86 protein-coding genes, 2 tRNA genes and 1 pseudogene (1 of these 89 running past the window's edge) are annotated in these 115,343 nt (G+C 68.6%); 45 read left to right on the top strand and 44 right to left on the bottom strand.

The window, feature by feature from the left end:
* Positions 1–81: the 5' end (the start) of a TlpA disulfide reductase family protein gene (locus A5678_RS26120; protein WP_068049148.1), read on the bottom strand. The gene continues 567 nt to the left of window position 1, outside the view; the window shows 81 of its 648 coding nt (coding positions 1–81); it begins with the start codon at positions 79–81; its stop codon lies beyond the left edge, outside the window.
* A gap of 12 nt (positions 82–93) precedes the next feature.
* Positions 94–774, bottom strand: coding sequence for an endonuclease III (gene nth / locus A5678_RS26115; protein WP_068049145.1), 681 nt, complete (start codon positions 772–774; stop codon positions 94–96).
* Between the two features lie 173 nt (positions 775–947).
* Here nth and A5678_RS26110 point away from each other — a divergent pair, with 173 nt between their 5' ends.
* On the top strand, positions 948–1,343 hold the full coding sequence (locus A5678_RS26110) for a hypothetical protein (protein ID WP_068049142.1): 396 nt from the start codon (positions 948–950) through the stop codon (positions 1,341–1,343).
* A 97-nt stretch (positions 1,344–1,440) separates the two neighbouring features.
* The gene (gene crp / locus A5678_RS26105; protein ID WP_044508824.1) at positions 1,441–2,115 is read left to right on the top strand and encodes a cAMP-activated global transcriptional regulator CRP; all 675 of its coding nucleotides are present in this window, start codon (positions 1,441–1,443) and stop codon (positions 2,113–2,115) included.
* 173 nt (positions 2,116–2,288) lie between these two features.
* Here crp and A5678_RS26100 read toward each other — a convergent pair whose 3' ends face one another.
* From A5678_RS26100 to A5678_RS27395, 3 genes are read right to left on the bottom strand one after another with little or no spacing between them, the layout of a single operon-like run.
* Positions 2,289–3,080 carry an MBL fold metallo-hydrolase gene (locus tag A5678_RS26100; protein ID WP_068049138.1) on the bottom strand — a complete coding sequence of 264 codons (792 nt, stop codon included), beginning with the start codon at positions 3,078–3,080 and terminating at the stop codon, positions 2,289–2,291.
* Positions 3,077–3,541, bottom strand: a complete 465-nt coding sequence (locus tag A5678_RS26095) for a RidA family protein (RefSeq protein ID WP_068049135.1) — start codon at positions 3,539–3,541, stop codon at positions 3,077–3,079. Before A5678_RS26095 ends, A5678_RS26100 begins: the two co-directional genes overlap by 4 nt.
* The gene (locus A5678_RS27395; protein WP_073871548.1) at positions 3,542–3,703 is read right to left on the bottom strand and encodes a DUF4177 domain-containing protein; all 162 of its coding nucleotides are present in this window, start codon (positions 3,701–3,703) and stop codon (positions 3,542–3,544) included.
* Between the two features lie 77 nt (positions 3,704–3,780).
* On the opposite strand from A5678_RS27395, the gene A5678_RS26090 reads away from it, so the two are divergent.
* Both A5678_RS26090 and A5678_RS26085 read left to right on the top strand, forming a co-directional pair.
* Positions 3,781–4,800, top strand: a complete 1,020-nt coding sequence (locus tag A5678_RS26090; RefSeq protein ID WP_068049132.1) for an ArsA family ATPase — start codon at positions 3,781–3,783, stop codon at positions 4,798–4,800.
* The gene (locus A5678_RS26085) at positions 4,797–5,960 is read left to right on the top strand and encodes an ArsA family ATPase (protein WP_068049129.1); all 1,164 of its coding nucleotides are present in this window, start codon (positions 4,797–4,799) and stop codon (positions 5,958–5,960) included. The genes A5678_RS26090 and A5678_RS26085 overlap by 4 nt, the downstream gene beginning before the upstream one ends.
* 20 nt (positions 5,961–5,980) lie before the next feature.
* Here the strand turns inward: A5678_RS26085 and A5678_RS26080 are convergent, their stop codons facing one another.
* A complete protein-coding gene (locus tag A5678_RS26080; protein ID WP_068049126.1) occupies positions 5,981–6,331 on the bottom strand; it encodes a WhiB family transcriptional regulator in 351 nt (116 codons plus the stop codon).
* Between the two features lie 361 nt (positions 6,332–6,692).
* Between A5678_RS26080 and ponA2 the strand changes: the two genes are divergently transcribed.
* The 5 genes from ponA2 to A5678_RS26055 all read left to right on the top strand — a co-directional run bounded on the left by ponA2 (position 6,693) and on the right by A5678_RS26055 (position 12,069).
* Positions 6,693–9,125: a transglycosylase/D,D-transpeptidase PonA2 gene (gene ponA2, locus A5678_RS26075; protein WP_068049123.1), complete on the top strand. Its 2,433-nt coding sequence runs from the start codon at positions 6,693–6,695 to the stop codon at positions 9,123–9,125.
* Between the two features lie 69 nt (positions 9,126–9,194).
* Positions 9,195–10,154, top strand: coding sequence for a metallophosphoesterase (locus A5678_RS26070; RefSeq protein WP_068049120.1), 960 nt, complete (start codon positions 9,195–9,197; stop codon positions 10,152–10,154).
* Positions 10,151–11,275, top strand: a complete 1,125-nt coding sequence (locus A5678_RS26065) for a PLP-dependent cysteine synthase family protein (protein ID WP_068049117.1) — start codon at positions 10,151–10,153, stop codon at positions 11,273–11,275. The genes A5678_RS26070 and A5678_RS26065 overlap by 4 nt, the downstream gene beginning before the upstream one ends.
* A 61-nt stretch (positions 11,276–11,336) precedes the next feature.
* Positions 11,337–11,410: transfer RNA gene (locus tag A5678_RS26060), tRNA-Pro, on the top strand.
* Between the two features lie 83 nt (positions 11,411–11,493).
* The gene (locus A5678_RS26055; RefSeq protein ID WP_068049115.1) at positions 11,494–12,069 is read left to right on the top strand and encodes a hypothetical protein; all 576 of its coding nucleotides are present in this window, start codon (positions 11,494–11,496) and stop codon (positions 12,067–12,069) included.
* Positions 12,070–12,106: 37 nt separating this feature from the next.
* Here the strand turns inward: A5678_RS26055 and A5678_RS26050 are convergent, their stop codons facing one another.
* The 3 genes from A5678_RS26050 to A5678_RS26040 form a co-directional block, all read right to left on the bottom strand.
* A complete protein-coding gene (locus tag A5678_RS26050) occupies positions 12,107–12,409 on the bottom strand; it encodes a DUF4193 domain-containing protein (protein ID WP_068049112.1) in 303 nt (100 codons plus the stop codon).
* A gap of 74 nt (positions 12,410–12,483) precedes the next feature.
* On the bottom strand, positions 12,484–12,774 hold the full coding sequence (locus A5678_RS26045) for a hypothetical protein (RefSeq protein ID WP_082945753.1): 291 nt from the start codon (positions 12,772–12,774) through the stop codon (positions 12,484–12,486).
* An 84-nt stretch (positions 12,775–12,858) separates the two neighbouring features.
* Positions 12,859–13,170 carry a hypothetical protein gene (locus tag A5678_RS26040; protein ID WP_068049108.1) on the bottom strand — a complete coding sequence of 104 codons (312 nt, stop codon included), beginning with the start codon at positions 13,168–13,170 and terminating at the stop codon, positions 12,859–12,861.
* 206 nt (positions 13,171–13,376) lie between these two features.
* Between A5678_RS26040 and A5678_RS26035 the strand changes: the two genes are divergently transcribed.
* Positions 13,377–14,069 (top strand): HAD family hydrolase, encoded by a 693-nt coding sequence (locus tag A5678_RS26035; protein WP_068049105.1) that lies wholly within the window; start codon positions 13,377–13,379, stop codon positions 14,067–14,069.
* Here the strand turns inward: A5678_RS26035 and A5678_RS26030 are convergent.
* Positions 14,037–14,537, bottom strand: coding sequence for a DUF6328 family protein (locus A5678_RS26030; protein WP_068049103.1), 501 nt, complete (start codon positions 14,535–14,537; stop codon positions 14,037–14,039). The two genes, A5678_RS26035 and A5678_RS26030, sit on opposite strands and share 33 nt — an antisense overlap.
* A gap of 192 nt (positions 14,538–14,729) precedes the next feature.
* Positions 14,730–15,098, bottom strand: coding sequence for an STAS domain-containing protein (locus A5678_RS26025; protein WP_231983773.1), 369 nt, complete (start codon positions 15,096–15,098; stop codon positions 14,730–14,732).
* A gap of 161 nt (positions 15,099–15,259) precedes the next feature.
* On the opposite strand from A5678_RS26025, the gene A5678_RS26020 reads away from it, so the two are divergent.
* Genes A5678_RS26020 through A5678_RS25995 form a run of 6 tightly spaced genes read left to right on the top strand, consistent with a single transcriptional unit; the run spans position 15,260 to position 20,866 of the window.
* On the top strand, positions 15,260–16,156 hold the full coding sequence (locus A5678_RS26020) for an STAS domain-containing protein (protein WP_068049098.1): 897 nt from the start codon (positions 15,260–15,262) through the stop codon (positions 16,154–16,156).
* Between the two features lie 22 nt (positions 16,157–16,178).
* Positions 16,179–16,568 (top strand): STAS domain-containing protein, encoded by a 390-nt coding sequence (locus A5678_RS26015; RefSeq protein ID WP_068049096.1) that lies wholly within the window; start codon positions 16,179–16,181, stop codon positions 16,566–16,568.
* Positions 16,558–16,968, top strand: coding sequence for an anti-sigma regulatory factor (locus A5678_RS26010; protein WP_156747095.1), 411 nt, complete (start codon positions 16,558–16,560; stop codon positions 16,966–16,968). The genes A5678_RS26015 and A5678_RS26010 overlap by 11 nt, the downstream gene beginning before the upstream one ends.
* Positions 16,961–17,587: a SpoIIE family protein phosphatase gene (locus tag A5678_RS26005; protein WP_068049090.1), complete on the top strand. Its 627-nt coding sequence runs from the start codon at positions 16,961–16,963 to the stop codon at positions 17,585–17,587. Before A5678_RS26010 ends, A5678_RS26005 begins: the two co-directional genes overlap by 8 nt.
* The gene (locus tag A5678_RS26000) at positions 17,584–19,803 is read left to right on the top strand and encodes a SpoIIE family protein phosphatase (protein ID WP_068049087.1); all 2,220 of its coding nucleotides are present in this window, start codon (positions 17,584–17,586) and stop codon (positions 19,801–19,803) included. The genes A5678_RS26005 and A5678_RS26000 overlap by 4 nt, the downstream gene beginning before the upstream one ends.
* Before the next feature lie 43 nt (positions 19,804–19,846).
* A complete protein-coding gene (locus tag A5678_RS25995) occupies positions 19,847–20,866 on the top strand; it encodes an iron-containing redox enzyme family protein (protein ID WP_068049205.1) in 1,020 nt (339 codons plus the stop codon).
* Here the strand turns inward: A5678_RS25995 and A5678_RS26855 are convergent.
* The 10 genes from A5678_RS26855 to selD form a co-directional block, all read right to left on the bottom strand.
* Complete coding sequence (locus tag A5678_RS26855; RefSeq protein WP_082945752.1) at positions 20,814–21,062, bottom strand: CDGSH iron-sulfur domain-containing protein; 249 nt, start codon at positions 21,060–21,062, stop codon at positions 20,814–20,816. The two genes, A5678_RS25995 and A5678_RS26855, sit on opposite strands and share 53 nt — an antisense overlap.
* Positions 21,059–21,748, bottom strand: a complete 690-nt coding sequence (locus A5678_RS25990; RefSeq protein WP_068049084.1) for a HemK2/MTQ2 family protein methyltransferase — start codon at positions 21,746–21,748, stop codon at positions 21,059–21,061. Before A5678_RS25990 ends, A5678_RS26855 begins: the two co-directional genes overlap by 4 nt.
* A gap of 99 nt (positions 21,749–21,847) precedes the next feature.
* A complete protein-coding gene (locus tag A5678_RS25985; protein ID WP_068049080.1) occupies positions 21,848–22,402 on the bottom strand; it encodes a type 1 glutamine amidotransferase domain-containing protein in 555 nt (184 codons plus the stop codon).
* A 24-nt stretch (positions 22,403–22,426) separates the two neighbouring features.
* Entirely contained in the window at positions 22,427–23,599 is a 1,173-nt protein-coding gene (locus A5678_RS25980; protein WP_068049077.1) for a zinc-dependent alcohol dehydrogenase, read from the bottom strand.
* Entirely contained in the window at positions 23,596–24,525 is a 930-nt protein-coding gene (locus A5678_RS25975) for an SRPBCC family protein (RefSeq protein ID WP_068049072.1), read from the bottom strand. Before A5678_RS25975 ends, A5678_RS25980 begins: the two co-directional genes overlap by 4 nt.
* A 179-nt stretch (positions 24,526–24,704) precedes the next feature.
* Complete coding sequence (locus A5678_RS25970; protein WP_068049070.1) at positions 24,705–25,691, bottom strand: LLM class F420-dependent oxidoreductase; 987 nt, start codon at positions 25,689–25,691, stop codon at positions 24,705–24,707.
* A 139-nt stretch (positions 25,692–25,830) separates the two neighbouring features.
* Complete coding sequence (gene nrfD, locus A5678_RS25965; protein WP_068049067.1) at positions 25,831–26,916, bottom strand: NrfD/PsrC family molybdoenzyme membrane anchor subunit; 1,086 nt, start codon at positions 26,914–26,916, stop codon at positions 25,831–25,833.
* Positions 26,917–26,923: 7 nt separating this feature from the next.
* Positions 26,924–27,886 carry a 4Fe-4S dicluster domain-containing protein gene (locus A5678_RS25960; protein WP_068049202.1) on the bottom strand — a complete coding sequence of 321 codons (963 nt, stop codon included), beginning with the start codon at positions 27,884–27,886 and terminating at the stop codon, positions 26,924–26,926.
* Complete coding sequence (fdh, locus tag A5678_RS25955) at positions 27,849–31,172, bottom strand: formate dehydrogenase (RefSeq protein ID WP_231983772.1); 3,324 nt, start codon at positions 31,170–31,172, stop codon at positions 27,849–27,851. Before fdh ends, A5678_RS25960 begins: the two co-directional genes overlap by 38 nt.
* Before the next feature lie 39 nt (positions 31,173–31,211).
* On the bottom strand, positions 31,212–32,204 hold the full coding sequence (gene selD / locus A5678_RS25945) for a selenide, water dikinase SelD (protein WP_068049058.1): 993 nt from the start codon (positions 32,202–32,204) through the stop codon (positions 31,212–31,214).
* A gap of 27 nt (positions 32,205–32,231) precedes the next feature.
* Here selD and A5678_RS25940 point away from each other — a divergent pair.
* From A5678_RS25940 to A5678_RS25930, 3 genes are all read left to right on the top strand, one after another.
* A tRNA-Sec gene (locus A5678_RS25940) sits at positions 32,232–32,326 on the top strand.
* An 18-nt stretch (positions 32,327–32,344) separates the two neighbouring features.
* Positions 32,345–33,625: an L-seryl-tRNA(Sec) selenium transferase gene (gene selA, locus A5678_RS25935; RefSeq protein WP_068049199.1), complete on the top strand. Its 1,281-nt coding sequence runs from the start codon at positions 32,345–32,347 to the stop codon at positions 33,623–33,625.
* Positions 33,613–35,322, top strand: coding sequence for a selenocysteine-specific translation elongation factor (locus tag A5678_RS25930; RefSeq protein ID WP_068049055.1), 1,710 nt, complete (start codon positions 33,613–33,615; stop codon positions 35,320–35,322). The genes selA and A5678_RS25930 overlap by 13 nt, the downstream gene beginning before the upstream one ends.
* Here A5678_RS25930 and A5678_RS25925 read toward each other — a convergent pair.
* The gene (locus A5678_RS25925) at positions 35,306–35,770 is read right to left on the bottom strand and encodes a GatB/YqeY domain-containing protein (protein ID WP_068049051.1); all 465 of its coding nucleotides are present in this window, start codon (positions 35,768–35,770) and stop codon (positions 35,306–35,308) included. The two genes, A5678_RS25930 and A5678_RS25925, sit on opposite strands and share 17 nt — an antisense overlap.
* On the opposite strand from A5678_RS25925, the gene A5678_RS25920 reads away from it, so the two are divergent.
* The 5 genes from A5678_RS25920 to A5678_RS25900 are packed head-to-tail and all read left to right on the top strand — an operon-like array spanning position 35,769 to position 41,069.
* Entirely contained in the window at positions 35,769–36,965 is a 1,197-nt protein-coding gene (locus tag A5678_RS25920; protein WP_068049048.1) for a hypothetical protein, read from the top strand. The two genes, A5678_RS25925 and A5678_RS25920, sit on opposite strands and share 2 nt — an antisense overlap.
* 9 nt (positions 36,966–36,974) lie before the next feature.
* On the top strand, positions 36,975–37,628 hold the full coding sequence (locus tag A5678_RS25915; RefSeq protein WP_068049045.1) for a DUF4129 domain-containing protein: 654 nt from the start codon (positions 36,975–36,977) through the stop codon (positions 37,626–37,628).
* Positions 37,628–38,773, top strand: a complete 1,146-nt coding sequence (locus A5678_RS25910; protein ID WP_068049196.1) for a DUF4350 domain-containing protein — start codon at positions 37,628–37,630, stop codon at positions 38,771–38,773. Before A5678_RS25915 ends, A5678_RS25910 begins: the two co-directional genes overlap by 1 nt.
* Entirely contained in the window at positions 38,770–39,747 is a 978-nt protein-coding gene (locus A5678_RS25905; RefSeq protein ID WP_068049042.1) for a MoxR family ATPase, read from the top strand. Before A5678_RS25910 ends, A5678_RS25905 begins: the two co-directional genes overlap by 4 nt.
* The gene (locus tag A5678_RS25900; protein ID WP_068049040.1) at positions 39,747–41,069 is read left to right on the top strand and encodes a DUF58 domain-containing protein; all 1,323 of its coding nucleotides are present in this window, start codon (positions 39,747–39,749) and stop codon (positions 41,067–41,069) included. The genes A5678_RS25905 and A5678_RS25900 overlap by 1 nt, the downstream gene beginning before the upstream one ends.
* 5 nt (positions 41,070–41,074) lie before the next feature.
* Here the strand turns inward: A5678_RS25900 and A5678_RS25895 are convergent, their stop codons facing one another.
* Positions 41,075–42,067 (bottom strand): stage II sporulation protein M, encoded by a 993-nt coding sequence (locus A5678_RS25895; protein ID WP_068049036.1) that lies wholly within the window; start codon positions 42,065–42,067, stop codon positions 41,075–41,077.
* 36 nt (positions 42,068–42,103) lie between these two features.
* Between A5678_RS25895 and A5678_RS25890 the strand changes: the two genes are divergently transcribed.
* Positions 42,104–42,982 (top strand): RDD family protein, encoded by an 879-nt coding sequence (locus tag A5678_RS25890; RefSeq protein WP_068049033.1) that lies wholly within the window; start codon positions 42,104–42,106, stop codon positions 42,980–42,982.
* Here A5678_RS25890 and A5678_RS25885 read toward each other — a convergent pair.
* Positions 42,979–43,371: a hypothetical protein gene (locus A5678_RS25885; RefSeq protein ID WP_068049030.1), complete on the bottom strand. Its 393-nt coding sequence runs from the start codon at positions 43,369–43,371 to the stop codon at positions 42,979–42,981. The genes A5678_RS25890 and A5678_RS25885 overlap by 4 nt on opposite strands.
* Positions 43,372–43,585: 214 nt before the next feature.
* On the opposite strand from A5678_RS25885, the gene A5678_RS25880 reads away from it, so the two are divergent.
* Positions 43,586–44,293 carry a PadR family transcriptional regulator gene (locus A5678_RS25880; RefSeq protein ID WP_068049027.1) on the top strand — a complete coding sequence of 236 codons (708 nt, stop codon included), beginning with the start codon at positions 43,586–43,588 and terminating at the stop codon, positions 44,291–44,293.
* An 87-nt stretch (positions 44,294–44,380) separates the two neighbouring features.
* On the opposite strand, the gene glpK is transcribed toward A5678_RS25880, so the two are convergent.
* A complete protein-coding gene (gene glpK, locus A5678_RS25875) occupies positions 44,381–45,847 on the bottom strand; it encodes a glycerol kinase GlpK (RefSeq protein WP_068049193.1) in 1,467 nt (488 codons plus the stop codon).
* A gap of 136 nt (positions 45,848–45,983) precedes the next feature.
* On the opposite strand from glpK, the gene A5678_RS25870 reads away from it, so the two are divergent.
* Positions 45,984–47,456 carry a glutamate--cysteine ligase gene (locus A5678_RS25870; RefSeq protein WP_068049024.1) on the top strand — a complete coding sequence of 491 codons (1,473 nt, stop codon included), beginning with the start codon at positions 45,984–45,986 and terminating at the stop codon, positions 47,454–47,456.
* Between the two features lie 20 nt (positions 47,457–47,476).
* The gene (locus tag A5678_RS25865; RefSeq protein WP_068049021.1) at positions 47,477–48,157 is read left to right on the top strand and encodes a class I SAM-dependent methyltransferase; all 681 of its coding nucleotides are present in this window, start codon (positions 47,477–47,479) and stop codon (positions 48,155–48,157) included.
* Between the two features lie 3 nt (positions 48,158–48,160).
* Here the strand turns inward: A5678_RS25865 and egtE are convergent, their stop codons facing one another.
* From egtE to A5678_RS25815, 10 genes are all read right to left on the bottom strand, one after another.
* Positions 48,161–49,309: an ergothioneine biosynthesis PLP-dependent enzyme EgtE gene (egtE, locus tag A5678_RS25860; RefSeq protein ID WP_068049018.1), complete on the bottom strand. Its 1,149-nt coding sequence runs from the start codon at positions 49,307–49,309 to the stop codon at positions 48,161–48,163.
* Positions 49,306–50,271, bottom strand: coding sequence for an L-histidine N(alpha)-methyltransferase (gene egtD, locus A5678_RS25855; RefSeq protein WP_068049015.1), 966 nt, complete (start codon positions 50,269–50,271; stop codon positions 49,306–49,308). The genes egtE and egtD overlap by 4 nt, the downstream gene beginning before the upstream one ends.
* Complete coding sequence (gene egtC, locus A5678_RS25850; protein ID WP_068049012.1) at positions 50,268–50,981, bottom strand: ergothioneine biosynthesis protein EgtC; 714 nt, start codon at positions 50,979–50,981, stop codon at positions 50,268–50,270. Before egtC ends, egtD begins: the two co-directional genes overlap by 4 nt.
* Positions 50,981–52,240, bottom strand: coding sequence for an ergothioneine biosynthesis protein EgtB (egtB, locus tag A5678_RS25845; RefSeq protein ID WP_197502254.1), 1,260 nt, complete (start codon positions 52,238–52,240; stop codon positions 50,981–50,983). The genes egtC and egtB overlap by 1 nt, the downstream gene beginning before the upstream one ends.
* 104 nt (positions 52,241–52,344) lie before the next feature.
* On the bottom strand, positions 52,345–53,613 hold the full coding sequence (gene egtA, locus A5678_RS25840) for an ergothioneine biosynthesis glutamate--cysteine ligase EgtA (protein ID WP_068049009.1): 1,269 nt from the start codon (positions 53,611–53,613) through the stop codon (positions 52,345–52,347).
* Between the two features lie 166 nt (positions 53,614–53,779).
* A complete protein-coding gene (locus tag A5678_RS25835; protein WP_156747094.1) occupies positions 53,780–54,427 on the bottom strand; it encodes a sensor domain-containing protein in 648 nt (215 codons plus the stop codon).
* A gap of 38 nt (positions 54,428–54,465) precedes the next feature.
* Positions 54,466–55,914, bottom strand: coding sequence for a catalase (locus A5678_RS25830; protein WP_068049003.1), 1,449 nt, complete (start codon positions 55,912–55,914; stop codon positions 54,466–54,468).
* 118 nt (positions 55,915–56,032) lie between these two features.
* On the bottom strand, positions 56,033–56,527 hold the full coding sequence (locus A5678_RS25825) for a hypothetical protein (RefSeq protein ID WP_068049000.1): 495 nt from the start codon (positions 56,525–56,527) through the stop codon (positions 56,033–56,035).
* 156 nt (positions 56,528–56,683) lie between these two features.
* A complete protein-coding gene (locus tag A5678_RS25820) occupies positions 56,684–57,061 on the bottom strand; it encodes a hypothetical protein (protein ID WP_068048997.1) in 378 nt (125 codons plus the stop codon).
* 168 nt (positions 57,062–57,229) lie between these two features.
* Complete coding sequence (locus tag A5678_RS25815) at positions 57,230–57,934, bottom strand: hypothetical protein (protein ID WP_156747088.1); 705 nt, start codon at positions 57,932–57,934, stop codon at positions 57,230–57,232.
* Positions 57,935–58,467: 533 nt separating this feature from the next.
* Here A5678_RS25815 and A5678_RS25810 point away from each other — a divergent pair.
* The 7 genes from A5678_RS25810 (at position 58,468) to A5678_RS25780 (ending at position 66,010) form a co-directional block, all read left to right on the top strand.
* Positions 58,468–58,650: a PE domain-containing protein gene (locus A5678_RS25810; protein ID WP_156747087.1), complete on the top strand. Its 183-nt coding sequence runs from the start codon at positions 58,468–58,470 to the stop codon at positions 58,648–58,650.
* 86 nt (positions 58,651–58,736) lie between these two features.
* Positions 58,737–60,053: a PPE family protein gene (locus A5678_RS28265; RefSeq protein ID WP_304528375.1), complete on the top strand. Its 1,317-nt coding sequence runs from the start codon at positions 58,737–58,739 to the stop codon at positions 60,051–60,053.
* A gap of 46 nt (positions 60,054–60,099) precedes the next feature.
* Positions 60,100–61,332, top strand: a complete 1,233-nt coding sequence (locus A5678_RS25800) for a nucleotide sugar dehydrogenase (RefSeq protein WP_068048985.1) — start codon at positions 60,100–60,102, stop codon at positions 61,330–61,332.
* A gap of 76 nt (positions 61,333–61,408) precedes the next feature.
* Positions 61,409–61,645, top strand: a complete 237-nt coding sequence (locus A5678_RS25795; RefSeq protein WP_068048982.1) for a hypothetical protein — start codon at positions 61,409–61,411, stop codon at positions 61,643–61,645.
* On the top strand, positions 61,642–63,936 hold the full coding sequence (locus A5678_RS27685) for a GDP-mannose 4,6-dehydratase (RefSeq protein ID WP_197502251.1): 2,295 nt from the start codon (positions 61,642–61,644) through the stop codon (positions 63,934–63,936). The genes A5678_RS25795 and A5678_RS27685 overlap by 4 nt, the downstream gene beginning before the upstream one ends.
* A gap of 8 nt (positions 63,937–63,944) precedes the next feature.
* On the top strand, positions 63,945–65,354 hold the full coding sequence (locus A5678_RS25785) for a polysaccharide deacetylase family protein (protein WP_082945749.1): 1,410 nt from the start codon (positions 63,945–63,947) through the stop codon (positions 65,352–65,354).
* Between the two features lie 2 nt (positions 65,355–65,356).
* Positions 65,357–66,010: a hypothetical protein gene (locus A5678_RS25780; RefSeq protein ID WP_197502250.1), complete on the top strand. Its 654-nt coding sequence runs from the start codon at positions 65,357–65,359 to the stop codon at positions 66,008–66,010.
* Positions 66,011–66,111: 101 nt separating this feature from the next.
* Here the strand turns inward: A5678_RS25780 and A5678_RS25775 are convergent, their stop codons facing one another.
* A complete protein-coding gene (locus A5678_RS25775) occupies positions 66,112–66,453 on the bottom strand; it encodes a hypothetical protein (RefSeq protein WP_068048973.1) in 342 nt (113 codons plus the stop codon).
* 496 nt (positions 66,454–66,949) lie between these two features.
* Here A5678_RS25775 and A5678_RS25770 point away from each other — a divergent pair, with 496 nt between their 5' ends.
* Positions 66,950–68,458 carry a sensor domain-containing protein gene (locus tag A5678_RS25770; protein WP_068048970.1) on the top strand — a complete coding sequence of 503 codons (1,509 nt, stop codon included), beginning with the start codon at positions 66,950–66,952 and terminating at the stop codon, positions 68,456–68,458.
* Positions 68,459–68,472: 14 nt separating this feature from the next.
* Here A5678_RS25770 and A5678_RS25765 read toward each other — a convergent pair whose 3' ends face one another.
* The 4 genes from A5678_RS25765 to A5678_RS25750 form a co-directional block, all read right to left on the bottom strand.
* Positions 68,473–70,170, bottom strand: a complete 1,698-nt coding sequence (locus A5678_RS25765; RefSeq protein WP_082945747.1) for an NAD-binding protein — start codon at positions 70,168–70,170, stop codon at positions 68,473–68,475.
* A gap of 108 nt (positions 70,171–70,278) precedes the next feature.
* The gene (locus A5678_RS25760; protein WP_068048967.1) at positions 70,279–71,421 is read right to left on the bottom strand and encodes a DUF4185 domain-containing protein; all 1,143 of its coding nucleotides are present in this window, start codon (positions 71,419–71,421) and stop codon (positions 70,279–70,281) included.
* 7 nt (positions 71,422–71,428) lie between these two features.
* The gene (locus A5678_RS25755; RefSeq protein WP_068048964.1) at positions 71,429–72,463 is read right to left on the bottom strand and encodes an aspartate-semialdehyde dehydrogenase; all 1,035 of its coding nucleotides are present in this window, start codon (positions 72,461–72,463) and stop codon (positions 71,429–71,431) included.
* Entirely contained in the window at positions 72,464–73,729 is a 1,266-nt protein-coding gene (locus A5678_RS25750; protein WP_068048961.1) for an aspartate kinase, read from the bottom strand. It abuts the gene before it with no gap.
* A 274-nt stretch (positions 73,730–74,003) separates the two neighbouring features.
* Between A5678_RS25750 and leuA the strand changes: the two genes are divergently transcribed.
* A complete protein-coding gene (gene leuA / locus A5678_RS25745; protein WP_068048958.1) occupies positions 74,004–75,809 on the top strand; it encodes a 2-isopropylmalate synthase in 1,806 nt (601 codons plus the stop codon).
* A 6-nt stretch (positions 75,810–75,815) separates the two neighbouring features.
* Here leuA and A5678_RS25740 read toward each other — a convergent pair whose 3' ends face one another.
* Complete coding sequence (locus A5678_RS25740) at positions 75,816–76,808, bottom strand: DEDDh family exonuclease (protein WP_068048955.1); 993 nt, start codon at positions 76,806–76,808, stop codon at positions 75,816–75,818.
* 132 nt (positions 76,809–76,940) lie between these two features.
* Between A5678_RS25740 and A5678_RS25735 the strand changes: the two genes are divergently transcribed.
* The 3 genes from A5678_RS25735 to A5678_RS25725 are packed head-to-tail and all read left to right on the top strand — an operon-like array spanning position 76,941 to position 79,309.
* Complete coding sequence (locus A5678_RS25735) at positions 76,941–78,170, top strand: Mur ligase family protein (protein WP_068048952.1); 1,230 nt, start codon at positions 76,941–76,943, stop codon at positions 78,168–78,170.
* Complete coding sequence (locus tag A5678_RS25730) at positions 78,163–78,870, top strand: type 1 glutamine amidotransferase (protein WP_068048950.1); 708 nt, start codon at positions 78,163–78,165, stop codon at positions 78,868–78,870. The genes A5678_RS25735 and A5678_RS25730 overlap by 8 nt, the downstream gene beginning before the upstream one ends.
* A gap of 1 nt (position 78,871) precedes the next feature.
* A complete protein-coding gene (locus A5678_RS25725) occupies positions 78,872–79,309 on the top strand; it encodes a hypothetical protein (protein ID WP_082945746.1) in 438 nt (145 codons plus the stop codon).
* A 6-nt stretch (positions 79,310–79,315) separates the two neighbouring features.
* Here the strand turns inward: A5678_RS25725 and recR are convergent, their stop codons facing one another.
* A complete protein-coding gene (recR, locus tag A5678_RS25720; RefSeq protein WP_067943399.1) occupies positions 79,316–79,927 on the bottom strand; it encodes a recombination mediator RecR in 612 nt (203 codons plus the stop codon).
* 7 nt (positions 79,928–79,934) lie between these two features.
* A complete protein-coding gene (locus tag A5678_RS25715) occupies positions 79,935–80,282 on the bottom strand; it encodes a YbaB/EbfC family nucleoid-associated protein (RefSeq protein WP_068048945.1) in 348 nt (115 codons plus the stop codon).
* 98 nt (positions 80,283–80,380) lie between these two features.
* On the opposite strand from A5678_RS25715, the gene A5678_RS25710 reads away from it, so the two are divergent.
* Entirely contained in the window at positions 80,381–81,154 is a 774-nt protein-coding gene (locus A5678_RS25710) for an Rv3717 family N-acetylmuramoyl-L-alanine amidase (protein ID WP_068048942.1), read from the top strand.
* 498 nt (positions 81,155–81,652) lie between these two features.
* Here A5678_RS25710 and A5678_RS27390 read toward each other — a convergent pair whose 3' ends face one another.
* Positions 81,653–82,057: a hypothetical protein gene (locus A5678_RS27390; RefSeq protein ID WP_156747086.1), complete on the bottom strand. Its 405-nt coding sequence runs from the start codon at positions 82,055–82,057 to the stop codon at positions 81,653–81,655.
* Between the two features lie 4 nt (positions 82,058–82,061).
* On the opposite strand from A5678_RS27390, the gene pks2 reads away from it, so the two are divergent.
* The 4 genes and pseudogenes from pks2 to A5678_RS25690 form a co-directional block, all read left to right on the top strand.
* Positions 82,062–88,274: a type I polyketide synthase gene (pks2, locus tag A5678_RS25700; RefSeq protein WP_082945745.1), complete on the top strand. Its 6,213-nt coding sequence runs from the start codon at positions 82,062–82,064 to the stop codon at positions 88,272–88,274.
* Between the two features lie 16 nt (positions 88,275–88,290).
* Positions 88,291–104,853 carry a non-ribosomal peptide synthetase gene (locus tag A5678_RS25695; protein ID WP_068048935.1) on the top strand — a complete coding sequence of 5,521 codons (16,563 nt, stop codon included), beginning with the start codon at positions 88,291–88,293 and terminating at the stop codon, positions 104,851–104,853.
* Positions 104,854–105,038: 185 nt separating this feature from the next.
* Positions 105,039–106,580 (top strand): annotated as a pseudogene (locus A5678_RS28145) (amino acid adenylation domain-containing protein); the annotation flags it as partial.
* Positions 106,581–106,598: 18 nt separating this feature from the next.
* Positions 106,599–115,343: non-ribosomal peptide synthetase (locus tag A5678_RS25690; protein WP_231983774.1), on the top strand; the 8,745-nt coding region annotated here is incomplete at its 3' end.

The following is a 115,343-nucleotide window of genomic DNA, read 5'->3' as shown; positions in this document are numbered from 1 at the left end:
GCGCAGCTGGGCCACCAGGGCCGCCGCCAGCGCCGCCACCACCGCGAGGATCGCGATGGTCCAGCGCGTGGTCCGCGTCAAGGTGGTGGGCGTCTACAGGCCGGCCAGGGCCAGCAAGTGCTCGGTTTCCGGGCCCCGCACCAGGGGCGCGGCCAGCAGCGGCTCGGTGGGGCCGAGACCGAAGGAGGGGCAGTCCTTGGCCACCACGCAGACACCGCAGGCCGGCTTGCGCGCGTGGCATACCCGGCGGCCGTGGAAGATCACGCGGTGGCTCAATATGGTCCACTCGCTGCGTTCGATCAGTTCGCCGGCCGCGCGCTCGATCTTGACCGGATCCTTGTCGGTGGTCCAGCGCCACCGGTGCAGCAGCCGCGCGAAGTGGGTGTCGACCGTGATGCCGGGGACGCCAAAGGCGTTGCCCAGGATGACGTTGGCGGTCTTGCGGCCCACTCCCGGCAGCGTGACCAGTTCTTCCATGGTGGAAGGCACTTCGCCGTCGAACCGTTCGACCAGCGCCTGCCCGAGGCCGATGAGGGAGGTCGCCTTGTTGCGGAAAAACCCGGTCGGACGGATCAGGGTTTCCAGTTCGTCGCGGTCCGCCTGCGCGTAGTCCAGGGCCGAGGGATAGCGCTTGAACAACGCCGGCGTCGTGAGGTTCACCCGTTTGTCGGTGCTCTGCGCGGAAAGGATGGTGGCGACGGTCAGCTCCAGCGGCGTGGTGAAGTCCAGCTCGCAGTGCGCGTCCGGAAACGCCTGTGCCAGCGCACGATTCATGCGGCGGGCCCGCCGCACCAGGCCGGCCCGGGTCTCCTCAGACCAGCGCCGCGCGCCGTTGCCGCCCGCTGGGACCGACGAGGACTTCGAGCGTCCGGACGACTTTGCCGCTGTCACCTACGACAGAGTACTGATTTCGTGATCTCGCCGAGACCTCGTGTTGATTGAAGTCCATGTTTACTCTCCTTGTGTCATGGTTGCTGGTGGCCTGCGTCCCGGCGTTGCTGATGCTGGCGGCGCTCGGCTTGGGGCGGCTCGAACGGGGGCTGGCCCGCGAGGACATCGCCATCATCGCGGTCACCGAGCTTTTCGAGCACGCCGAACTTGTCGACGTGCACACCCTGGCCCGGGAGGGCATGCCCGAGGCGCTGGAATACCTGCACCGGCGCGAGGCTCGCGAACTTTCCGAGGCCGCCTTGGCCGGGCTGACTGCCGGGCCACGGCACGCGGCGCCGTCGTTTGCCGCGAGCTTCATTGACCCTGCCGAGCTGACATTGCCGACGCGAATTCAAGCGCATCCGCACATCAATCCGCAGTTTAAGGCCACTCGACACGTCAATCGTGTGTAGCGTTGCACGTTGGACAAAATGTCCTACCGCTAGACTCATCACGCGAGCACGGGATTAACCTGCCCGTACACAAATCATTGGAAGCTGAAGAGGCAACGTGGACGAGATCCTGGCAAGGGCAGGAATCTTCCAAGGGGTTGAGCCCGGCGCGGTCGCCGCGCTGACGAAGCAACTGCAACCCGTCGACTTTCCCCGTGGGCACACGGTCTTCGCCGAAGGCGAGCCGGGTGATCGGCTGTACATCATCGTCTCCGGGAAGGTCAAGATCGGCCGTCGCTCACCCGATGGCCGGGAGAACCTGCTGACGATCATGGGCCCGTCGGACATGTTCGGCGAATTGTCCATCTTCGACCCTGGCCCACGGACTTCCAGCGCGACCACCATCACCGAGGTGCGCGCGGTGTCGATGGACCGCGACGCGCTGCGGGCCTGGATCGCCGACCGTCCCGAGATCGCCGAGCAGCTGCTGCGGGTGCTGGCCCGACGGCTGCGCCGCACCAACAACAATCTGGCCGACCTCATCTTCACCGACGTGCCCGGCCGGGTGGCCAAGCAGCTGCTGCAGCTCGCCCAGCGCTTCGGCACCCAGGAGGGTGGCGCGATGCGGGTCACCCACGACCTGACCCAGGAGGAGATCGCCCAGCTGGTGGGCGCTTCCCGGGAGACGGTGAACAAAGCGCTGGCCGACTTCGCCCACCGCGGCTGGATCCGCCTGGAGGGCAAGAGTGTGCTGATTTCGGACTCCGAAAGGCTCGCGCGCCGAGCGAGGTAAGCGCGCGCGGAGCGCGGGCGCAACCGAGCGAGAATCGAACGCCGAGCGAGGTAAGCGCGCGCGGAGCGCGGGCGCAACCGAGCGAGAATCGAACGCGAGCGAGGTAATTCGAGAGCGACGTTATCGGCCCGTTCACTCGGACTTTTCGCAGTAGCGTCGATTTCGGCGCGAGTTCAGCGCTGCAAATAGTCCAGCTGCGCCTGAACGGACCATTCGGCCGCGTCCCAGAGTTTCTCGTCGACGTCCACATAGACGTGTTCGACGACTTGGCGGGCGGTGGCGTCGTCGCCGATCTCCCGCAACGCCGCGCGCACCTGCTCCAGCCGTTCCTGCCGGTGCATCAGGTAGCCCGACGCGACGGCCTCCAGGTCGGCCAGGTCCGGACCGTGACCCGGCAGCACGGTACGTCGCCCCAGACCACGCAAGCGCCGCAACGATTCCAGGTAGTCGGCCAGGCTGCCGTCTTCGGAATCAATCACGGCGGTGCCGCGGCCCAGCACGCTGTCGGCGGTGAGGACGGCGTCGTCGAGCACGAACGAGAACGAGTCGGCGGTGTGGCCGGGGGTGGCCATCACCTTGATCTTGAGGCCGGCCGCGTCGATCACCTCGCCATCGGTGAGGTGACCGCCGAGGCCGCGCAGAAAACCGCTGCCCGCCGACCGCACCGTCGCGCCGGTCCGCTCGACCAGATTGTCGATGCCGTCGGTGTGATCGCCGTGCCGGTGACTGATGAGTACGAGCGTGATGCGGCCCAGCTCGGCGACCCGGGCGAGGTGCTCGTCGTCGTCCGGCCCGGGGTCCACCACCACCAACTCGTCGCTGCCCTTGCCGCGCAGCACCCAGGTGTTGGTGCCCTCGAGCGTCAGCAATCCGGGGTTGTCGGCCAGCAGAACCGAGGCAGTTTCGGTGACGGCCCGCAGCGTGCCGTATGCGGGATGACTCGGCGACTCGGGTGCCTCGGTCATGTTCGCGGGCCGACCTCCACGATCAGCTCCACTTCGACCGGTGCATCCAGCGGCAGCTCGGACACGCCGACGGCCGACCGCGCATGTGCGCCGTCCTCGCCGAACACCTCCGCGAGCAGCTCCGAAGCGCCGTTGACGACGCTGGGCTGGCCGTTGAAACCCGGAGCGGAGGCGACGAAGCCGACGACCTTGACCACTCGCGTCACCGCGTCGATACCCACCAGCGAATCGACGGCCGCCAGGGCGTTCAGCGCGCAGAGCCGCGCCATCGCCCTGCCCTCTTCCGGGCTGACCCGGCCCCCGACCTTGCCGGTGCCGACCAGCTGCCCCGCCTGCATCGGCAGCTGACCCGCGGTGTAGACCAGGTTGCCCGTCCGCACCGCGGGCACATAGGCGGCCAGCGGCGCCACCACCTCAGGAAGCGCGACCCCGAGTTCGGCGAGCCGGGCGGAGGCGGTCATCTACTTGGGGCGCTTCAAATACGCGACGTGTTGCTCACCGGTTGGCCCGGGCAGTACCGACACCAATTCCCAGCCGTCGGCACCCCACTGGTCGAGAATCTGTTTGGTGGCGTGCGTCAGCAGCGGGACGGTGACGTATTCCCATGCGATCGGTTGGCTCATGGCGCGAGCTTATCGGTCGGACGTGAACGGTTCTGGCCTGCCCGGGGGCCGGGCGCCGGTCGGGCTAGCATGCGAAGGTGGCAAACACATCGACCGGCGGTAGCGCCGTCGGCTGGCCGGCGCGGCTCTCAAAGGCGCGCCTGCATTTCGTCACCGGCAAAGGCGGTACGGGCAAGTCGACGATAGCGGCCGCATTGGCACTGACCCTGGCAGCCGGAGGCCGCAAGGTTCTTCTCGTGGAAGTCGAAGGGCGCCAAGGCATTGCGCAACTCTTCGACGTCCCTCCGCTGCCTTACCAGGAGGTCAAGATCGCGACCGCCGAACGCGGCGGCCAGGTCAACGCGCTGGCCATCGACATCGAGGCGGCGTTCCTGGAATACCTGGACATGTTCTACAACCTCGGCATCGCCGGGCGGGCGATGCGGCGCATCGGCGCCATCGAGTTCGCGACGACGATCGCGCCCGGCCTGCGCGACGTGCTGCTCACCGGAAAGATCAAGGAATCGGTGGTGCGCGTCGATAAGACCCGGCTTCCCGTCTACGACGCGGTCGTGGTTGACGCGCCACCGACGGGGCGGATCGCCCGCTTCCTGGACGTCACCAAGGCGGTGTCGGATCTGGCCAAGGGCGGGCCGGTGCACGGGCAGGCCGAAGGCGTGGTGAAGCTGCTGCACTCCGAGCAGACCGCCATCCACCTGGTCACGCTGCTGGAGGCGCTGCCGGTGCAGGAAACGTTGGAAGCCATCGAGGAGCTCGCCGAGATGGAGCTGCCGATCGGCAGCGTGATCGTAAATCGCAACATCGCGTCCCATCTGCAGCCCGCCGACCTGGCGAAGGCCGCCGAGGGACACGTCGACGCGGACTCGGTGCGGGCCGGATTGGAAATGGCGGGGATCAAGCTGAACGACACCGACTTCGCCGGGTTACTGACCGAGACCATCGAACACGCGACGGTCATCGCCGCGCGCGCCGAGATCGCGCAACAACTGGACGCGTTGCAGGTGCCCCGGCTGGAATTGCCGGCGATCTCCGACGGCGTCGACCTCGGAAGCCTCTACGAGCTTTCGGAATCACTTGCGCAGCAAGGAGTTCGATGAGTACGACGCCGAATAGGCTTGATATGGCCTCGATCTTGGCCGACACGACCAACCGGGTGGTGGTGTGCTGCGGCGCCGGCGGGGTGGGCAAGACCACCACCGCGGCCGCGATGGCGTTGCGCGCGGCCGAATACGGCCGCAACGTCTGCGTTTTGACGATCGACCCGGCCAAGCGGCTGGCACAGGCGCTGGGGGTCAACGACCTCGGCAACACCCCGCAACGGGTGCCCCTGGCGTCCGAGGTTCCCGGCGAGTTGCACGCGATGATGCTCGACATGCGCCGCACGTTCGACGAGATGGTGGTCCAGTACTCCGGAAACGGCCGGGCGCAGGCGATTCTGGACAACCAGTTCTACCAGACGGTCGCCAGCTCGCTCGCCGGCACGCAGGAATACATGGCGATGGAGAAGCTGGGCCAGCTGCTGGCCGAGGATCGCTGGGACCTGGTGGTGGTGGACACCCCGCCGTCGCGCAACGCGCTGGACTTCCTGGACGCGCCCAAACGGTTGGGCAGCTTCATGGACAGCCGGCTGTGGCGGCTGCTGCTCGCGCCTGGCCGGGGCATAGGCCGATTGGTCACCGGTGCAATGGGTTTGGCGATGAAGGCGATGTCCACCGTGCTCGGCTCACAGATGCTGAGCGACGCGGCGGCGTTCGTGCAATCACTCGACGCCACCTTCGGCGGCTTCCGGGAGAAGGCGGATCGGACGTACTCGCTACTGAAGAGGCGCGGCACGCAGTTCGTCGTGGTGTCGGCGGCCGAACCCGACGCGCTGCGCGAGGCGTCCTTCTTCGTCGACCGGCTGTCTACCGAAGGCATGCCGCTCGCCGGGCTGGTCTTGAACCGCACCCATCCGACGTTGTGCTCGTTGCCCGCCGAGCGGGCGATCGATGGAACCGAAACACTTGCGGCCGAGCCGGATTCCGAGGCGGCTTCGCTCGCGGCGGCCGTGCTGAGGATTCATGCCGACCGCGCGCAGACCGCCAAACGGGAGATCAGGTTGCTGTCGCGGTTCACCGGGGCCAACCCGCACGTGCCGGTGGTCGGCGTTCCCTCGCTGCCGTTCGACGTCTCGGACCTGGAAGCGTTGCGCGCGCTCGCCGATCAGATCACCGGTGAAGGCGCGGCCCGCGCCGCCGCCCAGGGGTCCGTGCGCTAGGAGCCCGGTCGAACCGTTGGTCAGCCGGCGCTGCGAGTTCTCCTCTTGTCGAAGAAGTCCGACCAGGACACCACTTCTGGGTGCTGCTTGAGCAGCGCCCGGCGCTGACGCTCGGTCATGCCGCCCCAGACGCCGAACTCGACTTTGTTGTCCAGCGCGTCCGCGCCGCACTCCTGCATGACCGGGCAGTGCCGGCAGATGACGGCGGCCTTGCGTTGGGCGGCCCCTCGAACGAAGAGTTCGTCCGGGTCCGTGGTCCGGCACAGTGCTTTGGAAACCCAGGCGATCCGTTCTTCGGCATCAACGCTGCGGAGTACCCCTTGTGCGGCCGCAATGTTTGTCCTACGCGCCGCAGGCCGTGTTCCTGACACGAACTGTTCCCTTCCCTACCGGCCGCTCTCGCGACCGCCCTCCAGGGGTGCAGATCCATACCTGCGATCTACGCCACACTGTGTACATCGGTGTTACCTGAATCTCACCGTGTGTCTAAGTTAGGTGGTCAGGTGCCAATTGCGCAACAGTCCGATAACGCTTTTTTTGGGACGGGCGTCCCGTCTCGTCGCAAAAGGGTAGGCGATCGAAGTGATCTTGCGCACGCGCGCGGGTCCGCCCGCTGACGCACGCGCAAATTTTATCGCACTCGCGGCGGCAAAACGCTGGTCAATCACAGGAACAAAAAATGGGTGAACTCGCAGCGTGGCGGGGTGACTGGGGGCCGCTACTGTAGTAGCCATGTCAGACCGCCCCCCGGCCCTTCTCACGGTTTCGAAGCTTGCCGGGTATTGCTTGCTGGCCGGCGTCGTCGCCACGGCGCTGATGTTTCCGTTCGCGGGCGGATTGGGACTGGTGTCCAACCGGGCCTCCGAAGTCGTCGCCAACGGCTCGGCCCAACTCCTCGAGGGCGAGGTGCCCGCGGTGTCGACGATGGTCGACGCGAAGGGCAACACCATCGCCTGGCTGTACTCCCAGCGCCGCTTCGAAGTGCCCAGCGACAAGATCGCCAACACGATGAAGCTGGCCATCGTGTCCATCGAGGACAAGCGGTTCGCCGACCACAACGGGGTGGACTGGAAGGGCACGCTGACCGGGCTGGCGGGCTACGCGCGCGGCGACGTCGACACCCGTGGCGGTTCCACCATCGAGCAGCAATACATCAAGAACTACCAGTTGCTGGTGACGGCGAAGACCGATGCCGAGAAGCGGGCCGCCGTCGAAACCACCCCGGCCCGCAAGCTGCGCGAGATCCGGATGGCGCTCACGCTGGACAAGACATTCACCAAGCCCGAAATCCTGACCCGCTACCTGAACCTGGTGTCGTTCGGCAACGGTTCGTTCGGCGTGCAGGACGCGGCCCAGACCTACTTCGGCATCAACGCCTCGGACCTGAACTGGCAGCAGGCGGCGCTGCTGGCGGGCATGGTGCAGTCGACCAGCGCGCTGAACCCCTACACCAACCCCGAGGGCGCGCTGGCGCGGCGAAACCTGGTGCTGGACACCATGATCGAGAACATCCCCCAGGAGGCCGACGCCTTGCGCGCCGCCAAGGCCACCCCGCTCGGCGTGCTGCCGCAGCCCAACGAGCTGCCGCGGGGCTGCATCGCGGCCGGCGATCGCGCGTTCTTCTGCGACTACGTCCAGGAGTACCTGTCCCGCGCCGGCATCAGCAAAGAACAGGTGGCCCGCGGCGGCTACCTGATCCGCACCACGCTGGATCCGGACGTGCAAACCCCGGTCAAGGCGGCCATCGACCAGTTCGCCAGCCCGACCCTGCCGGGCATCTCCAGCGTGATGAGCGTGATCCAGCCCGGCAAGACGTCGCACAAGGTGATGGCGATGGCCAGCAACCGGACCTACGGCCTGAACCTCGACGCCGGTGAAACGATGCGACCGCAGCCGTTCTCCCTGGTCGGCGACGGCGCCGGGTCCGTCTTCAAGATCTTCACGACGGCCGCCGCGCTGGACATGGGCATGGGCACCAACGCCACGCTCGAGGTGCCGGGCCGATTCCAGGCCAAGGGCATGGGCAGCGGCGGGGCCAAAGGCTGTCCCAAGGACACCTGGTGCGTGATCAACGCCGGCAACTATCGCGGATCGATGAACGTGACCGAGGCGCTGGCCACCTCGCCGAACACCGCGTTCGCCAAGCTGATTCAGCAGGTCGGCGTGACCCGTACGGTCGATATGGCGATCAAGCTGGGCCTGCGCTCCTACGCCGATCCCGGCACCGCCCGCGACTACAACCCCGACAGCAACGAGAGCCTGGCCGACTTCGTCAAACGGCAGAACATCGGCTCGTTCACCCTGGGCCCCATCGAGGTGAACGCGCTGGAGCTGTCCAACGTCGCCGCGACGCTGGCCTCCGGCGGCACGTGGTGTCCGCCGAACCCCATCGACAAGCTGATCGACCGGCACGGCAACGAAGTCGCGGTGACCACCGAGACCTGCGACCAGGTGGTGCCCGAAGGCCTGGCGAACACCCTGGCCAACGCGATGAGCAAGGACGCGGTGGGCGGCGGCACGGCATCCGGCTCGGCCAGCGCCGCCGGCTGGACCCTGCCGATGTCCGGCAAGACGGGCACCACGGAGGCCCACCGCTCCTCCGGCTTCGTCGGATTCACCAACCACTACGCGGCGGCCAACTACATCTATGACGACTCCACGACACCGACGGACCTGTGCTCGTCGCCGCTGCGCCACTGCGGCGAGGGCGACCTGTACGGCGGTAACGAGCCGGCCCGCACCTGGTTCACGGCGATGAAGCCGATCGCCACCAATTTCGGTCCGGTGCAGTTGCCGCCGACCGATCCTCGTTACGTCGACGGGTCGCCCGGGTCGCGGGTGCCGAGCGTCGCCGGCCTGGATATCGACGCGGCCCGCTCGCGCCTCAAGGAGGCCGGCTTCCAGGTCGCCGACCAGAACAACTTCGTCAACAGCTCGGCGAAGCAGGGCGAGGTGGTCGGAACCACACCGAGCGGCGCGACGATCCCGGGGTCGATCATCACCATCCAGGTCAGCAACGGCATCCCGCCGGCCCCGCCGCCGCCCGCCGAGGGCGGCCCGCCGCCGGTCGGGTCGCAGGTGGTGGAGATCCCGGGTCTGCCCCCGATCACCATTCCGCTGCTGGCGCCGCCGCCCCCGGCGCCGCCCGGGCAGCCGCCTCCATAGGCCGCCGACTTTGATGGCTCTGGCGCAAGGTATACGTTGCCAAAGCGCAACCGGCAGTAGGCTGCCAGCATGGCTGATGTTTTGCCCACGCTGATACGCGCCGGCGCGGTCGCACTCGGCTCGGCCGTCGCCGGCATCGGTTACGCCGCCGTCGTCGAGCGCAACGCCTTCGTCCTGCGCGAGATAACCATGCCCGTCTTGGCGCCCGGCTCCACGCCGCTGCGGGTGCTGCACATCAGCGATCTGCACATGCTGCCCAACCAGCGCCGCAAACAGGCTTGGCTGCGCGAGCTGAGCAACTGGGAACCCGACCTGGTGGTCAACACCGGCGACAACCTGGCCCACCCCAAGGCGGTGCCCGCGGTGGTGCAGGCCCTCGGGGACCTGCTGTCACGGCCGGGTGTCTTCGTGTTCGGCAGCAACGACTACTTCGGGCCGCGCCTGAAGAACCCGCTGAACTATCTGACCAACCCGTCGCACCGGGTTCGCGGTGAGCCGCTGCCCTGGCAGGACCTGCGGGCGGCCTTCACCGAGCGCGGCTGGCTCGACCTCACCCACACGCGGCGCGAGTTCGAGGTGGCCGGCCTGCACATCGCCGCCGCAGGCGTCGACGACCCGCACATCGACCGCGACCGCTACGACACGATCGCGGGCCCGGCCAGCCCGGCGGCGAACCTGCGACTCGGGCTGACCCATTCCCCCGAGCCGCGGGTGCTGGACCGCTTCGCCGCCGATGGCTACCAACTCATGATGGCCGGGCACACCCACGGCGGCCAGGTCTGCCTGCCGCTCTACGGCGCCCTGGTGACCAACTGCGGCCTGGACCGGACCAGGGCGAAGGGACCGTCCCGGTGGGGCGCGAACATGCAGCTGCACGTCTCCGCCGGCATCGGCACCTCCCCGTTCGCGCCGGTGCGGTTCTGCTGCAGGCCCGAGGCCACCCTGCTGACGCTGATCGCCACCCCGATGGGCGGTCGCGATTCGGCCAGTGACCTAAGCCGTTCGCAGCCAACAGTTTCGGTGCGTTGACCGACCGGACCCGGATCGCGGTCCGCAGCCGCTCGCGGTGCTGGACGGACAACGCGGTCCGGCTGATCCACGCCGACGCCCGCCGCAGCGCCGACACGCACCTGTTGCGCTACCCGCTGCCGACGGCATGGAGTGCGGACGGCCCGGGCGCTCGGGTGGCGCTGTACCTCAAAGACGAGACCACGCACATCACCGGCAGCCTCAAGCACCGGCTGGCCCGCTCCTTGTTCCTGTATGCGCTGTGCAACGGGTGGATCGACGAGGGCACCACGGTGGTCGAGGCCTCGTCGGGTTCGACGGCGGTGTCGGAGGCATACTTCGCGGCCCTGCTGGGCTTGCCGTTCATCGCCGTGATGCCGGCGTCCACCAGCTCGGCCAAGGTGGCGCTGATCGAAGCCCAAGGCGGCCGTTGCCATTTCGTGCAGAACTCTGCTGAGGTGTACGCCGAGGCCGAGCGCGTCGCCCGCGACACCGGCGGGCATTACCTGGACCAGTTCACCAACGCCGAACGCGCCACCGACTGGCGGGGCAACAACAACATCGCCGAGTCGATCTTCGAGCAGATGGCCGAGGAGACCCATCCCATCCCGGAATGGATCGTGGTCGGCGCGGGCACCGGCGGCACCAGCGCGACGATCGGCCGCTACATCCGCTACCGGCGGCACGCGACCCGGTTGTGCGTCGTCGACCCGGAGAACTCCGCGTTCTTTCCCGCCTACGCCCAAGGTGGGGACGACCTGGACGACTCAGTGGTGCCCACCTCGTCTCGTATCGAGGGCATCGGCCGGCCGCGGGTCGAGCCGTCGTTTTTGCCCGGCGTGGTCGACCGCATGGTGGCGGTGCCCGACGCGGCGTCCATCGCGGCCGCCCGCCACGTCAGCGCCGTCCTGGGGCGCCGCGTGGGGCCGTCGACGGGCACCAACGTGTGGGGCGCCTTCGGCTTGCTCGCCGAGCTGGTCGCGGAAGGGCGCAGCGGTTCGGTGGTCACGCTGCTCGCCGACAGCGGCGACCGCTACCACGACACCTACTTCAGCGACGAGTGGGTCAGCGCGCAGGGACTCGATCCGCGCGGCCCCGCCGAGGCGCTGGTGGAATTCGAGCGCTCCTGCCGGTGGCAGTGAGCCGCCACACCGCGGTTTGGCCAGCCGACGGGCGGGTGCGATAGGCTGTCGGAGCTTCAGGCGGGGTGTGGCGCAGCTTGGTAGCGCGCTTCGTTCGGGACGAAGAGGCCGTGGGTTCAAATCCCGCCACCCCGACCCAGTTGTGTTAGCTGGCATGACAGCCGACCGCCCGGTTGTGACGCTGCGGCGTTGCGGCTTTGCCATTAAGCTCGGCCCGCATGGCGCTGGTAAGCCCGCCGCCCGGGCAGGGTGAGCCGCGCGGGGTCGGCCCACCGGTCACCCAATTTGCTGATTCCGCGGCGCCGGTGCAGCGCCCCGGTCACCCCACCCTGGCGGAGGTCGCCCGGCGGCAGCAGGAGATCCAGGCGTGGGAAGCGCTGAACGTCGGCGGCTACCGCTTCGCCAAACCAGGCACCATCATCGGGGCGCTGATCTCCGCCGTCCTGGTGGTGCTCGTGGTCACCCCCATCCCGCCGAACTGGCCGTGGGACATCCCGACGATGATCCTGGCCATCTTCACGGCGGTGGCCACCGTCACCTGCGGCCTGTTGTGGTTCGACAATCCGCACCCCGCCCCCCGTCCCGAGTCGTTGGCGATCGTGCCGTTCTCCCGGGCGGAAAACCTGCGGCTGATGGAAGACCAGGCCGTCGAGCCCTACCGCGCCATCTGCGCCTGCCCCGGCTGTGGCGACTCATCCGCGCACCTGATCCGCGAGCCCGTCAAGGGCGAACCGGACTGGGCTATCGTCACCCGGCGTTGCGCGGTCTGTCACCGCGAATGGGCGCAGGCCTGAATCGGTTGTGCGCCAACGATTCAGCCCGCCGGCGGTGCTAGGCGCAGTCGGCGCAGATGGACATGCCCCCATTCGAGCTGTGCAACCGGCTGCGATGCTGCACCAGAAAACAGCTCGAGCACGTGAACTCGTCGGGCCGCTGGGGAATCACCGTCACCGACAGCTCTTCGCCCGACAGGTCGGCGCCGGGAAGCTCGAAGAAGTGCGCGTCGTTCGGATCGTCGTCCACCACCGCGGTGGCGACTCCCTGCAAGGTCGGTGCTAATTCGCGTATCGGGGACTTGTCCTGAGTTTCCATGTCGGAGACCCGGCGTGCGTCATAGTCGCTTGAGGTCGGCATGGCAGTTCCTTCCTGCTGATGAGCCGGGTTGACGCACTTTCCTGTACTCACCCGTGGCGCAGGCAGTACCCCATTCAGGCGCGAGTTACACCGACCGGGCCGAAAAAATCACGTCGCCGGCCATTGAGCCGCCTCAGCTGCCTGGCAATCGCGGGGTAATGCGCGAGGGCCAGGCCCAGCCACGGCGCGACGACCGACACGATCAGCGCGACGATCGCCACCCCCTCGTGCCCGACCAACAGCTCGAACAGCCCGATCGCCAGACTGACGGCCCAGACAGCCACGGCCGCGAGGCCGAGCAGGGGGAAATCGCGCTCGTACTCGGCCGAGTAGTTTGCTGCTCGTAACGAAACGGGCGCGACCATGATCGGCTTTTACCCGGTCCCCGCCGCGATTAAACCTCTGGGCGGGCGGGTTTACCCCGGCCGATGTCCGTTAGCTCACAGCCGTCAACTGGTCGGCGGCGGGGCGGGCTCACCGGAATTCGCGGCGTGCCAAGCGAGTTCGGCGTCGCGCACCCGTCGATGCGTGCGCACCAACCACACCGCGCTCGCCGCGCCGAGCGCGGCGGCCAGGATCACGGCCGTCAAGCCCGACGCGAAGTGCCGGGTCGCCAGCGCGAACAAACCCACGATCAGTGCGACGACCGCGACGGCCGCGCCGGCCAGACCGGGCGCGTTCGCGCCGTACGTGACGGTTTCGCCGGCGTGCTGACGGGCGGTGCGCTGATGGTCTACCGGGTCGACTTTGTGGTAATCCAACGTCGCTCCTCGTGAAAAAGTCTGTGTATCACGGTGATTCGTGCGGCGTACGGTTCGCCGATCGGGCCGCCGCCCAACCCGGCCATCCGGCGGCTGAGGAGCCGCAACCGATTTGCGGGTCACGCTCCGCGGTTACCCGCCGTCCCCGAACCCAAACGAGACAGCGCGCTGGTGTCAGCCGGCCCCGGCCTGGGTATGCCGCCCAGATGAAACCCGCCGTTCTGTTCGACGTCGACGGAAGCCTGGTCGACTCCAACTATCTGCACGTACACGCGTGGCTACGCGCCTTCGACGCCGAGGGCCTGCCCGTGGCCGCCTGGCAGATTCACCGGTGCATCGGTATGGACGGCTCCACGCTGGTGCGAACGCTGTCCAATGACGCCCCGGACGAGGTCCAGGAGCGGCTGAGCGACGGGCACAGCCGCTACTACCGGGAGAGCACCCCGCTGCTCGCGCCGTTGCCCGGTGCCCGCGCCCTGCTGCGCCGCGTCGCCGAGCTCGGTCTGCAGGTGGTGCTGGCCACCTCGGCACCCGACGACGAGCTGGAGATCCTGCGCAAGGTCCTCGACTGCGACGACATCATCTCCGCAACGACTTCGTCACGCGACGTCGACACGGCGAAACCCGAACCCGGCATCGTGCAGGTCGCCCTGGACCGGGCCGGCGTCGATGCCGACCGGGCCGTGTTCGTCGGGGACGCCGTGTGGGACGCACACGCCGCTGCGGGCGCCGGATTGCCCTGCATCGGCCTGCTCAGCGGCGGCATTGCCCGCGAGGAACTGCAGGCGGCGGGCTCGTCGCCGATCTTCGCCGACCCGCAGGACCTGCTCGATCATCTGGATTCGACCCGCATCGCCGAACTCGCCCTACATGCCGCGGGTGCGCAGCAGCACCGGTAGCAGCCACCAGAAGAACGTAAACAGCGTCAGCGCACACGCTCCCGCGATCAGGGCCGGGCTGCGCCCGGCCACGGCGGCGAACACGATGATCGTCACCCCGGTCAGGGCGAGGCCGAGCAGCGCCAGCCCGGCGTACGCGCAGCGGTGCGCTGCGGACACCAGCACCTGTAGGCGATGGCGCCGGAAGAGCATCCGGTGCATGCCCACGGGAGCGATCAGCAGCACTGTTGCACCCACCGAGCACCCCACGGTCGCGAGATAGGCGTCGCGCAGGAGCGGGGCCAGAACGTCGAAACGTTGCTGAAACGGCAGCGTCAGCAGGAAACCGGTGAGCAGCTGCACACCGGTCTGCACCACGCGCAGCTCCTGCAGCAGGCTGTTCCAATTGCGGTCCAGCCGTTGGATTTCGGTTTCGCCACGCTGGTGGCTGTCCCACCGCTGGTCGTCTTGCGGATTATCGACGTCCATAGGCGTCGATCATCGCACCAGTCGCATGCGCCAGTACCGTTTCACGCCGGAGGGCCGCGGAATTCGTTATCCGCATTCGCCACGTGAATTGATTTCGGGGGCCGCCAATTTGCGACCGCTATCGCATGATACGCCGGCAATTCGCCAAAAACGTTGTCGCGCAACCACGGCTATACCGCCGCGCAACGGCGATTAGCGGTTGACGTTGTCGTCCCGCACCGCGGTCAAGGCGTCGTCCAGCGTCGGGTACAGCGGGAACGTTTTGTCCAGGCCGGTCAGGTGAATCGGCCGCCTGGTCGCCGGGCCGCGCGCGACCACCCCGAACCCCGTCGACCTGCCCAGCTTCTCGTATGTCGCCGCCAGGATCTTCAGCCCCACCGAACCGAGGAATTCCACCGCCGAGAGATCGATGACCAGTGCCGTCGGGCTCTCCGCGACAACCGCGCCGATGGCCTGTTCCAGGGCCGGCGCCGTGACCAAATCGATTTCGCCGCTGACGCTGACCACGGACACCCCATCATGGTCCTCGACCAACGTGGTAATCGAATCAGGAGCTGACAATGGCGATCCTTTGTCCTGGGCTTCGGGTGTGGTGCAAGCCTAGCCTGCGTTGCGAACTGCGAGAAGAATATGCCCTCAACACCCGCCCCGCGACAACCCAGGCTAGTCTCGCAAATCGAGCCTGCACACAGCGGCGCGCGGACCGGCACCCGGGAGGCAACATGTCAGATTCGCCGGCGGAGTTCAGCAGCGCGGGCGCCACCGCGGTCAGCATTTCCAGCGAGGGCCTGCTGCCCCAGCTCGTCCAGCACCTGCGGCAGAACCGAACCGTGCTGCGCGAGGAATGGGCGCGCAGGATCACCGAGGCCGAGCTGCTCACCGCGATGACGCCGGAGGAGCTGTTCTCCGAGGCGACCGCCGTCTACGACAACTACGTGGAGGTGCTCGAGACCGGTAGCGTCGAGGCGCTGCAGGCCTACGCGCGCGACCTGTCCGAGCGCATCATTCCGCGGGGCGTGGAAACCGACGAGGTCGTCGGCATCGTGTTGTTGCTGCGTGACGTGCTGGCGCGCTCGTTGTTCGAGAAGTACCAGACCGAATTCGAGATGCTAAACCGGGTCCTGGACGCCTACGAACCGGCGGCCAACCGCATCGCCAACACCGTGGCGGTCAGCTTCGTGCAGGAACGCGAGCGCATCATCCGCCAGCAGCAGGAGGCGATCCGCGAGCTGTCAACGCCGGTGCTGCAGGTGCGCGAACAGCTGCTGATTCTGCCCATCATCGGTGTGCTCGACTCCCAGCGCGCCCGCCAGGTCACCGAGCAGCTGCTGAGAGCCATCCGCGCGAACCGCGCGAAAGTGGTGGTCATCGACATCACCGGTGTGCCGACCATCGACTCCACGGTGGCCAACCACCTGGTGCAAACCGTCGACGCCTCTGGGCTGATGGGCGCCAGCGTCATCATCACCGGCCTGTCCTCCGAAATCGCCCTGACGCTGGTGACCATCGGGTTGGACCTGTCGAAGATGAACGCCGTCGGCGACCTGCAGGGCGGCATCGAGGAAGCCGAACGCCTGCTGGGCTACGAGGTCACTCGCACCGGCGAGCAGCCGGGATAGCCCCGAGGAACCCGAGCGCGCCATGCCCGTACCGATCCTGAAACAGGGTGCGATCCTCATCGCCTCGGTCCAGGCCGCGCTCAGCGACTCCGATGCCGAGCGGCTCCGCTATGACCTCATGGAGCGGGTCAGCCGGTTCCGCGCGCAGGGCATCATCGTCGACGTCACCGCAATCGACGTGATGGACTCGTTCGCCGCCCGGTCGCTGCGGACAATTGCGCACATGACCCGGCTCCGCGGCGCGGACACGGTGATCGTCGGCCTGCAGCCGGAGGTGGCCTTCGCAATGGTCCAGCTGGGTTTGGCGTTCGACGACATGAACACGGCGCTGGACCTCGAAGAGGGCCTCGCCCTGCTGAATCGTCAACTGGCGCAGCGGAAACCGACGATCGGGCGCGATGGTGACGACTGATATCGTCGTCGCCATCGACAATTCCGACGACATCGTCGAAGCTCGCAAAGCCGGACACCAACTCGCACTCGATCTGGGATTCTCCCTCACCGACGTCACGATGATCGCGACGGCGATCTCCGAGATCGCGCGGAACATCACCAGCTACGCCGGCCGCGGCGCCGTCCGGGTCTTCGTGGCCGACCGCGACGGCCGCAAGGCGCTGGTGGTGCGCGCCGAGGATCAGGGGCCGGGCATCGCCGACATCGAGAGGGCGATGGAGGACGGGTATTCCACCGGCCGCGGATTGGGGATGGGCCTGCCGGGCTCCCGCCGGTTGATGGACAGGTTGCTCGTGGAGTCCGCGCTCGGCCGGGGGACGGTCGTCGAGATGTGGAAATGGGTCCCGCCCGATGCGTGATAACGGCCGGTTCGGTCCGATCGAGTGGGCAAGGGCGGGTCGCCCCCTGCCCAGCGAGTACGTCTCGGGCGATCGGGGGCTCGCAATCGACCTCAACCGCGATGCCGCGCTGTTCGGCGTGGTGGACGGCCTCGGCCACGGTCCAGACGCCTCAACCGCCGCGCTGCGCGCCATCGAAGCGGTCAAACGCTCCAGCTCGGAGCGGCTCGAAGTCTTGATCCAGCTGTGCCATCGTGTGCTGGAGGGCACCAGAGGAGTGGCGATGACGTTGGCAAGGGTGGACTTCGCCGCCAACACGCTTACCTGGGCGGGCGTCGGCAACGTCACCGCCGACCTGGTGGCCAAGTCCCCGACCGGTGTCCAAGTTCGATCCAGTGCGCGGCTGACCGCGGGCATCGTCGGCTACCGCATACCGGAAATCAGGCCGGCGCAGGTTGTTTCGATGCGCCCCGGCGATCTGCTCGTGATGAGCACCGACGGAATCGCCGAACATTACCTCGACCACATCGACTTTGCGGCTCCCGCCGTCGCCATCGCGGAAGAACTCCTGGGCAAGGACGCGAAGGAAACCGATGACGCCATGGTGCTGGCCGCCCGGCACCGGGGGGCCTCGACATGAACGACGACGACTTCCACGCCCAGTACGCGACCGCCTTGCGCACCTACCTGGAGGCGCGTGACGAGGACAGCCTGGCCGTCGCGTACGAGCTCGGGCGGCGGGCCCTGCAGGACGAGGTCAGTCTGCTGGCCATCATCGAGCGCCACGTCCAGCTGATCCTCGGACTGACCAAGGACATCCGCATCGACGCGCCGGTCGCGCTGGAATTCCTGTTGCAGATGCTGGTCCCGCTCGACATCGCCACGCGCGGCTTCCTGGACGGCAACCGGCGCTACGCGCGCGAGCGGGCCCGCGCCGAGGGCTTGGCCGACCGCGACAAATTCCGCACCGCGCTGGTCAATTCGTTGCAGGAGGGCTTCTTCGTCGCCGACCACGAGGGCTCGGTGATCGAGATGAACAACGCCCTGATCGAAATCCTCGGCTATCCCGCCGAGGGCCTGCCCTACCGGTGGCCGCACCCGTGGCTGGTCGACCAACAGGGCGCCACCCAGCAGCAGGCGCTGGTCCGCAGCATCGGCAGCACCGCATACGAGACGCCGATCCGCCATCGCGACGGGCACCTGGTGTGGGTGACGGTGAGCATCAACGCGGTCCAGGGCAGTGGCAGCGACCAGGACGTGTTCGTGGGAACGATCCGGGACATCACCGCCGAACGGGCCTTCGCCGCACGGGAAAGCGCGGTGCTGCGCCTGGCGACGGCGGTGGCGGTGGCCAAGAGCGTGGACGAGCTGCTGTCCATCACCCTCACCGAGTGCACCGCGGCGATCGACGTGCAACGGGTGATCGCGATCTCCTGGCCGGCCGGCGAGGGGGAACCGACTGTCCAGGTGGCGGGCGAACAGTCCGAAACCTCGTGGCGCAGGCTGGATCCATGGTTGCGGCAGACCTTCGAGAATGCGCGCCATCAGCTGCCGTTGACCGCAAGAACGGTCGAGCGACCCGAAAATCCCGGCAAGGCACAGGGATTGGTGGCCGTGCTTTCCGGCGCGGGCGACCTGGCATTGTGGCTCGAGCTCCGCTCGCCGCGCTGGGTCAGCGCCGAAGACCGGCTGCTGATCACGGTCCTCATCGGTCACCTCAGCCTGGCCATGCAGCATGTCCGCCAATTCGAGAGCGCCCGCGAGACATCGCTGACGTTGCAGCGCGCCCTGCTGCCGACGCTGGAGCCACCCCCGGGCTTCGCCGTGCGATACGAGCCGGCGGTGCCGCCCCTGGAAATCGGCGGCGACTGGTACGACGTGCTGCCGATCGGCGATCATCGCATCGGCATCGTCGTCGGTGACTGCGTGGGCCGCGGGCTGCCGGCCGCCGCGGTCATGGGCCAGCTACGCAGCTCGGCGCGAGCGCTGTTGATCAACGGGGCCGAGCCCGCGCTGTTGCTCGAGCAACTCGACTCGGCGGCATCGCTCATCCCGAACGCGTACTGCACCACCGTCTTCCTGGCGATCCTCGACACCGAATCCGGTGTCCTGCAATACAGCAACGCCGGCCACATGCCCGCCGTGCTCGTCGGCTCCGAGCCCGGCACGACGGTGATGTTGACCGATGCCGCGTCGGTGCCGCTCGCGGTCCGCCGCACGGAACCCCGCCCGCAGACCAGCCGCGTGTTGCCGGCCGGCTCCACCCTGATGCTGTTCACCGACGGGCTGGTCGAGCGCAAACATGAGTCGATTGATGACGGAATGAACCGCGCCGCAGCGGTTCTGGCCAAGACGACGACGTTGCCGTTGGATTCTGTCGCCGACGCGGTCCTGCGTGAGCTGGCGCCCCCGGCGGGATATGACGACGATGTGGCGATGGTGATCTACCGGCACCAACAGTCCCCGCTTCGGATCGAAAGTGAGGCCAGCGCAGGACAGTTGGTCGGTATGCGGCATCGCCTGGCCGAATGGCTACGCGCCGCCGAGGTGCCGGACGAATTGGCCGCCGACATCGTGTTGGTGATCAACGAGGCGTGCACGAACTGCGTCGAGCACGCGTACTCCGGACAGCCGCTGGGGATGATGGTGCTCGACGTCGAACTCGCGGACGGCGAACTCCGCGCCCGGATCGCCGACCAGGGCTCATGGAAGACTCCAGAGGTCAACCCCGGCAACGGTGGGCGGGGACTGGTGCTGATGCGCGCGCTCAGCAGCGCGACGGAACTCGACTACACCACCACCGGCACGACCGCGAACATCACCTTCCGCCTGCCCGCTGACGGCGGCCAGGGGTGACGCCACACCGTTTGTGGCGCCTGGATTGCGGGTAGTCGTGGGCGTGACCCGCGCATCGATCACCACCGAACCCGCCCTGCCGGCGGCACACGGGCCGCTGTCCACCGCCGTCCGTCGCGCCCTGACCGGACCACCGTCGCATGACCACCTGACCCGCATCGGCGCATCGGTGCGCGATTCGGATCCCTACGGCCTGGATCTCCAGCTGGCGCTGTGCATGTGCTACGAGCTGCACTACCGGGGCTTCGCCGGCGTGGACCCCGGCTGGGAATGGAATCCGGCGCTGCTGGCCCTGCGCGGCGAGCTCGAACGCGTTTTCCTGGCCGGCGTGCGCCGCGACGTGGGGTCCATCGCACCGGATCAGACCGCCGCCGCCGAGATGGACGCCATCTCGGTCGAACCGGTCGACGGCACCGGTCCGTCGTACTACCTGCGCGACACCGGCACGTGGCAGCAGATGCGCGAATACTTCGTCCACCGGTCGGTGTATCACCTCAAAGAGGGCGATCCGCACGCATGGGCGATCCCGCGGCTGCTGGGCATCGCGAAAGCCGCTTTCGTGGCAATCGAATTCGATGAGTACGGCGCCGGGCAGGGCCCCCGGCTGCACCAGCAGCTTTTTGCAGACCTGATGGCGGCCGCGAATCTGGACACGACGTATCTGGCGTACGTGGACGCCGTTCACGCCGAAGCGCTGGCGGCGGTCAACCTGATGTCGCTGTTCGGGCTGCACCGCGAGTTGCGTGGCGCCGCGATAGGGCATTTCGCATCGACGGAGATCACCTCCCCGCCCGGGTCCCGGCGGATGGTGCAGGCCCTGCAGCGGATGGGGGCGCCTTCGCCGTGCGTCGAGTTCTACGCCGAGCACGTCGAGGCGGACGCCGTGCACGAGCACGTGGTGCGCATCGACGTGGTCGGGGACCTCGTCGAGCGGGAGCCGCACCTCGATCGCGACATCGTGTTCGGGATCCGCGCGCACGCCGCGGTCGAAAACCGGTTGGCCGACGCGGTTATGGCGTCGTGGCAGCAGGGTCGGACGTCGTTGCGGAGGGCGCTGGACTAGACGTCCGGCGGGCCAGATTCCGGCACCTGCGATGGCTGGTGTCGCACAAGGGATACTTCTCGCTGCGCCGGCAGGTGCAGATGGCCACCATGAACCGGTCGGACTCGACGACTTCCCCGTTGGGCATCTCGATGCGCACCGGGCCGGAGACGAGCACCGGCCCGCCCGCAACCACCTGGACTCGGGTGGTGGTCACCGCTTGTCCGCCCGGATCACGATCAACTCCTCTTCCCGGCGTCCGCGGGGTATCAGGCCGACGCTCTCCAGCCACTTCGCCCGCGCCGTCATCACCGGACCGAACGGAATCCATTTCGAAGCAACGACTTTCGCGTCCATGCCGGCCCACTTCAGCGAATCCAGTGATTGCTGGACACCGGCGAGCGCGGAGTGCACGAGCAGGAGAGATCCACCGTCGCACAGCAACTTCGGCGCCGCTTCGCACAACGGATCCAGCACCATCCGGCCATCCGGGCCGGCGTTCCAGGCCCACGATGGCCCCGCGCTCGGAATGATCGGCTCCGTGTCGCCGTGCGGCGGTGTCGGCACGTACGGCGGGTTCGACACGACCACGTCGAACGGCGCGCAGTCGAGGGCGTCGCTCCACGTGCCCTTGCGGATATCGACGGTCACACCCGAGGCGGCCGCGTTGCCGCGAGAACTGCCCACGGCGTGCGAGCAGATGTCGAAGGCCGTGACGTCGGCGCCGCCCATCTTCGCGGCCGCGATCGCGACGAACCCGCTACCCGTACACAGGTCGAGAACGCGTCGTCCCGGAATGAGCGAACTTTCATGCATCACATCTACCAGCATTCGGGAATCGTCTTGTGGCTGATAAACGTTCGAAGCAGCCGAGACAGCAGGTTCTGGATACGTTGTGGTCAAGGTTGGCCTTTCGACAGATCGCCGCGGCGATCACTGCTTGGCCTGTGTAATGCCCGCAAACCGATGGCTTCAAACGGAGTGGGCAAAGGCATTTTTCGGCTAACTCGCAGGTGCATGTGCGAATTGCTTGACGATGGTCGCGCAAAACGCCGGAAGGTCCTTCGGCGAGCGACTGGAGATCAAATTGCCGTCGACGACGACCTCCTCGTCCACCACGTTCGCGCCCGCGTTGCGCAGGTCGGTGCGGATGGACGGATACGACGTCAGCGTCCGGCCCTTCGCCACACCGGCTTCGAGCAGCGTCCACGGGCCGTGACAGATCGCGGCGACCGGCTTTCCGGAGCCGACGAAGTCGCGCACGAAGGATACGGCGGTGCTGTCCATCCGCAACTTGTCCGGATTCACGGTGCCGCCCGGGAGTATCAGGCCGTCGAATTCGGCGACCGACGCTTCCGATACGGCCCGGTCGACTTTGCAGGTCCCGGCCGGTTCGAGGTCGTGGTTGCGAGCCTGGATTTCGCCGGCCTTCAGCGAAAGTAGTTCGACTTGTGCGCCGGCCTCTTCGAGCGCCGCGCGGGGTTGTTCGAGTTCCACCTTCTCGACACCGTCCGCCGCGAGAATCGCGACTTTCTTGCCTTCCAATTCATTTGCCATGGCTATTCCCGTTCAACCTTTCGATTACGTCGGATTGAGGATGACTTTGGTGCAGCGGTCCTCTTTGTTCTTGAAGATCTCGTAGCCGTGCGGCGCCTGGTCGAGGCTCAGGTGGTGGCTGACGACAATGGTCGGGTCGATGTCGCCGTTGCGAATCCGGTCCAGCAGCGGGCGCATGTAGCGGTGCACGTGACACTGACCGGTCTTGATGGTCAGCGATCGGTTCATGACCGCGCCGATGGGGAATTTGTCCATCAGTCCGCCGTACACCCCGACGATCGAAAGGGTGCCGCCGTTGCGGCAACTCATCGCGGCTTCCCGAATGGCGTGCGGGCGTTCGGTTTCCAGCCGCGCCGCCTGCTTCACGCGGTCGTAGGCATCCACCGGGGCTGATCCACTGCGCGCTTCCATTCCGGCCGCGTCGATGCAATGGTCGGGTCCCCGGCCGGCGGTGATATCTTGAAGCTCCTCGAGCACCGACGTTTCGGCGAAGTTGACCGGTGTGGCGCCGATTTGCTTCGCCAGCTCGAGACGGTACGGAACCCGGTCGATGGCAATGACTTTCGACGCTCCGAGTAGATACGCGCTCATGATCGCGAACAGGCCGACCGGGCCGGCGCCCCACACCGCGACCACGTCACCGGGGGTGATGTCGCACATCTCCGCGCCCATATAGCCGGTCGGCAGGATGTCGGACAGGAACAGCACCTGCTCGTCGGTCAGGTCGTCCTCGATCTTCAGCGGCCCGACATCGGCGAACGGCACCCGCGCGTATTCGGCCTGGCCGCCGGCGAAGCCGCCCAGCATGTGTGAATAGCCGAACAGGCCCGCCGGGGAGTGGCCCATGAATTTCTCCGCGATGCCGGCGTTCGGATTGGAGTTCTCGCACAGCGAGTACAGGTCACGTCGGCATGCGGAGCACGCCCCGCACGCGATCGGAAAGGGCACCACCACCCGATCGCCGATGGCCAGGTTGTTGACCGCCTTGCCGACTTCGACCACCTCGCCCATGAATTCGTGCCCGAGGACGTCGCCGTGCTTCACGGTAGGGATGTAACCGTCGTAGAGGTGCAGATCGGAACCGCAGATCGCCGTCGAGGTGATGCGCACGATCGCGTCGCGATCGTTGAGGATCTTGGGGTCCGGAACCGACTCCACTTGGACACTGTTGCGGCCCGTCCACACGGTGGCTTTCATACGCTGGCTCCTTCGTTCGGTTGAGCGGGCCGCTGATGCAGCTGACGGGCCGCCGCCGTCCCTTCGGGGGACCCGTCCGAAAGCAGCACCTGGCCGGTTTCGAGGATCTGCTTGAAGCGGCGCAGGTCGTCGTTGACTTGTTGTTCGGGGGACTCGCCGAACAGGCTTGCCGTGGCCTTCCCGAACAGGCCGCCGGGGATGTGGTAGCCGATCCTGACGCGGACTTCGGTGCCGTCGCCGGTGGCGGTGGGCGTGAACTCGACACTCCCGCCGTTCTCGATCACCGAGCCGGGCAGCGACTGCCACGCGATCCGCCTGTTGGTGTCGTCCTCCGTGATCTGCGCGTCCCACTGCACCGACTGTCCGGCCGGAGCGTTGGCGACCCAGTGCGACTGCCCGTCGGCACCGGTGGTGACGGACTTCAGGTGGTGCATGAAGCTGGGCAGGTTCTCCAGGTCGCGCCAGAAGCGGTACACCTCCTCCGGCGTGCGCCGCACGGTGACCGCGGCGCGCAGGGTGCGGTGCCGGGCGCGGTTAACGTGCCGGCCACCGCCGTTGACCGTGCGCAGTGCCGTGTACACGTCGAGCCCCGCTATGCCGGTGAGCAGGACGGCCGAGACGGTGCCCTGCCGCCGTCGCCCCGGGCCGCGGGCGGCCACCCCGGCCACCAGCAGCGCCATATCCAGGACGTCGCCGGCCACCCGCGTCCACACCAGCTTGTCGGGACCGCCCAGCAGCGCCGCGCCGTGACCGCATTCGCGCGCACCCAGCGCGCGGATGACCCGTCGTGACCGGGGAGTGTCGTCGACCCCGGCGAACGCAGCAACTTTTTCGGGGACCATCAGCTCGCTCAAACCCAGCCCGAAACTGGCGCCGCTCAGCGCCTTGACCAAAGCCGAGGTGGTGGTGGCGGATCGATCGCCCATCGTCAGCTCTCCTTGCCTTGCGGCGAACGTAGTCGGGGCAAAGTTGCTGCAAGACAGCCGCTTTGCAGAAGTCGGGTAGTCCGCGCTGCCAGCCGGTGTTCGCGCGCCGCACCACCCGTACTCACCGGGTGCGCACGATTGAAGGCGGATACCCGGGCAAATACCACCCAAACCTGGGATCAGGCTGCCGCTTTACGCAGCGCGGCAAGCAAAGGTTCGGCGGCTTCGGACAGGAAGAGGTCCTGCGAGTCCCCACCGACCTGGACCAGCGCCACGTCGGTGAACCCCGCCTCCCAATAAGGCCGGACGGCCTCGACAATCGCGTCGAGGTCGGGGCCGCAGGGGATGGAATCGGCCACGTCTTCGGGCCGGACGAACTGGGTCGCGCCCGCGAAACCGGCCGGCGTCGGCAGGTCGGCGTTGACCTTCCAGCCGCCCGCGAACCAGCGGAACTGCTCGTGGGCGCGTTTGATCGCGGTGTCGCGGTCGGGGTCCCAGCACACCGGAATCTGGCCGACCACGCGTCCGCCACCGGCCAGATTGGCGGCCTGACGCGCCGCGTGCCAGGCATCGACGAGTTCCCCGTCTGGCTCCACCGCGACGAAGTGGTCCGCCAGCCGGCCGAATTTGTCGATCGCCTTGGTGCCGCCCATCGCGACCGCGATGCCGATCGGGACCTCGGGCACGTCCCACAGGCGCGCGGAGTCCACCTGGAAGTAATCGCCGCTGAAGTTCACCAGCTGACCGCCGAACAGCTCGCGGATGATCTTGATGGCTTCGCGCAGCATGTCCTGGCGACGCTCGACCGTGGGCCAGCCCTTGCCGACGATGTGCTCGTTGAGGTTCTCGCCGGTGCCCAGCCCCAGGGTGAATCGGCCGTCGGACAGGATCTGCACGGTCGCGGCCTGCTGGGCGACGATCGCCGGGTGATAGCGCATCGTGGGGCAGGTCACGTACGTGTAGAGATCGACCCGCTCGGTGGCGTGCGCCACCGCGCCCAGCACGGCCCAGGCGTTGGGTGCATGCCCTTGCGTGGTCAGCCAGGGGGAGAAGTGGTCGCTGCACACCTCGAAGTCGAAACCCCGCTCCTCCGCGGAAACAGCTTGCCGTACAAGGTCTTTGGGTCCACTCTGCTCGGTCATCAGAGTGTAGCCAAAATTCGTCATGTTTCTATAATTACCCCTGTCCGCCCCGCGCAAACCGCGCCGACGGCCGCTGCGCTCGCGAGCGTAACCGCAGTGCGAGAGATCGAACCGAGAATCGCAGTGTGGCTACGCTCGCGAGCCGCGGCACACCGCGCCGCGTTCAGCCCGCGGTGGTGATCGAGTCTCCCGTGACGCCGGCGGCCCGGCGCGCCTGAAGCCGGCGTTTTTGCGGCTCGATCGTGTAGCGGGGTTGCCGGGTCGACTCCAGCCCCGCCTCGAAGAAGCCGAACCGCAGCATTGCCGACGCCGTCAGCAGCGCCAAACCGGACAGGGCGGCGACACCACGGTGGCGTCCGCCGAGCAATGCGCCCAGACCGCCCACGGCGGCGAGCCGTTCGCTCCAGGCCAGCAGCCGGCCGGGCCGGCCTTGGTGCAGCGGTTCCCGGGTCACCGGGTCCATCCGGTATTCGGTGAACCTGGCGGAAACCAGGTCGCCGATCGCGCCGATGACGGCCAGCCTGCGGGCGGGCCCGGCCTCGGCGACTCCGGTGGTGATCATCGCCAATCCCGACGCGGCCAGGCTCGCCGAGCTGACGAACACGAACGGCAGGTCCCGGTACGCGGCGTTCCAGGTCGGCGTCGCGGTGTCGGTGAGCAGCACCGCCGTGTAGACGGCGAGCGGCGGTGAGAAGACCGCGGCTTCCAATCCGGCCGGCCCCTCCACGGCGCGCAGAACGGGCCGCAACGGGCCCAACGGGATTCGCTCACCGGTCATCCGGTCGACCTCGGCGACCGCGGCCACCCCGATGCCGGCGCTGAAGAGGCTGAGGATCCAGGATCCGATGCTCATCGGCGAGGTCACCTTGACCGTCCGCAGCATGTTGACGAAACGCTCGGGCCGGCCCAGGTCCTTGACCAGGGCGACCGCGCCCACCATCACCGCGATCAGCGCGGATAGCCTTGCGTTGCGGCGCAATGTGTCTCGCCCGGTGAGCTGGGCCCCGGCCGCGAGCAGCCCGGACCCGCCCGCGACGCCACCCAGGAACAGGTACGCCGCAACCTCATGCCCCCAGGGTGCGGGCTTGACCACCGGGCGTCCGTAGTACGAGCCGAACTCGACATCTGGCACCATCGGCATCTCGCGCGCACCGTCGCCGCCGCCCCGGCGACCCGACCGCCTGCCCCTCCGGTGCTTGCCGCCCGCGGGCTCCGGCGGACGCAGACTGTCGTATTCCGAAGTGCTCATGGGCTTTTCACCGACCCCTCCAGAACGCCACCGCCGCGGCGGCGAACATCCCCGCCGCCGCCACGCCCGCTCGTTTGAACATCTGCGGCAGGTCGGCCGTGCACACGCGCGGGTCCGGCGGCAGGCCGTAGACCTCGGGCTCGTCGAGCAGCAGGAAGATCGACCCGGTTCCGCCCACGCCGTCGTGTTCGTTGGCGCCGTAGAGGCGGGCCTCCGTCAAACCCTGGGCGTGCAGCGCGGCCACCCGTTCCCGCGCCTTGACCACCAGGTCGTCGTGGTCGCCGAACTTGATCGACGTGGTCGGGCAGGTCTGGGCGCAGGCCGGGATCTGGTCCTCCACGAGGCGGTCGTAGCACAGCGTGCACTTCTGGGCGACCCCGGTGACGAACTTCTCGGCGGGACGGTCGGGGCTTCTTGTGGGCGTCGCATAGGTGCCATCGCTGCGACGCTCCACCACGCCGAACGGGCATCCGGCCACGCAGGTGCCGCATCCGTTGCAGACGTCGTCCTGCACGACGACGGTGCCGAACTCGGTGCGGAACAACGCGCCCGTCGGGCAGACGTCCAGGCAGCCGGCGTGCGTGCAGTGCTTGCACACGTCCGACGACATCAGCCAGCGGAATTCCGGCGTGTCCGGCGGCGTGACGTCTTGGCGCCCTGGGAGTGCCGGCATGCCCAAATCGGTTAGGGCGCGTCCGGATTCGCGCGCCTCCTCGATCCGGTCGCGGCCCTGCTCGATGAAGGCCACGTGCCGCCAGGTGCTCGCGCCCAGGGAACCGGTGTTGTCGTAGGACGAGCCCAGCAGCTCCAGGTCGCCGTCGCGCGGGTTGCGGTTCCACTCCTTGCATGCGACCTCGCAGGCCTTGCAGCCGATGCAGATCGAGGTGTCGGTGAAGAATCCCTTGCGCGGCTTGGGTTCCGCCCAGCCGGCGTCACTCGTCGGGTCGGTCGGTCCGCTCAGCTGACCCATCGGCTCCCCCTTTCCAGACGCCGTCGCTGATCCGCACGTTGCCGGTCTCGGTGGTGGCCCCCGAGCGGGACTGATACTCGGCGATCAGGCGCAGCAGGCCCTCGCCCCGGGGCCGGCGCCCCGGGCGGATGTCGCACGAGCCGGCCTTCGACTCCTGGATCTGCACGTTGGGGTCCAGCGTCACGCCGAGCAGGTCGTTGGCCGCGTCCCCGCTGACCACGGCATCGCCGCCCACACCCCAGTGGTACGGCAGCCCGATCTGGTGCACCGTGTGGCCGTTGATCACCAGCGGGGCAACACGTTTGGTGACCAGCACCCGGGCTTCGATCGCCGCGCGCGGCGAGACGATGGTGGCCCACCCGTACGGCTCGAGGCCGCGTTCGGCGGCCAGCTCCGGCGACACCTCGCAGAACATCTCCGGTTGCAGCTCCGAGAGGTAGGGCAGCCACCGGCTCATCCCGCCGGCGGTGTGATGCTCGGTGAGCCGGTAGGTGGTGAACACGTACGGGTACACGTCGGCCCCGGGCTCCCCGGCGCTCGGCGCGCTCAGATTGTCCTTGCGCGGGAAGGTGATTCGCCCGGGGTTTCGCTGCTGGGGATACAAGGCGTTGGCAACCGGCGACTCCTGCGGTTCGTAGTGCGTGGGCAGCGGGCCGTCGACCAAGCCCTTCGGCGCGAACAGCCACCCCTTGCCGTCGGCCTGCATGATGAACGGGTCGTCGCCGGCGAGCGCGTCGGGGCCGCCGAGGTCCGGGTCGGGCCTGCTGCCCGGCGCCCGGTCGGCGACGAAGTCGGGCACGTCGTAGCCGACCCACCGTTGCTTCTCGGAGTCCCACCACACGTACCGCTTCCGTTCGCTCCACGGCTTGCCGTCCGGATCGGCCGACGCGCGGTTGTAGAGGATTCTCCGGTCGGCCGGCCAGGCCCAGCCCCACTCCTGCTGGCTCGGCGACTCACCGCCGTGCGGGACGCGGCGCGCGGCCTGGTTGGTGGCGTTCGCGTAGACGCCGGTGTAGATCCAGCAACCGGCGGCGGTAGACCCGTCGGCGCGCAACTCGGTGTACGACGACAAGGGATCGCGTTCGGTGACGTGATAGCCGTTGATTTCGGCCAATACGGCTTCGCCGTCGGGTTCGCCGTGCTCGTCGGTCGGGTAGTCCCACGTCAGGTCCAGCAGGGGCCGGTCACGCTCGTCGGTCGATCCGGCCAACCGCTGCCGGATCCGCTTGCCGAGTTCGAAGAAGAACTGCAATTCGCTCTGGCACTGGCCCGGCGGCTCGACGGCCTTGTGCCGCCACTGCACCAGGCGCTGGGTCTGGGTGAACGATCCCGCCTTCTCCACGTGCGTGGCCGCGGGCAAGAAGAACACCTCCGTCTCGATATCCTCCGTTTTCAGTTCGCCCGAAGCGATTTCGGGCCCGTCCTTCCACCAGGTGGCCGACTCGATGAGGTTGAGGTCGCGCACCACCAGCCACTTGAGGTGGGACATGCCCATGCGCTGCATCCGGCCGTGCGCCGATCCGACCGCGGGGTTCTGGCCCAGCAGGAAGTAGCCCTCGACCTCGTCGGCCAGCATCCCCATCACGGTCTGATACGTGCCGTGCGGCCCGGACAGCCGCGGCAGGTAGTCGTAGGCCCAGTCGTTGTCCTTGGTGGCCGCATCCCCCCACCACGCTTTGAGCAGGCTGATCGCATAGGCGTCGGAGTTGGCCCAGAAGCCCTTCTGCTTCTTCGATCCCACCGCGTCGAGGTAGTCGGCCAGGGTGTCGTGCATGCCCGCCTTGGGCATCGCCAGGTAGCCGGGCAGCAGGTTGAACAGCGTGGGGATGTCGGTGGAGCCCTGGATGGTGGCGTGCCCGCGCAGCGCCATGATGCCGCTGCCCGGGCGGCCGACGTTGCCCAGCAACAGTTGCAAAATCGTTGCCGTGCGGATGAATTGGGCCCCGAGGGTGTGCTGTGTCCATCCGACGGCGTACGCGAAGCAGGTGGTGCGCTCGCGGCCCGAGTTTTCGACGATCGAGCGGGCGAGGTAGTCGAAATCCGTGCGGCTGATGCCGCACACGTCGGTGACCATCTCGGGGGTGTAGCGCGCGTAGTGGCGCTTGAGGATCTGGAAGACGGTGCGCGGGTGCTGCAGGGTTTCGTCGCGCTTCACCCGGGCGTGCTCGAGCGGGGGGCCGCCGCTGCCGTGCTCATGACCGGCTCCGCTGTCCGCGGCGGTGGCGCCGTGCGTGTGGCCGCCACCCGCGGAGTCGATCTGGCCGTTCCCCTCTTCGTCGTAAGCCCACGTCGACGTGTCGTACTGCCCGGTCTCGGGGTCGAACCCGGAGAACAGGCCGCCCAGATCCTCGGTGTCCCTAAACTTTTCGTTGATCAGGGTCGCGGCGTTGGTGTACGCGACGACGTACTCGGAGAACCACTGGTCGTTGGTGAGGATGTGGTTGATGAGCGCGCCGAGCAGCACCACGTCCGAACCGGCCCGGATCGGGATGTGTTTGTCGGACACCGCCGAGGTTCTGGTGAAGCGCGGGTCGACGTGGATGACCCGCGCGCCGCGGGCCCGGGCCTCCTCAACCCACTGGAATCCGACCGGGTGGCACTCGGCCATGTTGGAGCCCTGGATGACGATGCAATCGGCGTTGGCCATGTCCTGCAGTGTTTGGGTGGCGCCGCCGCGCCCGAAGGAGGCTCCCAGACCGGGAACCGTGGCGGAGTGTCAAATACGAGCTTGGTTCTCGATCTGGATGGCGCCCGCGGCGGTGAAGAGTTTCTTGATGAGGTAGTTCTCTTCGTTGTCCAGCGTCGCCCCGCCGAGGGCGGCGATGCCCATGGTGCGGCGCAGCAGGTTGCCCTTCTTGTCGATGTCCTGCCAGGTGTGGCGGCGGGACTCGACGAACCGGTCGGCGATCATGTCGATCGCGGTGTCCAGCTCGAGGGGCTGCCATTCGGTCGCGCGCGGCGGACGGTAGAGCACCTGCAGCTGCCGGCCCGGCGAGTTCACCAGCTGTTCGCTGGCGGCGCCCTTGGGGCACAGGCGGCCTCGCGAAATCGGCGAGTCCGGGTCGCCCTCGATCTGGACCACCCGCTCGTCCTTGACGTAGACGCGTTGGCCGCAACCGACCGCGCAGTAGGGACAGATGCTCTGCACCACGCGGTCGGCCGTCGTCGTGCGCGGCGTGACGGTGCGGGTCCGCTTGGAGGTCACGGCCGACCCGCGGCCGAGCTTGTCAGGTGAACGCAGCTGACGCAGGACGGGCCACTCCAGAAAAATCCTCCGCATGGGCATGACTCCTACCCTAGTGCGCGCCGCCGAAACCTCGCTCGCTCACCGCACCACGATCGTGTGTTCGCCGCGCGGCACCAGCTCCCCGATCACGGGCACGCCCGGGATCTCGCCCGCGATCAGCAGCCCGCCCGAGGTCTGCGCGTCGGCGAGCAACAGCGCCTCCTGTGCGCCGACCGCGGACAGGTCGACGTGCGGGGCCACCCAGTCGAGGTTGCGCCGCGTGCCCCCGCTGACGTAGCCCTCGGCCAGCGCCTCTCGCGCGCCCTCCAGATAAGGCACCGCCGTAGCGTCGATCATCGCCGTCACCCCGCTGGCCCGCGCCAGCTTGTGCAGGTGCCCAAGCAGCCCGAAACCCGTTACGTCCGTGGCACATTCGACACCGGCGGCCAGCGCGGCCGCGGCCGCATCGGCATTCAGCGTCGTCATCGCCTCAATCACCTGTTCGAAGCGCTCTCCGGTGGCCTTGTGCCTGCTGTTGAGCACTCCCACGCCGAGCGGCTTGGTCAGCGACAGTGGCGTGCCTGCCTTGCCGGAGTCGTTGCGCAACAACCGGTTCGGGTCCGCGATGCCGGTGACGGCCAGGCCGTATTTGGGCTCCGGGTCGTCGACGCTGTGCCCGCCGGCGAGATGGCAGCCCGCCAGTCCGCAGACGTCCAGCCCGCCGCGCAGCGTCTCGGCCGCCAGCTCGAACGGCAGCACATCGCGCGGCCAGCCCAGCAGGTTCACCGCCACCACCGGACGGCCGCCCATCGCGTAAACGTCGGACAGCGCGTTGGTGGCCGCGATGCGGCCCCAGTCGTAGGCGTCGTCGACCACCGGGGTGAAGAAGTCCGTCGTCGCGATCAGCGCCGCGCCGCCCTCGAGGCGCACCACGCACGCGTCGTCGCCATCGTCGAGGCCGACCAGCAACTCGCCGACCGGGTCGCGCGGCGCGTTCGCCCCCAACCCGCGGACCACATCTTCCAGCTCACCGGGCGGTATCTTGCAGGCGCACCCGCCGCCGTGGGCGTACTGAGTCAGTCGATAGGTCACGCGTCCATACTTGTCCCTATGGTCCGAGGAGGCGTGTCCGGTCTGGTGACCGGCGCGGTCTTCAAAACCGTCGAACGGCAGACGCTGCCGCTGGCGGGTTCGATTCCCGTCCGCCTCCGCCATACTTCTTCGAGTCCGACATGACCGACCCGCGCCGGCGGGTGCCGCGCACCGACACGCTGCTCGCCGATCCGCGCCTGGTCGAGGCCCAGCGGGTGCTGGGTCGCGCGCTGGTGAAGTCCGTGGTCGCCGACGCGCAGCAGCGGGCCCGCGCCGGGGAGATCGAACCCGAGCGCGTCGCCGAGCACGCGGTCGCCGCACTTCCCAGCACGGCATCGAGCCTGCGGCCGGTCATCAATGCCACCGGCGTGGTGGTGCACACCAACCTGGGGCGCGCGCCGCTGTCGCGGGCCGCCGTCGACGCGGTGGTCGCCGCGGCGGGGACGACGGACGTGGAGCTGGACCTGGCGACGGGACGTCGCGGCCGCCGGGGCCGGGGGGCGCTGGCCGCGCTGGCTCGTGCGGTGCCCACCGCGGGTGCCGTGCACGTGGTCAACAACAACGCCGCCGCGCTGCTGTTGACGGCCCTCACGCTCGCCCCGGGCCGGGAGATCGTGCTCAGCCGCGGCGAGCTCGTCGAGATCGGAGACGGGTTCCGCATCCCCGAGCTGCTGGCCTCCACCGGATCCCGGCTGCGCGAGGTCGGCACCACCAATCGCACCAGCCTGCGCGACTACGCCGGGGCGATCGGGCCGCAGACCGGTTTCATCCTGAAGGTCCATCCGTCCAACTTCCACGTCACGGGGTTCACCTCGGCGGTCGGGGTGGCGGAGTTGGCGAAACTGGGCGCGCCCCTGGTGGTCGACATCGGCTCCGGCCTGCTGTCCCCACACCCCCTGCTGCCCGACGAGCCCGACGCCACGTCGACCCTGCGCGACGGCGCGGACCTGGTCACCGCGAGCGGCGACAAGCTGCTCGGCGGCCCCCAGGCCGGCCTGCTGCTGGGCGACGCGGAGCTGATCGAGCGGCTGCGGCGCCACCCGGCGGCGCGCGCGCTGCGGGTGGACAAACTCACCCTCGCCGCCTTGGAGGCGACCCTGACGGGCCCGCCAACCCCGGTGGCCGAGGCGCTGAACGCGGACGTGGCACAGCTTCGGGCCCGCGCCGGGTCCCTCGCCGCCGCGCTGCCGGGGGCCGAGGCGGTGGATTGCGTCGCGGCCGTCGGTGGCGGCGGTGCGCCGGACGTCCAGCTGCCCAGCGCCGCGGTGAGCCTGCCCGAGCCGTACGCCGCCGCGCTGCGCGCCGCCACCCCCCCGGTCGTCGGCCGCCTCGAGGCCGGCCGGTGCCTCCTGGACCTGCGCACCGTCGCGCCCGAGGACGACGCGGCGCTGGCGGCGGCGGTGCTCGCATGTTCGTCATAGCCACCGCCGGGCACGTCGACCACGGCAAGTCCACCCTGTTGCACCGGCTCACCGGCATGTGGCCGGACCGGCTGCCCGAGGAGCGGCGCCGGGGCCTGACCATCGACCTCGGCTTCGCGTGGACCGAGCTCGCCGGGCGGCAGCTGGCATTCGTCGACGTGCCGGGCCACGAACGGTTCGTGGCCAACATGCTGGCCGGGGTGGGCGCGGTCGGAGCGGTGGTGTTCGTCGTGGCCGCCACCGAGGGCTGGATGCCGCAGTCCGACGAACACCTCGCCGCGCTGGACGCCCTCGGTGTCCGCCACGGCCTGGTGGTGATCAGCAAGGCCGACCTCGCCGATCCGGGCCCCGCCGTCGCGCAGGCGTCCCAGCGGTTCGCCGTCACCTCGCTGCGCGACGCTCCCGTCGTGATCGGCACCGAACTCGAGCGGGTGCGGGCGGAGCTGCTGGCGCTGACCGACCGGCTGCCGGTTGCAGACCCCGCCGCCGACGTTCGGCTATGGGTCGACCGCAGCTTCACCGTGCGCGGCGCGGGCACGGTGGTGACCGGCACCCTCACGGCCGGGACGATTCGGGTGGGCGAGGAGCTGGAACACGCAGGCCGGCGCGTCACGGTCCGCGGGCTGCAATCGCTGAGCCGCGACGAGTCGGAGGTCGGCGCGGTGGCGCGCGTCGCGCTGAACCTGCGCGGCTTGGACCGCCGGGACATCGGCCGCGGCGACACCGTTCGGACGCCGGGCGTGTGGCTGGACACCGCGGAGATCGATGTCGCGCTGCGTTCGGCGGACGCGCTGCACCGCCAGCTGGTGCTGCACGTCGGGTCCGCGGCCGTGCCGGTGCAGGTGCGGCGGCTGGGGGAGGCGGCGGCCCGGCTGCGGCTAGCGAAGCCCCTGCCGCTGCGGGTCGCCGACATCGGGCTGCTGCGCGATCCCGGAGAGCACCGGATCGCCGCAGGGATCGAGGTGCTCGACGTGCGGCCGCCGGCGCTGCGCCGCCGCGGCGCGGCCCGCGACCGCGCCGCGGAGCTGGCGACCGGCCATATCCGTCCGCCCGCTTACGCGCGGGCCGGCGAGTTGCGCGCGATGGGCCTGCCGCCTTCGGGGCTACGGGTGGGCGACTGGGTGGTTCAGCCGCAGTGGTGGGCCGCGCGCCGCGAGTGCGCGATGGCCGCGGTGCGGGGATGGGCGCAGGACCACGACATCGCGGCGGGAATGCCGCTCGAGACGTTGCGGCAGCGCGCCGGCCTGCCGTCGACGGATTTACTGCCGGCGCTGCTGGAGGGCACCGGCCTCGAGGTGGTCGACGGGTTGGTCCGCTCGCCGGGCGCGGGCCTGCCGGCCCGCGTCGACAAGGCGGTGCGCACCATCGAGGAGTGGCTGGCCGCCGAGCCCTTTCGGGCGCCCGAGGCCGACGAGCTGGCCGAGCTCAAGCTCGGACCGCGGGAGCTGGCCGCCGCGGTGCGCGCCGGGCGGCTGACCCGGATCGCCGACGGCGTCGTGCTGGGGTCCGGCGCGCTGGACCGGGCGGCGGCCGTCTTCGCGACGCTGCCCCAGCCGTTCACCGTCAGCGACGCACGCCGCGCGCTCGGCACCACCCGCCGGGTCGCCGTGCCGTTGCTGGAGCAGCTCGACGCCCGGCGCGTCACCAGGCGGGCCCCGGACGGCACCCGTGTCTTGGTCCCTACAGCCGCTCCTTGACCGCCGCCGACAACCGGGCGCCGTCGGCCTTGCCGGCCGCGATCGCGGTGGCCGCCTTCATCACCAGCCCCATCTGCTTCATGCTCGGGCGCTCGCCGATCTCCTCGGCGACCTGGGCGATCGCGGTATCGGCGACGTCGGCCACCTCGGCCTCGGTGAGCGGCGTCGGCAGATATTCGTCGATGATCCGCGCCTCGGCGTGCTCGGCGGCGGCGAGCTCCCCACGGCCGTTCTGGGTGTAGATCTCCGCCGACTCGGCACGCTTGCGCGATTCCCTCGCCAGCACCTTGATGACGTCGTCGTCGGAGAGGTCCTTGGCCTGTTTGCCGGAGACCTCCTCGGTTTGGATCGCGGCGAGCAGTAGGCGCAGGGTCGCGGTGCGCAGCTTGTCCTTGCTCTTCATCGCATCGGTCAGGTCGGCCCGCAGCCGGGATTTGAGTTCGGCCATGCCAGAGACGCTACGCGCCGACCGCCTGGCCATGATTGAGAAATGCCCGGACCACCGACAGGATGGAGCCCATGACGAACGACGGGCCCGTCCGCGAACACCGCGGAACACGGTGAGCGCACCGCCCCCTGGCTATCCGGGCTACGGCCCCCCACCGGGATACGGCCCCCCACCCGGCTACGGCCCGCCACCTCGCTGGCAATACGGTCCGCCGCAACTGGTTCCGGGAGCGGTCAAACCGGGCATCATCCCGCTGCGACCGCTGACCCTGGGCGACATCTTCAACGGCGCGGTCGGCTACGTCCGGGCCAATCCGAAGGCCGCTCTGGGCTTGACGGCCATCGTGGTGGTGGTCATCCAGATCGTCACCAAGGTCGCCGTTTTCGGACCGTTGGCGGCCTACGGCAGGTTGTCGACCGACCACGCCAAGGAGCTGACCACCGGGGTCGTCGGCGCGTGGCTGACCTCGATGGGCGCCGGCGTGCTGGTCGCCTGGCTGGGCGGCATGCTGCTGTCCGGGATGCTCACCGTCATCGTCGGGCGGGCGGTGTTCGGGTCACCGATCACCATCGGCGAGACGTGGGCCAAGATCCGTGGGCGCCTGCTGCCGTTGCTCGGTCTCGCGGTGCTCGAAGGCGCCGTGATGGCGGTGGTCGCGGGGCTGGCGGCGGTGATCGTCGCGGTGCTGGCGGCTATCGGCAACGCCGCGGTGGCGGTCGTCCTGGGCCTGCCGGTCGCGCTGGCCGTGATCGCGTTGCTGGTGTACCTGTACACGGTGGTGTTGTTTGCGCCGGTGCTGATCGTGCTGGAGCGGCTGCCCGTCCTTGACGCCATCACCCGGTCGTTTGCGCTGGTCCGCGGCGGCTTCTGGCGGGTGCTGGGCATCCGGCTGCTGACGCTGGTGGTGACATCCGTCGTCGGGGGCGCGGTCGCCGTGCCGTTCAACATCGTCAGCCAGTTCTTCGCGGTCACCTCGTCGACCGCGGCTTTCCTCATCAGCACCGTGATCGCGTCGGTGGGCGCGGCGATCGGCGAGATCATCACCGCGCCGTTCAATGCGGGCGTCATCGCGCTGCTCTACACCGATCGCCGGATGCGCGCCGAGGCCTTCGATCTGGTCCTGCAGACCGGCGCCGCGGGCGGCCCGTACGCGGCGGGCTCCACCGATAACCTCTGGCTGACGCGGCCGGTCTGAGGACAGACAGTGCCCTCAATCGACATCGACCGCGATGCCGCGCACCAGGCCGCCCAGGACGAGCTGAACAAACCGATCTACTCCAAGGGCTCGGCCGAGCAACAGATAGCCGAATGGCTCAACGAGACGATCTACCGGCTGTTGCAGAAGACGGCCTCGCTGCCGGGTGGGTGGCTCACGGCCACGGTGCTTTTCATCATGCTGGGGGTCGCGCTGGCGGTCGCCGTCCACATCGCGCGGCGCACCATGCGCACCAACCGCGGCGGTGACTACCAATTGTTCGAAGCCGGGCAGCTGACCGCGGCCCAGCATCGTACGACCGCCGAAGATTATGCGGCGCAAGGTGAGTGGGCCGCGGCGATTCGTCATCGGCTGCGGGCCGTCGCCCGCCAGCTCGAGGAGACCGGCGTACTGAACCCTGCGCCCGGCCGTACCGCCAACGAGCTGGCCTTTGCCGCCGGCGCCGCATTGCCCCATCTTGCCGGCGAATTATCCCGGGCGGCAACGGCTTTCAACGACGTCACCTACGGTGAACAACCTGGGACCGAGGGCGCATACCGGATGATCGCCGACCTCGACGACCACCTGCGGTCCCGCTCGGCCACCGCGCTCGCGGGACCGGCACAACCCGCCGCCTCCGACTCGTGGGCACAGGTGCGCTGATGGCGACCATCGGGCGTCCCGAAGCCGCCGGCCCGACGCCGATGCGGCGCTGGCGATCCTGGCGCTGGGTCATCCTCACCCTGGTCGCGCTGGCCGTGGTCGCCGGCGTCGACACCTACCTGACCGCGCCGCGACCCGGCGCCCGCATGGATCCGGCATCGACGGGCCCCGATGGCACCCATGCGCTGGTGGCGCTGCTGCGCGGTGGCGGCGTCGACGTGGTGGTCGCCAATGGCATCGCCGACGTGGAACAAGCCGCCCGGGCCGACGCGCTGATCCTGGTGGCGCAGAGCCAATACCTGACCGGCCCGCTGCTGGACCGGCTCGCGAAGGCGCCCGGCGATCTGCTGCTGGTAGAGCCGACGGCGCGCACCCGCGAGGCACTGCTGGCCGGCCTGAGCGTCTCGGCGGCCGGCACCTTCGACACCGATCCCGATTGCACGCTGCGCGAGGCCACGCGGGCCGGTCCGGTGCGATTCGGGCCCAGCGACACCTATCGCGCCACCGACGGCCGGGCGATGACCCGTTGCTACCACGGTGCGCTGATTCGCTTCCGCGACGGCGGGCGGACGATCACGGCGGTGGGCAGCACCGACTTCCTGACCAACGGCGCCCTGCTGCAGGCGGGTAACGCCGCGCTGGCGATGAACCTGGCGGGCGCGCGGCCCCGGCTGGTCTGGTACGCGCCGCACCGAGTCGAGGGCGAATCACCGCCACCCGGCTCGGTTGGCGACCTGATCCCGCGGAACGTGACGTGGATGGTCTGGCAGCTCTGCCTGGTTGTGCTGCTAGTCGCCGTGTGGCGGGGCCGGCGGCCCGGCCCGCTGGTCGCCGAGGAGCTGCCCGTCGTGGTGCGCGCCTCGGAGACCGTCGAAGGCCGCGGCCGGCTGTACCGTTCCCGCCGGGCCCGCGACCGCGCCGCCGCGGCGCTGCGCACCGCCACGCTGCAGCGGCTGGTGCCGCGGCTGGGTCTGAGCATCGGGGCACCGCCGCCGGCGGTGGCGGCCGCGGTGGCCGGACGCAGCGGGGCCGACCCGGCGTTCGTCTCCTACCAGCTGTTCGGGCCGCCCCCGGCGACCGACCACGACCTGCTACAACTTGCCCGTGCGCTCGACGACATCGAAAGGCAGGTCACACGGACGTGACGCAACCATCTACCGCCTCGACTCCCAACGCTGAATCGGCGCGAGATGCGCTGCTGGCGTTGCGCACCGAACTCGCCAAGGCCGTCGTCGGTCAGGAGGGGGTGGTCAGCGGCCTGGTGATCGCGCTGCTGTGCCGCGGTCACGTGCTGTTGGAAGGCGTTCCGGGAGTGGCGAAGACGCTGCTGGTGCGCGCGTTGGCGGCCGCGCTGCAGCTGGAGTTCAAGCGGGTGCAGTTCACCCCCGACCTGATGCCCGGCGACGTCACGGGGTCACTGGTGTACGACGCGCGCACCGCCGCGTTCGCGTTCCGGCCCGGCCCGGTGTTCACCAATCTGCTGCTGGCCGACGAGATCAACCGGACCCCGCCGAAAACCCAGGCCGCGCTCCTCGAGGCGATGGAGGAGCGCCAGGTCAGCGTGGAAGGCACAGCCCAGCCGCTGCCCGATCCGTTCATCGTCGCCGCGACCCAGAACCCCATCGAATACGAGGGCACTTACCAGCTGCCCGAAGCGCAGCTGGACCGATTCCTGCTCAAGCTGAATGTGACTCTGCCGCCACGGGATTCGGAGATCGCCATCCTCGCCCGGCACGCCCACGGCTTCGATCCCCGCGACCTGTCGGCGATCAAACCGGTGGCCGGGCCCGCCGAACTGGCGGCCGGGCGCGACGCCGTGCGGCACGTGCTGGTGGCCGACGAGGTCCTGGGCTACATCGTGGACACCGTCGGGGCCACCCGCTCCTCGCCCGCGCTGCAGTTGGGCGTCTCGCCGCGCGGGGCGACCGCCCTGCTGGCCACGGCCCGTTCCTGGGCCTGGCTGTCCGGCCGCAACTACGTCACGCCCGACGACGTGAAGGCGATGGCCCGCCCGACGCTGCGGCATCGGGTGATGCTGCGCCCCGAGGCCGAGCTCGAAGGGGCGACGCCCGACGGCGTGCTGGACGGGATCTTGGCGTCGGTTCCGGTGCCCCGCTAGTGGTCCTGACCGGACGCACCGGGCTGGTCGCGCTGCTGTGCGTCCTGCCCATTGCGGTGTCACCCTGGCCGGCAAGGACTTTCGCCGTGTTGCTGGTCGCCCTGGCGATGGTGGTGGCCGTGGACATCGGGCTGGCGGCCAGCACCCGCAGGTTGCGCTACATCCGGTCCCCGGATCGCTCCGCCCGGCTCGCGCAGCAGGTTGACGTCGGGCTGCTGATCCACAACGACGGTCGGCGGCGGTTTCGCGGCCAGGTTCGCGACGCCTGGCCGCCCAGCGCCGGCGCGCGACCGCGCATCCATCCCGTGAACATCCCCGCCGGGCAGCATCAGCACATCCAGTCCCGGCTGCGGCCGGTCCGCCGGGGCGAGCAGCGCGCCGCGATGGTCACCGCGCGATCCGTCGGGCCGCTGGGGCTGGCGGGACGGCAAGGGTCGCGGGCGGTGCCGGGCCTGTTGCGCGTGCTGCCGCCGTTCCTGTCCCGCAAGCACCTGCCGGCGCGGCTGGCCAAGCTCCGCGAGATCGACGGCCTGCTGCCCACGCTGATCCGCGGGCAGGGAACCGAATTCGATTCGCTGCGCGAGTATGTCGTCGGTGACGACGTGCGGTCGATCGACTGGCGGGCCACCGCGCGTCGCGCCGACGTCGTCGTGCGCACCTGGCGCCCCGAACGCGACCGGCGTGTGGTGATCGTGCTCGACACCGGGCGCACCTCGGCGGGCCGGGTCGGTGTCGACCCGACGGCGGCCGATCCCGCGGGCTGGCCCCGGCTGGACTGGTCCATGGATGCCGCGCTGCTGCTGGCGGCGCTCGCGTCGCGGGCCGGCGATCACGTCGACTTCCTCGCGCACGACCGGGTCAGCCGGGCCGGCGTTTTCGGCGCGTCGCGCACCGAGCTGCTCGCCCACCTGGTCGAGGCGATGGCCCCGCTGCAACCCGCGCTGCTCGAACCGGATTGGACCGCAATGGTTTCCGCCATTGCCCGGCGGGCCCGCCGCCGGTCGCTGGTGGTGCTGCTGACCGACCTCAACGCGACCGCGCTCGACGAGGGCTTGCTGCCGGTGCTGCCCCAGTTGTCGGCCAAACACCACCTGATGGTGGCCGCGGTCGGCGACCCGCGAGTCGACCAGCTGGCCGCCGGGCGTTCGGATCCGGCCGCCGTGTACGACGCGGCGGCCGCCGAACGATCACGCAACGACCGCCGGGCGATCGCCACCCGCCTGCGCCGCAGCGGGGTGGAGGTCGTCGATGCCCCACCCACCGAACTGGCCCCCGCCCTCGCCGACCACTACCTGGCGATGAAAGCCACCGGTCGGCTGTAAGGCGTTCAGCTCGTGGGGATTACGTCGGGCGCGTCCTCGATGTCGCCGGTCTCGCCGGCCTTCGTCGCGCGGCGACCGAAATACACGATGTAGGCCAAAAACGCCGCCTCCGCGATGATCCCGATGCCGACCCGAACGAAGGTCGGCAGCGGCGAGGGCGTTACCAACGCCTCGATCAACCCCGAGACCAACAGCACACCCGCCAGGCCGATCGCGACCGACACGACCGCGCGGCCCTGTTCGGCGAGCACTTGCCCGCGGGGCCGGTCCCCGGGCGAGATCACCGACCAGCCCAGCCGCAGCCCTGCCGCGCCCGCCAGGAAAACCGCCGTCAGCTCCAGCAGCCCGTGCGGAATCAGCAACCCGAGCAGCACACCGCCCTCGCCGGCCTGGAACATCAGCCCGGAGATCAGCCCCAGATTCGCCGCGTTCTGGAACAGCACGACCGGGATCGGCAGTCCCAGCAGAACGGAGAACGCGATGCACTGCGCGGCGACCCAGGAGTTGTTCACCCAGATCTGCAGCGCGAACGCCGCGGCGGGATGTTCGCTGTAGTAGGCGGCGACATCGTGGTTCACCAATTGTTCGATGTCGCTTGGTGTTCCGGCGGCCGACTGCACCTCGGGATTGCCGGCCACCCAGAGCGCCATCGCGATCACCACGGCGAAGAACGCCGCCGCCGTGCCCAGCCACCACCGCCACGACCGGTATGCGACCACCGGGAAAGAAACCGTCCAAAAGCGGGCGAACGTACCGCTCAACGGCGCGTGGGCGCCGGTCACCACCGAACGGGCGCGCGCGACGAGGCTCGAAAGCCGACCGATCAACAGCGAGTCCGACGAGGCCGAGCGCAGCATCGACAGGTGGGTGGACACCCGCTGGTACAGCTCGACGAGCTCGTCGACCTCGGCACCCGTCAACGAGCGACGCCTCCCGATCAGCCGGTCGAGGCGGTCCCAGGTACCGCGATGGGCCAGCACGAATGCGTCGACGTCCACCCTGCGCAGCCTAATCGCCCTGTACCGTTCGGTGTTATGTCGGAGGTGGTGACCGGCGACGCCGTCGTGCTCGACGTGCAGATCGCCCAGTTGCCGGTCCGGGCCGTGAGCGCGCTGATCGATATCGCCGTGATCGTCGTGTGCTATCTGCTCGGGCTGATGTTGTGGGCCGCCACACTGACCCAGTTCGACACCGCGCTGAGCACCGCCATCCTGCTCATCTTCACGGTGGTGGTGATCGTCGGCTATCCGGTGGTACTGGAAACGGCAACGCGCGGACGGTCGGTGGGCAAGATCGCGATGGGTCTGCGCGTGGTGTCCGACGACGGCGGGCCAGAACGATTCCGGCAGGCCCTGTTTCGGGCCCTGGCGGCGGTGGTGGAGATCTGGATGCTGTTCGGGAGTCCGGCCGTCATCTGCAGCATCCTGTCACCGAAGGCCAAGCGCGTCGGCGACATCTTCGCCGGCACCGTCGTGGTGAACGAGCGCGGCCCCCGCCTCGGCCCCCCGCCGGTGATGCCGCCTTCGCTGGCCTGGTGGGCGGCGTCCCTCCAACTTTCCGGCCTGTCCCCCGGCCAGGCCGAGGTCGCACGCCAATTCCTCTCGCGGGCAACACAACTCGATCGCCAGTTACGGCTGCAGATGGCATACCGCATCGCCGGTGACGTGGTGTCCCGCATCGCCCCGCCGCCCCCGCCCGGCGCGCCGCCGGAGTTGGTGCTCGCGGCCGTGCTCGCGGAACGGCACCGCCGAGAACTGGCGCGGCTTCGTCCCGCCATGCCGCCGCCAGGCGCCGCGCCGTGGCCGGCCTGGCCGCCGGCGCCGCCACAGCAGGCGGTCCCGTGGCCGGAACCCGGTGCACAACAGCAGGGGCCGCCCCATCCCGCGCCCGGGGGCTTCTCGCCGCCCGGTTAACCGGAGACGCTCGCCGCCATGAGGACGACGTCGGCGATCAACAGCGCCCATCCCAACAGCGGAACGGCGATGCCGCCGCGGCGCTTCGCGGTGAAAAGGGAGATGACGATCACGCCCACGGCGACCGCGGGCGCGCCGTAGAACGCGACCCCGAAATTGATCCCGCCGTGGCCCAGGTTGGGACAACTGCTCTCGCTGCAGCCGTCGGTGCTCATCACCGCGCCAAGCGCGAAGAGCATCACGATGGCGGCGGCGGGCACCGTTGCCAGCGCCAAGCCCCAGTTGACCCACGGCCACACGTTGCGCCCGCTTCCGCTGCCACCCTGCGCGGGGCCGGCCGCCGTCGAGGTCCCGCTGCCCACCGTCAGGTTGGAGTTATCAGCGTTCATCCCAGAGTTCCTACCCGCGGCCCGGCGAGTGCAAACCGGGCCGAGGCGGTCGAACCGGCCTACCCGCCGGCACCCCGATCCGCAGGTCACCGGCCGTCCAGGCGATGCCCGAGGAACCGCGTTTTCGCTTCCCCGTTGCATCGCGATAGTTTCCGATATATCGTGATACTTCGAACGCGCGGTGCGCGTCCCATTCAGACGTAAGGAAACAGACATGAACAACCCATTCACCCCCACCGGCGGCCCGTTCGCCGGCCGCCCCGGGTTCGGCTTCGGACCCGACACCCAACGGCGCGCGCTGCACGGCGCCCGGCGGCGCGCCCGCCAGGAGTTCTTCGAACACCTCCGCGAGCACGGCGGCGACCACGACGGACCCCTGGGATTCGGTCCCGGATTCGGCCCGGGGTTCGGCCCCGGCTTCGGGCCGGGTTTCGGCTTCGGACCGGGCGGCCGGCGCGGCGGATGGCGCCGCGGCGGCCCGAGTCGCGGCAAGCGCGGTGACGTCCGCGCGGCCATCCTGGCGCTGCTGACCGAGCGGCCGATGCACGGCTACGAGATGATCCAGCAGATCGCCGAACGCAGCAACGGGCTCTGGAAGCCCAGCCCCGGCTCGGTCTATCCGACGTTGCAGCTGTTGACCGACGAGGGCCTGATCACCGCCAGCGAAAGCGAGGGCAGCAAGAAGCTGTTCGAGCTGACCGACGAGGGCCGCGCCGCGGCCGAGAAGGTCGAAACCCCGCCGTGGGACGCGATCGCCGAAGGCGCCGACCCCGGTCACATGAACCTGCGGGCGGCCATCGGCCAGCTGTTCGGCGCGGTCGCGCAGTCGGCGCACACCGCCACCCCCGAGCAGCAGCAACGCATCGTCGAAATCCTCAACAACGCACGGCGCGAGGTCTACGGCATCCTCGGCGAAGACTGAGAACCCACCTTTTCCGCCGCGAGCGTGCACAGATCGACATTCCAACCGGCGTGTCGCCATACAAACACGCACGCTCGCGGCGGAAAGCTAGGTGACGTCCACCCAATCCAGGGTCCGCTGCACGGCCTTACGCCAACCCGCGTACCCGGCGGCGCGCTGCTCGTCGCTCCAGGCCGGCACCCAGCGCTTGTCCTCGTGCCAGTTGGCCCGCAGGTCGGATGGATCGGCCCAGAACCCCACCGCCAGGCCCGCCGCGTAGGCCGCGCCCAGCGCGGTCGTCTCGGCGACCACCGGGCGCACCACGTCGACGCCGAGGACGTCGGCCTGAATCTGCATGCACAAGTCGTTGCCGGTGACGCCGCCGTCGACCTTCAACACCTCAAGGCGCACACCGGAATCCGCCGCCATCGCGTCCACCACGTCGCGGCTCTGATAGCAGATCGCCTCCAGCGTCGCGCGGGCCAGGTGCGCGTTGGTGTTGAACCGCGACAGCCCCACGATCGCGCCGCGGGCGTCGGATCGCCAGTAGGGCGCGAACAGTCCGGAAAACGCCGGGACGAAATACACTCCGCCGTTGTCGGCGACCTGGCGCGCCAGCGATTCGCTTTGCGCCGCGCCGCTGATGATGCCCAACTGGTCGCGCAGCCACTGCACCGCGGCTCCGGTGACCGCGATCGAACCCTCAAGCGCGTACACGGGTTTCGCGTTACCGAACTGGTAGCACACGGTGGTCAGCAGCCCGTTGTTCGACCGCACGATCGTCTCGCCGGTGTTGAGCAGCAGAAAGTTTCCGGTGCCGTAGGTGTTCTTCGCCTCGCCCTCCGTCAGGCACACCTGCCCCACCATCGCCGCGTGCTGGTCCCCGAGGACTCCCGTGACCGGCACCTCGCCGCCGACCGGCCCGGCCTGCGCGGAGACGCCGTACGGCTGCGGCGAGGACGATGGCGCGATCGCCGGAAGCATCGCACGCGGGATGGCGAAGAACGACAACAGCTCGTCGTCCCAGTCGAGGGTTTCCAAGTCCATCAGCATGGTCCGGCTGGCATTGGTCACGTCCGTGACGTGCACGCCGCCGCGCGGGCCCCCGGTCAGGTTCCACAACACCCAGCTGTCGGGGGTGCCGAACAGCGCGTCACCGCTCTCGGCGGCCTCCCGCACCCCGTCGACGTTCTCCAGGATCCACTGCAGCTTGCCGCCGGAGAAGTACGTCGCCGGGGGCAGTCCCGCCCTGCGGCGAATCACGTCGCCGCGACCGTCCCGTTCCAGCGCCGACGCGATGCGGTCGGTGCGGGTGTCCTGCCAGACGATGGCGTTGTAGTACGGCCGCCCGGTGCGCCGATTCCACACCAGCGTGGTTTCCCGCTGATTCGTGATACCAAGCGCGGCAATGTGTTTGGCGGTCAGATTGGCGCGGTTCAGCACCGACATCAGCACCGACGAGGTCCGCTCCCAGATTTCGACCGGGTCGTGCTCGACCCAGCCGGCGCGGGGCAGGATTTGCTCGTGCTCGAGCTGATGGCGAGCCACTTCGGCACCGTCGTGATCGAAGATCATGCAGCGGGTGCTGGTGGTTCCCTGGTCGATGGCGGCGACAAACTCGGGCACGTCAGGAGTCCATCATGTCCGGGTGAACTCGACAAGCTCACCGCGTAGCTTGCGTTACCGCCGGTAACCCTGTTCCATCGGCGGTGTGGGCGAAGAGGTCAAGCGCACCACGTACACCAGCGCACATCGGCGGGAATACGGGCGCAAGCTCCAGGTATGCCTGGACGTCTTCGAGACGATGCTGGCGCAGTCGCGCTTTGATTCGGCCAGGCCGCTCACCGGCATGGAGATCGAGTGCAACCTCGTCGACGCCGATTACCAGCCGGCGATGTCGAATCGCGACGTACTGGACGCCATCGGGGATCCGGCGTTTCAGCCGGAATTGGGCGCCTACAACATCGAATTCAACGTGCCGCCCCACGCCCTGCCCGGACACACCGCGCTCGAGCTGGAACGCGAGGTGCGGGCCAGCCTGAACGACGCGGAGATCAAGGCCGCCGTGGGCGGCGCGCACATCGTGATGATCGGGATCCTGCCCACGCTGATGCCCGAACACCTGACCACCGGCTGGATGAGCGACTCGCGGCGCTACGCGGCGCTCAACGACTCCATCTTCACCGCCCGCGGCGAGGACATCCCGATCAACATCTGGGGCCCCGAACCGCTGAGCTGGCAGGCCGTTTCGATCGCCCCCGAATCCGCTTGCACCAGCATTCAATTGCACCTGCAGGTGGCCCCGGAGACGTTCGCCGCCAACTGGAATGCGGCCCAGGTGGTGGCCGGGCCGCAGCTGGCGCTGGGCGCCAACTCGCCGTACTTCTTCGGCCACCAGCTGTGGGCCGAGACCCGCATCGAGCTGTTCACCCAGTCCACCGACACCCGGCCCGAGGAGCTCAAGTCACAGGGCGTCCGGCCGCGGGTGTGGTTCGGCGAAGGGTGGATCAGCTCGGTGCTCGACTTGTATCAAGAGAACGTCCGCTACTTCCCGTCCCTGCTGCCCGAGGTGTCCGACGAGGATCCGGCCGCCGAGCTGGCCGCCGGGCGCGCACCGCAACTCTCCGAACTGCGGCTGCACAGCGGCACGGTGTACCGGTGGAACCGGCCGGTCTATGACGTCGTGGACGGGCGCCCGCACCTGCGGCTGGAGAACCGGGTGCTGCCGGCCGGGCCGACCGTCGTGGACATGGTGGCCAATTCGGCCTTCTTCTACGGCGTGCTGCGCAGCCTGTCCGAGGACGACGATCCCGTGTGGTCCCGCATGGACTTCGCTGCGGCACAAGCGAATTTCCTCGAGGCGGCGCGCCTCGGCATCGACGCCCGGCTGCACTGGCCGGGCCTGGGAGACGTGACGGCGACCGAACTGGTGCTGGACACCTTGCTGCCGATCGCCGACGAGGGGCTGCGCCGCTGGGGGATGGACGCCGAGGTGCGGGACCGCTTCCTCGGCGTCATCGAGGGCCGCGCCAGGTCGGGCCGCAACGGCGCCAGCTGGCAGATATCCACCGTACGCGCGCTGGAAGATGCCGGGATGACCCGGCCGGCCGCGCTGGCCGAGATGCTGCGCCGGTACTGCGAGCACATGCACGCCAACCAACCGGTGCACACCTGGGAATCCTGACCGCGGGTAGGTTGAAATCCATGACGGGCGATCAAGTCATGGACTGGGACAGCGCATACCGTGAGCAGGCGCACTTCGAAGGCCCGCCGCCGTGGAACATCGGTGAGCCGCAACCCGACCTGGCCGCACTGATAGCGGCCGGGAAATTCCGCAGCGACGTGCTCGACGCCGGGTGCGGCGTCGCCGAACTGTCGTTGGCGCTCGCCGCCCAGGGCTACACGGTGGTCGGTGTCGATCTCACGCCGACGGCCGTCGCGGCGGCCACCAAGGCGGCCCAGGAGCGCGGCTTGACCACGGCCAGCTTCGTACAGGCCGACATCACGTCGTTCAGTGGTTATGACGGCCGGTTCTCCACCGTCGTCGATTCCACGCTGTTTCACTCGCTGCCGGTCGAGGGGCGCGACGGCTACCTGAGCTCCATCCACCGCGCGGCCGCCCCGGGCGCCGCCCTGTTCGTGCTGGTGTTCGCCAAGGGCGCCTTCCCCGCAGAGATGGAACCGAAGCCCAACGAGGTCGACGAGGACGAACTGCGCGCCGCGGTGAGCAAGTACTGGGAGGTCGACGAGATCCGGCCGGCTTTCATCCTGTCGAACGCCGTCGAGATTCCCAACGCGCCGTTCGAGTTTCCCCCGCACGACCGCGACGAGAAGGGCCGGGTGAAGATGCCGGCCTACCTGCTTACGGCGCACAAAGCCCGCTAGCGCTCAGCCAGACGTCGCCGCCGTCGCGGCGATCAGCGCCTCGGCGAAGGTCTGAAGATCCTCGGCCGTGGTGTCGACGTGCGGCGAGATTCGCAGCACCGGCCCGGCCAGCTGCAGGGGCGCCCGCTGCACGCCGGCGAAGGTGGTCAGGATCCGCCGCTCGGCGAGCAGCCACGCCCGGACCGCTTGCGGATCGGCGCCGTCGACCGGGGCCAGGGTGGTGATGGCGCTGGGCTCGTCGACCTCCTCGACCACCGCCCAGCCGGCCACGTCGGCCAGCACCCGGCGGCTGGCGCCGCCCAGCTGGGCCAGCCGCGCGCGCACCGCCTGCGGTCCGTACGCCAAGTGCTCGCCCAGCGCCAGTGAAAAGCCAACGCGCGCCGCGATATTGGCTTCGCCGAATTCGAGTTGCCGGGCGACCGTCGACGAGCCCGCGAGCCAGTCCGGCGGCGCCAGCCTCGGGCGCAGGCCCTCCATCAGGTCGCGCCGCACCGCGAGCGCTCCCACACCGCGCGGCCCCGCGACCCACTTGCGCGACGACGCATAGGTCACGTCGGCTTCGACCGCGCAGTCGATCTGGCCGAGCGCCTGGGCGGCGTCGACGACGAGCGGCAGCCCCAACTCGCGGCACAGCTGCGCGATCATCGGCAGCGGTTGCACCACCCCGCTGTGGCTGCCGACCGCGGTGAAGTGGACCAGATCGGGCGGGTCGGCCTCGAGCGCCAGCGCCGCGTCGTCGAGCGCGACCCGGCCGTCCTCGAGCGTCGGCAACAGCTGACGGTCGAAGCCGTGGGCGGCGAACAGCGCAAGGTTGGGGCCGTATTCGCCGGGCAGGCACGCCACTGCGCGGCGGTCGGCCGGCCACCCACCGAGCAGCAGATCCAGCGCGTTCAGCGAGCCGGTGGTGAACACCACCTCGGCGTCGGGCATGCCGGCCAGCGCGGCGAACGCGACACGCCCGGCGTCCAGCGCGGGTGCGGCCGCCTCGGCCGCGACGTAGCCGCCGATTTCGGACTCGTTGCGCGCGTGCAGGGCGGCGGCCTCGATCACCGCCAGGCTCTGCCGCGAACAGGCCGCGCTGTCCAGGTGCAGCCCGGCCACCGGCGGGCGGGCCTGCCGCCATCGGTCCGCCAGCGAACCGCCGGCGGTCACTTCACGGCCAACGACAACCCGAAATCGCCCGCGGCGTCCGTCCACCACCGGATGCGACGCAGTCCTACGTGGGCCAATTCGGCGCTCACCCCGTCCGGGCGGAACTTGCACGACACCTCGGTGAGCATCTCCTCGCCGGCCGCGAACTCGACGGTCAGGTCGAGCGCATCGACGCGAACCCGTTGCGGACCGCCGGCGCGCAACCACATTTCGATGCGTTCCTGCTCGGCGTTCCAGCGCGCCACGTGCTGGAAGGCCTCGACGTCGAAATCGGCGTCGAGTTGCCGGTTGATCACCGCGAGCACGTTGCGATTGAACGCCGCCGTCACCCCGGCCGAGTCGTCGTAGGCGCGCACCAGCCGGCCGGTGTCCTTTATCAGGTCCGTACCCAGCAGCAGGCTGTCCCCGGGGCGCATCTGAGCGGACAGGCTCGAGAGGAACTCCATGCGCGGTCCCGGCGTCAGGTTGCCGATCGTCGACCCGAGGAACACGAAGAGGCGCCGCCCGCCGGTCGGGATCTCGGTCAGGTGTTCCTCGAAATCGCCGCAGACGGCGTTGATTTCGACGCCGGCGTATTCCTGCTGGATGGCCGCTGCGGCCGTCGACAGTATGCCGGCGTCGACGTCGAACGGGACGAACCTGCGCAGCGATCCGCGTTCGCGCAGCGCGTCGAGCAGCAGCCGGGTCTTCTCCGACGTCCCACTGCCCAGCTCCACCAGCGTGTCGGCCTCGCTGGCCGCCGCGACCTCGGCCGATCGCGCGCGCAGGATCTCGGCCTCGGCGCGGGTCGGATAGTACTCGGGCAGCCGGGTGATCTGGTCGAACAGATGGCTGCCCAGCGAATCGTAGAACCACTTGGGCGGCAACGACTTCGGCGTCCGCCGCAGGCCGTCGAACACATCCCGGCGCAGTGCCTGGTCCGCGGAGTCGGCGGCCAAGTGGTTGGACAGTGTCAGCGTCATCGATCACCTTCCGAGTAATCCAGCGGGGTCAGCGCGACGCCCGTCGCGGTGACCTCGACGAGGTGGCGGTCCGGCACGTCCTCCCAGCCCGGGTCGTCATCGTAGGGCTCGCTGGCCAGGACGACACCGTCCGCGCGGCGCAGGATGGACAAAGTATCTCCCCAGGTGGTCGCCAGCAGGCGGGAGCCGTTGGCGGCCAAGATGTTCAGCCGGGCATCAGGATCGGCCGCCGCGATCTCGGTGATGGTCTCGCCGAGCGCGTCCAGGCCGCGTTCGAAGATGGCGGCCGCGAGTAACGCACTGTCGCAGACGGATTCGGCCCGCGATGGCAGCGGCAACACGGCGCGGTCCACCACGCCGTTGTGGGACAACATCCATTGGCCGTCGGTGAACGGAGCCGTCGCGCTGACGTCGATCGGCATGCCGACCGTCGCCGAACGCACCGCGGCCACCACGCAGCGGCTGCGCAGCGCCGGTGCGACGGAGTCGAACGACGTGTCACCCCACAGCGGCGCCTGGCTCCGCCATCGCCGTGGCACTTGGCCTTCCGACGAGACATCGAAAAATCCGACGCCCCAGCCGTCGGCGTTGAGCAGGCCGTGCTTCTGGCGACGCGGGGCGTACGACTGAACCCGCAGGCCGCGCGGCGGGTCCAGCACCAGCGACGAGATCGTGACGTCGGCCCCCAGCCAGCCGAGGTGACGGCACATCAGCCGAAATCCTCTGCGTCCCAGGCCAACCGGACGCCGGAGAAGATCTGGCGCCGGATCGGGTGGTCCCAGTTGCGAAAGCTCGGACGCAGGATGGCGGGCTCCACGGCCCACGAGCCGCCCCGCAGCACGCGGTAGTCACGAAAGAAGAACGGCTGCGAGTAGCGCTCGTAGATCATCGGCACGAAACCGGGCCAGGGCCGCAGCGGCGAGGCGGTCCACTCCCACACATCGCCGAGCATCTGCTCCGCCCCGTACGCCGAGGCGCCACCCGGGTAGGCCCCCACGGGTGCGGGACGCAACGATGTTCCGCCCAGGTTGGCGAGGGCATCGGAGGGCGGCTGCGCTCCCCACGGGTAGCGGCGGCGGCTGTCGGTGGCCGGATCCCACGCGCAGGCCTTCTCCCATTCGGCCTCGGTGGGCAGCCGCGCGCCGGCCCAGGCCGCGTAGGCCTCGGCCTCGAAGTAGGTGACGTGCTGCACCGGTTCGTCGGCGGGGATGTCTTCGACGTGGCCGAAGCGGGTGCGCGTCCGTGAGTCGAGGCTCCAGAACTGTGGCGCGGTCAGGCCCGCGCGCCGGCGATGCTCCCAACCGCGCTCGGACCACCAGCGCGGCTGGTCGTAGCCGCCATCGTCGATGAAGTTCCGCCATTCGCCGTTGGTGACCGGCACTCGGCCGATCCGGAACGCCGGCAGCTCGACGACGTGGGCGGGACGCTCGTTGTCCAACGAATACGGTTCGTCCGCGGCGTCCACGCCCAGCACGAACGGGCCGGCGGGCACCAGCACCGAGGTGCCGGCCAGCCCCGGCCGGCCGGCCGGCAGCGCCGCCTTGTCGCGCAGCAGCGGTGCGCCGGTGCGCAGGTTCAACGCCTGCAGCATGGTTTCGTCGTGCTGGTTTTCGTGGCTGATCACCAGCGCGAACGGGAAGGTGTCGGCGTCCTCCGGCAGCGCGTCGAGGGCATCGAGGGCGGCGGACCGCACCGTGCGGCAATACGCCCGCGCGCGCTCCGGCGACAGGAGTGGCAGCTCGACCCGGCTGGCGCGGGAGTGGACGAAGGCGTCGTAGAGGCCCTCGACGGCCGGCGGTAGCATGCCGGGCCGGCCGGGGTCACCGCCGCGCAGCAGCCAGAACTCCTCTTGCTGACCGATGTGCCCCAGGTCCCACACCAGCGGGCTCATCAGGGGGTCGTACTGCCGGTACAGCTCGGCGTCGTCGAACTCGACCAGCCGCAACGTCCGCGTCCGCGCCCGCGCCAAATCGTCGGCAAGACCTGCCCGACATGACGATCGCAAGCGCGGCGCTGGGAGCACCTCCCGCTTGCGGGGGACCGGGCGCAGCGGGTCGGAATCATCAGCGGAAGTCACAGCCCCCCTTGCCAGCATCGCGCCGCCTCGGAGACCGTAGCCGCGATGCCGTGTTGAATCACCTGGTCGGAGAAGTCGTCGCCGGGACACCGGCCCCGCTCGACGGCGTCGGCCAGCCGCTGCATCGAATCGCCCAGTTCCGGCGGCGCCAGCTGGGCGGCGACGGCCACGCACTTGTTGGCCGCGGCGTAGAGCCGCCGGTCACGCAGTCCCGCCTGGGCCGCCGTGTCCCAGGCGGTGGCCACCGGTTCGACCGCCTCGGCCGCGGTGTCGGCCGCGACCGGGTCGTCGAGCAGGGTCACCAGGGTGAACACCACGGCCGGCCAGAAGTCGTCCGGCACGCTGTCGAGATAGCGGATCTCCAGCCACTGCCTCGGGCGCACCGGAGGGAACAGCGTGGTCAGGTGGTATTCCAGGTCGGCGAGGGTGGGGCGGCGATCGCCGAGCAGCACCCGGCCGTCCGCCCAGTCCGCGAACGGCACCCAATGCGTGACCGCCGCGGCGTCCGGGGTGTGCACCAGCATCACCGGGGCCTTGAGGGCGTAGCGCGCCCAGTCGGTGCCGGGGTCGTCGCCGCTGACGCCCAGGATGGGTCCGCACCGCGCCGAGTCCATCTGGCCCCACACCCACTGCCGGGTGGAGGCCCACCCGGTGAACTCTCCGCGCAGCATCGGGGAGTTCGCCGCCATCGCGATCATGGTGGGCCCCAGCGCGTGCGCCAGCCGCACCCGGTCCGCCCAGCCGGCCCTGGGCCCGGCGTCGAGGTTCACCTGAATGGACGCGGTGGACGTCATCATCGCCGCGCCTGCCTCGCCCGAGCGGCTCGACGCGAAGAACTGCTCCATGGCGCGGTAACGCGCGCCCGGGTTGATGCGCTTGGGCGGCCGCAGCGGATCCGCGCCCAGGAAAACCAGGCCCAGACCGGCGTCGGCGAACGCCGACCGCAGCACGGCCTGGTCGCGCCCCATCGCGTCGATGGCGGCCACGACCCCGTCAGCGGGCGGGCCGGACAGCTCCACCGCTCCGCCGGGCTCCACCGTGACCCGGCTGCCGCCGGGCAACGCCGGCAAGCGCCCCAGCAGGTCGGCGATCTCGTTCCAAGCGGGCCTGCGGTGCGGGTCGGACAGGTCGTGGCAATGGGCTTCCAGCTCCAGGCCCACGCGGCCCAGCGGTCCGTCCACCAAGCAGCCGTCGGCGATGTGGTGCGCGGCGGCTTTGGAATCGGCCAGTTCGGAGCCGACGGTAGTGATAGCGGCAGACGTCATATCACTATCCCTTCGGCCCCGAGCAAGCCTGAACACACGTTTGCGGACCGCTTCCCGCCACAGCCAACGGAACGGTAGCCGCCACTACTTCATCTAGCAGATGGCCCCGACATATTCCCGTTCGCGCTCGATTTCAAGCATCCCCAACCCGGCCCCCGACCCCGGCTCACTGCCCCAGCGCGTTCTGCATCGCGCCGGCCAGCACGTTGACCGCCGGCCCGGCGTTGCCAGATTGGCAGACCTTGGCCTGCAGCAACACGTTTTCACGCAGCCTGGTTTGATTGAAGCACCGCCGATCGGTGCCGGCCTCCTGCTTGGTCCAGTTCGCATCGGCGGCGCCGGGCGGTCCGCCGTCGAACGACCACACCTGCGTGACGCCGTTGTCCAGGTGCATCGGGGTCGTCTGGCCCGAGCAGCCGACCGTTCGATCCACCACTCGATGGAAAGCGTTGCCGGCAGCGTCGTTGGTGGCAAACACCCCGACCGCCTGCTTGACGAAGTGGGTTTGGTCGGTGGCCGATGTCTGGGTGACGGCGCCGTTGAACGACGCCAGGTCGGGGTCGTTGTACACCTCGGGCAAGCCGATGTCGGCCCAGTTGTTGCACACCGGGACGTCCACCCAATCGCCCTGCACCGGTTGGGTGAACACCGACTCCCAGCCCATGGGGCCGCCGACGATGTTGCCGACCGACCCCCTACCCAGGACCGCGTAATTCACCACGCCCGGGTCCGACGGGTGCGCGGCCGCAACCGGAGCTGCGACCGCGCCGCCGAGGGCCAGGCCGAGGGTGATGACGGCCGCGCGAACCCGCATGGTCATGAGGCGATCATGCCAGGCAGGCGGGCGCGCGGTCAGCCCCCGTTTGCCCGGACGCCCTCTTCGACCTTTTTGCCGAGGTCGGGGTCGACGTTGCGCCAATACTCGAACACCCGCGACAGCACCGGCTCCTTAACGCCCTTGGAGACGTGCCCAATGATGTTGTGCGCCAAGCGGTCCCGGGCCTGATCGTCGAGTACGTCGCGGACCATGGTGCCGGCCTGTCCCCAGTCGTCGTCCTCGGCATGCAGCGTGTAGGCGGCGCGGACCATGTCGCCGTCGGCGTGCCAGCGCACCTCTGCGGCGCGGGCCGGGTCGGCGTGCGGGCCGCCGTAGGAGTTGGGCGCATACACCGGGTCGGAGACGTTCTTCATCCGCATCGCGCCGTCCTTCGAATAGCTGTTGACCTCGACCTTCGGCGTGTTGACCGGGATCTGCCGGTAGTTGGTCCCCAGCCTGGCGCGGTGCGCGTCGGAGTAGGAGAACCCGCGGGCCTGCAGCATCTTGTCCGGGCTCAGCCCGGTGCCGGGCACGGTGTTGTTCGGCTCGAAGGCGGCCTGCTCGATCTCGGTGTGGTAGTCGGTGACGTTGCGGTTCAGCGTCATCCTGCCGACGTCGATCAACGGGTAGTCGCCGTGCGGCCAAACCTTGGTCAGGTCGAACGGATTGAACCGGTAGTTGCGGGCCTCCTCGTACGGCATGATCTGCATCTTGAGCGTCCAGCTGGGGTGTTGCCCGGCCTCGATCGCCTCGTAGAGGTCCCGCTGGTGGTAGTCGCCGTCCTCGCCGGCCAGCCGGTCGGCGTCCTCCTGGGTCAGGAAGTCGATGCCCTGGTCGGTGATGAAGTGGTATTTCACCCAGAAGATTTCGCCGGCGGCGTTGATCCAGCTGTAGGAGTGGCTGCTGTAGCCGTTCATGTGCCGCCATGTCTTGGGAATGCCGCGATCACCCATCAGCCAGGTGACCTGATGCGCGGACTCCGGCGAGAGCGTCCAGAAGTCCCATTGCATGTTGTGGTCGCGCAAGTTCGTTGCCTGCATGCGCTTTTGGGACCGAATGAAGTGCTGAAACTTCAGCGGGTCGCGCATGAAGAAGATCGGCGTGTTGTTGCCGACCAGGTCGAAGTTGCCTTCGCTGGTGTAGAACTTCAGCGCGAAGCCGCGCGGGTCGCGCCAGGTGTCTGGGCTGCCGCGCTCGCCGGCGACCGTGGAGAACCTGGCGAGCATGTCCGTCTTGGTGCCGGGTTGGAAGACCGCGGCCCTGGTGTATTTGCTGACGTCGTTGGTGACCTCGAAGGCGCCGAAGGCGCCGCCGCCCTTCGCGTGCGGCTGACGCTCCGGGATGCGTTCCCGGTTGAACTGGGCCATCTGCTCGATCAGGTAATGGTCCTGCAGCAGGATCGGCCCGTCGGGACCGATCGTCAACGACTGGTCGTCGCTGGGCGCAGCGATGCCGGCGTCCGTGGTGGTGAAACGCTCCGTCATGTCGCTATCTCCTTGTTTGCTGGGCTGATTCCAGGCTGTGGCGACGAGATTTCCTGCGCGCCAATCACTATGTCCCCTTTCTGGACCACGTCAAGAAGGACCTTGGCGTGGGCGTCCGCTACGGACGCGGCGCCGGCGTGCTGGGTGTCGCGCTCGCCGGCGGCGGGCCGCCCGGACCGCTCAGACCCGGTCCACCGGCCGGCCCGCCGGGCCCGCCCGGACCGCCGGGAGGCATGGGCACGATCAACCCCGGCCCGCCGACACCCCAGGGGCCGCCGGCGGGTCCGGGCCCACCCGGCCCCCAGGGTCCGGGGCCGTATCCCGGTCCCCACGGGCCGTTGCCCGGCCCGTTGCCCGGCCCGGGACCGCCCGGGCCTCCGCCCGGTTTGAACATCTGGCCGTGGTGATGCTGGCAGTGGTGGTAATGCATGAAGACGAAGGCACCGGCGAAGAACACGGTCGAGATGATGAAAACGATCCCGGCGACGATGATCACCCACGCCGCGGCCGTGTACAGCCGCGGGGGTTTGACGCGCTCCGGGGGCGGCGGTGGCGGCGCAGCTGCGGGGGCGGGTGTCGGCGGGGTTGAAGACGGTTCGGGTGTCTCGCTCATTCCTGAATCATGCCCAGGGTCGCGACGGGCTTAACAGGTTCATCGCACAAAACTTGCTGTGAATCCTGAGGCGGCGAGTAGTTGCCGGCGATGCAACGAGAGGCAGCCCGGTGCTCTGGTGAGCGCCGGGCTGCTGGTTGTTCGGGAAAAGTTGGACTATGGCGTCCGGGACGGGGCGACCGACGACGGGATCTGGCTGGGACCGGGGGCTCCGGGGGTCGCCGACGCGGGTCCGCCCTGCTGGACGCCGGCCGGTCCACCCTGCTGGCCACCCGGGCCACCCGGACCGCCCATGCGGTGCGAATGCATCCACGCCGCGTGGTGCTTGTGGTGGTGGTGATGACCACCGTGGTGGCCCAGCGCCATTCCGGTGAAGAAGATGACGGCGACGATGAACACGATTCCGGCGACGATGGCAACCCACGCCGCGGCGATAAAGACCCGGGGGGCCTTGTACAGCGCTTGGGCAGTTGCAGTTGCCGGGGCAGTTGCGGTCGAGGTCCGCGCGGTGGGGGTTTCAGATGTTTCACTCATGAGACAAATGATGAAGGTGATAACTCCAGTCGCGGCTATGCGGTGCTTATGTAGCAGCTGTGAGCGTGAAGCTGGCCAGCCAACGTCAACCCGCCATGTCCGACACGAAGCGCCGCAAGGTCAGAACAGGAGGGCAAGAATATAGCGGACGTTGTCTTGGTATGCGGCTCAGATACGTGCGCCTGTGACCTTAATGAGGCCGCGCCATTGGCGGAGCTTGCGCTGCCAGGAGCGTGCCGAGGCGACCGCGAAGACGGTCACGGCAACGCACATGGTGAGCCGCCCCCAGTCGTACCACGCGGTCCAGCCCAGCCACGGAAAGAGCCAGCCCACCATCGCCCCGGCCCCGAGGCCGACGCACACGAGCCAGGTCAGGGCGACCGGCCTGGCGCGCGGGTCGCCGCGAAGGTGGGCCAGGGCAATCCAGGCGTTAAGGCCGCCGTAGTAGACCAGCAGCGCCCAAAAAAGCGCGAAGTACGTCCCGAGCCATCCGTCGTGTCCGAGCCGAAACAAGTCGTTGCCTGGGTTGTGGGTAAAGACGCTTTGCCAGAACAGGAAGTACAACACAGCCGTGCCGAGCACGAGGGGATGCCACAGCAACGGGACAATTCGCTTCCTCATAGCTGGCATGCGCAGCATCCCGGCCAGATTGCTCGACACCAGCGCGCCGAGTTCAAGCATGTGGCCGAGCAGGTCGCTCACATGCCATCGCCCGGTCACCTCCAACAGCAGCCTGCCGCTGATCGGCTGGGCGGCCGGGGCGATGAGCACGAGGGCCGCGCCGAGCTGGATTATCGCGTACGTGGTGGACCGCTCCCACGGGATGCGACAAGTAGCCCGCCGCACCCACACGGCCCACGCCGTGGCGGTCAAGGCGATTGCGTAGCAGACTATTTGGAGCGTCAATGGGGCGGCCGTTCTAGGTCAACGTCGGTGTTACGTTGCTTCGCCTTCACCGTCGGGCGCGTCAACACGACCAAAGGGTTTTCCCCCCGCCCGCCGAGATCTCGTTGTCGCCTTCGAGAAGGCCGAAGGCCAAGAGCAGGCCGACGAAGTTCATGCCGAAGCAGCGGGCAATCAGCCGCAGCTCCCCAGCGTGCGGGTAATCCTCCCTGCGCGTTGCGGCGCCAGGTGGCGGCCGACACGTCCAACGCGAGTTGATTGTCCTGTGCTCTCGCGCCGTCAACCACGTAGTCAAGCAGATTTTCAAGGCCCGTGCCGTTCATATCTGTGAGTGACATGTCCGAAAGACTACGAACATCTCAGAACCGAGACAATACCTTCAGTACATGATTTGGTCGCTTTCCAGGGCAATAGTATGTTTTTTTGGGATAACTGTTGCGTATCTGAGGCAGATCTATCTAATGTGAGACACGACCATTCGCCATGCGATGCCGGAGGAGCACATGTCTTTCCTAACCGCACAGCCCGGAATGCTGGCGTTCGCCACCGGAGACCTGCGAAGCATCGGCTCCGCGGTAGCTGTCGGGAATATCGCCGCGGCGGGCCCGACGACCGCGGCGGGCCCGACGACCGCGGCGGTCCGCGCGGCCGCCACCGAGGTCGTCGACGTCGTCGCGGTCCACTGAGCGGCAGCGGTTCAGTGATCGATTTCGGGATGTTTCCGCCAGAGCTCAACTCGGCTCGGATGTATACGGGCCCCGGTGCGGGGCCGATGCTGGCCGCCGCTGCGGCCTGGAACGGGCTGGCCACCGAACTGGGCATCGCCGCCGCCTCCTATGGGTCGGTGATCACCGAGCTGACCGGCGGGCCATGGCTGGGGCCCTCGGCGATGGCGATGACCTCTGCGGCCATGCCCTATGTGACCTGGCTGTCCACCACTGCGACGCAGGCCGAGGTGACGGGATCTCAGGCTATGGCCGCGGCCGCGGCCTATGAGACCGCGTTCATGGCCACAGTGCCGCCCGCGGTGATCGCGGCCAACCGGGCATTACTGGCAACGTTGATCGCCACCAACTTCCTGGGGGTCAACACCGCGGCGATCATGGCCACCGAGGCGGAATACATGGAGATGTGGGCGCAGGACGCGGCGGCGATGTATGCGTACGCGGCGAGTTCAGCGGCAGCCACCTCGGCGATCACGCCGGTTACCCCGGCACCGCAGATCGTCAACCCGGCTGCAGCCCTCACGCAGGGGACCGTGGATGTCCAAGCGACCGGCAACTCGACCGCCTCAAATCTACAGTCGGTCATCTCTGGCTTAACATTCACGAATCCCGTTGCGCTGAATGGCATTTCATCCGGGTCCTCAACGACATCAGGAGCACTCCTGGAGAACCTTTTAGGTGGCTCCTCCGCTTCGGCTTCGTCGGGGATACCGGGGCTGAGTGGTGGTCTCCTCGAGAACTACCTCACCCTGCCGGGCTGGGCTGGGATCGAAATGGGCAACACCATGTTCAGCACCCTGCTCCAACCCCTGAGCACTGCCCTCAGCAATGCGGGCCCCGCAGCCACAGCCGCAGACGGTGCTGCGGCGGCGGGCTTGGAAGCCGGCGCGGCAGCAGACGGTGCGGCGGCAGCCGCTGGCCTGGGTGCCGATGCTGCAGCGGATTTGGGTGGTGTGGCCGGCTCGGTCGGGCCACTCTCGGTGCCAGCGACGTGGGGCTGGTCCGCTGCCGGTCTGCCGCCAGCGCTGGGGTCAGTGACACTGGCAGCACCGGCTGCCGCGGCAGCTACCGATCTGGGTGCCGGATTCGGGTTCCCGTTCATGTTCCCGCCAGGTGTGGCAAGTGCGGCGGGACGTACCACAACGGCAGGGGTCACCGGGGCGCTCTCAGGTGCTGCGGCAGCCAAGTTCCTGCCCCGCATGAGCGTGGTGGGGACAAAGCCCGCTGCTACGGCTGGGGAGTCGAACCTTCCGCCGGTCCAAATACCGGTGCCGCGTGGACTTCCCACCAACGGAAACACACCACCCGGTTATCAGATGGTGGTTTCCTACCTGCCGGTCGAACCGGCGAAGGCCGACGCCTGAACACCTTCAGTCCGTCCACACCATTGTCCGAGAGCTAGGGGAATCAATGAGTAAACAAACGGCGGCCGTGGTCGGCATGGGCTATGTGGGTCTGCCTACTGCCCTAAGCCTGGTTGATCATGGCGCTGAGGTCGTCGGTTACGACGTGAGCGAGGGCCGTTTAGCCGATATCAAGGCCGACAGGGTGGACCTGTTGCCCCGCGACCATGCGCGTCTGACCCATCACTTGAGCCACGACTCGCTGACGCTGACCACCGAGCCCCGTGCGCTGGCCAGCGCCGATGCCATCCTGATCTGTGTACCGACCCCCATCGACGCACACCAGTCACCGGACCTGACCGCGCTGCGCGCCGCGTGCGCGACGGTGGTGGACAACGCCCGGCCCGGGCAGACCGTCGTGCTGACCTCCACCACCTACGTGGGCTGCACCCGCCAGCTGCTGGTGATCCCGCTGGCCGAGCGGGGACTGGTGGCTGGGGAGAACATCTTCGTGGCGTTCGCCCCCGAGCGCATCGATCCCGGGGTGGCCGATCATTTACCCGAGTGCACGCCGCGGGTGCTGGGCGGTGTGACGCCCAGATGCACGCGGCGGGCCAAGAAAGTGCTGCGCTACACCGCCAGCGCGATCCACCCGGTGAGCGGGCCCGAGGTCGCAGAGATGACCAAGGTGCTGGAGAACACCTATCGGGCCGTCAACATCGCGCTCATCAACGAGTTCGCCGGGGCCGCCACCGAACTGGGGGTCAACGTCATCGAGGTGATCGAGGCGGCGGCCACCAAGCCCTACGGCTACACCCCGTTTTTTCCGGGCCCCGGGGTGGGCGGGCACTGCATCCCGTGTGATCCGCACTATCTGCTGTGGCAGCTGCGGGCGCGGCGGGTGGACATGCCACTGATTTCCACGGCGATGACCGCGATTGCGCTGCGCCCACGCGAGGTGGTGGCCCAGGCCCGCGCCGTGCTGGCCGAGCACGGCACCCCCACCAAGGATGCACAGGTGCTGGTGGTGGGGGTGGCCTATAAGCCCGGGGTGGCCGACGTGCGGGAGTCGCCGGCGTTAGAGATCATCAACGAGCTGCTCGACGCCGACGCGCTGGTGAGCTTTACCGATCCGATGGTGGAGCGGGTGCCGACCCCGGACGGGACGCTGACCGCTCACCCCGCGCCCGAGCGCGGCGTCTGGGACCTGGTCATCCTGATCCATCCCGACGGCCGTGACTACAACGGCTCCCCGGTGCTGGACACCACCTATCGACGGTCTCCTCGACAACTGGCATGACGTACTCGACAACTGACACGATGCGCTGTCCCAGGAACATGTGTGTCTATCGCGTGGCGCGCAGCGAGCGCGGCGTGTGGCTGGTCTGCATGCGCTGCAGCAGGGTGCGCAAATGATGGGCGTCGACGATGAGTTGGGGCAGGCCTGCGAGTTCTTGGCGGGCCTGCGCCAGTCCTTCGACCGCATTCGCCAGCAATGCCACGACGATCCGTTCTACCTGGACACCCATGTTCTGTACTTGAGCAAGTACACCGACAAGTGCGAGGAGCTGCTGCACCATCTGATCCGTGAGCGGCACCAGCGACAGGCATGATCGGCAGCGTCGCAAGCATCGCCCTTATCGCCGTCCTGGTGTTGGGCGTCAACACGCTGTTCTGGACCACCGTCGGACTCGTTCGTGTGATGGCCGGTTTAAAGAACAACTCCGACGGTCCTCACCGGTTTGTTCCCGCTGATGTCGCGGTGCTGCTCCCGGCCCATAACGAGGAGGCCGTGCTGGGCAACTCGCTGCAGGCGGTCCTCAAGCTGTTGCCGCCCGAACAGATCCACGTGGTCAGCGACGGGTCCAGTGACGACACCGTCGCGACGGCGAAGTTCTACGGGGTCAACGTCTATGACCTCAACCCGAATCGCGGCAAAGCTGGGGCTCTGTCGGCCGCCATCGAGCACTTTGAGCTGGCGGCACGGTTCAAGGTGCTGCTGCTGCTCGACGCCGACACCCGGCTGGCCGACGATTACCTCGACACCGGGCTGCCCGGCTTCGATGACCCTGACGTGGTGGCCGTGGCTGGCCACGCCCGCTGTCAGCACGACCCGCCGCCGGGCACCCTGACCGGGCGGTTGTTGATCGGCTACCGAGCCCGGCTGTATGCGGTGACCCAATTACTGGTCAAGTACGGCCAGGCCAGCCGGTGGACGAATGCGGTGACCATCGTGCCGGGATTCGCCAGCATGTACCGCACCGACATCCTCGCGGCCATCAACATCACCGCCCCCGGGCTGGTAATCGAGGACTTCAACATGACCTTCGAGGTCCATGCGAACCGGTTGGGGCGGATCGCCTTTCATCCGGGTGCGGCGGTGGCCTACACCCAAGACCCCGACGACTGGCGCAGCTATCTTTCTCAGGTCAAGCGCTGGACACTGGGGTACTGGCAGACGGTGCGTAGTCACGGGCTGCACCTCGGGGTGTTCTGGACCGCGCTGGCGGTGCAGATCCTGGAGCTGGTGTCCTCGTCGGTGATGGTGTTCGCCATGCCCCCGGCCCTGTGCCTCGGTCTGTACAGCCAGTTTCTGACCCCGACGTACGGGGACCTGAGTATCTCCGGGTGGACTGTGGCCGGTGGGCTGCCGCCCAAATACATGTTGACAGGCTTTGTCCTGCCCGATGTGGCGCTGACTGCTTTTGCTGCCGTCGCCCTGCGACGGCCCACCCTGCTGCTGATGGCGCCAGTGTTCCCCCTGCTTCGGTTTGTCGAGGCCTACGTGTGCCTGCGCAGCATCCCCGCTGCCTGGCGCACCACCTCCACGGGCCGCTGGATCAGTCCCAAACGCCGGATGCATGTCCTCGGCAAGAACAAGAAGAGGAAAGACAACATGATCAGTGTCATCACAGGTGGTGCCGGGTTCATCGGCAGCCATCTCGTGGATCGTCTATTGGCCGAGGGCGACCGGGTGGTCGTGCTAGACGACCTGTCCACCGGCAGCCTGGACAACCTGCGTGCCCACCTGACCAATCCCAGAATGACGTTCATTGAGGGATCGGTCCTCGACCGCAATACGGTCGAGACGGCCCTGGTGGGTGCTGACCGGATCTTCCATCTCGCCGCCGCCGTCGGAGTACGGCGCATCATCGAACACCCGCTGACCTCCCTGCGGGTCAACCTGACCGGCACCGAGAACGTGCTGGATGCGGCGCTGGCGGCCAAAGCCACCGTGGTGCTGGCCTCGACTTCGGAGATCTATGGCAAGAACACGGCCGACGCCCTATCCGAGGACGCTGACCGTATCCTGGGCTCCCCCTTGGTATCTCGGTGGAGCTACGCCGCCGCCAAGGGCGTCGACGAGTGCTTCGCCCACGCCTATCACCGTGAGCTGGGCCTGAAAGTGGTTACCGCTCGGTTGTTCAACACCGTGGGTCCGCGCCAGACCGGCTTCTACGGGATGGTGGTGCCCAACCTGGTGTCCCAAGCGTTGCGCGGAGAGCCGCTGACCGTGTTCGGCACCGGGCACCAGACCCGCTGCTTCTCCTATGTCGGAGACATCGTCCCGGCGCTAATCGCAATGAGCGAGAAGAGCTCCATTTACGGGCAGGCGTTCAACCTCGGCGGGGAGCAGGAGATCTCGATCCGGCAGCTTGCGGAGCGGATCATCGAGCTGACGTATTCGACTAGTTCGATCAAGCTGGTGCCGTACAAGAAGGCCTACGGCCCCGGATACGAGGACATGCAGCGCCGGGTGCCCGACAACTCTGCGGCGCGCAAGGCCTTGGACTTCAAGCCGTCCACTGGCCTGGACCAGATCATCCTGGCGGTGGCTGACTACCAGCGCAAGCTCATGGACGCCGAGAGTGCGGCGAAGGTCGAGCAGGGTTGCAGCGCGTGAGGCTCAAAATGACCTCGCTCGCAATGACGGCCCTGGCGTGTGCCCTGGTGGGGGTGTACGGGATCACCCTGCATCCCCCCTCCTCGCGGTCGGCGAATCACGACGCGCTGCCCGATCCGGTCAAGCCCCGGCCCAACCCAAAGTTCCCCGCGGTCCAGACGAAGCCGCTTGCCCTGGCTCCGGGGCAGACGGTGGTATCGGTGACCTTCGATGATGGGCGAGCGTCCAACGCGTTGGGGGCCAAGATCCTCACCGAGCATGGCTTGACCGGGACCTTCTTCCTCAACTCGGGCAATATCGGCAAGCCGGGATATTTGACCCTCGCCGAAGTGGACACCATGGCGCTGGCGGGCAATGAGATCGCCGGCCACACCGTCGATCACAAGAATCTGCTCACGCTGCCTTCCAGCGAGATTTCTCGTGAGGTGTGCCAAGACCGGACCACCTGGTTGTCCTGGGGCTTCCCCGTTCGCAGTTTCGCTTATCCTTTCGCCCTCGAGGCCGACGAGATCCAGCAGTACGTCATCAACTGTGGCTACAACAGCGGACGAAGCCTCGGCGAGACACGCACCGTGCACATACCCGAGAACGCCGATCCCAATGATTGCTCACAGTGCGCGTGGAGTGAGTCGGTGCCGCCTGAGAATCCCTACTACACCCGCGCCCCTGCCCAGGTCCGGTCCAACTGGACGATAGAAGAGTTGGAGACCCAGGTGACCCGGGCCACCGATGGCGACGGCTCACCTTATAGCGGCGACGGTGGCTGGGTGCAACTGACCTTCCACGGTATCTGTCCCACCGATTGCACCGACATCACCACTCCGGTGGGCGAGTTTGAAGAGTTCGTCGCCTGGCTTGCCGGCCAGCAGGAGGCCGGCAAGCTCATCGTGCGCACCGTCGGCGACGTGATAGGCGGGGACGTACATCCCGCCGTGCCCGGACCCTCCCCTGCCGCCGCCCTGGTGAACGGCGATCTGCAGGCCGTGCAGGAGGGCACAGTGCCCTGCTGGCAGCGGGCGGCCTACGGCAACAACAACCCCGAAATGTCGCTGGTCCCCGGCCGCCACGGCGGGGCGGCCGAGCGCATCGTCATTCGCGACTATCACGACGGACAGGCCGGGCTGATGTCCACCCAGGATCTGGGCGACTGTGCAGTGGCGATCGGTCCGGGTGGCACACCTACCGTCAGCGCCTGGTACAGATCCAGCGTGCCGACGAGATTCGTGGTGTATTACCGCACCGACCGGGGCAACTGGTCCTACGGCACCGCGGGCCCAGCATTGCCCGCGAGCGTTGACTGGGCTCAGGGGATATGGAAGATCCCGCCCGCGCCCAAGGGCGCGACGGCGATCAGCTTCGGTCTGGTCATCGCGCAGAATGGCGAGCTGACCACGACCGACTACGGGTTACAGAAATGACCATGAAGCGGGTACTGGCCGTCCTGCTGTCCCTGATTGCCGTCGCCAGCACTCCTACGAGCGTGGCCAAGACAGAGCCGGGGCCCTGGCACTACGACATTGTGGCGACGAACTTCTGGGTCGGTGAAGTCCTTGATCCCAATGCTGACGACGGCAGTCAGGAGATCAGTGCCTACGACAACGCCTGGATGGCCCACTACGGCGGCTGCGACGGCATCGTGGACGCTCACGGTGTGTGTGGGTTCGAGTACCGCAGCGCCGACAACGGTTTCTTTCCCAGACACGTGACGGCCAGGCAGAACCCGTTCTACCTGGATCTGCCGCTGGAGGACCAGGCCGTCATGCAGCACCGCTGGGTGCAACTTCAGAAGGACGGGCACACCTGCTACGGCCAGGTCGAGGATGCCGGCCCGGCGGTCTACGACGACCGCGACTACGTGCTGGGCACCGCACGCCCTAAGAACACTCGCTTCAACGGTGCCGGGATGGACGTGTCCCCGGCGCTGTACGGCTGCCTGGGCTTCACGGCTGGGCCTGACGCAGCGTCCGACAAAGTCAATTGGCGATTTGTGGATGCATCCGACGTTCCCGCAGGCCCGTGGACCCGTATCGTCACCGGTTCCGAGCCCATCGCCAGCCGAGGCGACGCACCATGACCTCACCCGACCCGACGCCGCGTGGATCAGTCACGACTCGCCGCGACATCGGATGGGCAGCCCCAAGGATCGGCTGCGCGTGCGGTGTGTTTATTCCGAAGTCAAAGGGGCGGATGTTCGAGGTCAACGTCGGCGTGGCGTTCCTTGGCTTTCACCGTCGGGCGCGTTAACACGGCCAGAGGGTTTTCCCCCCCGCCAGCCGAGGTCTCGTTGTCGCCTTCGAGAAGGCCGAAGACCAAGAGCAGGCTGACGAAGTTCATGCCGAAGTAGCGGGCAATCAGCCGCAACTCCTCAGCGTTCGGATAATCCTCCTGCGCCTTGCGGCGGTAGTAGGTGGCGGCCGACACGCCCAACGCCAGCTGGATGTCATGCGTGCCGACGCCGTCGAGCACGTAATTGAGCAAACTCTCGAGGCTCCTGCCGTTCATATCTGTGCGTGCCATGCCCGTCACGATATAAACATCTCAATCCTGATACAAACCACTCGCCGGCAAACGAAGAAGAATCAGCCACCAGACGAAATGAGGCAGTTCGGCGGGCGCCGCAGCATTCTGCTGCGATCACATTGACGACCTAAGCCACGTGTGGCCCTGCGCCAACGACCGCAACCCGCAGGGCTGCGGGGATTGCTCAAGTCCTCAGGATCTGCGGGCCAACGTGCGGGCTGAGTGCGGGGTTAAGGTTCTGACCAGGGCTTGAACGGATTGACCGCGAACTGGATGACCCGATATGGCGCGGCCACCCGCGTGCGAGTGCCCCACTTGGCTGAAGAAGATTCGCAGCTCGTCGAGCGTCGAGCCGGGCGCGGCTCGCGTCGACGGCGGCCGCCGAATTTGGCCACGTGCTCCACCACCAAAGATTTACGCTGCCTGAAACGCCTCAACCACGGCGTTACCGCCCACAGACCGACAGGCCGCCGACCCTGCATCAGGAGAAAGCATGACGCTTTTTGTCAGTCACTCCAGCCAGGACAAGGCGGCGATTCAGGATCTGTTGAAAGCGTTGCGGGACGCGCGTCAGCAGGTGTGGGTTGACGAAACGCTGGGCGGCGGTGACGCGTGGTGGCGCACCATCCTCGAGGAAATCCGGGGCTGCGACGTGTTCGTCTTTGCGTTGTCGAACAACTCGCTGACGTCGAAACCCTGCCAAGCCGAGTTGCGCTACGCCGAGGCCCTGCACCGTCCGATCCTTCCCGTGCAGGTCGGCCCGATCGACTCCATGCGAGTTACTCCGCTGGCGGCGATGCAGGTCATCGACTACCGAAACCCGACCGTGGACCGCGGTATTCAGCTGATCGAAGCGGTGCACGAATTAAAGGAAAAGCTTGAGCCGCTGCCATCACCTCTGCCCGACGAACCGCCGGTGCCCTTCGCCTACCTGATGCGGCTGGGCGCTACCCTTTCGGACCCCGAGCTCAGCGCCCGCCAGCAGGCCGAGTTGGTGTCGGAGCTGAAGGCGGGGTTGCGCGAGGACGGGGCCGATCCGGCCGCGCGCCGTGACATCGCCCGGTTGCTGTCCAAGCTGCGTGATCGTCCCGATGTCACCTATCAGGCGCGAAACAGCATCGAAACCCTGCTGAAGTCGGTCGACGAGGAACCTTCAACCGCGGCCAGCGCACCTGTTACGACGCCCGAAGCGCCGGCGGATTCCGAGTCCGGAGCGGCCACAGCGGCGGCCTCCGACGTCGCCCCTCCGCGGGCCCCCCAAATTGGCAAGAGTCACCGGCCGCGCGCCAGGTGGCTCATCGCCGGCGGCGCGGGCGTGGCCGTTCTGATCGCGATCGTCGTCGCCGCGGTGCTGCTCCTCCGCCCCAAGCCGGGTCCTCCCCCGCTGTCCGTGGACTCCATCCTGCTCAGCGACGCGGAGATCAACGCCATCACAGGCACCTCCAACATGGCGAAAACCCCTGACAATCAAGGCAAGACGTTCAAGGACGTCAGCAAGGCGGTTGACGTATCGCCGCGGTGGTGCATGGGCGTGCTGTACCCGGGTGCGGACCTGACGTATGAAGACAGCGGAGAAAAGCAACTCGACTGGGCTGCTCTGGAAGATTCGGGTGGCTGGGTGCGCGCAGGCGAGGGCAATCATCACTTCGTCGACCAGGCCGTGGCGGCTTTTTCAACCAGGGACCAAGCCCTGGACTTCGTGCGGCGCTCGGCGAACGAATGGGCGGCCTGCGACGGCAAGACGGTGACCGCGACCTACCTCGACAACGGCCGCGCATACACGTGGGTCGTCGAAAACCTCACCGGACGTGCCCCGCAGATCGCCCAGATGTACCGGCAACAGGGCAACGTCGCCAGCTACGCGTGCCAACGTGTGTTGCAGGCGGCGTCCGCTTACGTGCTCGACGTCAAGGTGTGTGGAGACCACATCACCGATGAGGGCACCGTGATCGCCGGGAAAATGGCCGCGAAAGTGCCGAAGTCCGCGGGGCCGAAGTTCTGAAGTTGCGGCCGATCTCACTTCCGCTGTGTGCGGATCACCTGCAAACCGGCCGAGGCGAGCAGGGCGGGGATCTCCCGCACAAACAGGCGATCGTAGTCGGCGACGTCGTCGGGCAGTTCGGCGAACGGCACCAGATACGGGGTCTTCTTGTTCTCGATGTCCTTCTCGCCCAAGGACCAACCGTCCGCGATGCGCTCGGCCATCCACCGCTCGTGCTCGGCGACCCCGAGCGCCTCGACCTCGTCGCTGCTGAACACGAATTCTGATGCATCCCAGTCACGCAAGGGCGCAATGTCACAACCGATGCTGCGCAGCTTGACCGCGATGTCGCGGGCCTGCGAGCGGCTGGAGTCTTTCCGTGATTCGTCCAGCTCCGACCAGGGCGGCGCGGGATTGCCGGAAGCGAGTTGCTCGACGCACCAGCGGCGGTGGATGGCACGGGCGATGCCCTCATAGGATCCGCCCCGGGAGAGTTCGACCGTGCAGGCTCGTTCGAGCGTCAGGAAGACATCGATGTCGGGCCCCCCGGCGCTGCCGGCCTCGTCAAGGAGCCGGGCGACTCCGTGCGCCCGCGCCAGCGTGACGACCAAGGGGATGGCCGGATTCAGTTCGTGCCGCAATTGCAGCGCCAGCCCAACTGACTGCTCGTCGGGATCGGCGGTCACGTAGGCGCGGCTCAGCGGTGGCGCTGCCGCGTCGGCATAGGCCCGCAGCCGATGGATTTTGCTGACGGACGCGGGCAGGGTGTTGAAGCTACACAGCTGCTCGAGGGCGGGATAGCGGTCCAGAAGCAACTGCACCCGGTGGTCGGCCTGATTGTCGACGACGGTGACCACCAGCGCCGCGGTGTCGTCGGCGCGGTGCTCATACCAATCCCGTGCCGCGTGGTAGACCACCCACGCGCCCAGGGCATCGAGGCCACCGACGAGGATGTGCGGGCGGTCGCACCCGGTGTCGACGGGAAACTCATCGAGCAGCAACCGCGCGCTGATCTCGTCGGTGTTGAAGAAGTCGAGCGCCGACGCGGCATCGGCGCGCCTGGCCTCCCGGATCCGCAACAACGCGCACAGCTCGGGGTCACCGATTTGGGCAAGGCAGGACAGCACATTGGCGGAACGGCCACCCGCGAGCTGGCTCGCGACGGCGACGATCTCGGTGTTCACGGCGTCGTGCGGACACAGCGCGAGCAACCGCGCCGCGCGGCGGACCCCGGCCGCCTGCAGTGTTCGCTCCTGCTGCGCATCGCCCACGATGACCGGCACACCCCAGTCGTGGCAAAGCTGCATATTCGGATTCGCCGCGTCCGAGTCGATGACAACCACCCGGTCCCCGGCCTCACGAAGGTGGCGTAGAAACACGCTACCCACATCACCCAACCCGCAGACGACCACATGACCGCGCATCAGCGGGATCCGCATCTGTTGCACCCGATCACGGAACAGCGACGCCAAGCCGCTGACGCCGGCGAAGCCGGCGACGATCGGGGCGAGGAAGCGGGCGATATCCAGCGTGACCGGCCCGTGGGTATAGACCGGGGGCGTCGCCGTGAACAGCTTGAGGCTCCAGAAGACGACGTCGCTTGGTGCAGGATGAGGGCTCCACAACTGCCAGTACCCGATATTGCCCAGGACCAGCGCCACGACGCCCAGCCCGGCGAGCACATGCCATCGGTAGTCCGACAGTAACCGCGCGAAGGACCGCAGAAAAGTCATCACAGACCACCGAGCGCCGAGACTTTCGTTCACGCCAATATCGTTTCACCGCTGGTCAGCGCTGTCTGGCATATTGCGGCAGCGACGTCCCAGCCGACACCTTCGCCGCTAATCCGGCTTGAACGGGTTCACTGCGAACTGGATCACCCGGTATGGGGCGGCCACGCGGGCGCGGGTGTCCCACTGGCTGACGAAGATTCGCAGTTCGTCGAGCGTCGAGCCGGGCGAGATGTATCCGCCATACGGTTGCGCGAGCCGGTTGTCGTAGGGCGACGGCAGGCTTTCCGCCGGCTCCGGCCACTCGTCGTGCTGCACCACCGTGGTCACCGGCGCGTCGCCCAGCGACGTCGGATCATTGGCCACCCGGACCTCCATGTTGCCGGTGACCGCATTGAAATAAGACAGCACGGCCTTCCCGTCGATTTGCCGCACGCACATCTCGCCCACCGCGTCCGGCCACAGCGGGGTGGGGGGCTTGCCCCAGCCTCCCTCGGGTCCGGCCGCCCAGCCCTGCCAGCGGGACCGGTCGGTAAACATCTGCGGGGTGGCCCGATACAGCACGACGGGATCCCTGCGGGTGAAGCTGTCGGCCACGATGTACACCCAGCCGGTGGGCGAGTCCGCGGTCGGGATCGGGTCGTAGTAGCCGCTGATCTGCGTCTGTGAGCCGCCCCGATACGAGGCGGGCCGCCGCGACCCGGTGATGGTCTGCCAGCCCGCCCGCGCGGGCTCGGCCGAGACGAGCCGGGAGCTTTGCGGCTCCAGGTTCTTCGTCGTCGTCACCATCATGTAGTTGCGCCGGTTGATCTGCACCACTCCAGCGGGCAGCTGCGAGGTGCCCGGCGGGGCGGGATCGGCGAGCAGCGGTTTGCTGACGCCGGTCACGCCGGTGTAGCGCACCCCGGCCGGGTCGTCGACGGAAGCGGTGTCAACGTGCAACGCCACCGGCGCGTACCAGCCGCCGAACCCGACGCCTTGGCCCGCGAAACTGTCGCCGCAGACCTGCAGCAGCTCGGTGGGGAACTCGACGAACTCACAGAGGTCGGTCGCGCCGATGCCATAGTCGCCGGTGGGGGTGCCGGTGCCGGCGGTGGGGCCGATCCGCAGCACCTGCCCGGGCGCCAGCGGCTGCACGATCGGCTCGGGGGCCGGCGCCGGCGGGTCAGCGTGCGCGGCCCAAAACCATTGCGGCGCAGAAAGAATCAGAGCAAGCGAGCACCGCGCGACCAGTCGGGCGTGGGCGGTGCTCACCCGCCTATTACAGCTGGGCGGCCAGCAGCTCGGCAATCTGGATGGTGTTCAGCGCGGCCCCCTTGCGCAGGTTGTCTCCCGAAACGAACAGGGCGAGGCCGCGCCCGTCGGGCACACCCGGGTCCTGCCGGATGCGGCCGACCAGCGATTCGTCGACGCCCGCGGCCGCCAACGGGGTCGGCACGTCGACGAGCTTGACGCCGGGCGCGCCGCCGAGCAGCGTCCGGGCGCGCTCGGGCGACAGCGGCCCCGCGAATTCGGCGTTGATCGACAACGAGTGCCCGGTGAACACCGGCACCCGCACACAGGTCCCGCTGACGGCCAGGTCCGGGATGCCGAGGATCTTGCGGCTCTCGTGCCGCAGTTTCTGGTCCTCGTCGGTCTCCCCCGAGCCGTCGTCCACCAGCGAGCCCGCCAACGGCACCACGTTGAAGGCGATCGGGGCGACGTAGGTCTTGGGGGCCGGAAACTCGACCGCGGACCCGTCGTGCACCAACCGCTCGGCGTCGTCGATGACCGCGCGCGCCTGGCTGGCCAGCTCCTCGACGCCGGCCAGCCCACTACCCGACACCGCCTGATAGCTCGAGACCACCAGGCGGGTCAGCCCGGCCTCGTCGTGCAGCACCTTGAGCACCGGCATCGCGGCCATCGTGGTGCAGTTCGGGTTGGCGATGATGCCCTTCGGTCGCCGGTGCGCGTCCCGGTCGAAGTTCACCTCGGACACCACCAGTGGCACGTCGGGGTCCTTCCGCCAGGCCGACGAGTTGTCGATCACCGTGACCCCGGCGGCGGCGAACCGCGGCGCCTGCACCAGCGACATCGTCTTGCCGGCGGAGAACAAGGCGATGTCCAGGCCGGTCGGGTCCGCCTTCGCGGCGTCCTCGACCTCGATCTCCTGGCCGCGGAAGGGTAGCTTGCGCCCCTGCGAGCGGGCAGACGCGAAAAACCGCACCGACGTGGCGGGGAAGTCCCGCTCGTCGAGCAACCTGCGCATCACCTGGCCCACCTGGCCGGTGGCGCCCACGACGCCGATGGCAACCATCTACCTGCCCGTCCCTGCATACACCGTCGCCGACTCGTCCCCGCCGAGCCCGAACGCCTCGTGCAACGCCACGACGGCCTTATCTAGTTCGGTGTCGCGGCACAGCACCGAGATGCGGATCTCGGAGGTGGAGATCAGCTCGATGTTGACGCCCACCTCCGCCAGGGCCTCACAGAAGGTCGCGGTGACGCCCGGGTGGCTACGCATGCCCGCGCCGATCAGCGAGACCTTCCCGATGTGGTCGTCGTAGAGCAGAGAAGTGAAGCCGATCTCGTCCTTGAGCGCGTCGAGCTTGGCCACCGCCGTGGGCCCGCTGTCCCGCGAGCAGGTGAAGGTGATGTCGGTCTTGCCGTCCTCGATCTTGGAGACGTTCTGCAGCACCATGTCGATGTTCACGTCGGCTTCGGCGACGGCCCGGAACACTCTGGCCGCGTACCCCGGGATGTCTGGTATCCCGACGATGGTCACCTTGGCCTCGCTGCGGTCGTGCGCGACTCCGGTCAGGATGGGGTCTTCCATGGCAATGTCCTTGATCGATCCCTTGACGATGGTGCCCGGCTTGTCCGAGTACGACGAGCGGACATGCACCGGAATGTTGTAGCGGCGAGCGTATTCCACACAGCGCAGCATCAGCACCTTGGCGCCGCAGGCCGCCATCTCGAGCATCTCCTCGAACGTGACCGTGTTCAGGCGGCGGGCGTTGTGCACGATCCTGGGGTCCGCGCTGAAAATGCCGTCGACGTCGGTGTAGATCTCGCAGACATCGGCGTGCAGCGCTGCGGCCAGGGCGACGGCGGTGGTGTCCGAGCCGCCGCGGCCGAGGGTGGTGACGTCGCGGGTGTCCTGGCTGACGCCCTGGAACCCGGCGACCAGCACGATGCGCCCCTCGTCGAGCGCGTCCCGCAGCCGGCCCGGCGTCACTTCGATGATCTTGGCGTTGCCGTGCGTGCCGGTGGTGATAACGCCGGCCTGCGAGCCGGTGAACGAGCGCGCCTGCGCGCCCAGCGATTCGATCGCCATGGCCACCAGCGCGTTGGAGATGCGCTCGCCAGCGGTCAACAACATGTCGAGCTCGCGCGGGGGCGGGGCCGGGCATACCTGCTGGGCCAGGTCCATCAGGTCGTCGGTGGTGTCGCCCATGGCGGAGACCACCACGACGACGTCGTTCCCCTGCTTCTTGGTCGCGACGATGCGCTCGGCGACACGACGGATCCGATCGGCGTCGGCCACCGAGGATCCGCCGTACTTTTGCACGACGAGCGCCACTACTTTTCCCGCCCTTCCGGCACGTTTTGAGCCCACAACAGAATACGTGGCTGCGCATAGCGGTTTACCCAGCGTTGCTAACCACTACAGCCTGCGGTTTTGTGCGATTTCTAGCGCAATTTTCGCCGCGACGCCAATCGCGGTAGAGTTCTCCTCGTGCAGCGGGTGCTCCTCCTCGGACGCCGCGACGGGGTCTGATCCAGACCGGCTTCCCGTCGCGGGTGTTCGCGATGCGCCGGTCTGAGGTTCCTTCTGACACCCCGGAGCAACTACCGTGACTTCCAATCCCGACGCCTATACGTCAACACGTTCCATCGTCAAACCCGCGGGCCCGCCGGGGCCCGGCCAGCCCGCGTGGAATCCCCAGCGCGGTTCGGCGATGCCGGTCAACCGGTATCGGTCCTTCGCCGAGGAAGTCGAGCCCATCCGGCTCCCCGACCGCAGCTGGCCCGACCGCGTCATCGACCGCGCCCCGCTCTGGTGCGCGGTGGATCTGCGCGACGGCAACCAGGCGCTGATCGACCCGATGAGCCCCACCCGCAAGCGCCGCATGTTCGATCTGCTGGTGCGCATGGGTTACAAGGAGATCGAGGTCGGCTTCCCATCGGCCAGTCAGACCGACTTCGACTTCGTCCGCGAGATCATCACCGACGGCGCCATTCCCGACGACGTGACCATCCAGGTGCTGACCCAGTGCCGCCCCGAACTCATCGAGCGCACCTTCACCGCGTGTGAGGGCGCGCCGCGGGCCATCGTGCACTTCTACAACTCGACCTCAATCCTGCAGCGGCGCGTGGTTTTTCGCGCCGACCGGGCCGCGGTGCAGTCCATCGCCAACGAGGGCGCGCGCAAGTGCGTCGAGGAGGCCGCGAAATACCCTGGCACGCAATGGCGTTTCGAGTACTCGCCGGAGTCCTACACCGGAACCGAGCTGGAATACGCGCGGCAGGTGTGCGACGCCGTCGGTGAGATCATCGCCCCGACCCCGGACAACCCGATCATCTTCAACCTGCCCGCCACCGTGGAGATGGCCACCCCGAACGTCTACGCCGACTCGATCGAGTGGATGAGCCGCAACTTGGCCAACCGGGAATCGGTCATCCTGAGCCTGCATCCGCACAACGACCGCGGAACAGCGGTCGCCGCAGCCGAATTGGGCTTCGCCGCCGGCGCGGACCGCATCGAGGGCTGCCTGTTCGGCAACGGCGAGCGCACCGGCAACGTGTGCCTGGTGACGCTGGGGCTCAACCTGTTCTCCCGCGGCGTGGACCCCCAGATCGACTTCTCCAACATCGACGAGATCCGTCGCACGGTGGAATACTGCAACCAGCTGCCGGTGCCCGAGCGTCACCCCTACGGCGGGGACCTGGTCTACACCGCCTTCTCCGGCAGCCACCAGGACGCCATCAACAAGGGCCTGGACCAGATGAAGATCGACGCCGACGCCGCGGACGCCGACGTCGAGGACATGCTCTGGCAGGTGCCGTATCTGCCGATCGACCCCAAGGACGTCGGCCGCACCTACGAGGCGGTGATCCGGGTCAACTCGCAGTCCGGCAAGGGCGGGGTCGCATACATCATGAAGTCCGACCACGGCCTGGCGCTGCCGCGGCGGCTGCAGATCGAGTTCTCCCGCGCGATCCAACAGATCGCAGAGGGCACAGCGGGTGAGGGCGGTGAGGTCTCCCCGAAGGAGATGTGGGACGCGTTCTACGAGGAGTACCTGGCCCCGGTGTGGCCGCTGGAGCGGATAAAACAGCGGGTCGAGGCGTCGGAGGAGGACAGCGGCACCACCACTATCGCCGCGACCGTGAAGGTCAACGGGGTGGAGACCGAGGTCAGCGGCGCCGGCAACGGCCCCCTCGCGGCGTTCGTGCACGCGCTGGGTGAGGTGGGGTTCGACGTCGCGGTCCTCGACTACTCCGAGCACGCGATGAGCGCCGGTGACGACGCGCAGGCCGCCGCGTACGTCGAGGCCTCGGTGAACGGTCGCACGGTGTGGGGCGTCGGCATCGCGCCGTCCATCACCACCGCGTCGCTGCGCGCCGTCGTGTCGGCGGTCAACCGCGCGTCGCGTTAGCCGGCTCTAGAACAGCGCGAGCTGCTGGTCGAGCGTGGTGGTATCGATGAACTCCTCCATGCTGGTGCCGCCCACCACGGCGCGGATGGAGTCCATGAACTGCGTGTCGGAAATCACCGGAATCCCCAGCTGCCGGGCCAGGTAGCCCTTGCCCTGGTCGGGAGCAGGGTGGTTGCAGACCACCAACGACGTCTCGCCGTCGACGGCGTCGCTGTAGGCCAGCCCGGCATGCAGAATCCGCTCGACGAGCTCCTCGTGGGTGTGCCCGACCTCGGCAGCGAGGGCCACCCGCATGCCCTGCACCAGCGGCCTGCCGCACACGTAGTGGCCGGGGTTCAGGTACGGGCAGGGCATCCGCGAGGCCAGCACCTTCAACGGGCGCAGCTCGTCGTGAGTGACGCGGCCGTTCGGCCACCGGCGCCGGGTCACCGGATGCACCGGCAACCAGATGTCGCGGTCGCGCGCCCGCTCGAGGGCCGAGGCCAGCACACCGGTCAGCACCATCGCGTCGTCGAAGGCGTCGTGCGGCCGCTCCTGAGTCACGCCCCAGTGCGCCGCCAGGGTCTCCAACCGCAGGTTATCGATGCCGAGATCCAGCCGTCGGGCCAGCTCGACCGTGCACATGACGGAGTCGATGGGCAGTTCGGCCTCGGCGAGCTCGGCCTCCGCGGCCAGGAACGCGTAGTCGAACGCGACGTTGTGGGCGACCAGCGTGCGGCCGTCCAGCACCTTGACCACGTCGTCGACGATTTCGGCGAACTGCGGTTGGTCTTCCAGCATGGCGGCGGTCAGGCCGTGGACGTGGGTGGGACCGGGATCGACTCCGGGGTTGAGCAGGCTGACGACGGATTGCTCGACGCGCCCGTCGTCGTCGAGGCCGAGCACCGCCAGGCTGATGACCCGTGCCTGACCCGGTCGAAAGCCCGAGGTCTCGACGTCGATGACGGCCCAGCCCCCGTCCGGCTCGCTGGCCGGTCGCCCCCAGGACACCCGGTTCATGAGTTGAGGATGGCACGTCCGACCGACAACGCCCGGTTCGCCGCGGGTCGTGTCGCGCTTAAATCGATGCGCGCGACCCGCAGCGCCCGGCGCAGAGCGCCGCGCTTGCGATCGCCCTAATAAACTGCGCGGGTGATCACCACCCGTGCACGTCTCGCCCTCGCCGCGGGAGCGAGCGCGCGCTGGGCATCGCGGGTGACCGGGCGCGGCGCCGGGGCGATGATCGGTGGCCTGATCGCGATGACCCTGGACCGCTCGGTGCTCCGTCAGCTCGCGGCCGGCCGGCGCACCGTCGTCGTCACCGGCACCAACGGCAAGTCGACCACCACCCGGATGACCGCCGCCGCGCTGGCCACGCTGGGGCCGGTGGCCACCAACGCCGAGGGCGCCAACATGGACGCGGGCCTGGTGGCCGCGCTGGCCGCGCACCGCGAGGCGCCGCTGGCGGCCCTGGAAGTCGACGAGATGCACGTGCCGCACGTCTCCGATGCCGTCGAGCCGGCCGTCGTCGTGCTGCTCAACCTGTCGCGCGACCAGCTGGACCGCGTCGGCGAGATCAACGTCATCGAACGCACGCTGCGGGCCGGGCTGGCCCGGCACCCGAAGGCGGTCGTCGTCGCCAACTGTGACGACGTGCTGATGACGTCGGCGGCCTACGACAGCCCGAACGTGGTGTGGGTGGCCGCGGGCGGCTCGTGGGCCAACGACTCGGTCAGCTGCCCGCGCAGCGGCGAGGTCATCGTCCGCGACAAGGGGCATTGGTATTCCACCGGCGCCGACTTCAAACGACCCAGCCCGCAGTGGTGGTTCGACGACGAGACGCTGTACGGGCCTGACGGGCTGGCGCTGCCGATGCGGTTGGCGCTGCCGGGGGCGGTCAACCGCGGCAACGCCGCCCAGGCCGTCGCGGCCGCCGTCGCGCTGGGCGCCGACCCCGCGAAGGCGGCGGCGGCCGTGTCGGGCGTCGACGAGGTCGCCGGGCGCTACCGGACCGTCCGCGTCGGCGGTCACGAGGCGCGGATCCTGCTGGCCAAGAATCCGGCCGGCTGGCAGGAGGCGCTGTCGATGGTCGACAAAGAGGCGGCCGGGGTCGTCATCTCGGTCAACGGGCAGGTGCCCGACGGCGAGGACCTGTCCTGGCTGTGGGACGTGCGCTTCGAGCATCTCGCTCACACCGCCGTGGTGGCCGCCGGGGAACGCGGCACCGACCTCGCGGTGCGGCTCGGCTACGCCGGCGTCGACCACACGCTGGTGCACGACACCGTGGCGGCCATCGCGTCCTGCCCGCCCGGGCGGGTCGAGGTCGTCGCCAACTACACCGCGTTCCTCCAGCTGCAACGGGCGTTGGCGCGCCATGGCTGACTCGACCGTGCGGATCGGGCTGGTGCTGCCCGACGTGATGGGCACCTATGGCGACGGCGGCAACGCGCTGGTGCTGCGCCAGCGGCTGCGACTGCGGGGCATCGCCGCGGAGATCGTCGAGATCACGCTGGCCGACCCGGTGCCGGACTCGCTCGACCTGTACACGCTGGGCGGGGCCGAGGACTATGCGCAGCGGTTGGCCACCCGGCACCTCCTCCGGTACCCCGGGCTGCAACGGGCCGCGGAGCGGGGAGCGCCGGTGCTGGCGATCTGCGCCGCGGTCCAGGTGTTGGGGCGGTGGTATGAGACGTCGGCGGGGGAACGGGTCGAGGGCGTGGGCCTGCTCGACGCGACCACGTCGCCGCAGGACGCCCGCACCATCGGCGAGCTCGTCAGCAAGCCGCTGCTGTCCGGGCTGACCCAGCGGCTCACCGGTTTCGAGAACCACCGGGGCGGCACCGTCCTGGGCCCCGCCGCGTCGCCGCTGGGCGCGGTGGTCAAGGGCGCCGGCAACCGGGCGGGCGATGGCTTCGACGGCGCGCTGCAGGGCAGCGTCGTCGCCACCTACATGCACGGGCCGTGCCTGGCGCGCAACCCGGAGCTGGCCGACCTGCTGCTGAGCAAGGTGGTGGGTGAGCTGGCGCCGCTGGATCTCCCCGAGGTGGAGTTGTTGCGCCGGGAACGGTTGGCGGCGCGCTGACGTGCGGCATCACATCGCGAGAAACGGCCGGCCGGGGTTAGCGGGCGGCGCCGCCCTGCTGGTCGCGGCCGCATTGATTACGCCGGTGCCGGCGCACGCCGCCCCGGAGGTGCCGAGCGGTCGTTACACCGTGCTCTATACCGACAGCGACAAGTCGACCACGTGGCTTTTCGCCCCCTGCGGGTCGGACTGCACGCTGGCGACCTCGCAGGACGGCGGGACGTTCGTCATCAGCTGGGAGTTCGACCTCACGAACGGACGCTGGACCCACAGCGGCGCGACGCAGGCGCCGTGCGCGGACGGAACATCGGTCCCGGCAACCGTCGACTACAGCTTCGATGCCGTGTCGCTTGCCGGTGAGGGCCGGACGACCACGTCCGACGGGTGTGGCGGTCCAGGCTCGACGGTCACCCGGCCGTTCCGATTGACCAAAACCTGAGCGAACTCAGACCATCGCCCGGCGGCCGGCGAGCGCGCGGCCCAGCGTCAGTTCGTCGGCGAACTCCAGGTCGCCGCCCATCGGCAAGCCCGACGCGATCCGCGTCACGGTCAGCCCGGGGATGTCGCGCAACATCCGCACCAGGTAGGTGGCGGTCGCCTCGCCCTCGGTGTTCGGGTCGGTCGCGATGATCACCTCGGTGATGTCGACGTCGTCGACCCGCTCCCCGATCCGGCTCAACAACTCTCGGATCCGCAGCTGATCGGGCCCCACTCCAGACAGCGGATCCAGCGCGCCGCCCAGCACGTGGTAGCGGCCGCGGAACTCGCGGGTGCGCTCGACTGCCTGGACGTCCTTCGGCTCCTCGACGACGCACACCAGCGAACCGTCCCGGCGGGGGTCCGAGCAGATGCGGCAGCGTTCGTTGTCGGACACGTTGCCGCACACCGCGCAGAACCGCACGCCGTCGCGGACCTTGCCCAGCGCCGCGGTCAGCCGGTCGATATCCGGCGGTTCGACCGACAACAGGTGGAAGGCGATGCGTTGGGCGCTCTTGGGCCCGATGCCCGGCAGCTTGCCGAGCTCGTCGATCAGGTCCTGGACGGGTCCTTCAAACATGTCGGATCTACAGCTGCGGCGCCGGTGTCGGAGGTTGGCCCGGGGGTGCGCCGCCGAAACCGCCGGCCAGCGCGCCCAGCCGCTCCTGCGCCATGCGGGTGACCTGCTTCGACGCGTCGGCCATGGCACCGACGATCAAGTCCTGCAGGGTGTCGACGTCCCCGGGATCCACGACCTTGGGGTCGATCTGTACCGCGACCACCTCGCCGCTGCCCTTCACCGTCACCCTGACCAGGCCCCCGCCGGCCTGCCCGTGCACCTCGGCATTGGCCAGCTGTTGCTGGGCTTCCATCAACTTCTGCTGCATCTCCTGCGCCTGGGCCAGCAGCGCCGACATGTCGCCTCCGGGTTGCATGACAGTCCCTTCGCATCTTGGTCTCGAGTTGGTTTCGCCTGCGTGCGTCCGGCGATTCGAAACACTCAGCGTAGACCGCGCGACGCTACCTTTGCGCCGTGGACCTACGAGTGAGCAGGCGTGTCGGCATCAGGTTGGTCATCGGCGTGCTGGTTGCCGCTTCGGCCGGGATCACCCCGACCGCCGCCCCGCCGGCACGGGCGGTCCCCTCCAACATCGCCGGCATGGTGGTTTTCATCGATCCCGGCCACAACGGCTCCAACGACGCGTCGATCGGCCGTCAGGTCCCCACCGGCCGCGGCGGCACCAAGGACTGCCAGGCGAGCGGGACGTCGACCAACAGCGGCTACCCGGAACACACCTTCACCTGGGACACCGCGTTGCGAGTCCGCGCGGAGCTGAACGCCCTGGGCGTCCGGACCGCCATGGCGCGCGGCAACGACACCGGGCTGGGGCCGTGCGTCGATGAGCGCGCAAACATGGCCAACGCGTTGCATCCCAACGCGGTCCTGAGCATCCACGCCGACGGCGGGCCGGCGTCGGGCCGCGGATTCCACGTCAACTACTCGGCCCCGCCGCTCAACCAGGTGCAGGCCGGACCGTCGGTGCAGTATGCGCGGATCATGCGCGACCAGATGCAGGCCTCCGGGATTCCTCCGGCCAATTACATCGGCCAGAACGGCCTGTATGGGCGCTCGGACCTGGCCGGGCTGAACCTGGCGCAGTACCCGTCGATCCTGGTCGAGTGCGGCAACATGAAGAACCCGGCGGACTCGGCGCTGATCGAGTCCGCCGAGGGCAGGCAGAAGTACGCCGACGCGATGGTCCGCGGCGTCGCGGGTTTCCTCGCCTCGCAGGGCCAGGCGCGCTAGGCGGGCGCCGCCCGGCACGCGACAACGCCGCCCGCACAAGCCTTCTCGCCGGCAGTCCGACCAATCGCGGTTTAACGCACAGCTAACACCGCGGTCCCTCGGAAGAATTTGCCTCAACCCGGCGCGCGCCGGGATCACCTTCTGTATGGTTTGTTGCACGCATGTCGACTTGCGGTGTGGGAGAGCCGATGATCAACCCGCCGACAACTTGTCAGTCTCGGCCGGCGACAGCCGGCGCGGGACCGCTTGCGGCGGGCCTCCGCCCAAGTCTCAACCCCGTGCCGGATGGTCGGCATCGCGGGCATTCGCGCTGCATTTTCACGGCGCGCGACGACGGAGCGACGGAGGCCGGCCTGGCCGGGCCGTCCATTCCGACCCCTTCGAGGCGGGCGAAGTCGGATGGGGATTGACGACCGCGCCCTTCCACCGACGAGGCGACAAGCAAATGTCCGGCCTCCGCGCAACTCTGGTCACTTCCGTACCGGATCGCGACCGAGCCTATTGGCGAATATCGGAAATCCAGGTAATCAATATTTGCTTAGCCGAGTAATCAGCAAAGTCGCGCGAGGGCCGGAACCACTCCGCGTCGATTTCTCCGAGGGGGACTGCCGAGTTTTGCAGGGGCGGATCGATAATTCGGACGTCGAAGCGAACGCCGATTATGTCTTTGCGCTGGTAGACCCCGCGATTTCGATCCATCTGCCCGGCAATCGAGCAATTGGAATGAGCACCGGTATGACAGCCAACGTCCGGCGTTTCCCGCCGCAACCAATTGTCGAAGTTGCGTTGACTCGACCGGGCGTTCCCATCGACCAATACGAATTCAAGCGCGCGTACCGCCCCGCCGGATAAGAAGAGGTGAACGGCCGTGGACAAAGCAACTGTCACTTCCACTGCTGTCATCGGCATGGCCTGTCGACTGCCTGGTGGCATCGACTCCCCAGAGCGGCTATGGGAGGCGTTGCTGCGCGGGGACGACCTGATCACGGAGGTGCCGCCGGACCGGTGGGACGCCGAGGAGTATTACGACCCGCAGCCGGGAGTGCCGGGGCGGTCGGTGACGAAGTGGGGCGGATTCCTCGATGACGTCGCCGGCTTCGATTGCGAGTTCTTCGGGATCAACGAGCGCGAGGCCACCGCGATCGACCCCCAGCACCGGTTGCTGCTGGAAACCTCCTGGGAGGCCATGGAACACGCCGGCCTCACTCGAGAGACCTTGGCCGAATCGCTCACCGGGGTGTTCGTCGGTTTGACGCACGGCGACTATCAGCTGCTGGCCGCCGATGCGAACGCCGTGGAGGCGCCGTACGGTTTCACGGGCAGCAGCTTCAGTCTGGCGTCGGGGCGGATCGCGTACGCCTTGGGCCTCCACGGTCCCGCGATGACGGTGGACACCGCGTGCTCGTCCGGCCTGACGGCGGTGCACCTGGCCTGCCACAGCCTCAGCGACGGCGAAAGCGACCTTGCCCTGGCGGGTGGCGCGGCGGTGATCCTGGATCCGCGGAAGTTCGTCGCGGGTTCCGCGGAAGGCATGCTGTCTCCCACCGGACGGTGTCATGCGTTCGACGTCGCGGCCGACGGGTTCGCGTCCGCCGAAGGCTGTGTCGTCGTATTACTCAAACGGTTGCCCGACGCGCTGCGTGACGGTGATCGGATTCTGGCGGTAATCCGCGGCACCGCCGCCAACCAAGACGGCCACACCGTCAACATCGCCACCCCGTCGCTCGCGGCGCAGACCGCGGTGTACCGGGCGGCGTTGGCCGCCGCAGACGTCGACGCCCGCAGCGTCGGCATGGTCGAGGCGCACGGCACCGGCACGCCCGTCGGTGACCCGGTCGAATACGCCAGCCTGGCCGCCGTCTACGGCACCGACGGGCCCTGCGCGTTGGCGACGGTGAAGACCAACCTGGGGCATGCCCAGTCGGCCGCCGGAACGCTTGGGCTGATGAAGACGATCCTGGCGCTGCAGCACGGGATGATTCCGCAGAATCTGCACTTCGCCCGGCTGCCTGATGAAATGGCCGCAATAGACACCAAACTGTTTGTGCCGCAGACGATCACACCATGGCCCACCAATGGTCATCATCCGCGGCGCGCGGCGGTCTCGTCGTACGGGCTCTCGGGCACGAACGCACACGCCATAGTCGAGCAAGCCCCCGGGCAGGCGACCGAAGCCGCTGTGCCCGAAGCCATCCCAACAGTAACGGCCGCGCCTCTGCTCTTCCCGCTGTCGTCCACCTCGGCCGACGAATTGCGTCGCACCGCCGGCCGCCTGGCCGGCTGGGTCGCAGCGCATGCGGACGTGGCCTTGACGGACCTGGCCTACACGCTGGCGCGGCGGCGCGCGCACCGCTCGGTACGAACTGCGGTCATCGCGAGTAGCCGGCCGGAGCTCGTGGAGGCTCTGCGCGAGGTCGCCGACGGCGACGCTCCCTATCAGGCCGCGGTCGGGCAGGATGACCGCGGACCGGTCTGGGTGTTCTCGGGACAAGGTTCGCAGTGGGCTCGAATGGGGGCTGAGCTGCTGGCGACGGAACCGGTGTTCGCGGCGACCGTCGCGGCGGCCGAGCCGGTGATCGCCGACGAGGCCGGGTTCTCGGTGACCCAGGCGATGACCGCCTCGCAGACCGTTTCCGGCATCGACCGGATTCAGCCGACCCTGTTCACCATGCAGGTCGCGCTGGCCGCCACCATGGGCTCGTACGGAGTGCGGCCCGGCGCCGTCATCGGGCATTCTTTGGGTGAAGTAGCGGCGGCCGTCGTCGCGGGAGCGCTGTCGCTTCAGGACGGCCTCCGCGTCATTTGTCGGCGCTCCCGGCTGATGTCCCGCATCGCCGGCGCGGGTGCGATGGCATCGGTGGAACTGCCTGCGCAGCAGGTGCTTTCGGAACTGGTAACCCGCGGCGTCGACGATGCCGTGGTGGCGGTGGTGGCGTCGCCGCAATCCACAGTGATCGGCGGTGCCACCCAGACGGTGCGCGATCTGGTGGCGGCCTGGGAATCGCGCGACGTCCTGGCCCGCGAGATCGCCGTCGACGTCGCCTCGCACTCACCCCAGGTGGATCCGATCCTCGACGATCTGGCCGACGCGCTCGCCGGGCTGCATCCGATGCCGCCGGAAATTCCCTACTACTCGGCGACCCTTTACGACCCGCGCGAGCGGCCGGCCTGCGATGCCGGGTATTGGGTGCAAAACCTGCGGCAGATGGTGCGGTTCGCGCCGGCGGTACGGGCCGCTCTGGAGGAGGGCTACCGCGTCTTCGCGGAGCTGGCGCCCCACCCGCTGCTCACCCATGCGGTCGAGCAGACCGCCCGCAGTCTCGACATGCCGCTGGCCGCTCTGGCCGCCATGCGCCGCGAGCAGGCCCAGCCCTACGGGTTGCGTGGCTTTCTCGCGGATCTGTACAGCGCGGGCGCCGCGATCGACTTCTCCGTGCTCTACCCGAATGGCCGGCTGGTCGACGCGCCGCTGCCGACCTGGACGCACCGTCGCCTGTTGCTGAGCCGCGGCGGTCAATCCCCGGCGCACGGCGGCCGCACCGTTGCGGTGCATCCGCTGTTGGGCTCCCATGTGCGCCTGCTGGAGGAACCGGAACGCCACGTCTGGCAGGCGGAGGTCGGCACCGCCGCCCAGCCCTGGCTGGGCGATCACCAGGTCCGAGATGTGACCGTGTTTCCGGGGGCCGCCTACTGCGAAATGGCGCTGACGGCCGCGCGCACTGTCTTCGGTAGCGCCGCCGAGGTCCGCGACTTGCACTTCGAGCAGGCACTGCTGCTTGGCGAGCACACCACGATCGGGGCCTCGGCCACCCTGTCATCCACGGGCGCAGCCGATTTCGCCGTGGAGTCCGAGGAAGGGGGCGAACCGGTGCAGCTGGTAACCGCCACGCTCCATGCCGCCGCCGACGAGCCCCCTTCCGCACATGACATCTCCGCGCTGCTGGGAGCCCACCCGGGCTGCGAGGACGGCGCCGAGGTGCGCCGGCGCCTGGGCGAGCGTGGCATTCGATACGGTCAGGCATTCAGCGGACTCGCCGCCTTGCACACCGGTGCGGGCGGAACCCGCACTGTGCTGGCCGAGGTCGCGCTACCCGGTCAAATCCGTTCGCAACAAGATGCCTACGGGGTGCACCCGGCGCTGCTGGATGCCTGCTTTCAATCCGTTGCGGCGCACCCCGACCTGCAGACTCTGGGCGAAGATGTGCTGGCATTGCCGCTCGGCCTCCGGCGGCTGCGCTGCTACGGTCCTGCCCGCAACGCCCGCTACTGCTACACACGGGTGACGAAGGCCGATGGTTCCGGAGTCGAGGCGGACGTCGAAATGCTCGATGAGCGTGGGGCCGTCCTGCTCGTCGCGCATGGGCTGCGATTGGGCGCCGGGGCATCCGAGAACGACCGCGACGAACGGCTGCTGGCCAAGCGATTGCTGACGATCGAGTGGCGGCAACGGGAGCTGCCGGAGGTGGAACACCACAACCCCGGAGCCTGGCTGATCATCGGCACCGCCTCAGACACCGTTGCCCCGCTGACGGATGAGCTGAAACGCCTTGGCGCACAATGCTCCACGATGTGCTGGCCGCCGCATGCCGACCACGCCTCGAACGCCGAACAGCTTCGAGACCGCCTGCGCGCCGGCGGATTCAGCGGTTTGGTCATCGTGACGGGGCCCGGACGGGGCGACGCCGGCGACCAATCGCCGCGGTTGGGCCTCGAGTCCGTGCAACACCTGGTGCGTGTCATCCGCGAACTGCCCGACATGCCCGGCCAACTCCCCCGCCTCTACGTCGTGACGCACCAGGCCCAGACCGTGGTGGCCAGCGACCTGCCCAATCTGGAGCAGGCCGGCCTGCGGGGATTGCTCCGGGTGGTCGGCACCGAGCATCCGCACCTGGGGGTCACCCAGATCGATGTGGACGACGACACCGATGCCGAGCGGCTCGCCCGCCAACTGCTCGCCGGGTCGGAGGAAGACGAGACCGCCTGGCGACACGATGCTTGGTACACGGCGCGGTTGGCCCTCAGCCCGCTGCGGCCCGAGGAGCGCCGAACCACCATCGCCGACCTCGAGCTCGACGGGGTCCGTCTGCAGATCCGCACGCCGGGCGATCTCGAGTCGGTGGAATTCATTGCCCGCGAACGCGTTACGCCTGGACGGGGCCAGATCGAGGTGGAGATCAGCGCCTCCAACATCAACTTCGCCGACGTGCTCGTCGCATTCGACCGCTATCCCGCCTTCGAGGGGCGGCGACAGCAGCTGGGCACCGATTTCGCCGGCGTGGTGACCGCCGTCGGACCGGGTGTGACCGACCACAAGGTGGGTGATCATGTCGGGGGCCTGTGTGGCGACGGCTGCTGGGGAACGTTCATCACCTGCGACGCCCGCCTGGCGGTGACGCTGCCGCCCGGCCTCTCCGACGGGCAGGCGGCGGCGGTGCCGACCGCGCACGCCACCGCGTATTACGGCCTGCATGATCTGGCGCACATCAAGGCCGGCGATCGGGTCTTGATCCACTCCGGGACGGGCGGGGTCGGGCAGGCGGCGATCGCGATGGCCCGGGCCGCGGGTGCCGAAATCTTCGCCACGGCGGGCAGCGAGGAGCGTCGTCAGCTGTTGCGCGACATGGGCATCGAGCATGTCTACGATTCGCGCAGCACCGAGTTCGCCGACCTGATACGACGCCAGACGGACGGGTACGGCGTAGACATCGTGCTCAACTCGGTACCGGGCGCCGCCCAGCTCGCGGGGCTCAAATTGCTGGCCCTCGGTGGCCGATTCATCGAAATCGGCAAGCGCGACATCCGGCTGGGCCTCTTCTCGTTCCGGCCCAACATCGCATTTCACGGCGTCGACCTCGCACTGCTGTCCTACAGCGAACCCGACCGGGTGCACGACTTGCTGACCACCGTGTACCAGCTCATCGCGGACGGCGTGCTGCCGGTGCCGGAGACCACCCACTACCCGCTTGCCGAAGCCGGCAACGCCATTCGAACGATGGCCGGCGCCGGGCACACCGGCAAGATCGTGCTGGACGTCCCGCACACCGGCCACCACCGGGTGACGGTGCCACCGGCACAGGCCCCGGTCTTCCGCCGCGACGGCGCCTATCTCGTCACGGGCGGGCTTGGGGGTCTTGGGCTGTTCCTGGCGGAGAAGATGGCAGCCGCGGGGTGTGGGCGCATCGTGCTGTCCTCACGCTCACAGCCGACACGCACTGCGCTGGAGACGATCGAGCGCATCCGCGCGACCGGCGCCGACGTCGTGGTGGAATGCGGTGATATCGCGCAATCCGGCACCGCACATCGGTTGGTGGCCGCTGCCACCGCCACCGGGCTCGCGGTGTGCGGCGTGCTGCACGCGGCCGCGGTGGTGGAGGACGCCACGCTGGCCAACATCACCGATGAGCTCATCGAGCGTGATTGGGCGGCAAAGGTTTACGGAGCGTGGAACCTGCATACCGCCACCGCCGGCCAGCCACTGGACTGGTTCTGCTCGTTCTCCTCGGCGGCCGCGCTGGTGGGCTCGCCGGGGCAGGGCGCCTACGCCGCGGCCAACAGTTGGGTGGATGGCTTCACCCACTGGCGGCGGGCCCGGGGGCTGCCGGCGACCGCGATCGCCTGGGGGCCCTGGGCGGAGATCGGGCGCGCGAGCACACTGGCGGAGAAGTCCAGCATCGCGATCGACCCCGACGAGGGCGCTTACGCATTCGAAGCGATACTGCGCCACGACCGCGCCTATACCGGCTACGCGCCGGTCGCGGGTACCTCCTGGTTGGCGCTGCTGGCCGAGCGCAGCCTGTTCGCCCAGGCATTCCGCTCCATCGGAAACCAGACGGGCACAAGCAAACTGCGTGCCGAGCTCGACGACCTGCCCGTCGACGAGTGGCCTACCTGGCTGCGGCGAATGATTTCCGATCAGGTCAGCCTGATCTTGCGCCGCAGCGTCGATCCCGACCGGCCGCTCTCCGGGTACGGCTTGGACTCGCTCGGCGCCCTCGAACTACGAACCCGCATCGAGACCGACACGGGGGTCCGCATTCCGTCGGCTGACATCTCGACGATCACCATCCGCGGTCTGGCAGGCCTGCTGTGCGAGAAGTTGACACCCGCTAGTGCGGCCTGACACCGACGGGGGTCGGATGGAACGTGACGATCGGGCGCTCCCGCTGACGCCGGGGCAGTTGGACATTTGGCTCGCGCAGGAGACGGGCCGCTTCACCGCCGAGTGGCAGCTTGGCCTGTTCGCGAGAATCGAGGGCCGGCTACAGCGAGAACCCTTCGAGTGGGCGATACGCCGAGCGCTACAGGAGGCCGAACCAGTCAGGGCGGCTTTCTTCGAAGAGCAGGGCCAAGTTTTCCAGGCGACGATCGACGATCCGAAACTCGACCTGATTTTCCATGACCTGACCGGGTCGCATCGTCCACTGCACCAGGCCTACGAGATAGCCGCGTCCATTCAGCGCACGCCGATGCCGCTCACGGGACCGCTCTTCAGATTCGCGCTGTTTCAGATCCGGCCCGACGAATTCTATTGGTTCACCTGCTGCCACCACATCGTCGTGGACGCATCGGGCATCGCGCTGATCGGCCACCGGATCGCGAGCCTTTACTCTGCGATTGTCTCGGGTGCGTTCATGCCGCCTCCGTTCTTCGGCTCGCTCGGAGACTTGGTCGGGTGCGAGGCGGAGTACGAAACGTCGGCCGATTACCAAGAGGATCAGGCGTATTGGACGCGGAACCTGCCGTCGGAAGGCGGATTCGATCACTGGTCGCCCCGCGAGGCGAGCGAGCGCGGCCGGTGTAGTTCCTCCGCGCCGGTTCGCCTGGACCCGGTGGTTCTCCGCCGGATACAAGATTCGTCACAAGTGCGCGACATGCCCCGTTCCTCGGTCATCACCGCGGCGTGCGCGCTGCTGGTACACGGCTGGTGCGCCCAAGGCGCTGAGGTGGTGCTCGACTTCCCGGTAAGCAGGCGGGTGGATCCGGAGTCGAAGACCCTTCCAGGGGTGTTTTCGGGGGTCGTGCCGCTGGTCTTGACGGTCTCGCCGGAAGCCACCGTCGCCGAATTCTGTCACCATGTTGACCTCCGAATTCGGGAAGCCCTGCAACACCAGCGTTTTCCGGTGCAAGCCCTGGAACGCAAAACCCGCTTCCCCGGCCGGAGTCAGCGGGCCCACAGAGTGAGCGTCAACTTTCTTCCGTCCGCGTTCACCTTGGACCTCGGTGGCCTGCCGACTACGGCGTCCTTCACCAATTCCGGTCTGGCGGACGGCTTCGGGTTGTTCTTCTCCGCCGCCGGCGACGAGCTTCTGTTCGGCACGGAGGGCACCGGCCGGCCATTCGCGGACCTCGGTGCCGCGGACCTGGCGGAGCGGCTGCAAGACGTCTTGCTGGCGATGACGGCCGATCCGGGCCGGCGGCTCTCGTCGGTCGATCCGTTCAGCGTTGACGAGTACCGCCGATGCGACGAGTGGGGCAATCGTGCGGTGCTCAGCCGGGCATCCGGCCAACGGATTTCGATTCCGGAGTCATTCGCCGCTCAGGCAGAGCGCGCACCCGAGGCGGTGGCCGTCAGATTCGCGGGTCGGTCGATGACCTATGGGCAGCTCGATCGGGCCGCGAATCGCCTGGCGCACCTGCTGACCGAACATGGCGCGGGTCCGGGCGGGTGTGTCGCTTTGCTGTTCAGCCGTTCCGCTGAGGCCGTCGTCGCGATGCTGGCCGTACTCAAGACCGGTGCCGCATATCTGCCGATCGATCCGATGCATCCCCGTTCCCGCATCGCGTTCGTGCTGGGCGACGCCGCCCCGATTGCCGTCGTGACCACCGCGGAGCTGCGGTCGCGGCTGGACCCGGGCAACCAGGTGGTCATCGATATCGCCGACCCCGCCGTCGACGCCCGACCCGGCACCGCGTTGCCGTTGCCCTCACCCGATGACATCGCGTACATCATCTATACGTCGGGCACCACCGGCGCGCCGAAAGGTGTTGCGGTTACGCACCACAACGTCACCCAGCTGCTGGCATCGCTTAACAAGCCGGGGCAGGTGTGGGCGCAGTGGCATTCGTTGGCCTTCGACGCATCGGTGGAGGAGATCTGGAGCGCGTTGTTGTTCGGCGGCCGGCTGGTGGTGGTGCCCGAGTCGCTCGCTTGCTCACCGGAAGGCCTGCACAACCTGCTGCTCACCGAACAGGTCAGCATCGTGAGCCAGACTCCGTCGGCGGTGGGCGAGCTGTCTCCCGAAAGTTTAGGGCCCGTGGCGCTATTGGTGGCCGGTGAGGCCTGCCCGGCCGAGATCGTCGACCGTTGGGCGCCCGGGCGGATCATGGTCAACGGTTACGGCCCCACCGAGACCACGGTGTGTGCGTCGAGGAGCGCGCCGCTGACGGCCGGGACGGGCGCGCCGCCGATCGGCGCGCCGGTTCCCGGAGCGGCGCTGTTCGTACTCGACGGGTGGTTACGTCTGGTGCCCGTCGATGTGGTCGGCGAGTTGTATATCGCCGGGCGTGGTGTGGGCGTGGGGTACTGGCGCCGGGCCGGGTTGAGCGCGTCGCGGTTCGTGGCTTGCCCGTTCGGGCCGCCGGGGACGCGGATGTATCGCACCGGGGATCTGGTGCGCTGGCGCCGCGACGGCCAGCTTGACTACCTCGGACGCGCTGACGAACAGGTCAAGCTCAGGGGCTACCGCATCGAGCTCGGCGAAATTCAGGCCGCCCTGGCTGAACTGGATGGCGTCGAACGGGCCGCGGTGATCGTGCGCGAGGACCGTCCCGGCGACAAGCGGTTGATCGGCTATGCCACCGAAACCGAAGCCGGGGCAATCGATCCCGCTGCTGTGCGGGCGGCGTTGGGCGGGCGGCTACCCGGGTATATGGTGCCCGCGGCCATCGTGGTGTTGCAGTCGTTGCCGTTGACAATCAACGGCAAACTCGACACCCGCGCCCTACCGGCGCCCGAGTACAGCGACGCCGATCGGTACCGGGCCCCCACCAACCCCACCGAGGAGATCCTCACTGGCATCTACGCACGAGTGCTCGGGGCCGAGCGGGTCGGGGTGGACGACTCGTTCTTCGACCTGGGCGGGGATTCACTGTCGGCGATGCGCCTGGTGTCGGCGATCAATAATTCGATGGATACCGGCCTTTCGTTGCGCACCTTGTTCGACGCGCCCACGGTGGCGCTGCTGGCACCCCGGCTGAGCGTAGACGCCGCCAAGCGCGAGCCATTGGTGGCCGGCGAGCGTCCCGCCAGGGTCCCGCTGTCGTTCGCCCAGCGGCGACTGTGGTTCCTCGAGCAATTGCAGGGCGGTGCAACCACTTACAACATGCCGACCGCCTTTCGAATCGGCGGGCCACTGAACTTCGAGGCGCTCTGTGCGGCCCTCGACGATGTCGTTGCCCGGCACGAATCCCTACGCACCGTTTTCCCCGACCTCGACGGCGTGCCCTTCCAACGGGTGCTGCCGCCCCGGCGCGGGATGTGGCAACACTCGGACGCGGCGACGGTGCCGTTGGCCGAGCAGGACGTGGCCGGCGAATTGATGTCGCTCGCCGGGTACCGATTCGATCTGTCGACCGACATCCCGATCCGTGCGCAGATCTATTCGATCGGACCAGAGCGGTGCGTGGTGGGAATCGTGGTGCACCACATCGCCTTTGATGGACTTTCACTGGCTCCGATGGTGCGGGACATCACCGCGGCGTACGAGGCGCGGCAGCGGAACCTGGCTCCGGATTGGGTGGAGCTGCCGGTGCAGTATGTGGATTACACGTTGTGGCAGCGGGCCCGCTTCGGCGATCTTGACGATGGCGATAGCCCGATCGCCGCGCAGCTGGCGTATTGGCAGGATGCGCTGGCCGGGATGCCCGAGCGCCTGGAGTTGCCCACCGATCGACCATATCCCCCGGTGGCCGATCAGCGCGGGGCCACTGTGGCAGTCGATTGGCCGGCGGAGTTGCAGCAGCGGGTGCGCGCTGTCGCCCGCGAATGCAATGCCACCAGTTTCATGGTGATCCAGGCCGGGTTGGCCGTCCTGATGTCGCGACTCGGCTCGAGTCCGGACGTGGCGCTTGGCTTCCCGATCGCCGGCCGCGACGACCCGGCGCTCGACGATCTGGTCGGGTTCTTCGTCAACACCCTGGCACTGCGGGTGGACCTGACCGGCGACCCCACGGTGGCCGAACTGCTGGGCCAGGTCCGGCGGAAAGGGCTTGCCGCCCTTGAGCATAGAGATGTGCCGTTTGAGGTGCTCGTTGAGCGGCTGAATCCGGCGCGTTCGCTGTCCCATCATCCGTTGGTGCAGGTGATGTTGGCCTGGCAGAACCTGCCGGGAAGCGCCGGTGACCCGGAGCCCGGTTTGGTGTTGGGCGATCTGGAGGTCGTGCCGGTGCCGATCGCCACCCACACCGCCCGCATGGACCTGACGTTCAATCTGGCCGAGCGCTTCACCGGTGCCGGTGAGCCGGCGGGGATTTCGGGGGCGGTGGAGTTCCGCACCGACGTCTTCGAACCCGGCACCGTCATCGCCTTGGTCGGTCGGCTGCAGCGGGTGCTGGCAGCCATGACCGCCGACCCGCAGGCGGCGCTGTCGTCGATCGATGTGCTCGACCCCGATGAAGCTGCGCGACTTGATGTGCTGGGCCACCGCGCGGTGCTGGTCCGGCCGGCGGAGGCGGTATCGATCCCGGCGTTGTTCGCCGAACAGGTCGCGCGCGCGCCCGAGGCGGTGGCGCTGCGCTGCGGGGTGCGCTCCTGGACCTACCGCGAACTCGACGAGGCCTCAAACCGGTTGGCTCACCTGCTGGTCGACTACGGCGCCGGTCGGGGTGAGAATGTAGCGCTGCTGTTCACCCGCTCGGCCGAGGCCATCGTCGCGATTGTGGCGGTGCTCAAGACCGGGGCGGCCTACCTGCCGATCGATCCCGCGGTGCCCGATGAACGGATCGCCTTCCTGCGCAAGGACGCCGCACCGATCGTCACGCTGACCACCACCGCGCTGCGGCCCCGCTTGGGCGCGTGCGACCTGGCGGTCCTCGAGGTAGACGATCCCCGCATCCATGACCAACCCGGCACCGGCCTGCCGGCACCTGCGGCCGATGATATCGCCCACATCATCTACACCTCGGGCACCACCGGGATGCCCAAAGGCGTTGCGGTCACGCACCACAACGTCACCCGGCTGTTCGACGCCCTGCAGGTGGGAATCAGGTTGGGGCCCGAGCAGGTGTGGACCCAATGCCACTCCTACGCGTTCGACTTCTCGGTCTGGGAGATCTGGGGCGCCCTGCTGTTCGGCGGGCGGCTGGTGGTGGTGCCCGACCAGGTGACCCGCTCCGCCGAGGACCTGCACGCGCTGGTGATCGCCGAACAGGTCACCGTTTTCAGTCAAACCCCCTCCGCGCTCGCGGCGCTGTCACCGCGCGGGTTGGAGGCGCTCACACTGATGGCCGCGGGGGAGGCGTGCCCGCCCGAGGTGGTGGCCCGATGGGCCCCGGGGCGAGTGATGCTCAACGGGTACGGCCCTACCGAAACCACGGTCTATGCCACCATCAGCGCCCCGCTGACCCCCGGCCGCGCGGCGGTTCCCATCGGCTTGCCGGTGCCCGGGGCGGCGTTGTTCGTGCTCGATCCGTGGCTGCACCCGGTGCCCCCAGGAGTCGTCGGCGAATTGTATGTGGCAGGTCGCGGCGTCGGCGTCGGCTACATCAACCGGGCCGGGTTGACCGCGTCGCGGTTCGTGGCCTGCCCCTTCGGGCCGCCGGGAACACGGATGTATCGCAGCGGGGATCTGGTGCGGTGGGCCCCCGACGGACAACTCGACTACCTCGGCCGCGCCGACCAGCAGGTCAAAATCCGCGGCTATCGCATCGAGCTCGGCGAAATCCAGGCCGCGCTGGCCGCTCTCGAGGGTGTTGAGCACGCCGCGGTCATCACCCGTGAAGACCGCCCGGGCGACAAGCGGCTGGTCGGCTACATCACCGAAACCCGCACCGGCACCGTCGATCCCGCCGAGGCACGCGCTGCACTGGCCGACCGGCTGCCCGGCTTCATGGTGCCCGCGGCGATCGTCGCGGTGGACGAGTTGCCGGTCACGGTCAACGGCAAACTCGACACCCGCGCCCTGCCCGCGCCCGATTACGCCACAGAGCACTACCGTGCTCCCACCACCCCGGTCGAAGAGATCCTGACGGCCATCTACGCCGAGGTGCTCGGCATCGAACGCGTCGGCGTCGACGACTCCTTCTTCGACCTCGGCGGCGACAGCATCCTGTCGATGCAGGTGGTCGGCCGTGCCCGGGCGGCGGGGCTGAGCTGTCGCCCCCGCGACATCTTCGTCGAACAAACCGTGGCCCGGTTGGCCCGCATCGCGGGCATCGCTGACGGTGACGACGCGGTCGTCGATGAGGGCATCGGGCCGATCACGCCCACCCCGATCATGCGCTGGTTATTCGAGATCGATGGCCCCATCGACCAATTCAACCAAACCATGGTGCTCCAAGCTCCGCCCGGCGTCACCCCCACCGACGCGCTCGCCGTCCTGCAAGCCTTGATCGACCACCACCCCGTGCTGCGGCTCCGAGTCGACAATGACGGCACCGAAGGGCGCGCGCTGACCGTCCCCGAGACCGGCGTGACCGATGCCGCTGAATGCCTGCGCGCGGTCGACGTGTTCAGCGATGAGGCGCTCGCCCAGGCCCGGTCGAGGCTGAGCCCCGCCGCCGGAACCGTGCTCAGCGCGCTGTGGGTGTCCACCACCGGCCGACTGGTGCTGATCATCCACCACCTGGCCGTCGATGCGGTGTCATGGCGAATCCTCTTGGAGGACATCAACATCGCCTGGGCACAGCGCCGCCGTGGCCAACCCATCGTCCTGCCCGCCGGCGGCACCTCATATCGCCGCTGGGCTGAAATCCTCGAACAACACGCCCATACCCCCACGGTCGGCGAGCAGGCCGACGCTTGGAGAGACATCACCAGCGTCGCCGCCGGCCTGCCCCGACCCCGCCCCGAGGACACCCACGCCAGCGCCGGGCACCTGACGGTCTCGCTGGACACCGACACCACCCGCCGGCTGCTCACCGACGTTCCCGCGGCCTTTCACACGGGCGTCCACGAGATCTTGCTGATCGCCTACGCGCTGGCATGGGCCGAATTCCTCGGCAGCGGCGACGCCCCCCTATGCATCGACGTCGAAGGTCACGGCCGTCACGACGACCTGGTCGACCAGCTCGACCTGTCGCGCACGGTTGGCTGGTTCACCACGAAATACCCCGTGACACTGGCCGTCGGCGGCCCACAGTGGAAGCGTGTCGCATCCGGTGACGCGACGCTCGGCCCAATCGTCAAGCGCGTCAAGGAACAACTGCGTGCCGTACCGCATCCCCTCGGCTACGGGTTGCTGCGGTACCTCAACACCGATACCGATCTGTCCGGGTCCGACCCCACCATCGGATTCAACTACCTCGGACGCCTCGGCGCCCCCGCCACCGCCCACGCTTCGTGCGACCAGTGGCAGGTCGACCGGGACACCCTGGCGGTCGCCGGCGCTGCCGCCGCGGTACCCGTGCCCCTGTCCCACACCGCCGAACTCGACGCCGCCACCATCGACACCGGCACGGGCCCATGCCTCAACGCCACCTGGACCTGGGCGCCGTCGGCGCTCGATGCGACCCAGGTCGGTCGGCTCAGCCGGCTCTGGTTTGACGCCCTCACCGGCATCTGCGCGCACGTCCACCAAGGCGGCGGCGGGCTGACCCCCTCCGACATCGCACCCGCCCGGCTCACCCAGCACCAAATCGACGAGCTGCAAGCGCAATACGACATCGCCGACATCTTGCCGCTCACCCCCCTTCAGGAGGGGCTGCTCTTCCACGCCGGCACCGCTCACGAGTTGGCTGACCTGTATGCGATGCAGCTCGACATCACCGTCGCCGGTCGACTGGACCCCCACCGGCTGCACGACGCCGTGCAAACCGTCGTCAAGCGCCACCCCAACCTGGCCGCCCGCTGCCGCCCACGATTCGGCCAACCGGTGCAGATCATTCCGGCAGATCCCGAAATACCCTGGCGGTACCTCGAATACGACTCCGATGTCGATGCGTTGGTCGGGCGACTCCGCGCCACCGAACGAGCCGCGGTCTGCGACCTCAGCGACGAAGCGTCGACCTTCCGGGTGGCGTTGATCCGCACCGCCGAGGACGAGCACCGAATTGTGTTGACCTTTCACCACATCGTGCTCGACGGCTGGTCGCTGCCGATACTGTTGCAGGAGATCTTCGCCGGCTACCAGGGGCAGCAGCTGCCGCCCGCGACCCCCTACCGCCGGTTCGTCGCCTGGCTGGCCGAGCGAGACCTCGACGCAGCCAGAGCAGCCTGGCGCAGCACGCTGGCGGGCTTCGACACCCCCACGCTCGTCGGCCCGCCGGCACGACCCAAGTCCGGTCCCAAGGTCACTCGTGCGTTTGGGCTGGCCGAGCCGACCACATCCGCGTTGCACCAGCTCGCGCGCTCCCGGCACACCACCGTCAACACCGTGCTCCAGGCGGCGTGGGCGCGACTGCTGATGGGCATGACCGGCCGGCGCGACGTCGTCTTCGGCACCGCCGTTTCCGGGCGGCCGGTCGAGCTGGCCGGCGCCGACACCATGGTCGGGCTGCTGATCAACACCGTGCCGGTGCGGGCCGCCATCACACCGGACACCAGCACCGCCGATCTACTCGACCAACTCCACGCCGCGCACAACCGCACCCTGGACCATCAACACTTGGCGCTCAACGAGATTCACCGCGTCACAGGTCACGACCAGCTGTTCGACACCCTCTTCGTCTACGAGAACTACCCGATCACCCCAACCACGCTGGCGGGCGCCGACGGGCTCGTCATCACCGAGTTCACCGGCCACGAAGCCAACCATTACCCCCTGACCATGCAGGCCACACCCGGACCCGAACTCGGCTTCCGGATCGAGTACGACGCGCACCTGTTCGACGCCGAAAGCATTGACGCACTGATCGATCGGCTGCACCGGATCATCGCGGCGATGGTTGCTGATCCGCACCTGCCGTTGTCGGCCTCCGACATGCTCGGCGCAGACGAGCGCAACCGCCTCGACGACATGGGCAACCGGGCGGCTCTGAGGAGACCCACGCCGGTGCAGGCGTCGATCCCGCAACTGTTCGCCGGCCAGGTGGCCCGTTCGCCTCAGGCGGTGGCCATCAGTAGCGCGGGCCGGTCGTTGACCTACCGGGACCTCGACGAGGCGTCGAATCACCTGGCGCACTCGCTATCCGGCCTCGGCGCCGGCCCGGGCACGCGGGTGGTGCTGCTGTTGGAACGCTCCGCCGAAGCTGTCGTCGCCATGCTCGCGGTCCTCAAGACCGGCGCGGCGTACCTGGCGATCGATCCGGCCCTGCCCGACGAGCGGATCGGATTCATGTTGACCGACGCCGCGCCGATCATCGCCGTCACCACCACCGCGCTGCGCCCGAGGCTGGCCGAACGTGGCGCGGTTGTCCTCGACATCACCGACGACCGCACGGCCGCTCAACCCCGCTCCCCGCTTCCCACGCCGGCTGCGGACGATATCGCCTACCTGATTTACACTTCGGGCACCACCGGCGCACCCAAAGGCGTTGCGATCACCCATCGCAACCTGGCCCACTTGGTGGAGTCGGCATCGGTCCACCTGCCGGCGGACCAGGTGTGGACGCAGTGTCACTCCTACGCGTTCGACTTCTCCGTGTGGGAGATCTGGGCAGCGCTACTCGGCGGCGGGCGCCTGGTCGTGGTGCCCGAGCAGGTGACGAGGTCACCGAGAGACTTCCACAACCTGCTCATCGCCGAACACGTCACCGTGCTCACCCAAACGCCGTCGGCGGCCGCGGCGCTCTCCCCGCAAGGGCTGGAGTCGGTGGCGTTGGTGCTGGGCGGCGAGGCGTGCCCGCCGGAGCTCGTTGACCGGTGGTCCCCCGGGCGGGTGGTGATCAACGCCTACGGCCCCACCGAAACCACCGTCTACGCAACGCTCACCGCCCCCTTGGCGGCGGGTTCGGGGCCGGTTCCCATCGGGGCGCCGGTATCCACAGCGGCATTGTTCGTCCTCGACGAATGGCTACACCCGGTGCCACCCGGAGTGGTCGGCGAACTCTACGTGGCCGGACGCGGCGTCGGCGTCGGCTATGTCGGCCGGCCCGGGCTCACCGCCGCACGGTTCGTGCCCTGCCCCTACGGCGGGCCCGGCGCACGAATGTATCGCAGCGGTGACCTGGTGCGCTGGGCTCCCGATGGGCAACTGCGTTACCTGGGTCGCGCCGACGAACAGGTCAAGATCCGCGGCTACCGAGTCGAACTCGGTGAAATCCAGGCCGCGCTTGCCGAACTCGACGGCGTCGAACAGGCTGCGGTCATCGCCCGCGAAGACCGCCCCGGCGACAAGCGCCTGGTCGGGTACATCGTCGAAACCGCCCCCGGGACCGTGGATCCCGTTGCGACGCGCGCCACCTTGGCCGAGCGGCTGCCCGGTCACATGGTTCCCGCGGCGATCGTGGCGTTGGATGCGTTGCCGCTGACGGTCAACGGCAAGCTCGACGCCCGGGCCCTACCCCCACCCGACTACACCCCCGGGCACTACCGGGCCCCGGCCTCGGCCGCCGAGGAGATCCTGGCCGGCATCTATGCCCGGGTGCTGGGCGTCGAACGGGTCGGCGCCGATGACTCGTTCTTCGACCTGGGCGGGGACTCGCTGTCGGCGATGCGCCTGATTGCCGCCATCAACGCCGGGCTGGACGCGGATCTCGCCGTGCACAAATTGTTCGACGCGCCCACGGTTGCGCAGCTGGCGTCATCCCTCGACGGCGAGGCCGCTCCCCGTGAGCCGTTGGTGGCGTGCCAGCGCCCGGCGATGATCCCGCTCTCGTTCACCCAGAACCGGCTGTGGGTTCTCGACCAGTTGCAGGGGTCTTCCGCGGTTTACAACATTCCGGTGGCGCTTGACCTGCGCGGCGTGCTCGACACCGAAGCGCTCGGCGCATCGCTGGCCGACGTGGTGGCCCGGCACGAAAGCCTGCGCACGGTGTTTCCCGCACCGGATGGCATACCCCAGCAACTCGTCATCTCCGCCGAGCGGGCGGATTTCGGTTGGCAGGTCATCGATGCCACCGGATGGCCGTCGGCGCGGCTTGACGAGGCGATCGACGAGGCGGCGCGTCATCCCTTTGTTTTGGAAACCGAGATCCCGCTGCGGGCAAAGCTTTTCCGGGTGGCCGACGAGGAGCACGTGTTGGTATGCGTGGTACACCACATCGCCTTTGACGGGTGGTCACTGACGCCGATGATCCGCGATATCGGCCAGGCTTATGCGAGCCGATGCGGCGGTCAGGCGCCCGACTGGCCCGAATTGTCCTTGCAATACGTGGATTACACGCTCTGGCAGCGGGCGCGGTTCGGTGCCCTCGACGACAGCAACAGCCGGATCGCCGCCCAGCTCGAGTATTGGGAAGACGCCCTGGCCGACCTGCCCGAGCGCCTGGAGCTGCCGACGGATCGGCCCTATCCCTCGGTGGCGGATCAGCGTGGCGCCAAAGTGATCGTGAACTGGCCGGCCGAGTTGCAGCGCCGCATACGCGAGGTGGCCCGCGATTTCAACGCGACGAGTTTCATGGTGGTTCAGACCGCCCTGGCGGTGCTGCTGTCGCGGCTCGGCTCGAGTTCCGATGTGGCTGTCGGCTTCCCGATCGCCGGACGTGCCGATCCCGCGCTCGATGACCTGGTGGGTTTCTTCGTCAACACCTTGGTGCTGCGGGTCGACCTGACCGGGGACCCAACCGCTGCCGACTTGCTGGCCCAGGTCCGTCGGCGCAGCCTGCTGGCCTTCGAGCATCAAGACGTGCCGTTCGAGGTGCTCGTCGAGCGGCTCAACCCCACCCGGTCGCTGAGCCATCATCCGCTGGTTCAGGTGGCGCTGGCGTGGCAGAACCTGCCCGGGCGGCCCGGCGACCCCGCCGCCGGGCCGGTGTTGGGGGATTTGCGGGTTAGCGAGCTGCCGTTGGGCACCCACAGTGCCCGCATGGACCTGACCTTCTCGTTGTCCGAACACTGGACCGATGCCAATGCGCCCGACGGCATCCGAGGCGCGGTCGAGTTCCGCACAGACGTGTTCGACCCCGACAGCGTCACCAGCTTTGTCGACCGGTTCCAGCGGATCCTGCTGGCGATGACCGCCGATCCGCAGGCCCGGTTGTCGTCCATCGATGTGTTGGACGCTGACGAGCACGCCCGCCTGGATAGGGCGGGTAACCGGGCAATCCTGACCCGGCCCGCGCCCGAGCCGATCTCCATACCGGCGCTGTTCGCCCGCCACGTGGCGCGCAACCCCGACGCGGTGGCGATCACCGACGGGGAGCACCGCTGCACTTACCGCGAACTGGATGCCGCGTCAAACCGGTTGGCGCACTCGCTGACCGAGCATGGCGCAGGTCCCGGTGAGAGCGTGGCGCTGCTCTTCTCCCGCTCGTCCGAGGCCATCATCGCGATCTTGGCGGTGCTCAAGACCGGGGCGGCTTATCTGCCGATCGACCCGGCGCTACCGGAGACCCGGGTCGAATTCATGCTCGCCGATGCCGTGCCGATCGCCGCGATCACGAACGCCGGCCTGCGGTCGCGGCTGAATGGGCACCGGTTGACCGTGCTCGACATGAACGACGTAACCCTGGGCACCCACCCGAGCACACCACTGCCTGCGCCCGCCCCCGACGACATCGCGTATCTCATCTACACCTCCGGGACCACCGGCGTGCCGAAAGGTGTTGCCATCACCCACCACAACGTCACGCAGCTACTGTCGTCCCTGGACGCCGGCCTGCCGGCGACGGGCGTTTGGCCGCAGTGCCATTCCCTGGCCTTCGACGTCTCGGTGTGGGAGATCTTCGGTGCCCTCTTGCGTGGTGGGCAGGTGGTGGTGGTGAACGAAGACGTGACCACGTCACCGGCCGACTTCCACGACGCGCTGGTCAGTGAGCACGTCGACGTGCTCACCCAAACCCCCTCTGCGGCAGGCGTGTTGTCGCCCGAGGGCTTGGAATCGACGGCGCTGGTGGTGGTCGGCGAGGCTTGCGCCCCCGAAGTGGTCGACGAATGGGCGCCCGGGCGAGTGATGATCAACGCCTACGGCCCGACCGAGACGACGATGTGTGTCGCGATCAGTGCGCCGTTGACCGCCGGATCGCAGACGGTGCCCATCGGGGCCCCGGTGCCCGGGGCCGCGTTGTTCGTCCTGGACGGGTCGTTGCGTCAGGTGCCGCTGGGGGTGGTCGGTGAGCTGTACATCGCCGGCCGCGGCGTCGGCGTCGGTTATCTGCGCCGGACGGGGCTCACCGCGGCCCGATTCGTGGCCTGCCCGTTCGGCGGCCCCGGGGCGCGCATGTATCGCACCGGGGACCTGGTGCGCTGGGGCCGCGACGGGCAACTGCACTACCTCGGACGCGCCGACGAACAGGTCAAGATCCGCGGTTACCGCGTCGAACTCAACGAAATCCAGCTGGCCCTGGCCGCTCTCGACGGCGTCGACCACGCCGCCGTCATCGCCCGCGAAGATCATCCCGGCGACAAGCGACTGGTCGGCTATATCACCGGCACTGCCGACCCGGTCGCCGCGCGCACCGCCCTGGCCGAGCGACTGCCCGGGTACATGGTGCCCGCTGCCGTTCTCGCACTGGACGCGCTGCCCCTGACGGCGAACAAGAAGCTCGACACCCGCGCCCTTCCGGCACCCGACTACGCGAATGTCGACCACTACCGCCCCCCGACCGACGCCGTCGAGGAAATCCTCGCGGGCATCTACGCCCAAGTCCTGGGACTCGAACGGGTGGGGATCGACGACTCCTTCTTCGACCTCGGCGGCGACAGCATTTCGTCGATGCAAGTGGTCGCCCGCGCCCGCGCCGCCGGACTCGTGTGCCGCCCGCGCGACATCTTCGTCGAACAGACCGTTGCCCGGCTGGCCCGCGTCGCCCAGGTCACCGAGGGCCGGGAGGCCGCCGGGGATGGGGGCGTCGGACCCGTCCCGGCCACCCCGATCATGCACTGGCTGCACGACATCGACGGCCCCGTCGATCAGTTCAACCAAACCATGGTGATACAGGCGCCGCCCGGGGTCACCCGGGCCGACGTGGTGGTGGTCCTGCAGGCCCTGCTGGACCACCACGCCATGCTGCGGCTACACGTCGCCGATGGCGACGCCGGCGAATGGACACTGACCGCGCGCGAGGCCGGTGCGGTAGACGCCGACGGCTGCCTGTACGACGTCGACGCGCTGACCGAGGATGCGGTGGCGGACGCCCGGTCGCGACTGAGCCCCGCCGGCGGGGCGATGCTCAGCGCGCTGTGGGCGGCCGACGCGGGCCAGCTGGCGCTGATCATCCACCACCTGGCCGTCGACGCGGTGTCCTGGCGAATCCTCTTGGAGGACATCAACATCGCGTGGGCTCAACACGCCGGCGGCCAGCCGATCGCCCTGCCCGCAGGCGGAACCTCGTTCCAGCGGTGGGCATCGCTGCTCGCCGAACACGCCCGCCGGCCCGCCGTGGTCGACCAGGCCGACACCTGGCAGCGAGTGGCGACGACGCCGGCCGCCCTGGCGCCACCAGAACCCGGGATCGACACGTACGCGAGCGCCGGGCATCTGACGGTTTCGCTGGACGGCGAGACCACCCGCCTGCTGCTCGGCGAGGTACCCGCGGCCTTTCACGCCGGCATCCAAGACATCCTGTTGATCGCCTTCGGGTTGGCGTGGGCCGAGTTCTCGGGCCCGGAGCGTGCCGCAAACGTCGGGATCGACGTCGAGGGACACGGCCGCTATGAGGACCTCGCCCCGGATGTCGACCTGTCCCGCACCGTGGGCTGGTTCACCACCAAGTACCCGGTGTCGCTGGCAGTCGACGGGCTGCGCTGGGCGCAGCTGGTGGCCGGTGACGCAGTAGTCGGGCCAATCGTCAAGCGCGCCAAGGAACAACTTCGCGCCCTACCCGGCGCCCTAACCTACGGTCTGCTGCGTTATCTCAACCCAGACGTTGCGCTCCCCGGGCCCGACCCGACGATCGGGTTCAACTACTTCGGGCGGCTGGGCGCGGGCGAGTCCCCCGGCGAGCTGTGGCGGATCAGCCGAGACGGTGTCGCGGTCTCCACCTCCGCCGCGGCGGTGCCCATGCCGCTGGCACACGCACTCGAACTGAACGCCAGCGCAGTCGACACCGCCACAGGCTCGCACCTGCACGCCGACTGGACCTGGGCTCCTTCGGTGCTCGAACACAGCCAGGTCACCCGGCTCAGCCAGCTGTGGTTCGACGCGCTGGCCGGCATCTGTGCCCATGTCCAACGGGGTGGCGGCGGCCTGACCCCCTCCGACATCTTCCCCGCCCAGCTCACCCAGAAGCAGATCGACGAACTCCAGCAGCATTACGGGATCGCCGACATCCTTCCGCTCACCCCTCTCCAGCAGGGCCTGCTGTTCCACTCCGCCCGGCAGAACAGCGACAACGACCTGTACGCAATGCAACTCGACATCGCCGTCGCCGGCCCGCTCCACCCCGATCGCCTGCATGACGCGGTAAACGCCGTCATCGCCCGCCACCCCCACCTGGCCGCCCGATTCTGCAGTCAATTCGACCAACCGGTACAAGTCATCCCCGCCGAGCCCCAAACCGCTTGGCAGTTCCTCGAATTCGAGGGCGATGTCGATGAGCAGGTCCGACAAATATCCGCCGCCGAGCGCGCCGCGGTCTGCGACCTGAAGGGCTCGCCGGCTTTTCGGGTCGCTCTGATCCGCACCGCGCCCGAACGGTACCGGGTCATCCTGACCAATCACCACATCGTGCTCGACGGCTGGTCATTGCCGATCCTGCTGCAAGAGATCTTCGCCTGTTATCACGGCCAGCGACTGCCGGCGGCCGGGTCGTATCGCCGGTTCGTCACCTGGCTCGCCGAGCGGGACCTGGCCGCCGCCCGTGCGGCCTGGCGTGACGTGCTGGCAGGCTTCGACATCCCCACCCTGGTCGGACCGCCGGGCCAGTCGAAACTGGGACCCCGAGGCGTCGCCTCGGCTCGGGTGCCCGAGGACACCACCCGGGCCGTGAACGAGCTGGCCCGGTCCTGCCACACCACCGTGAACACGGTGCTTCAGGGCGCCTGGGCGCAGGTGTTGATGTCGATGACCGGCCGGCGTGACGTCGTCTTCGGCGCCGCGGTCTCGGGACGGCCCACCGAGGTGACCGATGCGGAATCCATTGTGGGGTTGATGATCAACACGGTCCCGGTGCGGGCCACCATCACCCCGGCGACCACCATCGCCGACCTGCTCGACCAGCTCCAAAGTGCCCATAACCGCACCCTCGACCATCAACATCTGGCGCTCAACGAGATTCACCGCATCACCGGGCACGACCAGTTGTTCGACACGCTGTTCGTGTTCGAGAACTACCCGATCGACACCACAGCGCTGTTCAACGACAACGGATTGGCCATTACCGACTTCACCGGCACCGAATCCACCCATTACCCGCTGACGATGCAGGCCCGATCCGAACGCGAATTGATCCTTCGCGTCGAATACGACAGCCATGTGTTCGATGCGGCCGGCATCGAATCATTGATCGAGCGCTTCCAGCGGGCGTTGGTGGCCATGACGACCGATCTGGGGGACCAGGCGTGACCAATCCAACCCGGCGGCTGTTGTCCATCGACCTCCTCAACGAGTCTGAGCACGCACACCTGGATGCCTGGAGCAACCGCGCGATCTTGGCCAAGCCGTCGGATCCCGTGTCGATTCCGGCCCTGTTCTCCGCCCGGGTGCAGCAAGCGCCCGAGGCCCTGGCGGTCACCTTCGAGGGTCGCTCGATGACGTACGGAGAACTCGACGATGCGTCGAACCGGCTGGCGCACTTGTTAGTTGGATTGGGCGTCGGCCCGGGTGCGTGCGTGGCAGTGCTGTTCTCCCGGTCCGACCAGGCGATTGCGGCGATCCTGGCGGTGCTCAAAACCGGGGCGGCGTATCTGCCGATCGACCCGGCGGTGCCCGCCGCCCGCGTCGAATTCATGATCGCCGACGCCGCGCCGATTGTTGCGGTCACCACCGCCGCGCAGGCAGGGCGGCTGCACGGGTGCGATTTGACCGTCGTCGACATCGACGACCCACGCATCGACACCCAACCGGTGACCCCGCTGCCTGCCCCGGCGCCCGACGACATCGCCCACATCATCTACACGTCGGGCACCACCGGTGTACCGAAAGGCGTTGCAGTCACTCATCACAACGTCACCCGGCTGTTCGACTCACTCGACGTCGGGCTGGAACTGACTCCGGCGCAAGTGTGGAGCCAGTGCCATTCCTACGCGTTCGACTTCTCGGTCTGGGAAATCTGGGGCGCCCTGCTGTTCGGCGGGCGGCTGGTCGTGGTGCCCGAGGCGGTGGCCGCCGCACCGTCCGACTTCCACGCCCTGCTCGTCGCCGAACACGTCACTGTCTTGAGCCAGACCCCCTCAGCGGCAGCCGCCCTCTGCCCCGAGGGATTGGAAGCGGTGGCGCTGATGGCCGCGGGCGAGGCCTGCCCGGCCGACCTGGTCGGCCGCTGGGCGCCCGGGCGCGTGATGATCAACGGTTACGGCCCAACCGAAACCACCGTGTACGCCACCATCAGCGCCCCGCTGAGCCCCGATTCGGCCGTGGTGCCGATCGGGACCCCAGTGCCCGGGACCGCCTTGTTCGTTCTCGACGAGTTGCTGCACCCGGTGCCGCCCAGAGCCGTCGGCGAGCTCTACGTGGCCGGCCAGGGCGTCGGGATCGGGTATGTGCGCCGGCCCGGGCTGACCGCGTCACGGTTCGTTCCCTGCCCCTTTGGCGGAGCGGGGGCGCGGATGTATCGGACCGGGGATCTGGTGCGGTGGGCCCCCGACGGGCAACTGCAGTATCTGGGTCGCGCCGACCAACAGGTCAAGATCCGCGGCTACCGCATCGAACTCGGCGAAATCCAGGCCGCCCTGACCGCACTGGACGGCGTCGCACACGCCGCGGTGATCGCGCGCGAGGACCGCCCCGGCGACAAACGGCTGGTCGGCTACATCACCGGCACCGCCGACCCCGCCACCGCGCGCGCCGCGCTGGCCGAGCGGCTGCCGGGCTACATGGTGCCCGCGGCGATCGTGACGTTGCTCGCGCTGCCCTTGACGATCAACGGGAAACTCGACACCCGCGCCCTGCCGGCGCCGGAATACCAAGACGCCGAACACTATCGCGCCCCGGCCAATGCCGTCGAAGAGATCTTGGCCGGCATCTACGCACAGATCCTCGGGCTCGACCGGGTCGGCACCGACGACTCGTTTTTCGACCTGGGCGGGAATTCGGTGTCCGCGATGCGCCTGGTCGCCGCGGTCAGCACCGCGCTCGACGCCGACCTTGACGTGCACGCCTTGTTCGACTTCCCCACGATTGCCCAGTTGGCGCCCCGCATCGGCAGCGCGGAAGGGCGGCGCAAGCCGCTGGTTCCCGTCGATCGCCCGACGGTGGTGCCGTTGTCGTTCGCCCAGAATCGGTTGTGGTTCCTCGACCAATTGCTGGGCCCCTCACCGGTTTACAACATGGCGGTGGCATTGCGGTTGTGCGGGCGCCTCGATGTCGACGCGCTGGGTGCTGCGCTGGTCGACGTGACCGCACGCCACGAGAGCCTGCGCACGCTGATTGCCGCACCCGACGGCATACCCCAGCAGCGGGTGGTGTCCGCCGAGCGTATCGACTTGGGCTGGGAAATCGTCGATGCCGCCGACTGGTCGCCAACTCGGCTGAATGAGGCGATCGAGGAGACGGCGGCCCACACCTTTGACCTGGCAACACAGATCCCGCTGCGGGCAAAGCTTTTTCGCGTCGCCGACGATGAACACGTATTGGTGGGCGTGGTGCACCATATCGCCGCCGACGGTTGGTCGATCACCCCGCTGATGCGCGATCTGGGCATGGCGTATGCCAGCCGGAGCGCGGGTCGGGCGCCGGGCTGGGTTGAATTACCGGTGCAGTACGTCGATTACACGTTGTGGCAACGCGAACAATTCGGCGATCTCGACGACGGCGACAGCCCCATCGCCGGCCAGCTGGCCTACTGGCAGGATGCGCTGGCCGGGATGCCCGAATGCCTGCACTTGCCAACGGACCGGCCTTATCCGCCGGTGGCCGATCAGCACGGCTCCAAAGCCGACGTGGACTGGCCGGCGGAGCTCCAGCAACGGGTGCGCGAGCTCGCCGGTGAGCACAACGCGACCACCTTCATGGTGGTTCAGACGGCCTTGGCAGTGCTGCTGGCACGGCTCAGCGCCAGTTCGGATGTGGCGGTGGGGTTCCCGATCGCCGGGCGTGCCGATCCCGCGCTCGACGAGTTGGTCGGATTTTTCGTCAACACCCTGGTGTTGCGGGTCGATCTGGCCGGAGATCCCAGCTTCGCCCAACTGCTCGGCCAGGTGCGCCGGCGCAGCCTCGCCGCCTACGACCACCAAGACGTGCCCTTCGAAGTGCTGGTCGAGCGGCTCAACCCGACCCGATCCTTGGCCCATCACCCGCTGGTCCAGGTGATGCTGTCCTGGCAGAACCTGTCCGGGCACGAAAACGTCGACCCCGCAGCGGGATTGACGCTGGGCGAGGTGCGGGCCACCCAGGTGCTGGTGGACACCCACACCGCCCGCATGGACCTGTCGTTCTCCCTGGCCGAGCGCTTCACCGAGGCCGGGGAGCCCGCCGGCATCGGTGGCGCGGTCGAATTCCGCAGCGACCTGTTCGACACGTCAACCGTCGCCGCGCTCATCGAACGCTTCGAACGCGTGCTGTACGCGATGACCGCCGACCCGGACCTGCGGTTGTCGTCGCTCGACGTGCTGGATGCCGCCGAGCATGCCCGGTTGGATGAGATCGGCAACCGGGCGGTGTTGACGGGGCCCGCCCCGGCGCCCGTGTCGGTTCCGGAGTTGTTCGCCGGCCACGTGGCCCGCTCGCCGCAGGCCGTCGCGATCCGCTGCGGCGGCCGCTCACTGACCTATCGAGAACTCGACGAGGCCGCCAATCGGCTGGGGCGCCTGCTGGCCGCCGACGGGGTGGGGCCCGGCTCATGTGTGGCGCTGTTGCTGGAGCGATCGGCGCAGGCGGTGGCCGCGATGCTGGCCGTACTCAAGTCCGGGGCGGCCTATCTGGCGATCGATCCCGCGCTGCCCGACGCCCGGATCGACTTCATGATCACCGACGCCGCGCCGATCGCCGCCATCACCACCGCGGGCCTGCGGTCGCGACTCGACGGGTACGACGTATCGGTCATCGACGCCGACGATCCCGCGGTGGACAGCCAACCCGGCACCGCATTGCCGGCGCCCGACCCGGACGACATCGCCTACCTCATCTACACCTCCGGGACCACCGGCGTCCCCAAAGGCGTTGCCGTCAGCCATCGCAACCTGACCCACCTGGCGCAGTCGGGGCACCCAGACCTGCCGGATGCCCAGGTCTGGACCCAGTGCCACTCCTATGCCTTCGACTTCTCGGTGTGGGAGATCTGGGCTGCGCTGCTCGGCGGGGGGCGGCTGGTAGTCGTGCCCGAGGAGGTCACCGCCTCGCCGGAGGACTTCCACGCCTTACTGGTCGGCGAAGAGGTCAACGTGCTCACCCAGACCCCGTCCGCGGTGTCCGCACTCTCGCCGCAGGGATTGGATTCGGTGGCGTTGCTGCTGGGCGGCGAGGCGGTCCCCGCCGAGGTGGTGGATCGGTGGGCAACCGGACGGGTGGTGATCAACGCCTACGGCCCGACGGAGGCGACGGTGTACGCGTCGATGAGCCCGCCGCTCGCGGCGGGCTCGGGCGCGGCACCGATCGGCGGCCCGGTGGCGACCGCGGCATTGTTCGTCCTCGACGAATGGCTGCGCCCCGTGCCGCCGGGGGTGGTCGGGGAGTTGTACGTCGCCGGTCGCGGCGTGGGGGTCGGGTATGTGCGACGGGCCGGGTTGACCGCGTCACGATTCGTCCCCTGTCCCTTCGGCGCCCCCGGCACGCGGATGTACCGCACCGGCGACCTCGTGCGGTGGGGCCCCGACGGAGAGCTGCGCTACCTCGGACGCGCCGACGATCAGGTCAAGATCCGCGGGTACCGCATCGAACTCGGTGAGATCCAAACCGCGCTGGCGGGGCTGGACGGTGTGGAGCAGGCGGTGGTGCTCGCCCGCGAGGACCGTCCCGGCGACAAGCGCCTGGTCGGCTACATCACCGGAACAGCGAGCCCCGCCGAGGCGCGCGCCCGGCTGGCCCAGCGGCTGCCGGCCTATATGGTTCCGGCCGCGGTGGTGGGCGTCGACGCGTGGGCGTTGACGGTCAACAACAAACTCGATACCCGCGCCCTGCCGGCACCGGAGTACGGGGACGTCGATCGTTACCGCGCGCCGACCAACGCGGTCGAGGAGGTCCTGGCCGGCATCTACGCCCAGGTGCTCGGGCTGGAGCGGGTGGGCGTCGAGGAGTCGTTCTTCGACCTGGGCGGGGACAGCATCTTGTCGATGCAGGTGGTGGCCCAGGCGCGGGCGGCCGGGCTGACCTGTCGGCCGCGCGACGTCTTCGTCGAGCAGACCGTGGCCCGGCTGGCCCGGGTGGTCATGGTGGCCGGCGGCGAAGCCGTCCCGGTCGACGAGGGCGTCGGACGGATCCCGGCCACCCCGATCATGCGCTGGCTTTTCACCGTGGACGGCCCGATCGATCAGTTCAACCAGACGATGGTTATCCAGGCGCCCGCCGGGGTCACCGAGGCCGACGTGGCGATCGTTCTTCAGGCGCTGCTGGACCGGCACGCCATGCTGCGGCTGCGTGTAGGCGCCGAAGATGCCGGCGACCGGTCACTCGAGGTGTCCGGGCCGGGTTCGGTCGCCGCCGCTGCCTGCCTGCGGACCGTCGACGCGCTCTCCGAAGAGGCGCTGTCAGACGCCCGGTCACGGCTGGACCCGGCCGGCGGGGCGATGGTCAGCGCACTGTGGGCGACCGCCACCGGCCAGTTGGCACTGATCATCCACCACCTGGCCGTCGACGCGGTGTCCTGGCGAATCCTGTTGGAGGACTTGAACATCGCTTGGGCCCAGCATCACGGCGGACAACCGATCGCGCTGCCCGCGACCGGGACCTCGTTCGCCCGCTGGGCCGCGCTGCTCGACGAGCACGCGCACGCCCCCGCGGTCGTCGACCAGGCCGGCGGCTGGCGCAAGGCGTTGGCGGTTCCGGCCGCGTTGCCGCCGGTACAACCCGAGCTGGATACCTACGCCAGCGCCGGGCATCTGACGGCTGCACTGGATGCCGAGACGACCCGGCTGCTGCTGGGTGAGGTGCCCGCGGCGTTTCACACCGGCATCACCGACATCCTGCTGATCGCGTTCGGGATGGCGTGGGCCGAATACTTCGGCGCTGACGCCGGCGCGCCCATCGGCATCGACGTCGAAGGCCACGGGCGCCACGACGACCTGTTTCACGACGTCGACCTGTCGCGCACGGTGGGCTGGTTCACCACCAAGTACCCGGTTTCGCTGGCCGTCGGTGGGCTGCGCTGGAGCCAGGTCGTGGACGGCGACGCGGCCCTGGGTCCGGTGATCAAAGACGGCAAAGAACAGCTCCGCGCCCTGCCCGACGGCCTGACCTACGGGCTGCTGCGTTACCTCAACGCCGACATCGACCTGCCCGGCTCGGATCCGGCGATCGGCTTCAACTATCTGGGCCGGATGGGCGCGGGCGCCGCGAACGTCCCCGACCAGCTGTGGCGCGTCAGCCAGGACGGCCTGTCGGTCGCCGGAGCAACCACCGTGCCGATGCCTCTGGGGCACACCGTGGAGCTCAACGCCGTCGCCTTGGAAAACGAGACCGGAAGCGACTCCGGCCCGCACCTGCAAGCCACCTGGACGTGGGCCCCTTCGGTGCTGGACCGCGGCCAGGTCAGCCGACTCAGCCGGCTGTGGTTCGACGCCCTGGCCGGGATCTGCGCGCACGTCCAACGCGGCGGCGGCGGACTGACGCCCTCCGATATCGTCCCGGCGCGGCTCAGCCAACCTCAGATCGACGCCCTGCAGCGGCAGTACCGGATCGCCGACATCTTGCCGCTGACCCCCCTGCAGCAGGGGCTGCACTTTCACGCCGGCGCCACCGGCGGCAACGACGACCTGTACGCGATGCAGCTGGACATCACGGTCACCGGCCCGCTGGACCCGCATCGCCTGCACGACGCCGTCCAGGCGGTCGTCAACCGCCATCCCAACCTGGCCGCCCGGTTCTGCGAGGAATTCGACCGGCCGGTCCAAATCATCCCGGCCGACCCCACGGCGGCGTGGCAGTACTTCGAACTGGACGTCGAGGAACAGGTCCAGCAGGTGTGCGCCGCCGAACGCGCCGCGGTCTGCTACCTCGCCGAGCCACCGGCTTTTCGGGTGGCTTTGATCCGCACCGCCGAAGGCCGGTACCGGGTCGTGCTGACCAATCACCACATCGTGCTCGACGGCTGGTCGCTGCCGATCCTGCTGGGGGAGATCTTCGCCGGCTATTACGGGCAGCGACTCCCCGCGGCCACGCCGTATCGCCGGTTCGTCGGCTGGCTGGCCGACCGAGACCTCGAGGCCGCCCGCGCGGCCTGGCGCGATGTGCTGGCCGGCTTCGACACCCCCACCCTGGTGGCCCCACCCGGTCGGTCCGGGCTCGGGCGGCGCGGTGTGGTCTCGTCTCGGGTGCCCGGGGAGACCACCCGGGCGCTGACCGAGCTGGCGCGCTCGTGTCACACCACCGTCAACACCGTGCTGCAGGCCGCGTGGGCGCAGCTGCTGACGGGGCTGACCGGCCAGCATGACGTCACCTTCGGCACCGCGGTATCGGGCCGGCCGACCGACGTGCCCGGCGCGGAAACGATGGTCGGCCTGTTGATCAACACGGTCCCGGTGCGCGCGACCGTCACCGCGGCCACCAGCACCGCCGACCTGCTCGATCAACTCCGAAGCGACCACAACCACACGCTCGAGCACCAACACCTGGCGCTTACCGAGGTCCACCGCGCGACCGGCCACGACCAACTCTTCGACACCCTGTTCGTCTACGAGAACTACCCCATCGACACGGCCGCGTCGTTGGACGTCCGCGAGCTGGCCATCACCGACATCGCCACCCGCGAATCCACCCACTACCCGCTGACACTGCAAGCCATGCCGGGCGACGAATTGGGCCTTCGCGTCGAATTCGACACCGACGTCTTCGACCCGGCCGGCATCGAAGCGCTCAGCGCGCGGTTGCATCGGGTGCTGGCGGCGATGACCGCAGATCCGACGGCGCGGTTGTCGTCGATGGATGTGCTCGATGCCGACGAACACGCGCTCCTCGACGAGATCGGCAACCGCGCGGTACTGACCCGGCCCGCGAGGCCCGCGTCGATCCCGGGGTTGTTCGCCGCCCAGGCGGCGCGCACGCCCGAGGCGGTGGCGGTCACCTTCGACGGCCGCTCGATGACTTACCGCGAGGTCGATCAGGCGTCAAATCGTTTGGCGCACTTGCTGATCGAGCACGGTGCGGGCCCCGGCCAGAGTGTGGCGCTGCTGTTCAACCGGTGCGCCGACGCGATCATCGCGATCCTGGCGACGCTGAAGGCCGGGGCGGCCTACCTGCCGATCGACCCGGCGCACCCGCCGGCCCGGATCGAGTTCATGATGGCCGACGCCGCGCCGATCGCCGCGGTCACCACCAGCGGGCTGGCCGACCGGCTCCGCGGGTACGACGTGCCGACCATCGCCACCGACGACACCGCCATTGATGCCCGCCCGGACACCGGCGTGCCGCCGCCGAGCCCCGATGACGTCGCCCACATCATCTACACGTCGGGCACCACGGGCTCGCCCAAGGGCGTCGCCGTCACCCACCACAACGTCACCCGTCTGTTCGACGCACTCGACGTCGGCCTGCGGCCGGCGCCGGAACAGGTGTGGACCCAGTGCCACTCCTACGCCTTCGACTACTCGGTGTGGGAGATCTGGGGCGCGTTGCTGCACGGCGGCCGTCTGCTCGTGGTGCCCGAGTCGGTAACGGCCGCACCGGACGACTTCCACGCCTTGCTCGTGGCCGAAAAGGTCAGCGTCTTGAGTCAAACCCCGTCGGCGGCGGCGGCGCTGTCGCCCGAGGGACTGGGACCGGCCGCGCTGATGGTCGCCGCCGAGGCCTGCCCGGCCGAGGTGGTGGATCGGTGGGCGCCCGGGCGGGTGATGATCAACGGCTACGGCCCGACCGAGACCACGGTTTACGCCGCCATCAGCGCCCCGCTGGCGGCGGGGTCGGCGGTGGTGCCGATCGGTGCACCGGTGCCGGGGGCGGCGTTGTTCGTGCTGGACGGCTGGTTGCGGGCGGTGCCGGTCGGCGTGGTCGGCGAGTTGTATGTGGCCGGCCGCGGCGTCGGGTGCGGGTATCTGCGCCGGCCCGGGCTGACGGCGTCGCGGTTTGTGGCCTGCCCGTTCGGGGAGGCCGGAACACGCATGTATCGCACCGGCGATCTGGTGCGGTGGGGCGCCGACGGGCAGCTGCAGTATCTCGGGCGCGCCGATGAACAGGTCAAGATCCGCGGCTACCGCATCGAACTCGGCGAGATTCAGGCGGCGCTGGCCGCGCTGGACGGCGTGGAGCAGGCGGCGGTGATCGCCCGCGAGGACCGCCCGGGCGACAAACGATTGGTGGGCTACGTCACCGAGTCCGTCCCCGGGGCGGTGGACCCGGCCGCGATCCGCGCGCAGCTTGCCGACCGGCTGCCTGCCTATATGGTCCCTGCCGCGGTGATGGTTCTTCAGGCGCTGCCCCTGACGGTCAACGGCAAGCTCGACAGGCGCGCCCTGCCGGCGCCCGAATACCGGGCCGGCCTGTACCGCGCCCCCGCCGACGTCGTCGAAGAGGTCCTGGCCGGCGTCTACGCCCAGATCCTCGGGATCGAGCAGGTCGGAGTCGACGAGTCGTTCTTCGACCTGGGCGGCGATTCGCTGTCGGCGATGCGCCTGGTCGCCGCGATCAACAAGACCCTGGATACCAACCTCGCGGTCCGCACGATCTTCGACGCGCCGTCCGTCAGCAGCCTGAGCCAGCTGTTGGGCAGGGATGGCAGGCTGCTGGAAACGGCTCCGGCCGTGAGCCCGGCCAGCGATCTGTGCTTTGCGGCCGTGCACGGCCGCGACACCGCCGAGCTGCACGCGGGCGACCTCACGCTGGACAAGTTCATCGACGCCCCGACGCTGTCGGCGGCCCCGAGCCTGCCGCGGGCCGGCACCGAGGCGCGGACGGTCCTGCTGACCGGGGCCACCGGCTTCCTCGGCCGCTACCTGGTCCTGCAATGGCTCGAGCGGATGAAACTCGTCGACGGCACCCTGATCTGCCTGGTGCGCGGCGGGTCCGGCGAGGACGCGCGCCGCCGTCTGCACCAGACCTTCGACAGCGGCGACCCAAAGTTGTTGCGCCACTTCGAGGAACTTGCCGCCGACCATCTCGAGGTCGTCGCCGGAGACAAGGGCGAAGCCAACCTCGGCCTGGACCGGCAGACCTGGCAGCGGCTGGCCGACTCCGTCGATCTCATCGTCGATGCCGCCGCGCTGGTCAACGCGGTCCTGTCCTACCGCGAGCTGTTCGGGCCCAACGTCATGGGCACCGCCGAGCTGATCCGGATCGCGCTCACCACCAAGATCAAGCCCTACAGCTACGTGTCGACTTCGGACGTCGGCCGCCAGATCGAGCGGTCGCTGTTCACCGAGGACGCCGACATCCGGGTCATCAGCCCCAGCCGCACCATCGATGGAAGCCTGGCCAACGGCTACGGCAACAGCAAGTGGGCCGGTGAGGTGTTGCTGCGCGAGGCGCACGACCTGTGCGGCCTGCCGGTCTCGGTCTTCCGCTCCGGCATGATTCTGGCCGACACCACCTACGCGGGGCAGCTCAACCTGCCGGACACCGTCACCCGCATGGTGCTGAGCATCCTGGCCACCGGGGTAGCGCCCTCCTCGTTCTTCCGGCTCGGCGCCGACGGCAAGCGGCAACGCGCCCACTTCGACGGGCTGCCGGTCGGCTTCATCGCCGAGGCGATCGCCACGCTGGGCGCTCAGGCGGTCGACGGATTCCGCACCTACCACGTGATGAACCCGCACGAC

Source organism: Mycobacterium sp. E2733 (assembly GCF_001667585.1).
Lineage (GTDB): Bacteria > Actinomycetota > Actinomycetes > Mycobacteriales > Mycobacteriaceae > Mycobacterium.
This window is presented reverse-complemented; position numbering and strand designations above follow the sequence as displayed.

Excerpts from the sequence above, each read along its gene's own strand:
- A5678_RS26045 (WP_082945753.1), bottom strand. The coding sequence starts at position 12,774 with ATGGTCGCGCCCGTTTCGTTACGAGCAGCAAACTACTCGGCCGAGTAC.
- A5678_RS25755 (WP_068048964.1), bottom strand. The coding sequence starts at position 72,463 with ATGGTTGCCATCGGCGTCGTGGGCGCCACCGGCCAGGTGGGCCAGGTG.
- egtC (WP_068049012.1), bottom strand. The coding sequence starts at position 50,981 with ATGTGCCGTCACCTCGGCTGGCTGGGGGCCGACGTCACGATCTCGTCG.
- A5678_RS27395 (WP_073871548.1), bottom strand. The coding sequence starts at position 3,703 with ATGAGCCAACCGATCGCATGGGAATACGTCACCGTCCCGCTGCTGACG.
- A5678_RS25835 (WP_156747094.1), bottom strand. The coding sequence starts at position 54,427 with ATGCGGGTTCGCGCGGCCGTCATCACCCTCGGCCTGGCCCTCGGCGGC.
- A5678_RS25970 (WP_068049070.1), bottom strand. The coding sequence starts at position 25,691 with ATGACGAATTTTGGCTACACTCTGATGACCGAGCAGAGTGGACCCAAA.
- A5678_RS25770 (WP_068048970.1), top strand. The coding sequence starts at position 66,950 with ATGACGCTTTTTGTCAGTCACTCCAGCCAGGACAAGGCGGCGATTCAG.
- A5678_RS25825 (WP_068049000.1), bottom strand. The coding sequence starts at position 56,527 with ATGAGCGAGACACCCGAACCGTCTTCAACCCCGCCGACACCCGCCCCC.
- selA (WP_068049199.1), top strand. The coding sequence starts at position 32,345 with ATGACCGACCCGCGCCGGCGGGTGCCGCGCACCGACACGCTGCTCGCC.
- A5678_RS25930 (WP_068049055.1), top strand. The coding sequence starts at position 33,613 with ATGTTCGTCATAGCCACCGCCGGGCACGTCGACCACGGCAAGTCCACC.
- A5678_RS25820 (WP_068048997.1), bottom strand. The coding sequence starts at position 57,061 with ATGAGTGAAACATCTGAAACCCCCACCGCGCGGACCTCGACCGCAACT.
- A5678_RS25830 (WP_068049003.1), bottom strand. The coding sequence starts at position 55,914 with ATGACGGAGCGTTTCACCACCACGGACGCCGGCATCGCTGCGCCCAGC.
- egtD (WP_068049015.1), bottom strand. The coding sequence starts at position 50,271 with ATGACGCTGACACTGTCCAACCACTTGGCCGCCGACTCCGCGGACCAG.
- A5678_RS26055 (WP_068049115.1), top strand. The coding sequence starts at position 11,494 with ATGGCGCTGGTAAGCCCGCCGCCCGGGCAGGGTGAGCCGCGCGGGGTC.
- A5678_RS25780 (WP_197502250.1), top strand. The coding sequence starts at position 65,357 with ATGAAGCGGGTACTGGCCGTCCTGCTGTCCCTGATTGCCGTCGCCAGC.
- A5678_RS26030 (WP_068049103.1), bottom strand. The coding sequence starts at position 14,537 with ATGGACGTCGATAATCCGCAAGACGACCAGCGGTGGGACAGCCACCAG.
- A5678_RS26015 (WP_068049096.1), top strand. The coding sequence starts at position 16,179 with ATGCCCGTACCGATCCTGAAACAGGGTGCGATCCTCATCGCCTCGGTC.
- A5678_RS25865 (WP_068049021.1), top strand. The coding sequence starts at position 47,477 with ATGACGGGCGATCAAGTCATGGACTGGGACAGCGCATACCGTGAGCAG.
- egtA (WP_068049009.1), bottom strand. The coding sequence starts at position 53,613 with ATGACGTCTGCCGCTATCACTACCGTCGGCTCCGAACTGGCCGATTCC.
- A5678_RS26085 (WP_068049129.1), top strand. The coding sequence starts at position 4,797 with ATGAGTACGACGCCGAATAGGCTTGATATGGCCTCGATCTTGGCCGAC.
- glpK (WP_068049193.1), bottom strand. The coding sequence starts at position 45,847 with ATGATCTTCGATCACGACGGTGCCGAAGTGGCTCGCCATCAGCTCGAG.
- A5678_RS25740 (WP_068048955.1), bottom strand. The coding sequence starts at position 76,808 with ATGAACCGGGTGTCCTGGGGGCGACCGGCCAGCGAGCCGGACGGGGGC.
- A5678_RS26035 (WP_068049105.1), top strand. The coding sequence starts at position 13,377 with ATGAAACCCGCCGTTCTGTTCGACGTCGACGGAAGCCTGGTCGACTCC.
- A5678_RS26095 (WP_068049135.1), bottom strand. The coding sequence starts at position 3,541 with ATGACCGCCTCCGCCCGGCTCGCCGAACTCGGGGTCGCGCTTCCTGAG.
- A5678_RS25715 (WP_068048945.1), bottom strand. The coding sequence starts at position 80,282 with ATGCAACCCGGAGGCGACATGTCGGCGCTGCTGGCCCAGGCGCAGGAG.
- A5678_RS26050 (WP_068049112.1), bottom strand. The coding sequence starts at position 12,409 with ATGCCGACCTCAAGCGACTATGACGCACGCCGGGTCTCCGACATGGAA.
- A5678_RS27685 (WP_197502251.1), top strand. The coding sequence starts at position 61,642 with ATGATCGGCAGCGTCGCAAGCATCGCCCTTATCGCCGTCCTGGTGTTG.
- A5678_RS26100 (WP_068049138.1), bottom strand. The coding sequence starts at position 3,080 with ATGACCGAGGCACCCGAGTCGCCGAGTCATCCCGCATACGGCACGCTG.
- A5678_RS26020 (WP_068049098.1), top strand. The coding sequence starts at position 15,260 with ATGTCAGATTCGCCGGCGGAGTTCAGCAGCGCGGGCGCCACCGCGGTC.
- A5678_RS25800 (WP_068048985.1), top strand. The coding sequence starts at position 60,100 with ATGAGTAAACAAACGGCGGCCGTGGTCGGCATGGGCTATGTGGGTCTG.
- A5678_RS26000 (WP_068049087.1), top strand. The coding sequence starts at position 17,584 with ATGAACGACGACGACTTCCACGCCCAGTACGCGACCGCCTTGCGCACC.
- recR (WP_067943399.1), bottom strand. The coding sequence starts at position 79,927 with ATGTTTGAAGGACCCGTCCAGGACCTGATCGACGAGCTCGGCAAGCTG.
- A5678_RS28265 (WP_304528375.1), top strand. The coding sequence starts at position 58,737 with ATGCTGGCCGCCGCTGCGGCCTGGAACGGGCTGGCCACCGAACTGGGC.
- A5678_RS25975 (WP_068049072.1), bottom strand. The coding sequence starts at position 24,525 with ATGGGCGATCGATCCGCCACCACCACCTCGGCTTTGGTCAAGGCGCTG.
- A5678_RS25775 (WP_068048973.1), bottom strand. The coding sequence starts at position 66,453 with ATGGCACGCACAGATATGAACGGCAGGAGCCTCGAGAGTTTGCTCAAT.
- A5678_RS25890 (WP_068049033.1), top strand. The coding sequence starts at position 42,104 with ATGTCGGAGGTGGTGACCGGCGACGCCGTCGTGCTCGACGTGCAGATC.
- A5678_RS25920 (WP_068049048.1), top strand. The coding sequence starts at position 35,769 with ATGCCAGAGACGCTACGCGCCGACCGCCTGGCCATGATTGAGAAATGC.
- A5678_RS25810 (WP_156747087.1), top strand. The coding sequence starts at position 58,468 with ATGTCTTTCCTAACCGCACAGCCCGGAATGCTGGCGTTCGCCACCGGA.
- ponA2 (WP_068049123.1), top strand. The coding sequence starts at position 6,693 with ATGTCAGACCGCCCCCCGGCCCTTCTCACGGTTTCGAAGCTTGCCGGG.
- A5678_RS25880 (WP_068049027.1), top strand. The coding sequence starts at position 43,586 with ATGAACAACCCATTCACCCCCACCGGCGGCCCGTTCGCCGGCCGCCCC.
- A5678_RS25785 (WP_082945749.1), top strand. The coding sequence starts at position 63,945 with ATGACCTCGCTCGCAATGACGGCCCTGGCGTGTGCCCTGGTGGGGGTG.
- A5678_RS26005 (WP_068049090.1), top strand. The coding sequence starts at position 16,961 with ATGCGTGATAACGGCCGGTTCGGTCCGATCGAGTGGGCAAGGGCGGGT.
- nrfD (WP_068049067.1), bottom strand. The coding sequence starts at position 26,916 with ATGAGCACTTCGGAATACGACAGTCTGCGTCCGCCGGAGCCCGCGGGC.
- A5678_RS25925 (WP_068049051.1), bottom strand. The coding sequence starts at position 35,770 with ATGGCCGAACTCAAATCCCGGCTGCGGGCCGACCTGACCGATGCGATG.
- A5678_RS25960 (WP_068049202.1), bottom strand. The coding sequence starts at position 27,886 with ATGGGTCAGCTGAGCGGACCGACCGACCCGACGAGTGACGCCGGCTGG.
- A5678_RS25885 (WP_068049030.1), bottom strand. The coding sequence starts at position 43,371 with ATGAACGCTGATAACTCCAACCTGACGGTGGGCAGCGGGACCTCGACG.
- A5678_RS26110 (WP_068049142.1), top strand. The coding sequence starts at position 948 with ATGTTTACTCTCCTTGTGTCATGGTTGCTGGTGGCCTGCGTCCCGGCG.
- A5678_RS25980 (WP_068049077.1), bottom strand. The coding sequence starts at position 23,599 with ATGAAAGCCACCGTGTGGACGGGCCGCAACAGTGTCCAAGTGGAGTCG.
- A5678_RS25730 (WP_068048950.1), top strand. The coding sequence starts at position 78,163 with ATGGCTGACTCGACCGTGCGGATCGGGCTGGTGCTGCCCGACGTGATG.
- A5678_RS25765 (WP_082945747.1), bottom strand. The coding sequence starts at position 70,170 with ATGACTTTTCTGCGGTCCTTCGCGCGGTTACTGTCGGACTACCGATGG.
- A5678_RS27390 (WP_156747086.1), bottom strand. The coding sequence starts at position 82,057 with ATGACAGCAGTGGAAGTGACAGTTGCTTTGTCCACGGCCGTTCACCTC.
- pks2 (WP_082945745.1), top strand. The coding sequence starts at position 82,062 with ATGGCCTGTCGACTGCCTGGTGGCATCGACTCCCCAGAGCGGCTATGG.
- A5678_RS25695 (WP_068048935.1), top strand. The coding sequence starts at position 88,291 with ATGGAACGTGACGATCGGGCGCTCCCGCTGACGCCGGGGCAGTTGGAC.
- A5678_RS26070 (WP_068049120.1), top strand. The coding sequence starts at position 9,195 with ATGGCTGATGTTTTGCCCACGCTGATACGCGCCGGCGCGGTCGCACTC.
- nth (WP_068049145.1), bottom strand. The coding sequence starts at position 774 with ATGAATCGTGCGCTGGCACAGGCGTTTCCGGACGCGCACTGCGAGCTG.
- A5678_RS25910 (WP_068049196.1), top strand. The coding sequence starts at position 37,628 with ATGGCGACCATCGGGCGTCCCGAAGCCGCCGGCCCGACGCCGATGCGG.
- A5678_RS25985 (WP_068049080.1), bottom strand. The coding sequence starts at position 22,402 with ATGGCAAATGAATTGGAAGGCAAGAAAGTCGCGATTCTCGCGGCGGAC.